At 73.1% G+C, this 115,343-nt stretch carries 94 protein-coding genes and 2 pseudogenes (2 of these 96 only partly in view); 52 read left to right on the top strand and 44 right to left on the bottom strand.

The window, feature by feature from the left end:
• On the bottom strand, positions 1–412 hold the 5' portion of the coding sequence (locus ACSURM_RS08440) for an ROK family transcriptional regulator (protein WP_436954349.1). 830 nt of this gene lie to the left of the window's left edge; the window shows 412 of its 1,242 coding nt (coding positions 1–412); its start codon is at positions 410–412; its stop codon lies beyond the left edge, outside the window.
• Positions 413–643: 231 nt separating this feature from the next.
• The gene (locus tag ACSURM_RS08435; RefSeq protein ID WP_436954348.1) at positions 644–1,897 is read right to left on the bottom strand and encodes an FAD-binding protein; all 1,254 of its coding nucleotides are present in this window, start codon (positions 1,895–1,897) and stop codon (positions 644–646) included.
• 103 nt (positions 1,898–2,000) lie between these two features.
• On the opposite strand from ACSURM_RS08435, the gene ACSURM_RS08430 reads away from it, so the two are divergent.
• The 7 genes from ACSURM_RS08430 (at position 2,001) to ACSURM_RS08400 (ending at position 10,160) form a co-directional block, all read left to right on the top strand.
• Positions 2,001–3,008 carry a hydroxyacid dehydrogenase gene (locus tag ACSURM_RS08430; RefSeq protein ID WP_436954347.1) on the top strand — a complete coding sequence of 336 codons (1,008 nt, stop codon included), beginning with the start codon at positions 2,001–2,003 and terminating at the stop codon, positions 3,006–3,008.
• A gap of 100 nt (positions 3,009–3,108) precedes the next feature.
• Entirely contained in the window at positions 3,109–3,783 is a 675-nt protein-coding gene (locus tag ACSURM_RS08425) for a pyridoxamine 5'-phosphate oxidase family protein (RefSeq protein WP_436954346.1), read from the top strand.
• A 58-nt stretch (positions 3,784–3,841) separates the two neighbouring features.
• Positions 3,842–5,203: a radical SAM protein gene (locus ACSURM_RS08420; protein ID WP_436954345.1), complete on the top strand. Its 1,362-nt coding sequence runs from the start codon at positions 3,842–3,844 to the stop codon at positions 5,201–5,203.
• A gap of 240 nt (positions 5,204–5,443) precedes the next feature.
• Positions 5,444–6,538: a ribosome small subunit-dependent GTPase A gene (gene rsgA, locus ACSURM_RS08415; protein ID WP_436954344.1), complete on the top strand. Its 1,095-nt coding sequence runs from the start codon at positions 5,444–5,446 to the stop codon at positions 6,536–6,538.
• A 116-nt stretch (positions 6,539–6,654) separates the two neighbouring features.
• The gene (locus tag ACSURM_RS08410) at positions 6,655–8,049 is read left to right on the top strand and encodes a DNA-3-methyladenine glycosylase 2 family protein (RefSeq protein WP_436954343.1); all 1,395 of its coding nucleotides are present in this window, start codon (positions 6,655–6,657) and stop codon (positions 8,047–8,049) included.
• A gap of 68 nt (positions 8,050–8,117) precedes the next feature.
• Complete coding sequence (locus ACSURM_RS08405) at positions 8,118–8,654, top strand: methylated-DNA--[protein]-cysteine S-methyltransferase (protein ID WP_436954342.1); 537 nt, start codon at positions 8,118–8,120, stop codon at positions 8,652–8,654.
• Positions 8,655–8,870: 216 nt separating this feature from the next.
• Positions 8,871–10,160, top strand: coding sequence for an SGNH/GDSL hydrolase family protein (locus ACSURM_RS08400; RefSeq protein ID WP_436954341.1), 1,290 nt, complete (start codon positions 8,871–8,873; stop codon positions 10,158–10,160).
• Here ACSURM_RS08400 and ACSURM_RS08395 read toward each other — a convergent pair.
• Complete coding sequence (locus ACSURM_RS08395; protein ID WP_436954340.1) at positions 10,097–10,495, bottom strand: hypothetical protein; 399 nt, start codon at positions 10,493–10,495, stop codon at positions 10,097–10,099. The two genes, ACSURM_RS08400 and ACSURM_RS08395, sit on opposite strands and share 64 nt — an antisense overlap.
• A 91-nt stretch (positions 10,496–10,586) precedes the next feature.
• The gene (locus ACSURM_RS08390) at positions 10,587–11,576 is read right to left on the bottom strand and encodes a helix-turn-helix domain-containing protein (protein WP_436954339.1); all 990 of its coding nucleotides are present in this window, start codon (positions 11,574–11,576) and stop codon (positions 10,587–10,589) included.
• Positions 11,577–11,998: 422 nt separating this feature from the next.
• Here ACSURM_RS08390 and ACSURM_RS08385 point away from each other — a divergent pair, with 422 nt between their 5' ends.
• The 3 genes from ACSURM_RS08385 to ACSURM_RS08375 all read left to right on the top strand — a co-directional run bounded on the left by ACSURM_RS08385 (position 11,999) and on the right by ACSURM_RS08375 (position 15,812).
• Positions 11,999–13,228, top strand: coding sequence for a protein phosphatase 2C domain-containing protein (locus ACSURM_RS08385; protein ID WP_436954338.1), 1,230 nt, complete (start codon positions 11,999–12,001; stop codon positions 13,226–13,228).
• Between the two features lie 68 nt (positions 13,229–13,296).
• Entirely contained in the window at positions 13,297–15,039 is a 1,743-nt protein-coding gene (locus tag ACSURM_RS08380; protein ID WP_436954337.1) for a pyruvate dehydrogenase, read from the top strand.
• Positions 15,040–15,389: 350 nt separating this feature from the next.
• Positions 15,390–15,812 carry an ATP-binding protein gene (locus ACSURM_RS08375; RefSeq protein WP_436960994.1) on the top strand — a complete coding sequence of 141 codons (423 nt, stop codon included), beginning with the start codon at positions 15,390–15,392 and terminating at the stop codon, positions 15,810–15,812.
• Between the two features lie 129 nt (positions 15,813–15,941).
• Here the strand turns inward: ACSURM_RS08375 and ACSURM_RS08370 are convergent, their stop codons facing one another.
• Entirely contained in the window at positions 15,942–16,988 is a 1,047-nt protein-coding gene (locus tag ACSURM_RS08370) for a DUF2637 domain-containing protein (RefSeq protein WP_436954336.1), read from the bottom strand.
• A gap of 240 nt (positions 16,989–17,228) precedes the next feature.
• Positions 17,229–18,071, bottom strand: coding sequence for a (2Fe-2S)-binding protein (locus tag ACSURM_RS08365; RefSeq protein WP_436954335.1), 843 nt, complete (start codon positions 18,069–18,071; stop codon positions 17,229–17,231).
• 141 nt (positions 18,072–18,212) lie between these two features.
• On the opposite strand from ACSURM_RS08365, the gene ACSURM_RS08360 reads away from it, so the two are divergent.
• Positions 18,213–18,938 (top strand): GntR family transcriptional regulator, encoded by a 726-nt coding sequence (locus ACSURM_RS08360; RefSeq protein WP_436954334.1) that lies wholly within the window; start codon positions 18,213–18,215, stop codon positions 18,936–18,938.
• Between the two features lie 222 nt (positions 18,939–19,160).
• Here ACSURM_RS08360 and ACSURM_RS08355 read toward each other — a convergent pair whose 3' ends face one another.
• Positions 19,161–19,925, bottom strand: coding sequence for a hypothetical protein (locus tag ACSURM_RS08355; protein WP_436954333.1), 765 nt, complete (start codon positions 19,923–19,925; stop codon positions 19,161–19,163).
• Positions 19,926–20,092: 167 nt separating this feature from the next.
• On the bottom strand, positions 20,093–21,769 hold the full coding sequence (locus ACSURM_RS08350) for a PucR family transcriptional regulator (RefSeq protein WP_436954332.1): 1,677 nt from the start codon (positions 21,767–21,769) through the stop codon (positions 20,093–20,095).
• A gap of 353 nt (positions 21,770–22,122) precedes the next feature.
• Between ACSURM_RS08350 and ACSURM_RS08345 the strand changes: the two are divergent.
• Positions 22,123–22,611: pseudogene (locus tag ACSURM_RS08345) on the top strand (FAD binding domain-containing protein); the annotation flags it as partial.
• 342 nt (positions 22,612–22,953) lie between these two features.
• Positions 22,954–24,411, top strand: a complete 1,458-nt coding sequence (locus tag ACSURM_RS08340) for an NCS2 family permease (RefSeq protein ID WP_436954331.1) — start codon at positions 22,954–22,956, stop codon at positions 24,409–24,411.
• Between the two features lie 1,043 nt (positions 24,412–25,454).
• On the opposite strand, the gene ACSURM_RS08335 is transcribed toward ACSURM_RS08340, so the two are convergent.
• Together ACSURM_RS08335 and ACSURM_RS08330 are read right to left on the bottom strand one after the other, a co-directional pair.
• Positions 25,455–25,895 (bottom strand): SRPBCC family protein, encoded by a 441-nt coding sequence (locus ACSURM_RS08335; RefSeq protein WP_436954330.1) that lies wholly within the window; start codon positions 25,893–25,895, stop codon positions 25,455–25,457.
• A 55-nt stretch (positions 25,896–25,950) separates the two neighbouring features.
• On the bottom strand, positions 25,951–26,721 hold the full coding sequence (locus ACSURM_RS08330) for a polysaccharide deacetylase family protein (RefSeq protein ID WP_436960993.1): 771 nt from the start codon (positions 26,719–26,721) through the stop codon (positions 25,951–25,953).
• A gap of 169 nt (positions 26,722–26,890) precedes the next feature.
• Between ACSURM_RS08330 and ACSURM_RS08325 the strand changes: the two genes are divergently transcribed.
• From ACSURM_RS08325 to ACSURM_RS08305, 5 genes are read left to right on the top strand one after another with little or no spacing between them, the layout of a single operon-like run.
• Positions 26,891–28,582, top strand: a complete 1,692-nt coding sequence (locus ACSURM_RS08325) for a trypsin-like peptidase domain-containing protein (protein WP_436954328.1) — start codon at positions 26,891–26,893, stop codon at positions 28,580–28,582.
• On the top strand, positions 28,579–30,879 hold the full coding sequence (locus ACSURM_RS08320; protein WP_436954327.1) for a tetratricopeptide repeat protein: 2,301 nt from the start codon (positions 28,579–28,581) through the stop codon (positions 30,877–30,879). Before ACSURM_RS08325 ends, ACSURM_RS08320 begins: the two co-directional genes overlap by 4 nt.
• A gap of 29 nt (positions 30,880–30,908) precedes the next feature.
• Positions 30,909–32,588, top strand: coding sequence for a VWA domain-containing protein (locus tag ACSURM_RS08315; protein ID WP_436954326.1), 1,680 nt, complete (start codon positions 30,909–30,911; stop codon positions 32,586–32,588).
• The gene (locus tag ACSURM_RS08310) at positions 32,585–33,727 is read left to right on the top strand and encodes a hypothetical protein (protein WP_436954325.1); all 1,143 of its coding nucleotides are present in this window, start codon (positions 32,585–32,587) and stop codon (positions 33,725–33,727) included. Before ACSURM_RS08315 ends, ACSURM_RS08310 begins: the two co-directional genes overlap by 4 nt.
• Entirely contained in the window at positions 33,724–35,034 is a 1,311-nt protein-coding gene (locus ACSURM_RS08305) for an ABC transporter substrate-binding protein (RefSeq protein WP_436954324.1), read from the top strand. The genes ACSURM_RS08310 and ACSURM_RS08305 overlap by 4 nt, the downstream gene beginning before the upstream one ends.
• Positions 35,035–35,152: 118 nt before the next feature.
• Here the strand turns inward: ACSURM_RS08305 and ACSURM_RS08300 are convergent, their stop codons facing one another.
• The 3 genes from ACSURM_RS08300 to ACSURM_RS08290 all read right to left on the bottom strand — a co-directional run bounded on the left by ACSURM_RS08300 (position 35,153) and on the right by ACSURM_RS08290 (position 39,858).
• Positions 35,153–35,944, bottom strand: a complete 792-nt coding sequence (locus ACSURM_RS08300; protein ID WP_436954323.1) for a S1 family peptidase — start codon at positions 35,942–35,944, stop codon at positions 35,153–35,155.
• A gap of 212 nt (positions 35,945–36,156) precedes the next feature.
• A complete protein-coding gene (locus tag ACSURM_RS08295; RefSeq protein WP_436954322.1) occupies positions 36,157–38,976 on the bottom strand; it encodes an ATP-binding protein in 2,820 nt (939 codons plus the stop codon).
• Positions 38,977–39,066: 90 nt separating this feature from the next.
• The gene (locus ACSURM_RS08290; protein ID WP_436954321.1) at positions 39,067–39,858 is read right to left on the bottom strand and encodes a helix-turn-helix transcriptional regulator; all 792 of its coding nucleotides are present in this window, start codon (positions 39,856–39,858) and stop codon (positions 39,067–39,069) included.
• A 113-nt stretch (positions 39,859–39,971) separates the two neighbouring features.
• Between ACSURM_RS08290 and ACSURM_RS08285 the strand changes: the two genes are divergently transcribed.
• Positions 39,972–41,642: an AMP-binding protein gene (locus tag ACSURM_RS08285; protein ID WP_436954320.1), complete on the top strand. Its 1,671-nt coding sequence runs from the start codon at positions 39,972–39,974 to the stop codon at positions 41,640–41,642.
• A 179-nt stretch (positions 41,643–41,821) separates the two neighbouring features.
• On the opposite strand, the gene ACSURM_RS08280 is transcribed toward ACSURM_RS08285, so the two are convergent.
• The 7 genes from ACSURM_RS08280 to ACSURM_RS08250 all read right to left on the bottom strand — a co-directional run bounded on the left by ACSURM_RS08280 (position 41,822) and on the right by ACSURM_RS08250 (position 50,423).
• A complete protein-coding gene (locus ACSURM_RS08280; protein ID WP_436954319.1) occupies positions 41,822–42,784 on the bottom strand; it encodes a quinone oxidoreductase family protein in 963 nt (320 codons plus the stop codon).
• A 37-nt stretch (positions 42,785–42,821) separates the two neighbouring features.
• Positions 42,822–44,966 (bottom strand): malate synthase G, encoded by a 2,145-nt coding sequence (locus ACSURM_RS08275; RefSeq protein WP_436954318.1) that lies wholly within the window; start codon positions 44,964–44,966, stop codon positions 42,822–42,824.
• Positions 44,953–45,498 (bottom strand): hypothetical protein, encoded by a 546-nt coding sequence (locus tag ACSURM_RS08270; protein ID WP_436954317.1) that lies wholly within the window; start codon positions 45,496–45,498, stop codon positions 44,953–44,955. Before ACSURM_RS08270 ends, ACSURM_RS08275 begins: the two co-directional genes overlap by 14 nt.
• Complete coding sequence (locus ACSURM_RS08265; RefSeq protein WP_436954316.1) at positions 45,492–46,586, bottom strand: alpha-hydroxy acid oxidase; 1,095 nt, start codon at positions 46,584–46,586, stop codon at positions 45,492–45,494. The genes ACSURM_RS08270 and ACSURM_RS08265 overlap by 7 nt, the downstream gene beginning before the upstream one ends.
• Positions 46,587–46,627: 41 nt before the next feature.
• Positions 46,628–47,704 carry a 4-hydroxyphenylpyruvate dioxygenase gene (gene hppD / locus ACSURM_RS08260; protein ID WP_436954315.1) on the bottom strand — a complete coding sequence of 359 codons (1,077 nt, stop codon included), beginning with the start codon at positions 47,702–47,704 and terminating at the stop codon, positions 46,628–46,630.
• Positions 47,705–48,168: 464 nt separating this feature from the next.
• Positions 48,169–49,359, bottom strand: coding sequence for an MFS transporter (locus ACSURM_RS08255; protein ID WP_436954314.1), 1,191 nt, complete (start codon positions 49,357–49,359; stop codon positions 48,169–48,171).
• Positions 49,356–50,423, bottom strand: a complete 1,068-nt coding sequence (locus ACSURM_RS08250; protein ID WP_436954312.1) for a Glu/Leu/Phe/Val dehydrogenase dimerization domain-containing protein — start codon at positions 50,421–50,423, stop codon at positions 49,356–49,358. Before ACSURM_RS08250 ends, ACSURM_RS08255 begins: the two co-directional genes overlap by 4 nt.
• Before the next feature lie 263 nt (positions 50,424–50,686).
• On the opposite strand from ACSURM_RS08250, the gene ACSURM_RS08245 reads away from it, so the two are divergent.
• Both ACSURM_RS08245 and gcl read left to right on the top strand, forming a co-directional pair.
• Positions 50,687–51,856 (top strand): PucR family transcriptional regulator, encoded by a 1,170-nt coding sequence (locus ACSURM_RS08245; protein ID WP_436954311.1) that lies wholly within the window; start codon positions 50,687–50,689, stop codon positions 51,854–51,856.
• A 240-nt stretch (positions 51,857–52,096) separates the two neighbouring features.
• Positions 52,097–53,884: a glyoxylate carboligase gene (gene gcl, locus ACSURM_RS08240; protein ID WP_436954310.1), complete on the top strand. Its 1,788-nt coding sequence runs from the start codon at positions 52,097–52,099 to the stop codon at positions 53,882–53,884.
• Positions 53,885–54,304: 420 nt separating this feature from the next.
• Here gcl and ACSURM_RS08235 read toward each other — a convergent pair whose 3' ends face one another.
• The 4 genes and pseudogenes from ACSURM_RS08235 to ACSURM_RS08220 all read right to left on the bottom strand — a co-directional run bounded on the left by ACSURM_RS08235 (position 54,305) and on the right by ACSURM_RS08220 (position 58,385).
• Entirely contained in the window at positions 54,305–54,538 is a 234-nt protein-coding gene (locus ACSURM_RS08235; RefSeq protein ID WP_030777988.1) for a hypothetical protein, read from the bottom strand.
• Between the two features lie 393 nt (positions 54,539–54,931).
• Positions 54,932–56,395 (bottom strand): catalase, encoded by a 1,464-nt coding sequence (locus ACSURM_RS08230; RefSeq protein WP_436954309.1) that lies wholly within the window; start codon positions 56,393–56,395, stop codon positions 54,932–54,934.
• Between the two features lie 171 nt (positions 56,396–56,566).
• A complete protein-coding gene (locus ACSURM_RS08225; RefSeq protein WP_436954308.1) occupies positions 56,567–57,457 on the bottom strand; it encodes a 2-hydroxy-3-oxopropionate reductase in 891 nt (296 codons plus the stop codon).
• A gap of 71 nt (positions 57,458–57,528) precedes the next feature.
• Positions 57,529–58,385 (bottom strand): annotated as a pseudogene (locus ACSURM_RS08220) (TIM barrel protein).
• A 149-nt stretch (positions 58,386–58,534) separates the two neighbouring features.
• Between ACSURM_RS08220 and ACSURM_RS08215 the strand changes: the two are divergent.
• The 8 genes from ACSURM_RS08215 to ACSURM_RS08180 all read left to right on the top strand — a co-directional run bounded on the left by ACSURM_RS08215 (position 58,535) and on the right by ACSURM_RS08180 (position 65,742).
• Positions 58,535–58,798 carry a hypothetical protein gene (locus ACSURM_RS08215; protein ID WP_037700656.1) on the top strand — a complete coding sequence of 88 codons (264 nt, stop codon included), beginning with the start codon at positions 58,535–58,537 and terminating at the stop codon, positions 58,796–58,798.
• A gap of 47 nt (positions 58,799–58,845) precedes the next feature.
• On the top strand, positions 58,846–59,157 hold the full coding sequence (locus ACSURM_RS08210; protein ID WP_436960991.1) for a helix-turn-helix domain-containing protein: 312 nt from the start codon (positions 58,846–58,848) through the stop codon (positions 59,155–59,157).
• Positions 59,158–59,309: 152 nt separating this feature from the next.
• Positions 59,310–59,822: a 2-oxo-4-hydroxy-4-carboxy-5-ureidoimidazoline decarboxylase gene (gene uraD, locus ACSURM_RS08205; RefSeq protein ID WP_436954307.1), complete on the top strand. Its 513-nt coding sequence runs from the start codon at positions 59,310–59,312 to the stop codon at positions 59,820–59,822.
• A 4-nt stretch (positions 59,823–59,826) separates the two neighbouring features.
• Positions 59,827–60,219, top strand: a complete 393-nt coding sequence (uraH, locus tag ACSURM_RS08200; protein ID WP_436954306.1) for a hydroxyisourate hydrolase — start codon at positions 59,827–59,829, stop codon at positions 60,217–60,219.
• Positions 60,220–60,223: 4 nt separating this feature from the next.
• The gene (pucL, locus tag ACSURM_RS08195; RefSeq protein WP_436954305.1) at positions 60,224–61,147 is read left to right on the top strand and encodes a factor-independent urate hydroxylase; all 924 of its coding nucleotides are present in this window, start codon (positions 60,224–60,226) and stop codon (positions 61,145–61,147) included.
• 64 nt (positions 61,148–61,211) lie between these two features.
• On the top strand, positions 61,212–62,624 hold the full coding sequence (locus ACSURM_RS08190; protein ID WP_436954304.1) for a nucleobase:cation symporter-2 family protein: 1,413 nt from the start codon (positions 61,212–61,214) through the stop codon (positions 62,622–62,624).
• Positions 62,625–62,693: 69 nt separating this feature from the next.
• A complete protein-coding gene (locus ACSURM_RS08185; RefSeq protein WP_436954303.1) occupies positions 62,694–64,079 on the top strand; it encodes an 8-oxoguanine deaminase in 1,386 nt (461 codons plus the stop codon).
• A 295-nt stretch (positions 64,080–64,374) separates the two neighbouring features.
• Entirely contained in the window at positions 64,375–65,742 is a 1,368-nt protein-coding gene (locus tag ACSURM_RS08180; RefSeq protein ID WP_436954302.1) for a nucleobase:cation symporter-2 family protein, read from the top strand.
• A 98-nt stretch (positions 65,743–65,840) separates the two neighbouring features.
• Here the strand turns inward: ACSURM_RS08180 and ACSURM_RS08175 are convergent, their stop codons facing one another.
• The 6 genes from ACSURM_RS08175 to ACSURM_RS08150 all read right to left on the bottom strand — a co-directional run bounded on the left by ACSURM_RS08175 (position 65,841) and on the right by ACSURM_RS08150 (position 71,814).
• Positions 65,841–66,263, bottom strand: a complete 423-nt coding sequence (locus ACSURM_RS08175; RefSeq protein WP_436954301.1) for an acyl-CoA thioesterase — start codon at positions 66,261–66,263, stop codon at positions 65,841–65,843.
• 133 nt (positions 66,264–66,396) lie between these two features.
• Positions 66,397–67,017: a hypothetical protein gene (locus ACSURM_RS08170; protein WP_436954300.1), complete on the bottom strand. Its 621-nt coding sequence runs from the start codon at positions 67,015–67,017 to the stop codon at positions 66,397–66,399.
• 150 nt (positions 67,018–67,167) lie between these two features.
• Complete coding sequence (locus ACSURM_RS08165) at positions 67,168–67,767, bottom strand: histidine phosphatase family protein (RefSeq protein ID WP_436954299.1); 600 nt, start codon at positions 67,765–67,767, stop codon at positions 67,168–67,170.
• A gap of 78 nt (positions 67,768–67,845) precedes the next feature.
• Positions 67,846–68,475 carry a DUF4232 domain-containing protein gene (locus ACSURM_RS08160; RefSeq protein WP_436954298.1) on the bottom strand — a complete coding sequence of 210 codons (630 nt, stop codon included), beginning with the start codon at positions 68,473–68,475 and terminating at the stop codon, positions 67,846–67,848.
• A 28-nt stretch (positions 68,476–68,503) separates the two neighbouring features.
• Positions 68,504–70,408, bottom strand: coding sequence for a trypsin-like serine peptidase (locus tag ACSURM_RS08155; protein WP_436954297.1), 1,905 nt, complete (start codon positions 70,406–70,408; stop codon positions 68,504–68,506).
• Between the two features lie 197 nt (positions 70,409–70,605).
• Positions 70,606–71,814, bottom strand: coding sequence for a pyridoxal phosphate-dependent aminotransferase (locus tag ACSURM_RS08150; protein WP_436954296.1), 1,209 nt, complete (start codon positions 71,812–71,814; stop codon positions 70,606–70,608).
• 81 nt (positions 71,815–71,895) lie between these two features.
• Between ACSURM_RS08150 and ACSURM_RS08145 the strand changes: the two genes are divergently transcribed.
• Complete coding sequence (locus ACSURM_RS08145) at positions 71,896–72,522, top strand: winged helix-turn-helix transcriptional regulator (RefSeq protein WP_436954295.1); 627 nt, start codon at positions 71,896–71,898, stop codon at positions 72,520–72,522.
• Between the two features lie 82 nt (positions 72,523–72,604).
• Here ACSURM_RS08145 and ACSURM_RS08140 read toward each other — a convergent pair whose 3' ends face one another.
• The 3 genes from ACSURM_RS08140 to ACSURM_RS08130 all read right to left on the bottom strand — a co-directional run bounded on the left by ACSURM_RS08140 (position 72,605) and on the right by ACSURM_RS08130 (position 76,325).
• Positions 72,605–73,402, bottom strand: coding sequence for a hypothetical protein (locus tag ACSURM_RS08140; RefSeq protein ID WP_436954294.1), 798 nt, complete (start codon positions 73,400–73,402; stop codon positions 72,605–72,607).
• Positions 73,402–74,664, bottom strand: a complete 1,263-nt coding sequence (locus ACSURM_RS08135) for a VWA domain-containing protein (RefSeq protein ID WP_436954293.1) — start codon at positions 74,662–74,664, stop codon at positions 73,402–73,404. Before ACSURM_RS08135 ends, ACSURM_RS08140 begins: the two co-directional genes overlap by 1 nt.
• A 92-nt stretch (positions 74,665–74,756) precedes the next feature.
• Entirely contained in the window at positions 74,757–76,325 is a 1,569-nt protein-coding gene (locus ACSURM_RS08130) for an IucA/IucC family protein (protein ID WP_436960989.1), read from the bottom strand.
• Between the two features lie 286 nt (positions 76,326–76,611).
• Between ACSURM_RS08130 and ACSURM_RS08125 the strand changes: the two genes are divergently transcribed.
• The gene (locus ACSURM_RS08125) at positions 76,612–78,210 is read left to right on the top strand and encodes an IucA/IucC family protein (RefSeq protein ID WP_436954292.1); all 1,599 of its coding nucleotides are present in this window, start codon (positions 76,612–76,614) and stop codon (positions 78,208–78,210) included.
• Positions 78,211–78,357: 147 nt separating this feature from the next.
• Positions 78,358–80,796, top strand: a complete 2,439-nt coding sequence (locus ACSURM_RS08120; RefSeq protein WP_436954291.1) for a DUF6185 family protein — start codon at positions 78,358–78,360, stop codon at positions 80,794–80,796.
• Between the two features lie 46 nt (positions 80,797–80,842).
• Here ACSURM_RS08120 and ACSURM_RS08115 read toward each other — a convergent pair whose 3' ends face one another.
• Both ACSURM_RS08115 and ACSURM_RS08110 read right to left on the bottom strand, forming a co-directional pair.
• A complete protein-coding gene (locus ACSURM_RS08115) occupies positions 80,843–82,519 on the bottom strand; it encodes an eCIS core domain-containing protein (RefSeq protein WP_436954290.1) in 1,677 nt (558 codons plus the stop codon).
• A gap of 190 nt (positions 82,520–82,709) precedes the next feature.
• Positions 82,710–83,141: a MerR family transcriptional regulator gene (locus ACSURM_RS08110; RefSeq protein WP_436954289.1), complete on the bottom strand. Its 432-nt coding sequence runs from the start codon at positions 83,139–83,141 to the stop codon at positions 82,710–82,712.
• Positions 83,142–83,536: 395 nt separating this feature from the next.
• Between ACSURM_RS08110 and ACSURM_RS08105 the strand changes: the two genes are divergently transcribed.
• Positions 83,537–85,042: a SulP family inorganic anion transporter gene (locus tag ACSURM_RS08105; RefSeq protein WP_436954288.1), complete on the top strand. Its 1,506-nt coding sequence runs from the start codon at positions 83,537–83,539 to the stop codon at positions 85,040–85,042.
• 519 nt (positions 85,043–85,561) lie between these two features.
• On the top strand, positions 85,562–85,783 hold the full coding sequence (locus ACSURM_RS08100) for a hypothetical protein (protein ID WP_436954287.1): 222 nt from the start codon (positions 85,562–85,564) through the stop codon (positions 85,781–85,783).
• A gap of 138 nt (positions 85,784–85,921) precedes the next feature.
• On the opposite strand, the gene ACSURM_RS08095 is transcribed toward ACSURM_RS08100, so the two are convergent.
• On the bottom strand, positions 85,922–86,626 hold the full coding sequence (locus ACSURM_RS08095; protein WP_436954286.1) for a glycerophosphodiester phosphodiesterase: 705 nt from the start codon (positions 86,624–86,626) through the stop codon (positions 85,922–85,924).
• A gap of 369 nt (positions 86,627–86,995) precedes the next feature.
• On the opposite strand from ACSURM_RS08095, the gene ACSURM_RS08090 reads away from it, so the two are divergent.
• Positions 86,996–87,910, top strand: a complete 915-nt coding sequence (locus ACSURM_RS08090) for a HipA family kinase (protein WP_436954285.1) — start codon at positions 86,996–86,998, stop codon at positions 87,908–87,910.
• 60 nt (positions 87,911–87,970) lie between these two features.
• Here the strand turns inward: ACSURM_RS08090 and aceB are convergent, their stop codons facing one another.
• Together aceB and ACSURM_RS08080 are read right to left on the bottom strand one after the other, a co-directional pair.
• Positions 87,971–89,596, bottom strand: a complete 1,626-nt coding sequence (aceB, locus tag ACSURM_RS08085) for a malate synthase A (RefSeq protein ID WP_436954284.1) — start codon at positions 89,594–89,596, stop codon at positions 87,971–87,973.
• Positions 89,597–89,780: 184 nt separating this feature from the next.
• A complete protein-coding gene (locus ACSURM_RS08080; protein WP_436954283.1) occupies positions 89,781–90,389 on the bottom strand; it encodes a nucleotidyltransferase family protein in 609 nt (202 codons plus the stop codon).
• Between the two features lie 207 nt (positions 90,390–90,596).
• Between ACSURM_RS08080 and ACSURM_RS08075 the strand changes: the two genes are divergently transcribed.
• Positions 90,597–90,884, top strand: coding sequence for a DUF5955 family protein (locus ACSURM_RS08075; RefSeq protein ID WP_436960987.1), 288 nt, complete (start codon positions 90,597–90,599; stop codon positions 90,882–90,884).
• Positions 90,885–91,278: 394 nt separating this feature from the next.
• Here ACSURM_RS08075 and ACSURM_RS08070 read toward each other — a convergent pair whose 3' ends face one another.
• Together ACSURM_RS08070 and ACSURM_RS08065 are read right to left on the bottom strand one after the other, a co-directional pair.
• Positions 91,279–91,584, bottom strand: a complete 306-nt coding sequence (locus ACSURM_RS08070; RefSeq protein WP_436954282.1) for a DUF6234 family protein — start codon at positions 91,582–91,584, stop codon at positions 91,279–91,281.
• A 127-nt stretch (positions 91,585–91,711) separates the two neighbouring features.
• Positions 91,712–92,509 (bottom strand): IclR family transcriptional regulator, encoded by a 798-nt coding sequence (locus ACSURM_RS08065; RefSeq protein ID WP_436954281.1) that lies wholly within the window; start codon positions 92,507–92,509, stop codon positions 91,712–91,714.
• A 291-nt stretch (positions 92,510–92,800) separates the two neighbouring features.
• Here ACSURM_RS08065 and allB point away from each other — a divergent pair, with 291 nt between their 5' ends.
• The 3 genes from allB (at position 92,801) to ACSURM_RS08050 (ending at position 96,230) form a co-directional block, all read left to right on the top strand.
• Entirely contained in the window at positions 92,801–94,138 is a 1,338-nt protein-coding gene (gene allB, locus ACSURM_RS08060; protein ID WP_436954280.1) for an allantoinase AllB, read from the top strand.
• Positions 94,139–94,177: 39 nt separating this feature from the next.
• A complete protein-coding gene (alc, locus tag ACSURM_RS08055; protein ID WP_436954279.1) occupies positions 94,178–95,293 on the top strand; it encodes an allantoicase in 1,116 nt (371 codons plus the stop codon).
• A gap of 124 nt (positions 95,294–95,417) precedes the next feature.
• Entirely contained in the window at positions 95,418–96,230 is an 813-nt protein-coding gene (locus ACSURM_RS08050) for an AIM24 family protein (RefSeq protein WP_030778076.1), read from the top strand.
• A gap of 117 nt (positions 96,231–96,347) precedes the next feature.
• Here ACSURM_RS08050 and ACSURM_RS08045 read toward each other — a convergent pair whose 3' ends face one another.
• The gene (locus tag ACSURM_RS08045) at positions 96,348–96,743 is read right to left on the bottom strand and encodes a ribonuclease domain-containing protein (protein ID WP_436954277.1); all 396 of its coding nucleotides are present in this window, start codon (positions 96,741–96,743) and stop codon (positions 96,348–96,350) included.
• A gap of 90 nt (positions 96,744–96,833) precedes the next feature.
• Complete coding sequence (locus ACSURM_RS08040) at positions 96,834–97,034, bottom strand: hypothetical protein (RefSeq protein ID WP_289971959.1); 201 nt, start codon at positions 97,032–97,034, stop codon at positions 96,834–96,836.
• A 202-nt stretch (positions 97,035–97,236) separates the two neighbouring features.
• Here ACSURM_RS08040 and ACSURM_RS08035 point away from each other — a divergent pair, with 202 nt between their 5' ends.
• From ACSURM_RS08035 to ACSURM_RS07990, 10 genes are all read left to right on the top strand, one after another.
• The gene (locus ACSURM_RS08035) at positions 97,237–98,499 is read left to right on the top strand and encodes a sensor histidine kinase (RefSeq protein WP_436954276.1); all 1,263 of its coding nucleotides are present in this window, start codon (positions 97,237–97,239) and stop codon (positions 98,497–98,499) included.
• A gap of 384 nt (positions 98,500–98,883) precedes the next feature.
• The gene (locus tag ACSURM_RS08030) at positions 98,884–99,591 is read left to right on the top strand and encodes a response regulator (protein ID WP_436954275.1); all 708 of its coding nucleotides are present in this window, start codon (positions 98,884–98,886) and stop codon (positions 99,589–99,591) included.
• Between the two features lie 145 nt (positions 99,592–99,736).
• Positions 99,737–100,474: a GntR family transcriptional regulator gene (locus ACSURM_RS08025; protein ID WP_391343951.1), complete on the top strand. Its 738-nt coding sequence runs from the start codon at positions 99,737–99,739 to the stop codon at positions 100,472–100,474.
• Positions 100,475–100,671: 197 nt separating this feature from the next.
• Positions 100,672–101,676, top strand: coding sequence for a sugar ABC transporter substrate-binding protein (locus tag ACSURM_RS08020; protein WP_436954274.1), 1,005 nt, complete (start codon positions 100,672–100,674; stop codon positions 101,674–101,676).
• Positions 101,673–102,716 carry an ABC transporter permease gene (locus tag ACSURM_RS08015; protein WP_436954273.1) on the top strand — a complete coding sequence of 348 codons (1,044 nt, stop codon included), beginning with the start codon at positions 101,673–101,675 and terminating at the stop codon, positions 102,714–102,716. Before ACSURM_RS08020 ends, ACSURM_RS08015 begins: the two co-directional genes overlap by 4 nt.
• On the top strand, positions 102,713–103,483 hold the full coding sequence (locus ACSURM_RS08010) for an ATP-binding cassette domain-containing protein (protein ID WP_436954272.1): 771 nt from the start codon (positions 102,713–102,715) through the stop codon (positions 103,481–103,483). Before ACSURM_RS08015 ends, ACSURM_RS08010 begins: the two co-directional genes overlap by 4 nt.
• Before the next feature lie 83 nt (positions 103,484–103,566).
• Complete coding sequence (locus ACSURM_RS08005) at positions 103,567–104,712, top strand: ROK family glucokinase (protein ID WP_387512785.1); 1,146 nt, start codon at positions 103,567–103,569, stop codon at positions 104,710–104,712.
• Positions 104,709–105,290 carry a sugar kinase gene (locus ACSURM_RS08000; protein WP_436954271.1) on the top strand — a complete coding sequence of 194 codons (582 nt, stop codon included), beginning with the start codon at positions 104,709–104,711 and terminating at the stop codon, positions 105,288–105,290. The genes ACSURM_RS08005 and ACSURM_RS08000 overlap by 4 nt, the downstream gene beginning before the upstream one ends.
• 95 nt (positions 105,291–105,385) lie before the next feature.
• Complete coding sequence (locus ACSURM_RS07995; RefSeq protein WP_436954270.1) at positions 105,386–108,244, top strand: SNF2-related protein; 2,859 nt, start codon at positions 105,386–105,388, stop codon at positions 108,242–108,244.
• Positions 108,241–110,358, top strand: coding sequence for an SWIM zinc finger family protein (locus ACSURM_RS07990; RefSeq protein WP_436954269.1), 2,118 nt, complete (start codon positions 108,241–108,243; stop codon positions 110,356–110,358). The genes ACSURM_RS07995 and ACSURM_RS07990 overlap by 4 nt, the downstream gene beginning before the upstream one ends.
• A gap of 811 nt (positions 110,359–111,169) precedes the next feature.
• Here the strand turns inward: ACSURM_RS07990 and ACSURM_RS07985 are convergent.
• A complete protein-coding gene (locus ACSURM_RS07985) occupies positions 111,170–112,105 on the bottom strand; it encodes a ScbA/BarX family gamma-butyrolactone biosynthesis protein (RefSeq protein WP_436954268.1) in 936 nt (311 codons plus the stop codon).
• Between the two features lie 608 nt (positions 112,106–112,713).
• Here ACSURM_RS07985 and ACSURM_RS07980 point away from each other — a divergent pair.
• The 3 genes from ACSURM_RS07980 (at position 112,714) to ACSURM_RS07970 (ending at position 115,031) form a co-directional block, all read left to right on the top strand.
• Entirely contained in the window at positions 112,714–113,433 is a 720-nt protein-coding gene (locus ACSURM_RS07980; protein WP_436954267.1) for an HAD family hydrolase, read from the top strand.
• Entirely contained in the window at positions 113,430–114,203 is a 774-nt protein-coding gene (locus ACSURM_RS07975; RefSeq protein WP_436954266.1) for an SDR family NAD(P)-dependent oxidoreductase, read from the top strand. Before ACSURM_RS07980 ends, ACSURM_RS07975 begins: the two co-directional genes overlap by 4 nt.
• A 156-nt stretch (positions 114,204–114,359) precedes the next feature.
• Positions 114,360–115,031, top strand: coding sequence for a ScbR family autoregulator-binding transcription factor (locus tag ACSURM_RS07970; RefSeq protein ID WP_359045395.1), 672 nt, complete (start codon positions 114,360–114,362; stop codon positions 115,029–115,031).
• A 159-nt stretch (positions 115,032–115,190) separates the two neighbouring features.
• Here ACSURM_RS07970 and ACSURM_RS07965 read toward each other — a convergent pair whose 3' ends face one another.
• On the bottom strand, positions 115,191–115,343 hold the final stretch of the coding sequence (locus tag ACSURM_RS07965; protein WP_436954265.1) for a TetR family transcriptional regulator. 453 nt of this gene lie beyond the right edge of the window; only the last 153 of its 606 coding nucleotides appear in the window; its start codon lies off the right edge, out of view — the gene reads right to left on this strand; it ends in the stop codon at positions 115,191–115,193.

The following is a 115,343-nucleotide window of genomic DNA, read 5'->3' as shown; positions in this document are numbered from 1 at the left end:
CGACGCCCGCCTGGGCGACCACCGAGCCGACGGCGGCGGCGACCTGCCCCACCACCTGTTCGGGCCGGCTCTCCCCGGGCCGCATGGCCTCGTCGGCCCGGGCCAGTACGTTCAGCGCCAGGTCGAACAGCTCGACGTGGACGTACGTCTCCGCGATGTCCACGCCGATCAGCGCGCCGCCCGAGGCGTTGACGGCGACCAGGCCCCGGGGACGGCCGCCGGCCGAGTCCTCGAACCCCACCTCGGTGATCATGCGGAGGTCCAGCAGCTCGCCGACGAGCGTGGCCACCGTGGCCAGGCTCAGTCCGGTGGCCGCGGCCAGCTCCTGCCGGGAGGTGGGGGACTCGGCGATGATCTGGCGCAGCACCTCGTAGCGGTTCGCGGTGCGGATGTCGCGCGATGTGCGCTTCACGCGGCTGCCCCTTCCTTCCCGTCCGGCCCCTCCCGTGCGGCACGGCACCGGCGCGGCGTCAGGCTATGGGGTGGGCGTCGGGTTCGACAAGGGGTTAGGAAAGGGGGTGGAAGAAGTGGACCGAGAAAGTGGACGGAGAAAGTGGGGCGGTCCGCCGGGGCAGGTCACCGCGGCGGACCCATCGGTCGGCGGGTCGGCCGGTCGCCGCGGCGGGCCGACCGGCCGGTCCCCTCACTCCCCGAGGAGGTCCCGCACGAAGCCGTTGGTGAACGTGCCCGCCGGATCCAGCGCGCGGGCCAGCGCGCGGAAGTCGGCGAGCCGCGCGTACCGGTCGCGGAGGTCCGCCGCCGGGATGCCGAACACCTTTCCCCAGTGCGGGCGCGGATCGAACGGGGCGAGCGCCTCCTCCAGCCGGCGCACCACCGGCAGCACCGCCGACTCGTCGCGCACCCAGGTGAAGTGCAGTGCGACCGAGTCCCGGGCGTGGGCGGGGCTGAGCCACTGCGCGTCGGCGGCGATCGTGCGCACCTCGCAGGTCTGGAGCACCCCGGCGACCGTCTCCCGGACGGCGTCCACCGCGTGCAGCGCGGCCGGCGCGGCCGCGCGCGGCAGCAGGTACTCCGACTGGATCTCCTCGCCGCTGCTGGGCGTGAACTCGGCCCGGAAGTGCGGCAGTCGCTCGTGCCAGGGCCCCGGCACCCCCGACTGGCGCGTGCAGTTGGCGGCGGGCATCCCCGGCACCGGGTGCAGCGCCTCGGTCGCCGGCTCGGCCCACGGAAAGTCCACCGCCGGCTGATCGGTCCGGCGCTTGACCCACACCTGCCGGAAGCCCGGCCGCCGCCAGTCGGTGAACAGGCTCACGCTGTACGCCGACCCCGCCACCGCGTCGAAGTCCAGTCCCTCCAAAGGCAGTTCGGTGAACACGTACTGCTCGACCTCGTAGGCCGGCTCCAGGTCCAGGGTGAGGGCGGTCACCACACCGAGGGCGCCGAGCGAGGTCACGGCGCCGTCGAAGCGGGCGTCCCCGCGGCCTATGGACACCGTCGAGCCGTCGGCGGTGAGCAGCTCCACCTCCCGCACGGCCACCGCGAGCGGGGCGTTGCCCACCCCCGAGCCATGGGTGCCGGTCGCCACCGACCCGGCCACCGAGATATGCGGCAGCGACGCCATGTTGGGCAGGGCCAGCCCCCGGTCGTGCACCGCCCGGGCGAGTTCGGCGTACCGGACGCCCCCGGAGACCCGGACCGTACGGGCCGCGGTGTCCACGTCGATCACCGGCGGCAGACCGGCGATCGACACCAGCACCCCCTCCTCGCCGGGGTCGGCGATCCGGTTGAAGGAGTGCCCGCTGCCCAGGACCCGCACCTTCGCGGCGCCCGCCACCACCGCCCGCAGTGCCGACAGCGATCCCGGCCGGTGGAACTCCTTGACCGTGTAGGTGATGCTGCGCGCCCAGTTGGCGACCGTCTCCGTCACGTCCGTCATCCCGCTCTCCCGCAAGTGGTGATCCATTGACCCTCTCATCGGCCGGGACCTACCGTAGAGAACGGTTGCTGTCCGTGCGTCACCGAGCCGGGAGGCCCCTTCCTTGACCGAGCGGCCCCGCGCCCTGTTCGCCATGACGGCCCGGAACGTGCCGGCGGTGTTCCCGCCGGAGCTGCTGGAGCGGCTGCGGGCGTGCGTGGACATCGACCCCGCGCTGGTGGCCGAGGACTTCAGCGAACCCCGGGTGCGGCAAGCGCTCGCCCGGACCGAGATCCTCGTCACCGGCTGGGGCTGCCCCCGCCTGGACCCGGCCGTCCTGGACGCGGCCCCGCGCCTGCGGGCCGTGCTGCACGCGGCCGGCTCGGTCAAGGGATTCACGACCCCCGAGGTGTGGCGGCGGGGCATCGCCGTCTCCTCGGCCGCCGAGGCCAACGCCCTGCCCGTCGCCGAGTACGCCCTGGCCATGATCCTGCTCGCCGGCAAGGACGTCTTCGCGCTGCGCGACGAGACGCGCGCCCTGCGCGCCTTCCCCTACGACGGCGTCCTCCCCGGCATCGGCAACCACGGCCGCCGCGTCGGCATCGTCGGCGCCTCCCGGGTCGGCCGCCGCCTGATCGAACTGCTCCGCCCGCACGACCTCGACGTCGCGCTCGCCGACCCGTACGTGGACGCCGCCGAGGCCGCCCGGCTCAGCGTACGGCTGCTGGCGCTGGACGACCTGCTGCGCACCTGCGACATCGTCAGCCTGCACGCCCCGATGACCGCCGAGACCCACCGGCTGGTCGACGCCCGCCGGCTCGGCCTGATGCGCGACGGCGCCGTGCTGATCAACACCGCGCGCGGCGCCCTGGTCGACCACGAGGCGCTGATCGCGCACCTGCGCTCCGGACGCCTGAGCGCCGTACTGGACGTGACCGACCCCGAGCCGCTGCCCGCCGGCTCCCCGCTGTTCGACCTGCCGAACGCCTTCGTCACCCCGCACCTGGCGGGCTCGCTGGGCAACGAGATGGCCCGCCTCGGCCGGGCGATGGTGGAGGAGGCCGAGCGGCTGTCGTCCGGCGAGGCGCTGCGGCACGCGGTCAACGAGACGGTACTGGACCGCACGGCGTGAACGTCGGCAGGAGCAACGGATTTAGTCGTCTTCCGTGCTGGTTGCGATGGAATCAGAAATAAATCTGGCCGCACTCTGGCTGTTTCGATAGCTTCCCGGCATGGCCTCCGACGACCTCCCCTCCCGGCTCCCCGTGACCGACCGCACCCGGCACCGCCGCCTGCGCGAGCAGGGCAGCCTGGAGCGCGCCGACCTCAACGCGATCCTGGACCCCGGTTTCGTCTGCCACCTGGGCGTCGTGATCGACGGCCGGCCGCTCGTCGTACCGACCGTGTACGGCCGGGACGAGCGGCGGCTCTACGTGCACGGGTCCGTGGCCGGCCGCAGCATGGCCGGCGGCCTCCCGGTCTGCGTGACCGTCACCCACGTCGACGGGCTGGTCCTCGCCCGGTCCGTGTTCGAGCACGGGGTGAACTACCGCAGCGCCATGATCCACGGCGACGCGCGCAAGGTCACCGACCCCGAGGAGAAGCTGGAGGGGCTGCGCCGGCTCACCGAGCACGCCACTCCCGGACAGTGGTCCTACGCCCGCCGCCCGAACCGCAGGGAACTCGCCGCCACCACCGTCCTCGCCCTCTCCCTGGAAGAGGCGTCCGTCAAGATCCACACCGGCGCCCCCGACGACGGAGACGGCCCCGACGCCGCGCTCGGCCTGTGGGCCGGCGTCCTGCCGCTGACCGGGACCTGGGGCACCCCCGTCCCCGACCCGGCGCTGCCGCCCGGCACCGCCGTACCGGACCACATCGCGCGCCGGGCGGGGACCCGGCACGGCTGAGTCCCGGGCGGGGGCATACGGTGTGGTCCGTACGCCTGAACCGGGAGGAGACAGACGAATGGGCAGTCGTACCGCGCTGGTCGAGGATCTGATGGAGCGGTTCCCGCACGTCCCACGGGAGGCCGTCTTCAAAGAGGACCTGCTGCGGGGCGGTGTCGCCTTCGACAAGTCCGCCCTGAGTGACACCGCCAACGAAGCGGCCGGGGACGTCAAGCCGAAGTCCTACTTCATCTTCTCCTTCGACCACGGCACCCTGCCCGAGCTGGGCGAGGCCGCGCTGCGCCGGCCCCCGGAGGAGATCATCCTCACCGGCGGTCCGTACGACCTGCGGCGCACGGTGGTCTCCGTACGGGTGAACCCCGCCTCGCCGTACCGGGTCGCCGCCGACGAGGAGGGGCTGCTCGGGCTCTACCTCGACGGCACGCGCATCGCCGACGTCGGCGTGCCGCCGATGCCCGAGTACTACCGGCACACCCTCTCCAACGGGAAGTCCGTGATGGAGGTCGCACCGACCATCCAGTGGGGCTACCTGATCTACCTGACCGTCTTCCGGGTCTGCCAGTACTTCGGCGCCAAGGAGGAGTGCCAGTACTGCGACATCAACCACAACTGGCGCCAGCACAAGGCGGCCGGGCGGCCGTACACCGGGGTCAAGGACGTCGAGGAGGTCCTGGAGGCCCTGGAGATCATCGACCGGTACGACACCCAGAAGGCGTCCACCGCCTACACCCTCACCGGCGGCGCGATCACCTCGAAGGTGGCGGGCCGGGACGAGGCCGACTTCTACGGCCACTACGCCAAGGCCATCGAGGAGCGCTTCCCGGGCCGCTGGATCGGCAAGGTCGTCGCCCAGGCGCTGCCCAAGGCGGACGTGCGGCGGTTCAAGGACTACGGCGTGCAGATCTACCACCCCAACTTCGAGGTGTGGGACCGCCGGCTGTTCGAGCTGTACTGCCCCGGCAAGGAGCGCTACGTCGGCCGGGACGAGTGGCACCGCCGCATCCTGGACTCCGCCGAGGTGTTCGGCGCGCGCAACGTGATCCCGAACTTCGTGGCGGGCGTGGAGATGGCCGAGCCCTTCGGCTTCACCACCGTGGACGAGGCCATCGCCTCCACCACCGAGGGCCTGCGCTTCTTCATGTCCCACGGCATCACGCCCCGCTTCACCACCTGGTGCCCGGAGCCCACCACCCCGCTCGGCAAGGCCAACCCGCAGGGCGCGCCGCTGGAGTACCACATCCGCCTGCTGGAGGCCTACCGGCAGACCATGGACGACTTCGGCCTGTCCTCCCCGCCCGGCTACGGCCCGCCCGGCCCCGGCCGCGCCGTGTTCTCCGTCAGCTCCTTCATGGACAGCCTGCCCGCGGACGGACCGGACGCCGGACGAGAGCCCGACAGGGCGACTTCCGCGGCGGGTTGAGGGGCCGGAAGAAAAACCCTTTGACGCACGGCCCCGCCCGCGGGCTAGAGTCGGACCACACGCCGAGGTGGCGTGCGCGAGCGCGAGTGAGGAAGAGGAGGTGTCGACCGATGGCTGTCACTGTGCCGGGCGCTGCCCTCATCCAGGAACTCCTCAAGTCCACCTCCGTGGCCGCCGGCTGAACCCACCGCGCGTCGTGCGCGTGTGTCCGGGGCCACCCTTGTGAAGGGTCTCTTCCCCTTGTCTTCCACCTCTGCTGTGTTCTCCGCGCTCGCTCCCTACGGCTGGGACGAGGAATGGGCCGCCGCGTTCGCCCCGTACGCGGCCGACGGGCTGGTGCCCGGCCGGGTCGTGCGGGTCGACCGGGGCCAGTGCGACGTCGTCACCGCGGCCGGCACCGTCCGGGCCGACACCGAGTACGTCGTGCCCCGCGACCCGATGAAGGTCGTGTGCACCGGGGACTGGGTCGCCGTCGACCCCGACGGCGACCCGCGCTACGCGCGCGCCTACCTGCCCCGTCGCACCGCCTTCGTCCGCTCCACCTCCTCCAAGCGGTCCGAGGGGCAGGTCCTCGCGGCCAACGTCGACCACGCCGTCGTCGCCGTGTCCCTCGCCGTGGAACTCGACCTCGGCCGCGTCGAACGGTTCCTCGCCCTCGCCTGGGAGTCCGGCGCCCAGCCCGTCGTCGTCCTCACCAAGGCCGACCTCGTGTCCGACCCGGTCACCCTCGCCCACCTCGTGCGGGACGTGGAGACCAGCGCCCCCGGCGTGCCCGTGCTCGGCGTCAGCGCCCTGCACGGCGACGGGCTGGACGTGCTCGTGGCTCTCGTCGGCTCCGGTACGAGCGTGCTGCTCGGCCAGTCCGGCGCCGGCAAGTCCACCCTCGCCAACGCGCTCGTCGGCGCGGACGTCATGGACGTACAGGCCGCCCGGGACGTCGACGGCAAGGGCCGGCACACCACCACCACCCGCAACCTGCTGCCCCTGCCCACCGGCGGGGTCCTCATCGACACCCCCGGGCTGCGCGGCGTCGGCCTCTACGACGCGGAGAGCGGCGTCGGACAGGTCTTCGCCGAGATCGAGGAGCTGGCCGGAGGGTGCCGGTTCCACGACTGCGCCCACGAGAGCGAACCGGGGTGCGCGGTCCGCGCCGCCGTGGCCGACGGCGGGCTGCCCGAGCGGCGGCTGGACAGCTACCGCAAGCTGATGCGGGAGAACCAGTGGATCGCGGCCAAGACCGACGCCCGGGTCCGCGCGGAACTCCGCCGCGACTGGAAGCGGAAGGGCGCCGAGGGCCGGGCGGCGATGGAGGCCAAGCGCGGCCGCTGGAGCTAGCCGGCGGCCCTGGCCGGGCGGCGGCCGGCTCCGGGACACCTGGCTCCAGGTGTCCCGGAGCCAGGTGTCCGATTCCCGCTGGCCCCGTCCTTCCCGTCCGGCCCACACTGGGACACGTGAAGGACGAGGACAGCAGGTACGAGGCGGTGCGCAGCCGGGACGCGCGGTTCGACGGGGTGTTCTTCTTCGCCGTCGAGACCACCGGCATCTACTGCCGTCCCAGCTGCCCGGCCGTACCGCCGAAACGGCACAACGTGCGATTCTTCCCGACGGCCGCCGCCGCGCAGCGCTCCGGTTTCCGGGCCTGTCGGCGGTGCCGGCCGGACGCCGTGCCCGGCTCGGCCGAGTGGAACGTCCGCGCGGACGTCACCGGCCGGGCCATGCGCCTGATCGCCGACGGCGTCGTGGACCGCGAGGGCGTCGCCGGGCTCGCCGCCCGGCTCGGCTACAGCGCCCGGCAGGTGCAGCGCCAGCTCACCGCCGAACTGGGGGCCGGACCCGTGGCGCTCGCCCGGACCCAGCGCGCGCACACCGCGCGCGTGCTGCTCCAGACCACCGGCCTGCCGGTCACCGAGATCGCCTTCGCGGCCGGTTTCAACAGCCTCCGCCAATTCAACGACACCATCCGCGAGGTGTACGCCGCGACCCCGACCGAGCTGCGGGCCGCCGCCGGGGACCGGGCCGCCCGCCGGGCCACGCCCGGCACGGGCATCCCGCTCCGGCTCGCCCACCGCGGCCCCTACCAGTCGGCGGCCGTCTTCGACCAGCTCGCCCGGGAGGCTGTCCCCGGCGTCGAGGAGGTGACCGGCGCCCCCGGCGCCCGCACCTACCGGCGCACCCTGCGGCTGCCCTACGGCACCGGGATCGCCGCCGTCCGGGAACGCGCCCACTGCGCCCGGTCCCGCGGCGGGACCCACCCGGGCGGCTGGCTCGACGCCCGGCTGCGCCTCACCGACCCCAGGGACCTCACCACCGCCGTGCAGCGGCTGCGTCGGCTGTTCGACCTGGACGCCGACCCGTACGCCGTCGACGAGCGGCTCGGCGCCGACCCCCGGCTCGCCCCGCTGGTCGCCGCCCGCCCCGGGCTGCGCTCGCCCGGCGCCGTGGACCCGCTGGAGCCCGCCGTGCGCGCCCTGGCCGGCACCCAAGGCGCCGGGGAACTGGTACGCCGGTACGGCAAACCGCTCGACGCGCCGCACGGCGGCCTCACCCACCTCTTCCCCGAGCCCGCCGTCCTCGCCGAGGCCGAGCCCGGCGGCCCGCTGGGCGCGCTCGCCGCCGCCCTCGCCGACGGCACGGTACGGCTGGACCCGGGCACCGACCGGCACACCGCCGAGGAGGCCCTGCTCGCCCTGCCCGGCATGGACCCGGACACCGTCGCCACCCTCCGCGTCCGCGCCCTCGGCGACCCCGACGTCGCCCCGCCCGGCGCCGTCCTCCCCAGCACCTGGCGGCCCTGGCGGTCGTACGCCGTCCGGCACCTGCGGGTGGCGGGCGAGCGGATCCCCTGAACGCCCGGCCCGCCCGGGACGCGCGCCCCCCTCATCCACTCCCTCACGAAGCGAGGAACACCGGTCCGATGACCACCGTGTACTACACCCACCTGGACGCCCCCGTCGGGCCGCTGCTGCTCACCGCGGACCCGGACGGCGCGCTCACCTCGCTGTCCGTGCCCGGGCAGAAGGGCGGGCGCGGCGTGCGCGACGACTGGCGGGCCGACCCCGGTCCGTTCCGGGCCGCCGCCGAGCAGCTCGCCGCGTACTTCGCCGGCGAGCGGACGGAGTTCCGGCTGCCGCTGCGGGCGTCCGGCACCGAGTTCCGGCGGGCGGTGTGGGCCGCGCTGGACGAGGTGCCCTACGGCACCACCGTCACCTACGGGGAGATCGCCGCCCGGATCGGCGCCTCCCGCGTCGCCGTGCGCGCCGTCGGCGGGGCGATCGGCGCCAACCCGCTGCTCATCCTGCGCCCCTGCCACCGGGTGATCGGCGCGAACGGCACGCTGACCGGGTACGCGGGCGGACTCGAGCGCAAGCTCCGGCTGCTCACCCTGGAGGGCGCCCTCCCGGCCGGGACGCCCGGACAACCAGGAAGGGGCGCCGCCCTCCGGGCCCGCTGACCAGCCCTCCGGTCCTGTCCCGACAGTGCCGGTCACATCGCGTGCGCGTGGGGCCGGCCGGTCCAGCGCGCGCGACCAGTCCTGTGATCAACGCGCCGGGGTCCCCGTTGCGCCGAACGGGTGAATGTGGGTCCGGGGGACGGCGTGTCGGCCCGGGGTGTGGCACCTTCGCTGCGAAGGGCGCCCTCGACGGGCGTCCTTGAAGGGCGGGCACACATGGCCAAGGTCGTACGGGTTCTCGCGGTCCTCCTTCCGCTGCTGCCGGCGGCCCTCATGACACCGGCCGCCGCCCAGCCGGCCCCGCTGCCCTGGACCGGCAGCTGGGAGACGGCGCCCTCCGGTGCCGCCGCCGCGCTGCCCGGCGCCGCCGTCCGCAACGTCGTCCACCTCAGCGTCGGCGGCACGGCCGTCCGGGTCCGGCTCAGCAACCGGCTCGGCACCCGGCCGCTCCGCCTCGGCGCCGTCACCGTCGCCCTGCGCCGGGCGGCCGGCCCCGCCGCCCTGCCCGGCACATTGCGCACCGCCACCTTCCACGGCGCCCAAGAGGTGACCGTCCCGCCCGGCGCGGACGCCGTCAGCGACACGGTGCCGCTGCCCGTGCCGCCCGCCGCCGACCTGCTCGTCACCGTGTACACCCCGGACGACTCCGGTCCCGCCACCTACCACCGCAGCGCCCTCCAGACCAGCTACCTGGCCCCGGCGGGCGCCGGCCGGGCCGCCGACGAGGACGGCACCGCGTACGCGCTGACCACCGGCCACTGGTACTACGTCACCGGCGTCGACGTCCGCGGGCCCGCCGCCGGCAGTGTCGTCGCGTTCGGGGACTCGCTCACCGACGGCAACGGCTCCACCCCCGACACCAACCGCCGCTGGCCCGACCGGCTCGCCCAGCGGCTGCGCGGACACCGGCTCGGCGTCCTGAACGCCGGCATCTCCGGCAACCGCCTGCTGCGCGACGGCACCGGACCGAGCGCCCTCGCCCGCCTGGACGCCGACGCCCTGGACCGGGCCGGGGTGCGCGCCCTGGTCGTCTTCGAGGGCATCAACGACATCAAGGGCACCCCGCAGGCACACGACCCCGCCGCCTACGCGGACGCCTACCGCGCCCTGGTGGCCCGCGCCCACGCCCGCGGCATCCCGGTCGTCGGCGTCACCCTCACCCCGTACGGCGGCTACCCCGCCTGGACCCCGGCCGGCGAGGACGTACGGCTGCGGGTGAACGCCTTCATCCGTACCGGCGGTGTCTTCGACGCCGTGGCCGACGCGGACGCCGCCGTACGCGACCCGGCCGACCCCACGCGCATCCGGCCCGCCTACGACCCCGGCGACCACCTGCACTTCAACGACGTCGGCATGTCCGCCGTGGCCGACACCGTCCGCGACGCCCTGACCCGCCCGCCCCTCGCTCTCCTCCCGGCCGGGAACGAACCGGTCGGCCCCCGTCACTCCGTCGTCGTTTCCCCGCAGCTCTCGGAGCCCTTCACCACGCCGAACACCACCGGGTGATCGGTGATCTGCTGGTTCGGCTCCGGCCGGGAGGTGCAGATCCGCCACGCCGCGAGGTCGTCCACCCGGCGGCCCTGACCGCTCGCGTCCTGGAAGGTCATCTCCAGTGTGGAGCCCATCTGTTCGTACGCCCGCCCGGCGTTGCCGCCGATGACGTCGGGCATGGTGGCGCTGACCGGGCGGTGCGTCCCGGCGGGCGCCGAGCCGGTCGGGGCGCTCGCCGGGCCGGTCGGTGCGCTCGCCGGGCCGTCCGCTGCCGACGACGCGCCGCAGGCGGTGATAGAGGCCAGGAGCACGGCGGCGAGGGCGGGTCTCAAGAACTCGGTGACGGTCATGTTCTCCCCGACGTGACGACGGTCGGCACAGTATTCACGATGCGGGGGCGACAGCAGGCACCGCCGGTGACGGCCGGGGCGGGCGCCCGGGTCAGCGGTGTTCCTCCCGGGTCACCCAGCCCCGTTCCCAGGCGTGCCAGCCCAGTTGCATGCGGGTGGTCACCCCCGCCAGTTCCATCAGCCGCCGCACCCGGCGCTGTACGGTCCGCAGCCCTACGTCGAGCTGTTTGGCCACGCTCGCGTCGGTCAGCCCGGCCAGCAGCAGCGAGAGCACCTCCAGATCGGTGGCGTCGGGCCCGCCGGGCGGCTCCGCGGTCACCCCTTCGGCGCCCAGCCGCAGCGGCAGCGCGTCCCGCCACACCGACTCGAACAGCCCGGCGAGCAACTCCAGCAGCCCGCTGGCGTGCACCACCAGCGCGGCTGGCTCGGCGGACTTCGCGGTCAGCGGCACCAGCGCGAGCGAGCGGTCGGCCACCACCAGCTTCGTCGGCACCCGGTCCACCACCCGGACCCGCTCGTCGCGGCCGAGCGCCGCCCGCAGCTCGGTCAGCCCGTGCGGCCGGTCCAGCACCGCGCGCTCCACCACCACCCGGTAGCGCACCCCGCGCCCGGCCGCCTGCTCCTCCGCCTCGTTCTCCATCCCGGACACCACCATCGGGTCGCCGGTCACCAGCGCGCACACCTCGTCGTTCGCGCCCAGCTGGAGCTGGAGGAAGCGCTGGGTGACCGCCGAGGCGCCGGTCACCACCTCCACCAGGTCGTGCACCGCCGGTTCCGTCGCCGTCGCCCGGTACTCCTCCGCGAGCAGCGCCGCCGTCAGCTCCGCCTGCTCCAGCTCGTGCCGCCGCTGGGTGAGCAGGGCGGCCAGCGCCACCCCGGGCGGCGCCGCGACCCAGCGGCCCGGCCGGGCCGGGGACTGCGCCGCCAGGCCGTGCCGCTCCAGCCGGCGCAGCGCCCGCTCGGCGTCCCGCTCGGCCAGCGTCAGACGCCGCGCCAGGTCGGCCACGTCGGCCGCGCCCACGGACACCAGCGCCCGGTAGGCCGCCTCGTGCGTCTCGTCCAGGCCTATCGCTGCCAGCATCGCCCCGCGTCCTCCCTGTGCGTCCACCCGGCGGAAACGGAGGCGGCGTGGCGGGAAACGGCCACGGCGCGAACCCGCCGCCGGACATCATCGCCGTAGTGACGGCACCTCTGCCAAGGTGTCACCAGTCGCGAGAAGCACGGCCGTTCACCTGGTTCACAGAGGCGATACCGGGGAACCCGGCCGGTGCGGTGGCCCGGGCCCGGACGTGTGCGAGCGCGTGTAAGGGGCATTTGGGGCCGGGGCACCGCGGACGCCGCCGGGCGGCCCTCCCGTGGGGGGTGGGGCCGCCCGGCGGCCAACACCCTTGCCCCGTACGGCTGTTCAGCCCCTCACTCGATGCGTTCGGATGAGGCGGGCGGTGGTACCGGATTTTCCCGGTGCCCGGTTTTCCCGCGGCCCGTGCGGTGACAATCAGGGGCATGAGCCAGCAGGGTGCGAGTCCCGCTCGTCAAGGCGACGACTGGTGGGGGGAGTTGTACGACGGCACCACACCGGACACGGGCCCCGCGCAGACGCCCGACTCCCTGGACGACCGGTTCGCCTCGGCGCGGAACGCGGTGACGGAACGGCCAAGGCCCCCGGAGCCCTCGCCTCCCCCGGAACCCTCGCCTCCCCCGGAGCCCTCGACCATCCCGGAACCGGAACCGGAACCGGCATCGGAACCGGAAATGGCATCGGAACCGACCGGACCGCCGCCTCCGGAGTACCCCGCCGACCCCGCCGACCCCGCGGACACCCCGGACCACGTCGGCTCCGGCCCGCCCACCCACGACCCCGAGCCCACCGCGCTCCCGCCCGCCGACCCGGACGCGCTGGACGGCCTGGTCCCGGACACCGTGCTGGACGGCGCCCGGTACGGGCCGTGCACGCTGCGGGCCGTGTCGCAGCGCGGGGACTCGGCGCGCTACCGGGGCGAGCCCCGCCGGGACGCGCTGCTCACCGCGCGGTTCGGGACCGGGGAACAGGCGCTGGTGCTGGTCGCGATGGCGACCGGCACCCGGGCGGTGCCCGGCGCGCACCTGGCCGCGGCCGAGGCGTGCCGGGAGATCGCTCGGGCGGTGGGCCGCAGCCACCGGCGGCTCGCCGAGGACATCCGGGCGGCCCGGCGCGGCGACCTGAAGTCCGGTCTGCACCGGCTCGCCGACCGCGCCCTGGGCGGGCTCCGGGCGAGCGCCGGCACCGACGCGCCCGTGGCCGGCCTCAGGTGTCTGCTGCTGCCCGCCGACCCGGACTGCCGCATCCGGGTCTTCTTCGGCGTCGGCGACGGCGGGCTGTTCCGGCTGCGGGACGGCGCCTGGCAGGACATCGAGCCGCGCCCGGCGGCCGACGACATCGCCCCCGGCGCCCCGCCCGGCGACGACCGGACGGCCTCGCGAGCCGGCGCACCCCGGCCGGGCCCGTCCGACCCCCGCCCGCCCCGCGAGCCGTTCCGGTTCCGCGCCTCGGTAGCCCGCCCGGGTGATGTGCTGGTGCTGTGCACGGCGGGCCTCGCCGACCCGCTGCGCGACACGGACGCCCTGCGCGCCCGGCTGGCCCGTCGCTGGTCCGGCGGTACCCCGCCCGGCCTCGCCGCCTTCCTCGCCGACGCCCGGGTGCGGGTGAAGGGGTACGCCGACGACCGTACGGCGGCGGCCGTGTGGGAGGCGTAACCCCGGCCCCTGTGGATTGATGGAAACGGCAGGGCCGTATTCCGGGAGCGAAGGGGCAGAAGCGAGCCATGGCCAAACAGAACGTCGCCGAGCAGTTCGTCGACATCCTCGTCCGCGCGGGCGTGCGCCGCCTCTACGGTGTCGTCGGCGACAGCCTGAACCCGGTCGTGGACGCCGTCCGCCGCAACGCCGGCATCGACTGGATCCACGTGCGCCACGAGGAGACCGCCGCCTTCGCGGCCGGCGCCGAGGCCCAGATCACCGGCAAGCTCGCCGCCTGCGCCGGCTCCTGCGGCCCGGGCAACCTGCATCTGATCAACGGCCTGTACGACGCCCACCGGTCCATGGCCCCGGTGCTCGCGCTCGCCTCCCACATCCCCTCAAGCGAGATCGGCCTCGGCTACTTCCAGGAGACCCACCCCGACCGGCTGTTCCAGGAGTGCAGCCACTACAGCGAGCTGATCTCCAGCCCGAAGCAGATGCCCCGGCTGCTGCAGACCGCCATCCAGCACGCGGTCGGCCGGCAGGGGGTGAGCGTGGTCTCGCTGCCCGGGGACATCGCCGCCGAGCCCGCCCCGGAGAAGGCGGCGCAGAGCGCGCTCGTCACCTCCCGGCCCACCGTGCGGCCCGGGGACGCCGAGATCGACCGGCTGGCGGAGATGATCGACGCTGCCCGCAAGGTCACCCTGTTCTGCGGCAGCGGCACGGCCGGCGCGCACGCCGAGGTGATGGAGTTCGCCGGCAGGATCAAGTCACCGGTGGGCCACGCGCTCAGGGGCAAGGAGTACATCCAGTACGACAACCCCTTCGACGTCGGGATGAGCGGACTGCTCGGCTACGGCGCCGCCTACGAGGCCACCCACGAGTGCGACCTGCTGATCCTGCTCGGCACCGACTTCCCGTACAACGCCTTCCTGCCCGACGACGTGCGCATCGCCCAGGTCGACGTGCGGCCCGAGGTGCTCGGCCGCCGCTCCCGGCTCGACCTCGCCGTCTGGGGTGACGTGCGCGAGACGCTGCGGTGCCTGATCCCGCGGGTGAAGGAGAAGACGGACCGGCGCTTCCTCGACCGGATGCTGAAGAAGCACGCCGACGCGCTGGAGGGCGTGGTCAAGGCCTACACCCGCAAGGTCGACAAGCACGTCCCGATCCACCCCGAGTACGTGGCCGCCGTACTGGACGAGGTCGCCGACGACGACGCCGTGTTCACGGTCGACACCGGCATGTGCAACGTCTGGGCCGCCCGCTACATCACGCCCAACGGCCGCCGCCGGATCATCGGTTCGTTCTCGCACGGGTCCATGGCGAACGCGCTGCCGATGGCGATCGGCGCCCAGTTCACCGACCGGCGCCGGCAGGTGGTGGCGATGTCCGGGGACGGCGGCTTCTCCATGCTGATGGGCGACTTCCTCACGCTCGCGCAGTACGACCTGCCGGTGAAGGTGGTGCTGTTCAACAACTCCTCGCTCGGCATGGTCGAGTTGGAGATGCTGGTCGCGGGCCTGCCCTCGTACGGCACCGCCAACACCAACCCCGACTTCGCCGCCGTGGCCCGGGCCTGTGGCGCCCACGGCGTGCGGGTGGAGAAGCCCAAGCAGCTCGCCGGGGCGCTCAAGGAGGCATTCAGGCACAAGGGCCCCGCCCTGGTGGACATCGTCACCGACCCCAACGCCCTGTCCATCCCGCCGAAGATCAGCGCCGAGATGGTCACCGGGTTCGCGCTGTCCGCCTCCAAGATCGTGCTGGACGGCGGCGTCGGCCGGATGCTCCAGATGGCCCGCTCCAACCTCCGCAACGTGCCACGCCCGTAAGAGCCTTCACGGGGGAGCGTATTTCGGCCAGTTTCACCGGGTGTGACGGCGTACCGACCACCGGTGCCGGGCGGGGTCCGGCCGCCGTCCCGGGGCCTCGGTGGCGTCCTGCGGCGTTCGTGGCGCCCGGTGCGTGGCGGCGGAGCGGTGCCCCGGGCGGCCGGGGCGCTGTGCGGATATGGCCGAACCGCCGGTCATCGGGCATACGTCAGGACTGCCCCGGTGTCCGCTGGGCAAGCATCCCCCGTGAACGTGTTCGACCAGGAGGGGCAGGGACCGGCGGCGTGCGGGCGGGGGTCATGAACAGGCAGGCACGAGGGGGCGGTCCGATGACCGTCGAGGCCTACTCGATGACAGCGGGGGACCAGACGGACACCATCACCGATGACGAGCGACGGCTCCGGCGCAGGCTGGGCCGGGCGGACCTCAGAGCGGTGCCGGAGGCCCGCCGGGCGCTGCGCGAACTGCTGCGCCACTGGGGCAAACCGGGCCGCTCGGAGATAGCCGAACTGCTCACCAGCGAACTCGTCACCAACGCGATCGTCCACACCGACCACGACGCCGTCCTGACGGCCGTGCTGGAACCGGACGGACTGCGCGTGGAGGTGAGGGACTTCGTGGCCCGCAGACCCGAGCGTCACACCCCGCCCGCGGACGACGACACCCACGGCCGGGGCCTGGTGCTGGTCGAGTCCCTGGCCGACGCCTGGGGCGTACGGCCGCACGGGGTGGGCAAGTCGGTGTGGTTCGAACTCGGCACCGAGGCGGCGTGATCCGCTGACGGAACGGCGCGGGACCGAAGCGCTCGCACCCCGGTTCCCGCGGGCCGGTGGGGTCACGCCCCCAGCCTCGTCGGGCAGGACCGACGATGGTGACGCCCCGGCCCCGAACTCCCGGCGATGTCAGCCGATTTGCTGTTCCAGGTCCTTGAGCTTGCGCTCCAGGGAGTCCAGTCGCGGCAGGGCCAGGGTGTCGTCCTCGGCCGTCAGGTCGACCGTCAGCGGTTCAGCCGCGCCGCGGACCGGCTGGAGAGAGGGCCGGGCGCGTACGGGCAGCGGCTCCGGGGTGGATATGGCGGGCTCCGCGGTCGCCGCCGGGGCGGACCCGCGTTCCACCGGCTGCACCTCGACCTGCCGGCCGGCGCCCCGGCCGGCGAAACCGGGCCGGCCCCGGCTGATCGCCTTCAGCCGGGCCCGCTCCACGCGCCGCTGGTCGCGCCTGCGCCGCCGGTCCTCCTCCTTCTGCCGCCTGTCCTCGCGGACCTCCTCGACCGCCTCGTCCAGGCTGCGCACGCCCTCCAGGAGCATCAGCGACCAGGCCCGGTAGGTCTCGCGGGGCGCCCGCACCCAGCGCACGATCCGGATCTGCGGCAGCGGGCGCGGCACCAGGCCCTGTTCGCGCAGCGCGGCCCGGCGGGTCTGCTTCAGCGCCCGGTCGAACAGCACGGCGGCCGACAGGGACATGCCGGAGAAGAACTGCGGGGCACCGGCGTGACCCGCGCCGCGGGGCGCGTGCACCCAGTTGAACCAGGCAGCCGCCGCGGCGAACAGCCACACGAGCAGCCGGGAGCCGAGGGCGGCGTCACCGTGGCTCGCCTCGCGCACGGCGAGGACGGAGCAGAACATCGCCGCGCCGTCCAGCCCGAACGGCACCAGGTACTGCCAGCCGCCGCTCAGTCCGAGGTTCTGTTCGCCGAAGCCGACCAGGCCGTGGAAGGACAGGGCTGCCGCCACCGCCGCACAGCAGAACAGCAGCGCGTAGGAGGCCGTGCCGTAGAGGGCCTCCTTGCGCCGGCGGCGCTCCTCGCTGCGCTCCCAGGAGTCGTCCGCGCCCGCGTCCTCCCCGGCGGAGCGCTTGCCGCGCGCGAGCACCGCCACTGCCACCAGCATGCCCAGGAGCAGGACGGCGCCCGGAAGCAGCCAGTTCAGCGATATGTCGGTCAGTCTCATCAGGGTCCCTTGCATGGGGATAGGGCGTAACGCCCGCCATAGTGGCCCTTTCCCGACGGCCCTCAGGGGGTTTCGGGGCAAGAGACCGCCAAGGGAGTGCGCGAGGGGTGCCCAGAGCGGTGTTCTTCTCGAACTACCGCTTGAGGAACGGGAGTTGCGTTCGAATGAACCACCCGTACGGGTGGCCGCGGAGAAGTTTCCGCGCCGGGTGGGGCGGCTGTGCCCGGACGGAACGATTCCTCAGCAGGCCGCGGCCGCGGTGAGCCTGGCGATCCTCTCGCCGTCCCGGGTGCGCGGACACGTCACACAGGTGTCCTGCGGGCGGACGGTGTAGAACATGCAGCAGCTCGCCCGGTCCCGGGTGGGCAGCCGGGTGCCGTCCGGGGCGGTCAGCGCCCGGAACCCGGCCGAGCCGGCGTACGGCGGGGTCGTCCCCGGCAGCAGCAGCTCCAGCTCCCGCACGGCCCGGTCCGCCTCCTCGGCGCCGGACAGCCCGGCGACGTACCACAGCCCCTCCACGGCCTCGTCCGTCGCCATGCCCCACAGCGCGCGCCCGCGCCGCCGCATCCGGGGCCCGAAGGCCGTGAGCACCGGTTCCAGATGCTCGGCCACGGCCGCGCGCACCTCGGCCCGCAGCGCTTCCTCGTCCGGTACGACGACCGTGCCGGGCAGCGCCGCGGCGGGGTCGCCCGGCAGGCAGGCGACGGAAACCGGGCGGCGTACGGCCATCCGCCCGGCCGCGCGGTCGTAGCGGACGTGGGTCACGGGCAGCCGGGGCACCCGGCGGTACCAGAACCACGGGGCGGTGATCAGCAGGCAGACGGCCCAGGCGTAGCGGTGCAGGCCGAAGCTCGCGACGACGTCCGGGCGGGCCGGGCCGCCGTAGTCCCGCTCCACCTGCGCCGCGTCCCACGCCAGGAAGGCGTCCAGCGCCGCGCCGCCCGCGGCGAGCTCCGCGGCGTCGACCCAGCCAGGGCCGCCGGGCGCCGGGTCCTCCGGGCCCAGTTCGGTCACGGTCAGCCCCGGGAAGGCCGCGCCGAGGCGGTCGTAGGCGGCGGTGAGCGGCGAGGCCGCAGCGGGCATGGCGGAACCACCGATCCTTGGACGCGTCCGCGAGAGCGGACGAGCTGTACAGGTAAGCCTTACCTTACTCAGTTATGGCGGAGTTTGAACTGCCGCCCGGTGCGCCTAAGGTCTTGACGGACAACCGACAACCCGTCGTCAATGACCCCAAGTACCGACAAGCCGCCAGGAGGACCCGTGAAGCAGGGCGTGCAGGGCTCCCCGGGCCGGCCGGTCGCGGCCTTGGACGGGCCCGACCCCGCCGGGCGGCCGCTTCCGGTCCAGCGCTCCTCGGTGCGCGGGCAGATCCTGGACGCGCTGCGCACCGCGCTGGTCACCGGCGATCTGCGGCCGGGCGAGGTGTACTCCGCGCCGGTGCTCGGGGAACGCTTCGGCGTCTCGGCCACGCCGGTACGGGAGGCCATGCAGCAGCTCGCGCTGGAGGGCGCCGTCGAGGTCGTGCCCAACCGCGGCTTCCGGGTGGTCGAGCGCGGGGCGCGGGAGCTGGCCGAGCTGGCGGAGGTGCGCGCGCTCATCGAGGTGCCGGTGATGGTACGGCTCGCCCGCACGGTGCCGGCCGAGCGGTGGGCCGGGCTGCGGCCGCTCGCGGAGGAGACGGTGCGGGCGGCGGCCACGGGCTGCCCGGCGGCGTACGCCGAGTCCGACCGCGCCTTCCACGGCGCGCTGCTCGCCCTCGCGGGCAACGAGCAGCTGGTCCGGATCGCCGAGGACCTGCACCGGCGGGCGCAGTGGCCCCCGGTCCGGCGGGGCAGGGCCGACTTGCTCGCCGACGCCGCCGAACACGTGGCCCTGCTGGAGGCGTTGGCGGCCGGGGACGTGGACGGGGTGCGGTCGCTGGTGCGCCGCCATTTCGCCGGCGTGGGCTGAGCCCTCACGGGGCGGCGCGGCCGGGCCGCGGGCCGCGACGGTGGGGTGCGGACTGTCTGCCGGGCGCGGGTCCGTCGTGGCCGGTCGCGCGGTTCCCCGCGCCCCTGGGGTGTCGCCGCCGACGCGTCCCGAAAGGGGCGCGGGGAACTGCGCGGACAAGCCCCACGCACCCCCACCCGGCAACGCACCCCGACCACCCCGCCCCCGCCCCGTCGGTCGCCCCTACGCCGTGGCCACCCCCGGTGCCGGCGGGGCCAGTTGGCCTGCCAGCCACGTCGGGACGCCGCCCAGGAGCCGGAACAGCCGCCGGGCCTCCTCCCGCAGCCGGGACGCCTCCGGTTCCTCCTCGGTGTCCGCCAGGGACACCAGCGCCGGCGCCGTGCCCACCAGATAGCCCAGCTCCTCCCGGATCCGCAGGGACTCGGCGAAGCCGTGCCGCGCGTCGGCCAACTCCCCGTCCCGCAGGGCGAGTCCGGCCAGATGGCGCCAGGTGAACGACAGCAGCAGCGCGTCGGCGTGCGCCCCCGCCGCCGCGTGCGCCCGGCGGTACGCGGCGCGAGCCGCCTGCGGGGAGCGGGCCAGGTTCTCGGCGACCAGCCCCCGGCGGAAGTCCAGCAGCGCCCGCCCCCGCGACCCCGGAGGGAGCAGCGCCGCCGCCCGGCCCAGCGCGGCCCGCGCCTCGTCCGCGCGGTCCCGGACGCCGTGCAGCGTGGCCGTGTAGGCGAGCTGGCCCCGCTCGCAGGCGGCGGCCCCCCGCTCCTCGTCGGTGAGCGCCAGCGCCTCCGCCGTGCGCAGCGCGTCCTCCGCCTCGGCCCAGCCCCGCTCGGTGTACAGGCACCGCTCGACCAGCAGCGCGGCCCGCTGGAGGGCCGGGGCGGCCCGGTCGGCCGGCAGCAGGGCCGCCGCGTCCGCCCAGCAGGCCCGGCTGCGCAGCCGCCATACCGCGGTCTGGACAGGATCGTCATCGGTCGTTCCATCACCAGACATGGCGGTATGCGCCACGTTGCCCTCCCCATGCACGCCATCGAGCTGTTGAGTGGTGGCGGCATTCCAGCACCAATCGCCGGGCCCGGCCAAGAGGATGGGTGAAAAATTTCACAAAGTAGGGGGGTGCGGGCGGTGCCGGGCCGGCCGCCGCGCGCCCCCCGCCGGCCTCAGCTCATGCGCAGGGCGAGGAAGAAGTCCAGCTTGTCCTCCAGCCGGGACAGGTCCCGTCCCGTCAACTGCTCGATCCGCCCGACCCGGTAGCGCAGCGTGTTGACGTGCAGGTGGAGACGGGTGGCACAGCGGGTCCAGGAGCCGTCGCAGTCCAGGAACGCCTCCAGGGTCGGGATCAGCTCGGCCCGGTGCCGCCGGTCGTAGTCCTTGAGCGGGTCCAGCAGCCGCGCGGTGAAGGCGCGGCGGACGTCGTCCGGGACGAAGGGGAGCAGCAGCACATGGCTGGCCAGTTCCTGGTGGCCGGCCGCGCAGACCCGGCCGGTGCGGGCGGCGGCGACCCGGCGGGCGTGCCGGGCCTCCTCCAGGGCGCCGCGCAGGCCCTCCGCCGAGTGCACGGCCGCGCTGACGCCGAGGGTGAGCCGGCCGTCGTCGTCCAGGCCCGCCGACAGCGGCTCGCGCACCGCCTGGAGCAGGGAGTCGGCGAGCAGCCCGGCCTCCGAGCCGTCGTGCTCGGCGGTGACCGAGGGCAGCGGGACCAGGGCCACCGCCTCCTCCCCGGTGTGCGCGACGGCGATCCGGTCGGAGGGCTCCGGGCCGGTCGCCAGCGGGTCGACCAGCACCTCCTCCAGCAGCGACTGGGCGACCTGGCCGCCGTCGGCCTGCTGGCCGTTCTCCCACTCCACGCGGGCCACCACGACCTGCCAGTGCGGGGCCGCGCCCAGCCCGGGCAGCAGCACCGGCGCGGCCACCCGGAGCCGGGCGGCTATCTCGGCGGGCGCGGCGCCGGTCTGCACCAGCTCCAGCACCTCCTGGGCGAGCCGGCGCCGGACCGTGCGGGCCGCGTCCCTGCGGTCGCGTTCGACGGCGATCAGCTGGGTGACGCCCTGGAGCAGGTCCAGCCGCTCCCCGGGCCAGTCGCCCGCGTCCGCCTCCACGGCCAGCAGCCAGTCCGACAGCACCGTCTCCCGCACGTCGCGGGCGGCCTGCGCGGAGCGTCCGGAGGAGCGGATGGGGAACAGGGAGTAGGTGGTGCCGTCCAGCTGCACCCGGTGCGGGCCGCGGCGGCCGGTGCGGCCGGCCGCCAGGTGCTCGGCGGCCAGCCGGGTGCAGGTCTCGGCGGGCAGCGCCGGGCCCGCCACCTTCGAGCCGGCGATCAGCCGGCCGGTGGGGGAGAGCACCCAGGCGCGCAGGTCCAGGTCGGAGCCGAGCAGGTCCAGGACCACGTCCGGGCCGCCGCCCGCCGGGCCCGAGGTCATCATCCGCCGGTGCCGGTCCACCACCGCGGCCAGGTCCCCGGCCCGCTCGCCGGAGACCTGCCGGACCACGTGCTCGGTGATCGTGGCGAACGCCACCGACTCGTGCACCGCGAACAGCGGCAGCCGGTGCCGGGCGCAGGCCAGCACCAGGTCCTCCGGCACATCGCCCAGCTCCGCCTCGCCGGCCGCGAGCGCCGCCACCCCCGCCTGGGCCAGGATGCGCACGAAAGGCTCGGAGTCCGCGGCGTCCCTCCGCCAGGCCAGGCCCGTCAGCACCAGCTCGCCGCCGGAGAGGTAGCGGCTCGGGTCGCGCAGGTCGGTGGTCATGACCCCGCGTACCGTGCGGTCCAGCTCGTCCTCGCCGCCGAGCAGCCGCAGGCCCAGCGCATCGGTGTCCAGCAGTGCGCGCAGCCGCATCTCGTCGCCGCCGTTCTTTGTCTCGAAACCTACGATGAATCTTGGAAGGTGGGCCCGGGCCGTCCCGGGGCGCCCGGAACCGGACGCCCGGGGAGGCGTGGTGCGGTCCTCCGCGCTGTTTCCCGCGTTTCCCCAGGAAATCGGAGAGGTTACCGATGGCCTCCGTTCATACGAATCTACAAGATGCCTGCCCTGGCCAGCCAACTCCTTCATGGTTTCGGTGACTGACCGGGCCGGAGTACCGGGCGGTCTACTGAGTCCACTCCGCGTGAACAGCACATGAACGAGCCGCGCCCGCCGCACACGGATTGGCTCGATCCGCACGACTCACGAGACGAAGAAGAGAGCCGGTCATGGACTTCCTTCGCCCCGCCAGCCGGGAGGAGGCGCTCGCCGCGCAGGCCGAGCACCTCACCGCTGTGCCGATCGCGGGCGGCACCGATGTCATGGTCGGGACCGACTCCGGCCACCGGCGGCCCGAGCACCCGCTCGGCCCGTACCGCGTCGGCGGACTCCACGAGCGGGAGTCCGGCGGGCAGGGCGTGCGGCCGGGTCCCTCCGTCCCGTACGGCGTGATCACGCGGAGTCTCCGTGCCGGGTCGCCGGGCCCGGCGCTCGCCTCGTACCCGGTCGCCTCCCCGCGGATCCGCGGCCGCGGCGGCGCCGGCGGCGGCCTCGGCACGGCCTCGCCGGCCGGCGACGCCCACCCCGCCCTCCTCGCCGCCGGCGCCGGGGCCCAGGGGGCGTCGGCGGCCCGCGGGACCGGGATGACCCCGGCCGGCGCGTTCCGTACGGGCGTCGAGCGCGCGGCGCTCCGCCCGGACGAGCCGGTCCCCACCGTCCTCGACACGCCGGCCACGCCGGCCGGCGTGCTCGAACTCGCCGACGAGCGCGCCCCGTACGGGCCGCGCGGCGCCGACGAGGCCCCGGCCCCGTCGTCCATCCCGGCCGCCCTTGCGGCGGTCCGGGACGCGACGGGTCCCCAGCCCGACCGCACGCCGGCACTTCCCGGGCACCTCGCGGGAACCGCGTAACCCTCCGGGGTCGCGACCGGTGCTCCTCCGGGGGGACTCGCGCTCCCCGGCCCCCACTGTTCGTCTCGGGCCGTCCCCCGGGTCGTCTATCCCAAATCCCGTGCCGCACCGGCGTGCGCGGGTGTCCCTATGAACCTTGGGAGTTGGCCCATGACCCACCAGTCAGTGGAGCCCAGGACCGCCGCCGAGGACGCGGGCGAAGGCAGCCGCGTCCCCGCAGGCCGGTCCTGGCTCGACCGGTACTTCCACATAACCAGAAGAGGATCCACGGTCGCGCGGGAAGTGCGCGGCGGCATCACCACCTTCATGGCGATGGCGTACATCCTCCTGCTCAACCCCCTCATCCTGTCCGGCAAGGACGCGGCGGGGGACACGCTCGGCCAGAAGGCGCTGATCACCGCGACCGCGTTCGCGGCGGCCTTCACCACCCTGCTCATGGGCTTCGTCGGCAAGGTACCGCTCGCCCTCGCCGCCGGGCTCTCCGTCTCCGGCGTCCTGTCCACCCAGGTCGCCCCCGAGATGACCTGGCCGCAGGCCATGGGCATGTGTGTGATGTACGGCGTGATCATCATGCTGCTCGTCGTCACCGGCCTGCGCGAAATGATCATGAACGCGATCCCGCTCGCGCTCAAGCACGGCATCACGATGGGCATCGGCCTGTTCATCGCGTTCATCGGCTTCTACAAGGCCGGCTTCGTCCACCAGGGCAAGGGCGGACCCGTCACCCTCGGCCCCGCCGGCGAACTCACCGGCTGGCCGGTCCTGTTGTTCGCCGGCACCCTGCTGCTGATCTTCATGCTCCAGGCCCGGAACTTCCCCGGCGCCATCCTCATCGGCATCATCAGCGGCACCGTCGTCGCCCTGATCCTGAACGCCGCCGGTGTCATCGACCCCAAGCAGTGGGCCAACGGCACGCCCGAGCTGCACGGCAGCGCGGTCTCCATGCCCGACTTCTCGCTCTTCGGCGACGTCGAGTTCGGCGGCTGGGGCGAGGTCGGCGCGATGACCGTCGGGATGGTCGTCTTCACCCTGGTGCTGGCCGGCTTCTTCGACGCGATGGCGACCATCATCGGCGTCGGCACCGAGGCCAACCTCGCCGACGACAAGGGGCGGATGCCGGGTCTGTCCAAGGCGCTGTTCATCGACGGCGCCGGCGGTGCCATCGGCGGTGTGGCGGGCGGCTCCGGCCAGACGGTGTTCGTGGAGTCGGCCACCGGTGTCGGCGAGGGCGCCCGCACCGGGCTCGCCTCGGTCGTCACCGGCCTGTTCTTCGCGGCCTGCCTGTTCTTCACCCCGGTCACCGCGATCGTGCCGCAGGAGGTCGCCTCCGCCGCCCTGGTCGTCATCGGCGCCATGATGATGATGAACGCCCGGCACGTGGACTGGGCCGACCGCGCCACGGCCATCCCGGTCTTCCTGACCGTCGTGCTGATGCCGTTCACGTACACCATCACCACCGGTGTGGCCGCGGGCGTCATCTCCTACGTCGCCATCAAGGTGGCCCAGGGCAAGGCGCGCGAGATCGGTGCCTTCATGTGGGGGCTCACGGTGGTGTTCCTCGTCTACTTCGCCCTCAACCCCATCGAGGGCTGGCTGGGAGTCCACTAGCCCGCCCACGACCCCCAGCGGACCGGCGGTGGGGCTCGGTCTGCCGAGGGGCGCGTGGGGGCCACGTATACGCGCTGTGCCGGCAGGCGCCGACGGACGGGCAGGACCGTCCGGAGACGCTTCCGGTACGGCGACGAGGATGCCCTCGCCACCGGCCTGACCCGTGGCGGCGACAACGGCATCCTCGTCAGACCGGTCGGGCGGACGGTCCCGCCCGGCCGGTGCGCGCGCCCGCGCCGGCCGTCGCCGCCAGTGGGGAGGCGGCGACGGCGGCGCGGATCGCACGCGACCCGGCCTCCCGACCCCCGGGGCCGTGCATGCACCACCCGAGAACGTGCGGTCGAACTCCTGCGGTCCGCTGGGCGGTTGAGCCATGTGGCGTCGGGTGCGTACGGCAGACTCCGGGGTGGGCCGACCGCTCAGGGCCGTTGGAGCAGCCGGTTCGCCGCGTGATCGGGCTCTCCCGGTCCCAGAGGCCGTGCTCACGCCGCCCGAAACCGTTTGCCCGAACTCCCGCTGCACGCTGGGCGGATGATCCACGCGGCGCCGGATGCGTACGGCTGCCCCGGGCCGGGTCGCCCGCTCAGGGCCGTTGGAGCAGCCGGTCCGCTGTCTTCCGGTCCCCGGGGCCGTGTGTGCGCCGCCCGGGGCCGTGCGGTCGCACTCCTGCCGTCCGCTGTGCGGATGGGTCATGCGGCGTCGGGTGCGTACGGCAGATACCGGGGCGAGCCGCCCGCTCAGGGGCGTTGGGGCAGCCGGTTCGCCGTGCGGCGGGGCCTTCCGGTCCCCGGGGCCGTGTGTGTGCCGCCCGGGGCCGTGCGGTCGCACTCCTGCCGTCCGCTGTGCGGATGGGTCATGTGGCGTCGGGTGCGTACGGCAGATACCGGGGCGAGCCGCCCGCTCAGGGGCGTTGGGGCAGCCGGTCCGCCGTGTGGCGGGCCTTCCGGTCCCCGGGGCCGTGTGTGCGCCGCCCGAGAGGCTGTCCCGCGCGGGCTGCTCGGCGTCGCGTGCGTACGGCAGGCCCCGGGGTGCGAGCCGTCCGCTCAGGGGCGGGCGAGCAGGCGGTCCGTCGCGCGGTCGAACAGCAGGCGGGACGCGCGGGCCAAGGCTCCGTCGAAGAACCGTGGCAGGAAGCCGACCCGCAGTTCCTCCCGCCACACCACCCGGCTGCCGCCCCCGGGGCCGGGCCGGACCTCGATCTCCGCCCAGCCCAGGACCACCCGCCCCCGCTTCTCCAGCCGGCACCTCCCGCCCGCGCCCCCGGACGGCGGGCGCCAGAGCGTCACCTCCATCACGTCGTCCACGGCGAACCTGCCGACCCCGGACCGGGCGACCAACCGCGTGCCCACGTGGGTCGGCGGGGGCGTGAGCACCCTGACCCGGGTCAGCGGGACGGCGCCGGTGTGACGCGGCCACTCGGTGAGCCGGCGCCAGGCCTCGTCCGGCGGGAGGGGCACCGTACGCGTGAGGGAGAAAGGGGGCACGGCACGATCGTAGGCACCACCGGTCCGCCGTGCCCCGGTGCCGCCGCCGTAGGGGCTACGGGCGGTACACCTTGCCGGGCTCCGCCTTGCCGGGCGCCAGCAGCTGGGGGACCGTCACGAAGACGTAGCCGCGCTGCTTCAGCGCGTCGATGATGCCGGGCACGGCCGGCACGGTCCCGGCGTAGATGTCGTGCAGCAGGATGATGCCGTCCCGGGACGACTGCTCCAGGACGCGCTTGGTGATGAGCGCCGAGTCGTTGGTCGTGTAGTCCTTGGCAGTCACGCTCCACAGCACCTCCGCCAGGCCCAGCTCCTCGCAGATCTCGTGCACGTTGGAGTCGGTGCGGCCCTGCGGCGGGCGCATCAGGGTCGGCTTGTGCCCGATGAGCTTCTCGATCGCCTCGTTGGGCCGGTTCAGCTCCTCGCGTATCTCCTTGTCCGAGATCTTGGTGAGGATCTTGTGGTCCCAGGTGTGGCTGGCGACCTCGTGGCCCTCCGCCGCCATCCGCTTGACCAGCTCCGGGTACTTCTCGATGTGCCGCTTGCCGAGCAGGAAGAAGGTGGCCGGGACCTTCTTCTCCTTCAGGATGTCGAGCAGCCGCGCCGAGTTCTCGCTGGGCCCCGCGTCGAAGGTGAGCGCGATGCACTTGGCCTTGCGGCAGTCGACGCTGCCGAACTTGGCCGGCGCGCCCTTCGCCTCGGCACGGACGGTGCTCGGCGCTGTCGTGTCGACCTGGGCGCAGCCGGCCAGGGTCAGCGACAGGCCGGCCGCTGCCGCCGCGCAGGCGAGGGCCCGGCGACGCAACCTCCGGCCCGTTCCGTGCATCTTCCTGGGCGCGTGCTGCGGCGTGGCGATCGTGTCGGTCAAGAGAGGCATGCCGGGACTATACACTGCGTGTATAGCGCAACAGTTCGAACCCCCTCGGGTGATACCGGGCAAAGACCCCGTGCACACCAGTAGTACCGACCGGGTACTCCGAGTAACCTCAAGGACCATGACGCGCACGGGGGAGCGAGTCGGCACGGCACGGTTACGGACACCCGCCTGGATCGCGCGCATCGAGACGCCGGACGGGCGGGTCCTCGGTGCGGGGGTGCTGCTCGCCCCCGAACGGGTCCTCACCGCCGCCCATGTCGTCCGGCCCGGCCACCCCTACACCGTCCGCCTGGTCGGCGTGCCCGGCCTCGGCCCCGTCACCGCCACCGTCCGCCCCGACGAGTACGTGCCCCAGCGCCAGGACACCTTCGGCGACCGCGGCGGCGACCTCGCCCTGCTGCGCCTGGCACCGCCCCTGCCCGCCGAACACACCACCCGGCTCTACCGCCTCGCCGCCCCGCACGGGCCCGTCAGCATGTACGGCTTCCCGGACGGCGACGACGGCGGGCGCTGGCACGGCGCCACCCTGGTCGCCGCCCGCGGCCGGGACAGCCAGGTCCAGCTGCGCCCCCTCACCCCCGGCGAACTGGCCGCACCCGGCTTCAGCGGCGGCGGAGTCGTGGACCACGCCACCGACCAGGTCATCGGCATCGTCCTCAGCGTCGACGAGGGGCCGGGCTCCGCGTTCAGCTACATGAGCCCCACCGAGACCATCCTCAGCCACCTGCCCCAGGTCGCCGCCTGGACCGACGGCGCCGAGGCCGTCGACCCCCGGCTGCGCACCGGCACCGGCCCCGCCGCCGGCCGGCTCGACGTGCCCTTCGCCACCGCGCTCGCCTCCTGGTTCCGCGGCGAGGGCTGGCCGGTGCTCGTCACCGTCGTCCCCGCCGGCGGCGACCGCGCCTTCACCCTCCAGCGCGCCGTCACCCTCGCCGACCGCGAACTGCGCACCCACCGCAACACCAGCGCCGTCAGCCACGACCCGCCCGAGACCGTGCCGCCCGCCGGTGCCCACGACCTCGCCCTGGACGTCCAGCGACTGACCACCGCCCAGGTCATGGACCGGATCGCGGAACGCCTCGGCATCCGCGACGACCCCCGCCCGGAACGGCTCGGCACCCTGCGCCTGCCGCTCGCCGCCGTGCTGGCCGGCGTCGACGAGGCGGCCGAACCCGACACCCTGCTCGCCCTGCTGGACCGGCTCGCCCGGCAGGGCGCCCGGCTGCTGCTGGCCTTCCGCGGCCCCGGCGAGCGCGCCGCCCGCGCCGCCGAACTGCTCGTCCACCGCCCGCTGCGCGACCGCTGGGCCCGGCTGCACACCGAACTCGACCACATCACCGACGAGCTGGGCCCGGCCCTCGACACCCGCCGGGACCGCGTCCTGCCCGGCCCCGGCACCCGCCCGCTGCTGGACCGGGCCGAGGCCGGCGTGCGGCGCACCCGGATGCTGCGCGCCTGGGTCGCCCACACCCCCGACCCGGAACGCGACCCCGCCGCGGCCGCCCTGCTGTTCACCTTCGAGGACGCCGTCGCCCGCCGCCGGCGCCGCCTGGAGAACGCCATCGGCCTGCTCGACGCCCGGCTGCGCCGCCGCGCCGAACTCCTCGGCCGGGTCGGCGCCGAATGGCCGCTGTGCCGGCAGCGGGCCGCCGCGCACGGCGACCGGGTCATGACGGCGTACCGGCTCTACGAGGAGGCGCTGTCACTGCTGCGGCAGACCCCCTGCGACATCGAGCGGGCCGAGACGGCCGTCGAACGGTTCGTCGGCTTCTGCTCCACCACCGCACCGGAGGAGGAAGGCGCCTCGTGACCTCGTGCGTCCGGCCCGGCTGCGCGGGCCGCATCATGGCCACCGGCTACTGCGACACCTGCGGCCACCGGCACGCCGAACCCCGCACCGAACCGCACCCCGGCCCCAGCACCGGACCGCACACCGGCCCCCGTACCGGACCGCCCGCGCGGTCCGCGGGCGCGGAAGCCGCCGAAGAACCGCCCGGACCGGCGGCCGTGCACGCCGTCGCCGGACTCGGCGAACTCGACCAGCACGGACTGGTCGTCCTGCCCGAGGTCCCCGCCCCCGACGACGTCCTCCTCACCGACCCCCGGCCGCCCACCGGGGGCCGCCGCTGCGGCGCCGGCGGCTGCACCATGACCATCGGCGTCGGCTACGGCGGCCAGCCCGCCCGCGCCACCGGCCGCTGCCCCCGCTGCGGCACCCCCTACTCGCTGCTGCCCCAGCTCGCCCCCGGCGACGTCGTCGCCGACCACTACAAGGTGCTCGGCTGCCTCGCCCACGGCGGCCTCGGCTGGATCTACCTCGCCGAGGACACCCGCGCCGACGGCCACCGGGTCGTCCTCAAGGGCCAGATCAACGTCCACGACGTCCTCGCCCGGCACACCGCCGTCGAGGAACGCCGCTCCCTCACCGCCCTGCACCACCCCGACATCGTCCGCATCGTCACCTACGCCGAACACCAGAGCGCCGGCCACCCCGCCACCGGCTACCTCGTCATGGACTACATCGGCGGACGCTCCCTGCAACAGCTCATGGACGCCGACGACATCGAGCGGATCTTCCACGGCCGCCCCCGCCTCGACCACGTCCTCACCTACGGCTGCAAGATCCTCGGCGCCCTCCAGTACATGCACGAACGCGGCCTGCTCTACTGCGACATGAAGCCCGCCAACGTCATCCACTTCGGCCGGGCCGTCAAGGTCGTCGACCTCGGCGCCGTCCGCGCCATCGGCGACCGCGCCTCCGCCTACGTCTACACGCCCGGCTTCGCCCCGCCCAAGGAGGAGATCGACCGCCGCGGCTGGCAGGTCGACAGCGACCTCTACACCGTCGGCATGACCCTCCAGGCCCTGGCCCGCGGCACCGAACCCGCCCGCGGCCTCGCCTCCGACTCCTTCCGCCGCGTCATCGCCCGCGCCACCCACGCCGAACCCCGCGCCCGGTTCCGCTCCGCCGCCGAGATGTCCCGCCAGCTCTGGGAGGTGCTGCGCGAGTTCCGCGCGCTCCGGTTCGGCGAACAACTCCCCGAGAGCTCCACCCTGTTCCGCCCCTCCGGCGCCGGCCTCGACGCCGGACTCGGCGCGATCCCCGCCCTCGGCCACTGGACCCGCCGCGCCGACGGCCGGCCCGCCGCCCTGGACGTCTCCCCGCCCCACCCCGCCGAGGTGGCCGGCGCCCTGCCCGAACCCGTCCCCGACCCCGAGGACGGCGCCGCCCTGCTGCTCGACTCCTTCCCGCCCGAGGCCCCCGACCGGGTCGCCCGGCAGTGGCCCCGCGAATCGCGCCTCGGCACCCCCGAGACCGCGCTGTGGCTGTGCCGCGCCTACCTGAGGAAGGGCGAGCAGCGAGCGGCGGAGAGCTGGCTTGCCGAGGCCGAGACCCTGCTCGGTGAACGCGCCGCCGCCCACGACTGGCGCATCGCCTGGCACCACGGCGTACTGCACCTCAGCAAGGGCGAGGTGGACCTGGCCGGCACCCGCTTCGACGCCGTCCACCAGGCGCTGCCCGGCGAGTACGTGCCCAAGCTCGCCCTCGGCTACTGCGCCGAGCACACCGCCGGCACCCGCCCGGCCCGCGCCATGCGGTACTACGAGGCCGTCTGGAAACGGGACTTCGCGCACACCGCCGCCGCGTTCGGCCTGGCCCGCGGCCACCTCGCGGCCGGCGACCGGGACGCCGCCGTGCACGTCCTCGACGAGGTCCCCGCCACCTCCCGGCACCACGACGCCGCCCGCATCGCGGCCGTCCGCGTCCGCGCCGGCATCCTGGGCGCCACCCCGCCCACCCCGGCCGGCCTGCGCGACGCCGCCCGGCGACTGCCCGCACTGCGCCTGGACGGCGGCGCCGCCGACGGCGAGTCCCGGGCCCGGCTGATCGCCGAGGTCCGCGAGAACGCCCTGTACAGCCGCCCCGCCCAGGGCTGGGGACGGGACTTCCCCGCCGGGGACCTGCTGGGCGACGGGGACGAGGACGGGCTGCGCACCCGGCTGGAACAGTCCTTCCGGCAGCTCGCCGCGCAGGCCCGCACCGCCGGGGAACACGGCCGGCTGCTCGACCTCGCCCACGCCGTGCGGCCGATGACCACCTTCTGACCCACCCACCAGCTCCGGGAGAGACAGCGATGACCGTGGCCGAGGAGACCGAGGTGACGCTGGAGGTCGGCCAGCGGACGGAACTGCCCGCGCTGCCCGACCCGGCCGGGCACCACCCCGAACGCGAGATGCACGCCATCCTGGAGATCGGGGTGCGCGGCCCGTCCGGCGCGCCGCACGCCACCCCCGCGCCCGGCACCGGCCCCGCCCTCGCCGAGGTGCTGATCGTCGACACCTCCCGCTCGATGCTCCACCCGCCGGCGAAACTCCACGCGGCCAAGGACGCCACCGCCGCCGCCGTCCGGATGCTGCCCTTCGGCACCTCCTTCGCCGTCCTCGCCGGACGGTTCGACGCCACCGTGGTGCACCCCGGCCCCGGCAGCCAGGTGCTCGCCGTCGCCCGGCCCGGCGAACGCGAGGCCGCCGAACGCGCGGTCCGCCTCCTGGACGCCGACGGAGGCACCGCCATCGGCGCCTGGCTCGACCTCGCCCGGCGGCTGCTCAAGGACCAGCCCGCGCCCGTCAAACACGTCCTGCTGCTCACCGACGGCCGCAACGAGCACGACCACCGCTCCCGCCGGCCGCTGGAGACCGTGCTCGACGCCTGCGCGGGCCAGTTCGTCTGCGACGCCTGGGGCATCGGCGACGACTGGGACGCCGAACTGCTGCTGGCCATCACCCGGCGGCTGCACGGCCGCGCCCGGGCCGTCCGCCGGGAGTCCGAACTCACCGCCGCCTACGAGGAACTGATCGCCGGGCTGCTCGGCACGGCGGTGCCCGAACTGCGCATCCGGCTCACCCCGACCAGCCCCGGCACGGTGATCCGCCAGGTCAAGCAGGTGGTGCCGAACGAACAGGAGCTGCGACCCGTCCCGGCCGGCCCCGGCGGACGCGCCGCGGAGTACGTCACCCGGGCCTGGGGCGACGAGGTACGGCATTTCCAGGTCGTCCTGACCGCCGACCCCACCGGCCGGGAGAGCGGCGAGGAACTCCAGCTGGCCGCCGTGGAGATCGTCGTACCCGGCGTCCGGCGCCCGCTGCGGCTGCCGCCGCCCCGGCCCATCCTGGTGCGCTGGACCGACGATCCACTCGACGCCTCCCGGCAGCATCCCGGGGTCCGGCGGCACGAGGTGTACCAGCGGGCGAGCGCCGCCGTCGCCCAGGCGTACCGGGCCTGGCTGCGCGGCGCGGACGGCCGGGAGGCGGCGGACCGCGCCCTCGCCCGCGCCCTCGCCCTGGCCGCCGAGCTGGGCGACGCCCAACTGCTCGGCGCGCTCCGCCTCATCGAGTCCCCACCGGGCACCGGCCGCATCCGCCCCGGCCTGAAGGACGTCGACTGGCAGCACCTCATCCTCTCCAGCGCCCTGACGACCCCTCCGGAGCGGTTCCCGGAGGAGGGCGGCGGCCGGGGATCCCCGGGGCGTGCGGCGGGGGCGAGAGGACCGGCGGGGAGCGCGGCAGGGATGCCGGAACCGGTGGGCGCCGGAGTTCCCGGGAGCCGTGACGAGGGCGGCGCGGCTCCGGCCGACGCGGACCCGGGCGACCCCGGGCCGGGCCACGCGGCGCCGGGCGGCGGAGCTCCGGGAGGCGCCCTGCCCGTCCGCCCGGACGGACTGATCGAATGCCCGGACTGCCGCTGGCTCGGACCGGCCGGCTCCCTGTACTGCGGAGGCGACTGCGGGCGCCTGCTGAGAGGGGCACCGGCATGAACCCGGGCAACGCGGCGACACCCGACGCGGGCGGTACGGCTCCGGGCGCACCCACCGGCTCACCCGTCCACCCCCCGTCCCAGCCGCCCCCCGCCGCCCCGCACCCCCCGTCCTCCCGGCAGCCCCGGTCCGATCGCCGTACGCCCGGCCGACGGGCCCACCGGCTCGCCCGGCTCGTCTCCCGGCCGGTCCCGTGGCTCCCCGGAACCGGCTCCCGGCCCGCCGACGGCGGCAGCACCACCGCGCGCGACCTGGCCCTCCGGCACCGCCTGCTGCTCGCCCTGTCGGCCCTGCTCACCCTGTCGCTGTTCGTGTCCTACCAGGGCGTGCACGACGACGCGGACCCGCTGCGCACCTCCACCGCCCCGGCCGTGCTGTCCCTGGACACCGCGCTCTACGCGCTCGGCCAGGCCCAGCGGGCCGCCGCCCAGCCGGCCCCGACGAGCGACTTCCAGAAGCAGATCTCGGTCGCTGTGCAGAGCCTGGCCGCCGCCGCGGCCGACGACGACCTCGGCGGGCCCGGCGGCCGGCAGGCCCTGCAGACGGTGGCCGGTCTCATCACCGTCTACGCCGTCAAGGTCCAGCAGTCCCAGCTCCAGCCCGACGGCAGCGTCCTGCGCGAGGCGTACCTCAGCTACGCCACCAGCGTCCTGACGGAGCAGGGCGCCGGCATACAGGACCGGCTGAAGGCCCTGCAGCGGCAGGAGCGCGCCGCCGTGCACCGGCAGACCTCCTTCGGCCCGCTGCTGTGGCTCGCCTGGAGCGTCACCCTGCTGCTCGCCCTCGCCCTGACCGCGGCGCTGCTGGAGACCCAGCGCTTCCTGCGCCGCCGCTTCCGGCGCCGCTACAACCGGCAACTCATCGCCGCCGGACTGCTGTCGCTCGCCGGTGTCGCCGTCACCGTGCTGTTCACCGTGTGGACGCAAGCGGGGATGACCGACACCCGTACCCTGCTCGACCGCCCGCTGCCCGGGCGGCTCATCCCCGACGCGGGGCGGCACACCGCCTCGTACCTGTCCGGCACCGGCTTCCGCGCGGCGGCGGCGGTGTGGATCCTGATAGGAGGCGCCTTGCTGATGGCACTGGCCGAGACGGGCCTCAGGGGGCACATCAACGACTACCGGTTCAGGCCCCGGTGAGCGCGCGCCCCGGCGGCCCGGCGACGGCCGCCCCCGGCCCCCGGCCCCGCCGCTCCCGCCGTCCGGTGCGCGTCGTCACCGTGGTGGCGAGCTGTCTGGCCGTCCTGGCGGCGGTCGCCGTGGCGGGCGTACGCGCCCTCGGGCACGAGCCGTCCGTCACCCTGCTGGCCAACTGGACCGGCGGCGACGAGCGCCACTTCCGCGAGGCGGTCATCGAGCCCTTCGAGCGGAAGTACCGCATCCGCGTCGACTACCAGGGCAGCAACGCCGAGAGCCAGGTGCTCGGCGCCGACGTCGAGGCCGGCACCCCGCCCGACGTGGTGGTGCTCACCGGGCCCGGCGAACTCGCCGAGTACGCCCGGCAGAAGCACCTCGTGCCACTGGAAGACCTGGTGCGCCACGCGGACTTCGGCCCCTCCTGGGCCACCCCCCTGACGGACGGGCACGTGTACTGGTTCCCGCTGAAGGCCGACCTGAAGAGCATCGTCTGGTACCCGGCCGGGCTCGGCGAACGGGAGTTGCGGGACGCCGTGCGCCGGCCGGCCGCGTGGTGCGTCGGCATGGGCTCCGGCGCCACGAGCGGCTGGCCCGGCACCGACTGGATCGAGGACATCCTGCTCCAGCGCCACGGCCCCGCCGTCTACGAACGCTGGGCGAGCGGCGGCCTGTCCTGGCGGTCCCCGCAGGTGAAGTCGGCCTGGACGGCCTGGCGCGGCCTGATCGGCGCCGGCGGCCACCCGGACCTGGTCCGCCGGGCCCTGAAGACCCCGTACCAGTCGGCGTCGGACCCGGTCGCCGCCCGCCCGCGCGGCTGCCTGCTGGAGCACCAGGCGTCGTTCATCCGCGGCCGGCCCGCCTGGCGGCAGACCGACGGCCGCTACGTCTCCTCAGCCGAACTGCTCTTCGGGGCCGCCCCGCGCGCCTGGGAGGTCTCCGGGGACCTCGTCGCCCTGCTGCACGACACCCCGCAGGCACGGAAGCTGATCCGCCACCTGGCCTCGGCCGACGCCCAACGGGCCTGGAGCGAGGGGGAGTCCGGCTTCTCCGTGCACGCCGGTCTGCCGCCCGCCGCCGGCTCCGGCTCCGCCTGGCACCGCTCGCTCGCCCTCGCCCTGCGCGACGAGAAGGCGGCGCACTGCTTCGACGCCTCCGACGCCATGCCGCCCGCGGTGCGCGACGCGTTCGCCGAGGCGGCCATCGAATTCCTCGCCCACCCCGACCGCCTGGACCGCCTGCTCGGCTCCCTGGACACCCTCAGCGGCACCCGGGGCCTGACCTGGCTGCCGTCGGTGTGCGACCGGACGTAGCGGGCCCCCGCGCGGGCCGGGGGCGGCGGGCATTGGAAAGGGGGCGTTGCGGGCCGCTCGTGGTGGCCCGCAACGCCCCCCGGCACATCCCCGAGGGGTGCTCGGGAAGTCCCCTGGGTTACGAGTTGACCTGCGCGGTCACCAGGTCCGAGAAGGTGGTCAGCCGGGTGTAGACACCCGGGTAACCGGCCTCCGCGCACCCCTCGCCCCAGGAAGTGATCCCTGCCAGGACGCCCCCGATGAGCAGGGGACCGCCGCTGTCGCCCTGGCAGGTGTCCACGCCGCCGGAGGAGTATCCGGCGCACACCATGTCGGACTGGACGAAGTCCGACCCGTAGGAGGAACGGCAGCTGGAATCGGACACGATCGGCACGGTCGCGGTCCGCAGCTGGTTGGAGGAGCTGCCGTTCTCCGAGGTGGTCCCCCAGCCGAGGATGCGCGCCGAGGTGCCGGCCGCGTAGACGCTCGTCTGCGCGGAGGAGACGTACTTGGCCGTGGTGTACGGCATCGACGTCGACAGGGTCAGCACGGCCACGTCGTCGCCGTTGGTGGCGTCCGTGTAGCCCGGGTTGATCCAGATCTTGCTGACCCGGCTCACCGTGCCGTTGGTGCCGTTGAGGTAGGTCCGGCCCCCGACCACCCGGACGCTGCTCGTGGTCTCGCCGACCATGCAGTGCGCGGCGGTGACGACCTTGGTGGGTGACACCAGGGTGCCGCCGCAGAACTGGTTCTGGGACGCGTCCGTGATCTGCGTGATGAACGGGTACGCGGTCGTCGTGGTGGTCGTACCGCCGACGATGGGCTGGGGCGCGGCGCTCGCCGTGGGGGAGGCGAGCAGCGCGGCCGCCGTCGCGGCGGCGGTGGCCACCAGGGTCGCGGCGGTCTTTCTCACACGTCTGTGCCCGAACATGAGTCTCCTCAGTGGGGGTTGCACCGGTGGGGGGTCGCGCGGGTGTCGGTGGAGGGTGTGCACGGGGAGGTCGCAGGACCGACCCCGTGTGCCCGGGCGAGCGGCACGCCCTTTACGCTAGGACCCGGAACCCACGGCTCCCAATGAGGGAACCCCCTAAGGGGCTGGGTGAGGGAAAACCCTCGGTCCGGTTCAGTTAACTAGGGCCTCGCTCAGCGCGCCCGTCGAGCCGCCGCCAATCGGACGATGTCGACCCGCGACCGGATCCCGAGTTTGCGGTACACCCGGGTCAGGGTCGCCTCCACCGTCTTCACGCTGATGAACAGCCGGGCCGCGATCTCCCGGTTGGTGGCCCCCTCCATGACCAGCGCGGCGACCTGACGCTCCATCGCGGCCAGCACCTCCAGCGCGGCCGGTGCCTCCGCCCGGCCCGGCACCGGTTCCGGCTCGGGGGCGGCGAGCGCGTCCTCCACCTGGCGCAGCCAGGGCAGCGCCCGGCAGCGCCGGAACAGCCGGGCGGCCTCGTCGAAGGCCGCCGCGCCGGGGCCCCGGCCGCGCAGCCGGGCCAGCGCGAACGCGGCCCGCGCCTCCTCCAGGCCGTAGCCGAGCTTGCCGAGCCGGTCCTGAGCGGATGTCAGCTGGGCGACGGCGGCCTCCCGGTCGCCCCGGGCGGCACGCACCAGCGCCTCGGACCGGTCCAGCACGGCGAGCACGCTCTCCCGGCCGAGCCGGAGCGCGTGCTCCCGGCTCCCGTCGATGACGTCCTGCGCCTCGGCCACCTCACCGGTACGGACCAGCGCCTCGGCCAGGTCCCCCTGCCAGCGGCCCCGGGCCGGGTCGGTGATGCCGAGCCCCAGCTCCAGGCTGCGCACCCGGCGCAGCGAGCGCACCGTGCCCGCCGGGTCCCCGGCCACCAGCTGGGCGTACCCGAGGGCGCCCAGCGCCCGGGAGAGGTACATCTGGTCGCCGTCCTCCTCGGCGTGCCGCACCGCCTCCCGGGCGAGCGCCAGCGCCCGGTCGACGTCGCCGCCGGAGGCCTCGGCGAGCGAGGTGAGCATCGCCGAGGCGGTCTCGCCGATGCCCGAGTCCCGGGCCAGCCGCAGGCTGTCGCGGGCCAGGTCCAGGGCGCGCCCGCAGTGCCCGGCGCGCAGCTCGGTCTCGGCGAGGCCGCGCAGGAAGTGCACCTCGCTCTCCACCGAGCCGCGCCGGCGCACCTCGCGCAGCAGCGCGGTGACGGTGGTGCGGGCCTCGGCCAGCTGGTCGCCCATCACCAGCCAGCGGAACCGGGCGCTGCCCGCGCCGTTGTGATGGCAGGCCACCCGGGGGTCCTGGGGCTCCCGCAGGGCCCGTTTGATGGTGCGGGGTGCCTCCGGATGGCCCATCAGGGTCTCGGTCTGCGCCTGGAAGGCGAGGGCGAGCAGTTCGGTGCGCCGGTCCTGGCCGCGCGCGGCCAGCTCGGCGGCGTGCGCGGCGGCCTGCCGGGCCTCGGTGAAGTCGCCCTCCACGATCAGCGCCCGCCAGGCCAGCTGGTAGTGCACCAGGGCCAGCAGCCGGGGGTCGTCCCCGGCGTCGGCGAGGGCCTGCGGGAAGACGGCGTCGACCTCGGCCATGGTGTGGCCGGCGGTGTCGATGACGATGATCCAGGCCCGTACCCGGTCGGCGGGCACACTCGCCCGGGTGAGCACCTCCCGGGCGATGTCCCGGGCCAGGTCGACCTCCCCGGCGGTGATCGCGTCCTCGGCGGCGGCGAGCCGGCGCTCCTCCGGGCCCGGGCTGCCGTCGGCGGGGGTGTGCCGGGCGGCGAGCAGCCCGAGCTGGGCGGCGACCGAGGGCGCCCCGCGGTCCCGGGCGAGGGCGGCGGCCTCGGCGAGCCGGGCGGCCACCTCCGGGTCCGTGCCGGTGGTGGCCAGGGCCAGGTGCCGGGCCCGCTCTATCGGGTCGGAGGCGGCGGTGGACAGCGCCGCGTGCGCCGCCCGCCGCTCGTGCGCGGGCGCCTCCGCGTACAGCGCGGCGGAGATCAGCGGGTGCGCGAACCGTACGGCGGGGGCGTCGGGCTCGGTGGCCAGCAGCCCGAGTTCGGCGGCCTGGGCGCACTCGGCCTCGGCGTTCTCCCGGCCGGCCGCGCGCAGCAGCGCCGGGGTGGGGCGGGCGCCGGCGCTGGCCACCAGCAGGGTGCGGCGGGCCTCCACCGAGAGCATGTCCAGGCGGCTGAGCACCAGGGCGCGCAGCGAGGTCGGCACGGGCAGCGGCTCGCCGGGCCGGGGCGGGGTGGGACTGTCGGCGAGGGCGCGGCCGAGTTCCAGGGCGAACAGCGGGTTGCCGCCGCTGGTGCGGTGGATCTCGCGGACGGTGGAGCGGGGCAGGCAGCCGTGGCCGCGGTGGTCGAGCAACTGGGCGACCTGGGCGCGGGTGAGCGGGCCGAGCCGGACGGCGAGGGTGCCCGGCGGGCAGGCGCGCAGCTGACGGTCGTACTCCTGGCTCTCCTGGCCCTGCGTGCGTACCGCGCACAGCAGTTGCACGGGGGTGCCCTCCAGGCGCCGGGCGGCGAAGCCGAGGAGTTCGGCGCTGGCCGGGTCCAGCCATTGCAGGTCGTCGGCGACGACCAGCACCGGACCGTCGGCGGCGAGCGCGCGCAGCGCGGAGAGCACCGCCAGGCGCAGCGCGAGGCCGTCGCGCTGGAGGCTGGACTCGCCGCGGCCGGTGAGCGCCGACTCCAGGGCGGTGCGCTGGGCGGCGGGCAGCCGGGGGGAGACCTCGTCCAGGACCAGGCCGAGCAGATCGGCGAGGGCGAGGAACGGCAGATGGGATTCGGACTCCGTCGCCGAGCACCGCAAGACCGTGCGCGCGGTGGCGCCGTATTCCTCGGCCAATGCCCGCAGGGCGGTGGATTTCCCTATTCCGGCGGGGCCGTGGAGCAGCACACTGCCCCCCGAGGCGAGTTGCCCGCGGGCGCCGGCGAACAGCTCCTCGCGGCCGATGACCAGGTCGGGGCGGCACCTGGCAGACTCCTGGAAGTCCCGTCGCACGGTCACCGCTCCCCTCCTGTGTCGTGTCCGGGCCAAATTCTAGGCAACGATCCCTGAAATTCGGACGGAAGCCGTGGTGAGGGAAATAACAAACGGTCAAGCAGGGGGAAATTCAAAGCGGCGCCGGATGAATGGGCAGGTTTCCCAACTGTCTTCGGGCCGTGGCAGCCCTCGCGCCCCCCGGGCCGCGCTCACCGCCTCCCCTCGTGTGCGGGCGCCCGGACGCCGCATCGCCGGACGCGGATGCCTCTCGACCGACTCGGGGCCGGTGCCCGGCCGTTCGGCCACCGCCGCACCGGTGGCTCCCGCCGTCTCCCAGGACAGCACGTCCGGTTCGCGTGGCGCCAGGGTCACGCCCCCGGCTCGTGGCGGCGTGGCCGGCGGCCCGCCCCCGGCGAGCGGTTCGGCCCGCGGCCCCGGCCCGGCGCCCTGGGCTTGCCTCGCCGGGCGGCGGGTGCCGGTCCTGCTGGACAACGCCGAGGACGCGGCCCAGGTACGGCCGCTGCTGCCCGGCACCGAGGTGTGGAGCACCCCGCCGTGGAGCACCCCGCGCACCCGGCGCCGCGTCACCACCGGTACCGCGAGCACCGCGTGGATGCGCTCGGCGGCGGCCGGGGCGTCGTACGCGTGGCTGATCCGCCGCGACCGCGCGCGGTCCGGCACCGCGTACGGCCGGGCCGGTGCCCCCGTCCTGCCGTACGGCGCGGGGCCGGAGACCGCCGCGAGCGGGCGCGGCGGTGCCGTGGGCGGGCCGCTCGGGGCGCTGACGCGGAGGTGCGGCCGGCCGGACGCCGACAGGCCGGCGAAGGCGGCGGGCAGCCCCGGGACGCGCCGTGGCCGGGCCGGCGCGCCGCGTTTCTCCGCCGCCGCCACGGCCTCTGCTGCCACCTTGACGCTCCTTCGGTGCGGTCCACCCCGTTCGGGGGTAGTGAGACCCGCATCACGGATTAGACGATGCCGGGGAGCCGCCCGGCAATGGTCCGGTACCGAGGAGGACGTGGATGACGGCGACCGAGACGTTCCGCGAAGCCAGGGATTTCCTGCTGGCGCACCGCGAGGACTACGCCACCGCTTACGAGGGCTTCCGCTGGCCCCGGCCCGGACACTTCAACTGGGCACTGGACTGGTTCGACGTCATCGCCGAGGGCAACGACCGCACGGCGCTGCACATCGTGGAGGAGGACGGCACCGAGACCCGGCTGTCCTTCGCCGAGCTGTCCGCGCGCTCCAACCGGGTGGCCCGGTGGCTGCGCGAGCGCGGGGTCGCCCCCGAGGACCGGATCCTCGTGATGCTCGGCAACCAGGCCGAGCTGTGGGAGACCGCGCTGGCCGCGATGAAGCTGCGCGCGGTCGTCATCCCGGCCACCCCGCTGCTCGGCCCCGCCGATCTGCGCGACCGGGTGGACCGGGGCCGGGTCCGGCACGCCATCGTCCGGGCGGAGGACACCGCCAAGTTCGACGACGTGCCCGGCGGCTACACCCGGATCAGCGTCGGCGGCCTGCCCGAGGAGGGCTGGGAGCCGTACGAGGACGCCTACGCGGCCCCCGCCGACTTCGTCCCGGACGGCCCGACCCTGGCCGACGACCCGCTGATGCTCTACTTCACCTCGGGCACGACCGCCCGCCCCAAACTGGTCGAGCACACCCACACCTCGTACCCCGTCGGCCATCTGTCCACCATGTACTGGATCGGGCTCAAGCCCGGCGACGTCCACCTGAACATCTCCTCGCCCGGCTGGGCCAAGCACGCCTGGTCCAGCCTGTTCGCCCCGTGGAACGCGGAGGCGACCGTCTTCGTCGTCAACTACACCCGCTTCGACGCGACCCGGCTGATGGCCGAGATGGACCGCGTCGGCGTCACCACCTTCTGCGCCCCGCCGACGGTGTGGCGGATGCTCATCCAGGCCGACCTCACCCGGCTGGCGCACCCGCCGCGCGAGGCCGTGGCCGCCGGCGAACCGCTCAACCCCGAGGTCATCGAACAGGTCCGGCGCGCCTGGGGGGTGACCATCCGGGACGGCTTCGGCCAGACCGAGACCGCCGTGCAGGTCGCCAACACCCCCGGTCAGCCGCTGAAGACCGGTTCCATGGGCCGGCCGAGCCCCGGCTTCCGGGTGCTCCTGCTGGACCCGGTCTCCGGCGCGCCCGGTGTCACCGAGGGGGAGATCGCCCTCGACCTGGCCGAGCGCCCGGCCGGACTGATGACCGGCTACCACGGCGACCCGGACCGCACGGCCGAGGCCATGGCGGGCGGCTACTACCGCACCGGGGACATCGCGACCCGGGACGAGGAGGGCTACCTCACCTACATCGGGCGCAGCGACGACGTGTTCAAGTCCTCCGACTACAAGGTGAGTCCGTTCGAGCTGGAGAGCGCGCTGCTGGAGCACGAGGCGGTGGCCGAGGCCGCCGTGGTGCCCGCCCCGGACGAGCTGCGGCTCGCCGTGCCCAAGGCGTACGTGGTGCTCGCCGAGGGCTGGGAGCCCGGGCCCGGCACCGCGAAGGCCCTCTTCGAGCACTCCCGTGAGGTGCTCGCCCCCTACAAGCGCGTCCGCCGGCTGGAGTTCGGCACCCTGCCCAAGACCGTCTCCGGCAAGATCCGCCGGATCGAGCTGCGCGAGGCCACGGCCGAGGGCTCGGCCGACGAGTACCGCGAGGAGGACTTCCGGTGACCGCGCGGGCCCCGCGCACGGCGGCGCCGGTCACCTCACCGGCGGGGTGCGCGGCGAGGTGACCCCGGGGGCGGTGAGCGGGGCCCGCACGGCCGGCCCCGTGCCCGCCCGCCCGCGCGGCACGCCCGGACGGCCCGGCCCGTCGCGCGGGCGCCGGGGCCGAGCCGTCCGGGCGATCGTCACCCCGGCAGCAGCACGAGCGAACCGGTCGTGGCGCGGGACTCGATCGCCCGATGGGCCCGCGCCGCGTCGGACAAGGCGTAGGTGCCGCCGAACCGTACGCGCAGGATGTTCCCGGACAGCGCGCCGAAGACCTCCTTCGCGCGCCACAGCACCTCGGCGCGGGTACGGACGAAGTGCGGCAGCACCGGCCGGGTCACCAGCAGCGACCCCGATTCGGCCAGGCGCTGCAGATCGAACGGGGGCACGCGGCCGCTCGCCGATCCGAACAACGCGAGGGTGCCCCGCGGCCGGAGCGAGGCGAGGCTCGCCTCGAAGGTGGCCGCGCCGACACCGTCGTAGACCGCGCAGACGCCTTCGCCGCCCGTCAGTTCCCGCACCTGCCCGGCGAGATCGGCACCGTACCGCAGCACGTGCCAGGCCCCGGCCTCCCGGGCGAGCTTCTCCTTCTCGTCGGTGGACACGGTGGTGATCACCTTTGCACCGCGCGCCGTGGCCCACTGCACCAGGAGCTGGCCCATGCCGCCGGCACCCGCGTGGATCAGGACCGGCTCCTCGGGTGCCGGCCGGTACACCGACTCCAGGAGGTAGTGCGCGGTCATTCCCTGCAACAGCGCGCCCCCGGCGACCCGCCAGTCGATCCCGTCGGGCACCGGCACGCACTGGCCGGCCGGCACGGACACGAGTTCGGCGTAGCTTCCCTTGCCGTACGCCCAGGCCACGCGGTCCCCGACGGCGACCTCGGCCCCCTCGCCCACCGCCACGACCTCGCCCGCTCCTTCGAGACCCGGAACGGGGAGTTCGGCGGGGTACTCCCCTCTGCGCACGTACACGTCGCGGTAGTTCACGCCGATCGCTCTGGTCCGCACCAGCACCTCGCCCGGCCCGGGGACCGGGTCCGGCATCCGCTGGTAGCGGAGGGCGTCCGGGCCGCCGGGCTCGGTCACCACTATCGCGTGCACGAGGTCTCCCTTGCTCGCTCTCGTCGGTCCGGCCGCATCACGCGGTCCGGGCCTTGTGCTCGCGGCGGAAGCGGTACAGCACCGGTTCCGTGTAGCCGTTCGGCGCGGTCGCGCCCCGCGTGATCAGTTCACGGGCCGCCTGCCACGGCAGGGAGGTGTCCCCCGCGGGCAGCAGTGGCCGGTGACCGGGTTCGCCGCGCAGCCGCTCGTCGAGGACCGCCGCCGCCCGGCGCAGACCGTCGTCCACGTCTCGCGCGGTGATCACGTCGTGGCGCAGCCAGTTCGCCAGCAACTGGGACGACATCCGCGCCGTGGCGCGGTCCTCGAGGACGACGACACCGTCGAAGGCGGGCATCGGGGAACTGGCGACGGCCCGCTCGATCCAGCGCGCCGCGTAGCCGAGGACGGTGTAGCAGTGGGCGTCCAGCTCCGTCCGGAGATCGGTGACGTTCTCGGCGACCGGCGGACGCAGCAGCTCGTCGAGGGTATGGCGCGGTCCGGCCGCCGCGATCTCGCGCTGCACCCCGGCGATGTCCACCTGGTGGTAGTGCACGGCGTGCAGCGTCGCGGCGACCGCGGTCGGCACCCAGGTCATCCCCGCGCCCAGCGCGAGCTGGGCGCTCTTGGACTCGAACAGGTCGCGCATCCGGTCGGGCGTGGGCCACATGCCCAGCCCGATCAGCGCCCGGCCTGGGAGGCCGTGGGCCAGGCAGGTGTCGACGTGCCACCGCTCGTAGGCCCGCTGCCAGGACTGGGTCCTCATGTCGGCCTTGCGCACCACGGGCCCGGCCGCCATCGACGTGCTGATCTCGTCGCCGGTCCGGTCGAGCAGGCCGTTGTTGGTGGAGACGACCCGGTGCCGGACCGCCTCCAGGCACGCCGCCAGGTTGACGGTGGTGCGCCGCTCCTCGTCCAGCAGCCCGAGTTTCACCGTGTGCTCCGGCAGTCCGAGCAACCGCTCGACACGGCCGAACAACTCGTCGACGAAGGCGAACTCGTCCGGCCCGTGCAGTTTCGGCACCGCCAGATACACCGCGCCGGCCCGGGAGTTGACGCGGGAGGTGTCGCCCCGCAGATCGTGCAGCGCCGCGAGGGTGGCGAGCACGGCGTCGACGATGACCTCGGGCACCTCGGCGCCCTCGGGGCCGAGGATCGCGTCCGTGGTCATCAGCGGCCCGACGATCCGGGCGAACAGCAGGGCCCGCCCGGGGAGCGACATCGGGCCGCCGTCCGGGGCGGTGTACCCGCGATCGGGGTTCATGCCCTCGCTGCCGTGCCGCGCGGTGTAACCGCCCCGCATCAGACGCAGCCAGGCGCGGTGGACCTCGATCTTGTCCGCGACGTCCACGGCGGCGACACAGTCCTCGAAGTCCATGATCGTGGTGATCCCGGATTCGAGGACCACGTCCTGGACACCGGCCGCGTCGAGGCGGCCGAACTCGCCGTCCCGGTCGAACCCGATCTCCACGTGCAGGTGGTGATGCTCGATCAGCACGGCCGACGGCCGGGCGGCTTCACCGCGGAATCCGGCCAGCCGCGCCGTGGCGGCCAGTGTGCCGGACGAGCCGTCGGAGAACGCCACGCGCAGCGCTCCGTCCACCACGTGATAGCCCGTCGCGTCCGCGTGCGAGCCCTGGTCGAGCGGCGCCATCACGTCGAGGAGGCCGCGCGCGAAGGCGATGACCGCCTTCCGGCGTCCGGCGGCGTCGCCCGGGGGGACCACGTCGGTGTCGTACAGGGCGCGGTACAGCGACCCCCACCGGGCGTTGACCCCTTCGAGCGCGAAGTCCTCGTCGACCACCGGCACCAGCAGCTGCGGACCGGCGATCCGGGTGATCTCCGCGTCCGTGCCGGCGGTGTCCACGGTGAAGGGCGCCGGAGGCGGGGCCAGGTAGCCGATCTCCGTCAGGTACCGGCGGTACGCGTCCGCGTCGAAGTCCTCGCCGCGGTGCTCGGTGTGCCAGGCGTCCACGCGGTCCCGCAGCTCGCGGCGGCGGGCCAGCAACGCGCGATCACGCGGCGCGAGGTCGGCGATCAGCCGCTCGAACTCCGCCCAGAACTCCCCGGCGGCCACGCCTGTGCCGGGGAGGGCCTCCAGTTCCACGAAATCCCGGAACGCGCGCGCGACCCGCAGGGACCCGATCCGGACCCACGCGTCCGCCGCGACGTCAGCGATGCTCATACAGGCACCACACCATCGACGCCTCCAATTTCTTCAGGATCTTCAGGTTCTCGATGGACTCGACCACGTCCACCGAACCGATGCAGGCATCGACCACCTGCTCGCTCACCAGCCGTGCGGCCTCCGGTTTGGCCCGCACCGTCGAGATCACCACGTCGGCCGGCATGTACTCGCGCACGAACTGCAGGGTGGCCGGGTGCGCCGCCGCCGTGCGGATGTCGGCGAGCGCGCCGGAGAAGTCCGCATGGACCGCGACGCACATGGGCTTGGTCGGCGACTCCCAGACCCCGACCATCGTCATCGATCTCAGCTTGCTGAAGTGGAGGTCGACCCAGGAGTCGACCACCGCTCCGTCGCGCATGTCCAGGTAGCCGGCGGCGACCAGCGCCTTGCCGCCGTGTGTCTCGCAGTTGTCGATGGCGGCGCGGAAGGAGGGGAAGAGCTCGATGTTCCCGCCCCCGATGCGGACGGCCTCCGCGTGCGCGTCCGTCCCCGACGGACCGAGCGTCTTGATGACGTCCTGCTTCACCATGATGCAGTCCCCGTACTGCTGGAAGCGTGTGAGTCGTAGGTGGTCAGGTGGGCGGCCTCGCCGACGGTGCGGCAGCCGGACAGGGCGAGATCCGTCTCCAGTTCCTCGCGCAGCAGCGACAGCACGGCCTCGACGCCCGACTCGCCGCCGACGGCGAGCCCGTAGAGGACCGGCCGCCCCAGCAGGACGCCGTCGGCGCCGCGGGCCAGGGCCTTGAGGACGTCCGTGCCCGAGCGGATGCCGCCGTCCACGAGCAGTTCCATCGTGTCCCCGACCGCGTCCCGGATCTCCGGCAGCACCGTGAGCGCGGGCACGGCTCCGTCGAGCTGACGCCCGCCGTGATTGGAGACCACCAGCGCGTCCACGCCCGAGTGGGCCGCCCTGAGCGCGTCCTCGCGCGTCAGGATGCCTTTCAACACGAGCGGCAGCCGGGTGCGCTCCCGCAGCCATTCGATGTCGCTCCACGCCAACGAGGGATCGAACATCTCAGTGGTGTGCGTGGCGACGGCCGAGCCCTGGGCCGAGGTCCGTTGCGCTCCGGTCGCGGCCTCGCCGCGGAAGTGGGCGGCGTAGACGTCGGGCGGCAGCGCGAAGCCGTTGCGGTGGTCCTTGAGGCGGCGGCCCAGCCGGGGCACGTCGACGGTGAGCATGAGCGCCCGGCAGCCCGCGGCTTCGGCCCGGCCCACCAGTTCCGCCGTGGCACCCCGGTCCCGCAGCCAGTACAGCTGGAACCACAGGTCGGCGCCCGACTCGGCGATGCGCTCCACCGTCGTCCCGCCGAGCATCGCCGCGGTGAACGGCACGCCCGCCGTCTTCGCCGCGCGCGCGGTGGCGGCCTCGCCGTGCGGATGGACCAGCCCGTGGTAGGCCATCGGCGCGATGGCCACCGGCAGGCTCGCTTCGGTGCCGACCAGGCGGGCCGAGGTCGACACGTGCGACACGTCCCGCAGCATCCGCGGCGCCACGTACAGGTGGTCGAAGGCGCGCCGGTTCGCCGCCATGCTCAGTTCGGCACCGCTGCCGCCGGAGACGAAATCCCAAGCGGCGGGCGGTATCACGGCGCGGGCCGCGTCGGCGAAATCGGCCACGGAATGGGGCGGACTCGGTTGCCCGGCCCCCACCACCTCCGTCACCGTTCCTCCCGCTGGTCCCGTTCCGCCTTCCTGGCCTCGAACAACGCCTTGACGTTGCCCTTGCCGAAGGTCTCGGCGCCGAACCGCTCGATCACCTCGAAGAAGAAGGTCTTCCGCGGATGCGTGGAGTACGTGAAGATCTGGAACAGCTCGCCGCCGTGGTCCCGGTCGGCGAGAATACCCAGTCCGCGGAGTTCTTCGACCTTGTGGCGCGCCACATCGCCGAGGCGGCCGGGCAGTTGGTCGTAGTAGGCGCCGGGAGTGTCGAGGAATGTGACCCCGCGCCCGCGCAGCTTCCGGACGGCCGTCACGATGTCCGGGCAGCCGAACGCGATGTGCTCGATGCCGGGCCCGGCGTTCTTCTGCACGAACTCCGCGATGAAGTCCATGGCCTGCCCCGGCTTCGCGGCGGACTCCACGATGGTGAACGTGATGTCGCCCGCGGCATTGCGCACGACCTTGGAATCCATGCCCTGGCCGCCGACCATGGTCCGGTCCTCGAAGATCACCGAGAAACCCAGGACGGATTCGTAGAATTTCACCGCGTCGCTGAGGTCGCCGGCGCCGACGAGGTAGGCGAAGTGGTCGAGCACGTCGAACTCCACGGCCGCCTGCGGCGCGAAGTCCTGTGCCGGGACGATGCCCGGCGGCAGCTGTCCGGGTTCGGCGTCGTCCGGGCGTTCGACCAAGCCGTGCTGGACGTCGCCGAACGCGCCGAAGCCGGCGACCAGCACACCGGCGCGCTCGACCGGCTGGAGCACGGCTTCGGCGCCGTTGGCCACGGCCTCCTCGAAGGCCGCGCGGACCGACGGCGTGCGCAGCCATATGCTGGCCACGCCGTCACCACGGGTGCGGACCCACGTGGCCGCCGGGGAACTCTCGGTCAGCCCCTGGGTGAGCAGGAGGACGATGCCTCCTTGCGTCAACGCGATCGAGCGGTGGGACCGGATGCTCGCGCTGGACGTTCCCGCTATCTGGAAGGCGTATTTGGACACGAGATCCTTGGCGGTCGCGTCGGCGTCTTCGACATAGAACTCGACGTGATCCAGCCGAGCATCACGCAACACATGCATGGCAGCTCTCCAAACGCTTTGAAGTGACCGAAATCAGACGGGGGGCGTGGAAGAAGAGAGCCCCCAGAACGCTCTGACCTGCGGCTGACACACTCCATTGGCAAGTGCGGCTCGCTCGGCTCGAACTTACAGTCCCCTCGGGCGGCTCGGCAACGGCCGCATTCGACGGCACGGCGAAAGGTGAAGATTAAATTTATGTTTCCGGTCGCACCCGCCGCGCGCTGAACAGGCAATACTGAAACGCCGATTGCAATTCTTGCGAATCTGGCGCTCGGCATCCTGTGGATTCCACGAACTTTTCCACCGTCCGCCATGGCGACGCGAAATGCCTGAAAGAGGATCGAGCCTCTTTTGTCCTTAATAGTCGCATATTGAGGGGGTGTGAAGGGCGGCGACCTCATACCCTGCGCACATAACAGAACCCCTTGTCCGCAGAACGGACAAGAGGTTCGGTCAGAAAGTCGTCACCGCGGGAGCGGCGCGGGCGCCACGCGGTCCGGCGAGTCGGCCGTTTCGGGGACGGTCCGCCGTACGGAGAGCAGCGACGCGCACGCGATCAGCGCGGACAGGGCCGGTACGGCCACGGGTCCCCCCGTCGACAGGGCCAGCCCGCCGACGGCGCCGCCCACCGCGACGCCCAGGAACTGCACGGAGAAGTGCAGGCCCAGAGCCTGGGACCGCTGCGCGGGTGCCAGGGCGGCGATCCGGGTCTGCTGGGCGACTCCGCCGCAGCACCAGAAGGCACCCAGGCAGAACAGCACCGGGAACGCGACGATCTCCGCGACGGCACGGGGATGCGCGGCGGTGCCGACGGCGATGGTCGCGAGGAGCAGCGCCATCAGCGAGAGCGCCACGCGCAGCACCCGCGCCACGGGCACCTTGACCAGGATCCTGCCGATCGCGCGCCCGGCCAGGAACGCGCCCGCACCGAAGACGATCATCAGCGCCGCGACACCCCGGCTTCCCATCCCGGTCGCCCGCTCGACGATCGGCGCGAGGTACGTGTAGGTGCAGTACGCGGCGAGGAAGACCCCGAAGGTGGTCAGCAGGCTCCACCGGACGGCCGGGCTGCGCAGCAGTTCGGCCCGGCCGGTGCCGGCCGGCGCCACCGGCACCGCCGGCAGCAGGACGGCCAGCATCAGCGCGGTGATCAGCGCAAGGACCGTGACGAACAGGAACGTACCGCGCCAGCCGAACAGCCCGCCGATCAAGGTGCCGATCGGCGCGCCCAGGGTCAGCGCCAGCGCGTTGCCGGTGGCGGTGACTGCGATCGCCTTGGGCATGTCCTGCGGACGGCTCAGCGCGGCCGCCGCCGCGGCCGCCGGCGCGACCAGCAGGGCCGCGCTGCCCGCGGCCAGCACGCGCGCCAGGGCGAGCACGGCGTAGTTGGGCGCACCCGCCGCGAGGGCGTTGCTGAGCGCGAAGGCCAGCAGGGCCGCGATGAGCACCGACTTGGGCGGCACCTTCCGGAACGCGCCGATCAGCGGCGGCCCGGCCAGGGCGTAGACCAGCGCGAAGACCGTGACCAGCTGGCCGCACACCGATACGGACACGTGCATGGAGTGCGCGACCGCCGGCAGCACGCCGGCGATGACGTAGCCCTCGGTGCCGACGGTGAAGGTGGCCAGCGCCAGCACGTAGACCCGGGGGTTCACGCCGGCCCCGGCGCGGTGGGAACCGGCGCGGCCAGCCGCCGGCGGGCGAGGTCGTCGGCGGCCCGCGCCGTGGTGATCCTCATGCGCGCGGCCGTCTCGAACAGTCCGGTCAGGGTGTCGGCGATCGACTCGATGCGCCGGACCGCCTTCTCCGGTTCGTCGCCGAGGACTTCGCGCGAGACCGCGTTGACGACACCGCCGGCGTTGGCGATGTAGTCGGGGGCCCAGAGGATGTCGTGTTCCCGCAGCGACTCGGCCACGCCGGGTTCGGCAAGCTGGTTGTTGGCCGCGCCCGCGACCGCGCGGCAGCGCAGCCGCGTCACCAGGTCCCGGGTCAGCAGGCCGCCGAGCGCGGCGGGGACGAGTACGTCCACCTCGGCGGTGGCCGCCGCGCCGGGGTCGGTGAACACCGCGCCCAGTTCCGCGCCGAGCGAGCGCTTCGCCGGGTCGACATCGCTCAGGGTCAGCTCGGCCCCCGCCGCCGCCAGCTGCCGGGCGATCTGCTCCCCGACGTGTCCCAGACCGATCACCGCGAAGCTGCGGCCCGCCAACTCCGGCGAGCCGAACAGCGCCTGGCAGGTCGAGCGCAGCGCGGCGACGACGCCCAGGGCCGTGAACGGCGAGGGGTCACCGCTCCCGCCGGCGGCCTCCGGCCGGCAGAACACGTGCTCGGTCCGTTCCCCGATGACCGCCATGTCGGCCGGTCCGGTGCCCGCGTCGGGACCGGTCACGTAGGCGCCGCCGTGCTCCGCCACGATGTCGCCGACATCGCGCAGCGCCGCGCGGCGTTCGTCCGCGGTGATGCCCCGCCCGGCCGGAAGGACCACGACCGTCTTGCCGCCGCCGTTCGGCAGTCCGGCGGCGGCGCACTTGCGCGTCATGCCCTCCGACAGGCGCAGCGCGTCGCGCAGGCCGTCCTCCCAGCTGTCGTACGCCCACATCCGGCAGCCGCCGACCGCGCGGCCGAGAGCGGTGGAGTGCACGGCGACGACGATCGGCAGCCCGCTTCGCCGCCCGCGTCGCACCACGACCGATTCATGACCGAACTCCATCGGAGTCTCCACACGTCCTCCAGTGCGCCCAGGTGTTTCCGACGCGGCGCTGGGGACCGGGCCCCGCGGCGTCCCCTCCAGCCTGCCGAGGACGGGTCCGCGGGACCAGAAACGAATCTGAGAACTTCCAGCCGTTGTCTTTGCGGAGTCCACAAAGAAGCAGCGTGTGCGTTCTTGATCGCTTATCGTCGAATGCGTGGTCGCAGCGAAGCTGCCCCGCACGCGCGAGAAGGATCACTACGGAATCCACATCGGAAGGGGCCATGGTGGAGCCCGTGACCGAGGGGACCGGGGCGCAGGCCGACACCGCCGCGGCGTGGCAGCCCGTCGCCGAACTGTGCGCCTCACTCGCCGCGGAACTGCCCACGGTGATCCCGAAGATCGTCGACCGCATACGGCTCGAGATACCGAGCTACCGGATCGTGGACCGCGAGCAGCAGGAACGTGACGTCACCCGCCACTACCAGGGACTGCTGACCGGGGTGGCCGCACGCCGCGCGCCCACCCGGGAGGAGATCGAGGCCGCGCACGCGCTCGGCGCCGAACGCGCCGCCACCGGTCTGCCGCTGCACGCTCTCGTCGAGGCCTACCACGTCGGCTACCGCGAGATGTGGAACGTGCTGCTCGCCCGCGCCCAGTCGCACGACCCCCGGGCCGTCGCGCAGCTCGTCTCGATCGTCGGGATGGTCTGGACGTGGGTGCAGCATTCCAGCAGCGCGGCCGCCGAGGCGTACGGCGCCGCCGTCCGGGCCGCCGACGCCACGCTGCTGCGGCTGACCCACCAGTTCCTCGACGGCCTGGTCACCGCCGCGCCCGCGGGCGTCGACCTGGAGCAACTGGCCGCCGCCCTCACCTTCGACCCGGCCGGCGAGTTCCAGGCGCTGTGCTCACCGGCCGAGGACTGGCCCGACGAGCGCATGATGGAGCTGCGGCACCACCGGTGGCCGGGCACGCTGCGCTGCGCGACGCGCGGCAACCTCATGATCACCCTGGTCCAGGACATCGCGCCGCGGGCCGTGGTCGACGCGGCCCGGCGGCAGAACCCCGAGGTGAGCTTCGGCATCGGCCTGCCGCGGACCGGGCTCCCCGGCGCCGCGATGAGCATGGCGGACGCGAGGGCGGCGCTGCCCCTGGCGGATCCGGGCCAGGTGAAGTACTTCGCCGACCACTGGCTGCTCGCCACCCTGGCGCCCACCGCGCAACGCTTCGCGGTGCTGCTGGAGCCGTGCCGCGAGGTCGCGCGACACCACCCCGACCTGGCGGAGACGGTGCGCGGGTTCGCCGAGAACGGCTTCTCGCTCTCCGCGACCGCCCGCGTCCTGCACGTGCACCCGAACACCGTGAAGTACCGCTTGCAGCGCTGGCAGCAGCTCACTGGCTGGGACGTACGCACCTGGCAGGGGCTGTCGTCCACCCTCATCGCGCTCGGCCTGCCGGCCCTCTGAGCCGCTCCGCCCGCCGCGCCCTCCGCCGGGGCCGCCCGTGCCGCACGGGCGGCCCTTTCGTGCTTTCCGGGGGCTGGACCGCTCTTGACGACCTTCGTCCACCCGCTTACATTGCTTCCAGATAGTAGAAGTTACATTCCGCGATACGGAAAAGTTCGCGGAGATTGACAATCGGGAGACTGTGCTCACCGCGGGGCGCGACGGGAGTACGCATCCGAGAGGCCGAAGCAGGAGTACTCGATGGCTCGTATGACCGCTGCCCGCGCGGCAGTTGAGATCCTCAAGCGCGAGGGCGTCACCGACGCCTTCGGTGTGCCGGGCGCGGCGATCAACCCGTTCTACAAGGCCCTCAAGGAGGGCGGCGGCATCAACCACACCCTCGCCCGCCACGTCGAGGGCGCCTCGCACATGGCCGAGGGCTACACCCGTACCAAGCCGGGCAACATCGGCGTGTGCATCGGCACCTCCGGACCGGCCGGCACCGACATGATCACCGGCCTGTACTCCGCCATCGGCGACTCCATCCCGATCCTGTGCATCACGGGCCAGGCGCCGACCAACGTCATCCACAAGGAGGACTTCCAGGCCGTCGACATCGCCTCGATCGCCAAGCCGGTCACCAAGATGGCGGTGACCGTCCTGGAGGCCGCGCAGGTCCCCGGCGTCTTCCAGCAGGCCTTCCACCTGATGCGCTCCGGCCGTCCCGGCCCGGTCCTGATCGACCTGCCGATCGACGTCCAGCTCACCGAGATCGAGTTCGACCCGGAGACCTACGAGCCGCTGCCGGTCTACAAGCCGACCGCCAGCCGCGCCCAGATCGAGAAGGCCATCACCTTTCTTCTGGAGTCGGAGCGCCCGGTCATCGTGGCCGGCGGCGGCATCATCGGCGCCGACGCCTCCGACCTCCTGGTGGAGTTCGCCGAGCTGACCCAGACCCCGGTCATCCCCACCCTGATGGGCTGGGGCACGCTGCCCGACGACCACGAGCTGAACGCCGGCATGGTCGGCGTGCAGACCTCGCACCGCTACGGCAACGCCAACTTCCTGGAGTCCGACTTCGTCCTCGGCATCGGCAACCGCTGGGCCAACCGCCACACCGGCTACAAGCTCGACGTGTACCGCCAGGGCCGCAAGTTCGTCCACGTCGACATCGAGCCCACCCAGATCGGCAAGATCTTCCCGCCGGACTACGGCGTCGTCTCCGACGCCAAGGCCGCCCTGGAGCTGTTCGTCGAGGTGGCCAAGGAACTGAAGGCGGCCGGCAAGCTGCCCGACCGCGGCGCCTGGGTGGCCTCCACCCAGGAGCGCAAGGCCACCCTGCTGCGCCGTACGCACTTCGACAACGTGCCGATGAAGCCGCAGCGCGTGTACGAGGAGATGAACAAGGCCTTCGGACCGGACACCCGGTACGTCACCACCATCGGCCTGTCCCAGATCGCCGGCGCGCAGATGCTGCACGTCTACAAGCCGCGCCACTGGATCAACTGCGGCCAGGCCGGTCCGCTCGGCTGGACCATCCCGGCCGCGATCGGCGTCGCCAAGGCCGACCCGGACTCCCCGGTCGTCGCGCTCTCCGGCGACTACGACTTCCAGTTCCTGATCGAGGAGCTGGCCGTCGCCGCCCAGCACAAGATCCCCTACGTGCACGTCCTGGTGAACAACGCCTACCTGGGCCTGATCCGTCAGGCGCAGATCGGCCTGGACATCAACTTCCAGGTCAACCTGGAGTTCGAGAACATCAACACTCCGGAGCTCGGCGTCTACGGCGTGGACCACGTCAAGGTCGCCGAGGGGCTCGGCTGCAAGGCCATCCGGGTCACCGAGCCGGACCAGCTGGGCGCCGCGTTCGAGCAGGCCAAGAAGCTCGCCGCGGAGTACCAGGTGCCGGTCGTCGTGGAGGCGATCCTGGAGCGGATCACCAACATCTCGATGAGCCGCACCATGGACATCAGCGACATCTCCGAGTTCGAGGACCTGGCCACCGAGCCCGGCCACGCGCCGACCTCGATCAAGACGCTGAAGGTCTGACCGGACGACAGATCCGGCACAAGCCAGGGGCGGCCCGCCCGGGGGGACGGGCCGCCCCTTCGCCATGCCCTCGGCCGAGTCCGCCGCCGCGCCGTGTAGTGCCGTGCCGTGACAGTCGGCCGACGGTGTCCCGTACGCGTCGTAGATGTACCGGCGGGCGGCCCGGACCGCGGCCGGGGAGGGCCCGGCGTGCCACGGACCGAGCGGGTTTCGCGGCGGAGCCGGCGGGGGCCGCCTTCTCCGGCCGGTGTCGTACGGCCGTGAGGCCCCCATACGGGGCCCGCCACCCCCGTGCCGGCGGGCCCCGTGTGTCGGTAGCCTGCCCGCCGCATCCGGTGGTTGAAGCGCCCATCCACCCTGTTCAGAGCTTGATTTGAGGATTGCGTAGGCGGGCTACGACCCCTGCCGCAGAAGGTGCCGTCAGATGTCGTACTCGCCCAGTCCGGGCCAGTCGTCGGGGCCGCCGCCCTGCCATTCGATCAGGTCGCTCTCCTCCACCTCGATCCGGTCCAGGTCGGCCAGCCGCAGGATCTCCACGACGTCGTCCAGGTGCGAGGCGATCCCCAGCGTCACGTCCCCCTCGGTGACCCGCCGGGAGCCGTCCAGGGCGGGGGAGTGGACCACGATGTGCGGGTGCTGTGTCGGGTTGCCCATGCCTTCAGCGTGCTGCGGATACCGGGGACGCGCACGCCGGGAACCCGGTCGCGGACAGCACGAAGCGCTCCCTCCGGACCGGAGGGAGCGCTGGGCGCACCGTATGGTGGCCGTCCGACGGCGCGAGGCTGGGCGCGACAGGTCGTTCGCGCCGCCGGACGGGGCTTGGGTGGGGCTGGGACCGCGGTGGCCACGACGGAGGCGGACGTCCCTTCCCTCTGGTCGAGAAGGGGGCCCGGGTCTCCTTCACCACCGCACTGGCTCGCAGGCCACCGCGGTCCTCGCCCTGCCCGCCGCACCGGGTGATCACCCCTCATCCGGATCACCTGGGGCGGCGGGGCTTTCGCGTCCGGGGCACGACCTCCCCGTCGGGCCCGGACGCGGTCTTGGGAATCAGTCCTCGCGCAGGGCGCGGACCGCTTCCTCCACGCGCTTGCCGTACTCGGGGTCGGCGGCGTGGAAGTGGGCCAGGTTCTTCTCGATCACGTCGTCGCGGGAGACCTGCGAGAGGCCGCCGGCGATGTTCGCGACGAGACGGGACTTCTCCTCCTCCGACATCAGCCGGTACAGCTCGCCGGCCTGGAAGAAGTCGTCGTCCTTGGTGTGCGCCGGGGCGATGTGGTTGCCGGTGTACCCGGCCACCGCCAGCGGGGCGGACAGCGGGCGGCCGGTCTCCACCGGGCCGTCGTAGGAGTTCGGCTCGTAGTTCTTGGCGTTACGGCCCTGGCCGTTGACCGCCATGAAGCCGTCGCGGCCGTAGTTCTGGGCACCGCCCGGGACCGCCTTCGGGGCGTTCACCGCGAGCAGGGTGTGGTTGACGCCGAGGCGGTAGCGGTGGGCGTCGGCGTAGGCGAACAGCCGGCCCTGGAGCATCTTGTCCGGGGACGGGCCGATGCCGGGCACGAAGTTGTTCGGGGAGAACGCGGCCTGCTCGACCTCGGCGAACACGTTGTCCGGGTTGCGGTCGAGGACCAGGCGGCCCACGCGCTGGAGCGGGTAGTCCTTGTGCGGCCACACCTTGGTCAGGTCGAACGGGTTGAAGCGGTAGTCCGCCGCCTCGGCCGCCGGCATGATCTGGACGTACAGCGTCCAGGACGGGTGCACGCCGCGCTCGATCGCCTGGAGCAGGTCGGTCTGGTGCGAGTTGGGGTCCTTGCCCGCCAGCTCCTGCGCCTGCTCGGTGGACAGGCAGCGGATGCCCTGGTTCGTCTTGAAGTGGTACTTGACGAAGAAGGCCTCGCCCTTGGCGTTCGTCCACTGGTAGGTGTGCGAGCCGTAGCCGTTCATGTGGCGGTACGACGCCGGGATGCCGCGGTCGCCCATGAGCCAGGTCACCTGGTGCGTGGCCTCGGGGGCGTGCGCCCAGAAGTCCCAGACGTTGTCGGGCTCCTGCTTGCCGGTGAACGGGTCGCGCTTCTGCGAGTGGATGAAGTCGGGGAACTTCAGCGGGTCCTTGATGAAGAACACCGGGGTGTTGTTGCCGACGAGGTCGTAGTTGCCCTCTTCGGTGTAGAACTTCACCGCGAAGCCGCGGGGGTCGCGGACCGCGTCGGCGCCGCCGAGGTTGTCGGCGACCGTGGAGAAGCGCAGGAAGACCTCGGTACGCTTGCCGATCTCGCCGAGGAAGTCGGCGTGGGTGTAGCCGGTGACGTCGTCGGTCACCTCGAAGTGGCCGTACGCGCCGGAGCCGCGGGCGTGCACGACACGCTCCGGGATCCGCTCGCGGTTGAAGCGCGCGAGCTTCTCCAGGAGGTGCTGGTCCTGGATCAGGAGCGGGCCGCCGACGCCGGCGGAGGCGGAATTCTGGTTGTCGGCGACCGGTGCGCCGGACTCTGTCGTGAGCACGCGCTTCGACATCGTGGACCTTCCGTGCGGGTGTCAGCGGAAAACTGTTTCCGCTTTGTGGAGCCTAGAAGTGGGGCGATCTGAGCGTCAACACTTTGTTGAAGCCGATTCCGGACCGCGGCGCCGCCTGGGCGCGACAGGACAGGTGTCAGCGGCGCCGCGGTCCGGAAGTGCGAGGGGTCGTCAGACCTGGGCGCCGGAGAGGCGCTCGACGGCCCGCAGCAGGGCCGAGTGGTCCAGGCCGCCGTCGCCCTGGGCGCGCAGGCTCGCGACGAGCTGGGCGACCACGGCGCCGACCGGCAGGGCCGCCCCGACGTTGCGGGCGGCGTCGGTGACGATGCCCATGTCCTTGTGGTGCAGGTCGATGCGGAAGCCGGGCTTGAAGTCGCGGTTGAGGAAGTTGTCCTTCTTCCGCGTCAGCACGGTGGAGCCGGCCAGGCCGCCGTTGAGGACGTCCAGGGCGGCCTTGAGGTCCACGCCCGACTTCTCCAGGAAGACCACGGCCTCGGCGCACGCCTGGATGTTCACGGCGACGATCAGCTGGTTGGCGGCCTTCACCGTCTGTCCCGAGCCGTGCGGACCGCACAGCACGATGGTCTTGCCGAGCGCCTCGAGGATCGGCTTGGCCTGGTCGAAGTCGGCCTGCTCGCCGCCGACCATGATGGACAGCACCGCTTCGATGGCGCCGGCCTCACCGCCGGACACCGGGGCGTCCAGTACCCGGATGCCCTTGTCCTTGGCCGCCTTGGCCAGGTCCACCGAGGTCTGCGGGGTGATCGAGGACATGTCGATCAGCAGGGCGCCGGACTTGGCGTTCTCCAGGATGCCGTCCGGGCCGTAGGCGATGGCCTCGACCTGCGGGGAGGCGGGCACCATGGTGATGACCACGTCGGCGTCGCGCACGGCCTCGGCGATGGAGCCGGCCGCGGTGCCGCCGGCGGCGGCCAGGCGGTCCAGCTTCTCCTTCTCCAGGGTGTAACCGGTGACCTGGTAGCCCGCCTTGACCAGGTTCTCGGACATGGGGGAGCCCATGATGCCGAGGCCGATCCAGGCGATCTTGGGAAGGTTGCTCATGATTCGGGGGTGCCTCTCTTGCTGCGGCGGTACGTCTGTGAAGGGGGCGGCCGATGTGCGGGGCCGGCGGCTCAGCGGGCCGCGCGGGCCTCACGCGGGAGCCAGTCGAACGCCTCGGCGCTCGGGCGGTCGCCCGGCTTGTACTCCAGGCCGACCCAGCCGTCGTAACCGGCCTTCCTCAGCCGGCCGAGCAGCTCCTGGAGCGGGAGCGAGCCGGTGCCGGGGGCGCCGCGGCCGGGGTTGTCGGCGATCTGCACGTGCCCGGTCTTCGCCGCGTAGGCGTCGATGACCGCGGGCAGGTCCTCGCCGTTCATGGACAGGTGGTACAGGTCCATCAGGAACTTGGCGTTCCGAGGCCCGTCGTCGCGTTCACCTTGTCGACGACCTCCACCGCGGCCGGCGCCGACACCAGCGGGTACAGCGGCGACTCGGGCTTGTTCAGCGCCTCGATCAGCAGGATGGCGCCGATCCGGTCGGCCGCCCGGGCCGCGAGGGCGAGGTTCTCCAGGGCGAGCGCGTCCTGCTCGGCCGGGTCCACGCCCTCGACGCGGTTGCCGTACAGCGCGTTGAGCGCCGTGCAGCCGAGGGAGGCCGCGAAGTCGGCGGCCACGTCGATGTTGGCGCGGAACTTCTCCGACTCCTCGCCCGGCAGCGACAGGGCGCCGCGGTCCGGGCCCGGCAGCTGCCCGGCGTAGAAGTTCAGGCCCGTGAGACGGACCCCCGCGTCCTCGATCGCCTTCTTCAGGGCGTCCAGCTCGGACCGGGCCGGAGTGGGGGAGTCGATCCAGGGCCACCACAGCTCGACCGCGGAGAAGCCCGCCGCGGCGGCGGCCGCGGGGCGCTCCAGGAGCGGGAGTTCCGTGAAGAGGATCGACAGGTTGACGTTGAAGCGCTGGTCTGCGGCGGTGCTCCACTCGAAACCTGGCATTCGGGCCGCGCTCCCTTCCGTTGGTCGAGATTCCGTATTACGGAAGTTCGTTTCTGCGTAATGGAAGATTGCCGTCGGGTGTCGCCGGTTGTCAAGGGGTGTCCGCAAGAGCCGCCCGCCAGGGGCGCCCCGCGCGTTAGGTTGGCCGGGTGCGATTGAGAGTGGAGTTCACGACCGAGCCCTTCGACCTGGACGAAGCGCCCGCGCACGCCCTGGTGGCGCGCGAGGTCATCGAGACCGCCGAGCTGGACGCCGTGGACGTCGGACCGTTCGGCAACACCGCCGAGGGCGGCGCCGACCGCGTGCTCGGCGCGGTGGACGCGCTGCTGCGCAAGGCCCTCCAGGCCGGTGCCACCCGGGTCTCGCTCCAGGTCAACGTGATCGGCGACGAGGCTCGGGAGGGTGATAGGTGACCGGGGACGAGCCCTTCATCGCGGCGGTGAAGCCGCTGGTCGACGCCATGGGCGGGACGATGCTCCCGCCCGACGAGGCCGGCCCCGAGGACGTCGTCCTGGCCTGGGAGGGCGCCGACGTCGTCGCCGTGCGCCTGCCCCAGCTCGCCGACTCCCTCGACCACATCCTGGCCGCCATGGAGCGCAAGGAGGGCCGGCCGCTGTCCGATCTGGACCGCAAGGCCAAGCAGGAGGTCGTGCGGATCCTGGAGGCGCGCGGCGCGTTCGCCGTGCGGCACGGGGTCGAGACCGTGGCGGGCGCACTGGGCGTCAGCCGCTTCACGGTCTACAACTACCTCAACCGCGAGAAGGGCCTCTGACCGGGGCGGGAGTGGGGGCGCAAGGGCCGTTCGGTCCCCAACCCGGCTTGTTACGCGGAATTTTCAACAAACTGTTGACGTGGTGTTTCCGAGGGCGTTAGCTATCCGCAGCCCGTTCAGCACAACGGCCCGAAGCGGCCACGGAGGCTCCCGTGACTACCACTTCCACGCCCCCGGGCCTGTCCCGGTTCAACGATCTGGAGGAGCGCGAGGCCCTCGCGGCCCTCCTCGAGGCGTGCGCCTCCACCGAGTGGGCCCGGCGACTGCTCGCCGCCCGCCCGTACGCCACCCCGGAGGACCTGTACACCGCCAGCGACGCCGTCATGGCGGAGCTGACCGCCGCGGACCTGGCGGAGGCGATGGCCGGACACCCGCCGATCGGGCGGCCCAAGCCCGGCGACCCGACCTCCGCCCGCGAACAGCGCGGCATGGCCGGTGCCTCCGAGGAGCTCAAGGCGGAGATGCTCGAACTCAACCTGGCCTACCAGGAGAAGTTCGGGCATGTCTTCCTCATCTGCGCCACCGGCCGGACCGGCGAGCAGATGCGCGACGCGGTCAAGGAGCGGATCGGCAACTCGCCCGAGCAGGAGCGGGAGATCGTCCGCACCGAGCTGGGCAAGATCAACCGCATCCGACTGGCCCGACTCGTCGAAGAGGACGCCTGACACCATGAGCACCAGCACCACCGCCTCCGTGTCCACGCACATCCTGGACACATCGATCGGCCGCCCCGCCGAGGGCGTCGCCGTCCACCTCTCCGCCCGCTCGGGGCGCGAGGCGGACTGGCAGGCGCTGGGCGGTTCGGCGACCGACGCCGACGGCCGGTGCAAGGACCTGCCGGCCCTGCCGGAAGGGACCACCCACGTACGGCTGGACTTCTCCGTCGAGCCGTACTTCGAGAAGAAGCAAGCCGATGCGCAGCAGGACGCCCCCGCGAATCGGGACAGCGGTGCCGTGTTCTTCCCCGAGGTGGCGATCACCTTCGCCGTGGTGCCCGGGGAGCACTACCACGTACCGCTGCTGCTCAACCCGTTCGGCTACTCCGTTTACCGAGGGAGCTAGCTACATGCCGACCATCCTGGGACAGAACCAGTACGGCAAGGCCGAGAACCGAGTCGTCAAGATCACGCGGGACGGCGCCACCCATCACATCAAGGACCTCAACGTCTCCATCGCGCTGAGCGGCGACATGGAAGAGGTCCACTACTCGGGCTCCAACGCCAACGTCCTGCCGACCGACACCACCAAGAACACGGTGTTCGCGTTCGCCAAGGAATTCGGCATCGAGTCCGCCGAGCAGTTCGGCATCCACCTCGCCCGGCACTTCGTCACCACCCAGGAGCCGATCCACAAGGCGCGCATCCGCATCGAGGAGTACGCCTGGGAGCGGATCGAGACCTCGGACGCCAACAGCAAGTTCATCGGCGCGGACGACGTCAAGCACTCCTTCGTCCGCAAGGGCCAGGAGGTACGCCTCACCCAGATCACCTACGACGGTGAGAAGTGGGAGGTCATCTCCGGTCTGAAGGACCTGGTCGTGATGAACTCGACCAACTCCGAGTTCTGGGGCTACGTCAAGGACAAGTACACCACCCTCCAGGAGGCGTACGACCGCATCCTCGCCACCCAGGTCTCCGGCCGCTGGCGGTTCAACTGGACCGACGACGCGCAGAAGATGCCCAACTGGGAGAAGTCCTACGAGCAGGTCAAGAAGCACATGCTGCACGCCTTCGCCGAGACCTACTCGCTCTCGCTCCAGCAGACGATGTACCAGATGGGCTCGCGCATCATCAACAACCGCAGCGAGATCGACGAGGTCCGCTTCTCGCTGCCCAACAAGCACCACTTCCTCGTGGACCTGGAGCCGTTCGGACTCAAGAACGACAACGAGGTCTACTTCGCCGCCGACCGCCCCTACGGCCTCATCGAGGCCACGATTCTGCGGGACGGCTGTGAGGCCCGTATCCCGGTCGACATGACCAACCTCTGACGCGGGACGCCCGCCCCCGGCCCGGCCTGACGGGCCGGGGGCGCGCTACACCGGAGGGAACAAAATGGCACAGCCTGCAAAGGGGCCGGCGAAAGCCCCGTGTTCCACCCCGCCGGTGCACATGATGGACGCCGTCACGTCCGTGCACCCGGTGGACGAGAAGCTCCACCCCACGCGGCTCGTCCCCGCCGCGCTCCAGCACATCGCCGCTATGTACGCGGGCGTTGTCACTCCTCCGCTCATCATCGGTCAGGCCTGCGGGCTCGACATCGGGGCCCGTACCCGGCTCATCGCCGCGAGCCTGCTCATCGCGGGTATCGCGACCATCCTGCAGACCATCGGCGTCAAGGGCTTCGTCGGCAACCGGCTGCCCTTCGTCAACGCCGCCTCCTCCGCCGGCATCGCCCCCATCCTCGCGATCGCCGAGACCAACGGCAACGGGCACCAACTCCCCGCGATCTACGGCGCGGTGATGGTGGCCGGCGCCTTCTGCCTGGTACTCGGACCGTTCTTCGGCCGACTGCTGCGCTTCTTCCCGCCCCTGGTCACCGGCGTGGTCATCACCCTGATCGGCGTCACGCTGATGCCCGTCCCGGTGGGCTGGGCACAAGGCGGCGACAAGACCGCCACCGACTTCGGCGACATGCGCTATCTGGCGCTCGCCGGGTTCACCCTCGCCGTCATCCTGCTGATCCAGCGCTTCGGCCGGGGCTTCGTCAAACAGGTCGCCCTGCTGTTCGGACTGCTCATCGGCACCCTGGCCGCGATCCCCTTCGGAATGGCCGACTTCAGCGGCATCAAGTCCGCGCCCGTGGCCGCACTGCCCACCCCGTTCGCCTTCGGCTCCCCGGAGTTCCAGCCCGCCGCGATCCTCTCGCTGTGCATCGTGATGCTGGTGCTGATGACCGAGTCCAGCGCCGGCATGCTCGCCCTCGGCGAGATCTGCGACCGCCGCGCGGATGCGAAGACCATCACCCGGGGCCTGCGCACCGACGGCCTCGCCACCCTGATCGGGCCCGTCTTCGGCGGCTTCCCCACCTCCGCCTTCGCCCAGAACGTCGGTGTCGTCTCGCTCACCCGGGTGCGCAGCCGGTACGTCGTCGCCGTCGCCGGCGGCAGCCTGATCGTCCTCGGCGCCTTCCCGGTCCTCGGCGCGGTCGTCTCCCTGGTCCCCATGCCGGTGCTCGGCGGCGCGGGCATCGTCCTCTTCGGCTCCATCGCCGTCAGCGGCATCCGCACGCTCTCCGAGGCGGGCCTGGACGACAGCTCCAACATCATCCTGGTGGCCGTGGCACTCGGCGCCGGCATCATCCCGCTGGCCGCGCCGACCTTCTACGCCGACTTCCCGGCGTGGGCGCAGACCGTGCTCGGCTCCGGCATCAGCGCCGGCGCGCTCGTCGCCGTCCTGCTGAACCTGTTCTTCCACCATCTCGGCACCCGGCGCCGACAGGCGGCCCCGGCACTCGAATCCTCCTAGGGTCCTGCCGTGCCCACCCCGTGGATCCCCCCTGGTCCACGGGCCGCCATTCGAAAGACAAGGAAGCAGATGGCACCCTCGGCAGCCCAGCGCGTCGTCATCGAGAACTGCGCGATCGCGACCGTGGACGCGGATGACACCGAGTACGCCTCCGGGTACCTCGTCCTCGCCGGCAACCGGATCGAGGCGGTCGGCTCGGGCGAGGCCCCCGGGCGACTGGAGAACGTGGTGCGCCGGATCGACGGGCGCGGCCACCTGGCCACCCCCGGTCTGGTCAACACCCACCACCACTTCTACCAGTGGATCACCCGGGGCCTGGCCACCGACCACAACCTGTTCGACTGGCTGGTCGCGCTCTACCCGGTCTGGGCACGGATCGACGAGCGGATGACGTACGCGGCGGCGCGGGGCTCCCTCGCCATGATGGCCCGGGGCGGTGTCACCACCGCCATGGACCACCACTACGTCTACCCGCGCGGCTCCGGCGACCTGTCCGGCTCGATCATCCGGGCCGCCGCCGAGACCGGCGTGCGCTTCACGCTGGCCCGCGGCTCGATGGACCGCGGCGCGAAGGACGGCGGGCTGCCCCCGGACTTCGCCGTGGAGACGCTCCAGGATGCGCTCCGGGCGACCGAGGAGACCGTCGAGCGGTACCACGACGCCTCCTTCGACGCCATGACCCAGGTGGCGGTCGCACCCTGCTCCCCGTTCTCGGTCTCCACCGAACTCCTGCGCGAGGCCGCCGAGTTGGCGCGCCGGCTGGGGGTGCGGCTGCACACCCACGGCTCGGAGACGGTGGAGGAGGAGAAGTTCTGCCACGAGCTGTTCGGCATGGGCCCCACCGACTACTTCGAGTCCACCGGCTGGCTCGGTGAGGACGTGTGGATGGCGCACTGCGTCCACATGAACGAGTCCGACATCCGGGCCTTCGCCCGCACCGGGACCGGTGTCGCCCACTGCCCCTCGTCCAACGCCCGCCTCGCCGCCGGCATCGCCCGCGTCCCCGACATGCTGAGGGCCGGCGTCCCGGTCGGCCTGGGCGTCGACGGCACCGCCTCCAACGAGTCCGGCGAACTCCACACCGAGCTGCGCAACGCCCTGCTGATCAACCGGCTCGGCGCGCACCGCGAGGCCGCGCTGAACGCCCGTCAGGCGCTGCGCCTCGGCACCTACGGCGGCGCCCAGGTCCTCGGCCGGGCCGCGCAGATCGGCTCGCTGGAGCCCGGCAAGCTGGCCGACGTGGTGCTGTGGAAGATGGACACCCTCGCGCACGCCTCCATCACCGACCCGGTGACCGCGCTGGTCTTCGGCGCGCCCGCCCCGGTCACCGCGTCGTTCGTCAACGGCCGGCAGATCGTCGCGGACGGCCGCCTGCTGACCGCCGACGAGGACGCCATCGCCGTCAGCACCCGCGAGGAGGCCCGGCGCCTGGCCCGGATCGCCGCTCAGGACTGAGCGGCGGCCCATCCCCAAGACTCCGGCCGGGAGGGACGGCTCCCGGCCGGGACCCGTGGATCCGAGCGGGATCCACGGTGATGCCGTCTCCGGGGCGCGTGTGGACGCACGCCCCCGGAGACGGTCCGCCCCCACACATGCCGTCACGCTCGACACACCCCCACGCCGCCCCACACCCCCACACACTCGTCACCGCTCGTTTTCGCCACCCCCCTGCGAGGGTCCCGCACGACCCCGCACCACCTCCATGAAACCCACGTCGACGATGACGTGTCACCCGCCCGGAGGAGCCGCCGTGGCCGCCCATCCCGTAGACGAGAAACTCCCCGCCCTGAAAATGGCGACCAGCGGACTGCAGCACGTGGCCGCCATGTACGCCGGTGTCGTCGCACCCCCGCTCATCGTCGGCGCGGCCATCGGCCTCAGCGCGACCGAGCTGACCTTCCTCACCGGCGCCTGCCTGTTCACCGCCGGCCTCGCCACCTTCCTCCAGACGCTCGGCATCTGGAAGATCGGCGCCCGGCTGCCCTTCGTCAACGGCGTCACCTTCGCCGGTGTCGCCCCCATGACCGCGGTCGTCGCCGCCACCGAGGACAAGTCCGACGCCCTGCCGATCATTTTCGGCGCGGTCATCGTGGCCGGTCTCCTCGGCTTCGTCGCCGCTCCCTTCTTCAGCAAGGCGATCCGCTTCTTCCCGCCGGTCGTCACCGGCTCCGTCATCACCCTGATCGGCGTCTCCCTGCTCCCCGTCGCCTTCGGCTGGGCCCAGGGGCCCGATCCCCGGGCCGGCGACTACGGCTCGACCACCTACCTCACCCTGGCCGGCCTCACCCTGCTGATCGTCCTGCTGCTGCGCCGCTTCACCCGGGGCTTCGTCAAGCAGATCGCCGTGCTGATCGGCCTGGTCGTCGGCACGCTCGTCGCGATCCCGTTCGGCGTCACGGACTTCGGCCCGGTCGCCGACGCCGACGTGGTCGGCTTCCCCACCCCGTTCCACTTCGGCGCCCCCCAGTTCCAGCTCGCCGCGATCCTCTCCCTGTGCGTGGTCATGGTGGTCTCCATGACCGAGTCGACCGCCGACATGCTGGCCCTCGGCGAGATCGTCGAACGGCCCGCCGACGAGAAGACCATCGCGGCCGGCCTGCGCGCCGACACCCTCGGGTCCGCGCTCAGCCCGCTGTTCAACGGCTTCATGTGCAGCGCCTTCGCCCAGAACATCGGGCTGGTCGCGATGACCCGGATCCGCAGCCGGTACGTCGTCGCGACCGGCGGCGGCTTCCTGGTCCTGATGGGCCTGTGTCCGATGGCCGCCTCGCTCATCGCGGTCGTGCCCCGGCCGGTCCTCGGCGGCGCCGGCATCGTGCTGTTCGGCTCGGTCGCCGCGAGCGGCATCCAGACCCTGGTCCGGGCCGGCCTGGACAAGGACAACAACGTTCTGATCGTGGCCGTGTCCCTGGCGGTCGGCATCATCCCGATCACCGCGCCGGAGTTCTACCACTCCTTCCCGGAGACCGCGAAGATCGTCCTGGACTCGGGCATCTCGACCGGCTGTGTCACGGCCGTGGTGCTCAACCTCCTCTTCAACCACCTCGGCAAGGGCCGCGAGGCCCAGGACGTCACCCATCCCATGGAGTCGGGGGAGGAGATCGCCGCCGTCCGCTGACACCGGGCGCCGGGCCGCCACCGGCATGGGCACCGGCCGCCGAACCGGCCGGGGGAGACGGGACACCGTCACCCCCGGCCCCTTCTCGTGCCCGGGGGCTACAGGCCGAACAGGCCGGGGTCCGTCGCCAGTTCCTTGAGCACCGCGCGCGGGTCGGCGACCAGCTTGCGCTCGGTGAGGTTCATGATGCCGCCCACCGCGGTGATCTCCGCCGCGAGCGTGCCGTCGGTCTTGCGTATCTCCTGCCGGATCCGGAACGTCTTGCCGTCGCCCCACTCGAAGGCGCACGTCACGTCGACCTCGTCGCCGGCGAGCAGCTCCCGCCGGAAGCCGATGGTCGTCTCCAGGGCCACCGGGCCCACGCCCCGGCCCACCAGCCGGGCCTGGCTGATCCCGGCGGCCTGGAGCAACGACCAGCGGGCGTGCTCGGCGTAGTTGAGGTACACCGACTGGTTGAGGTGTCCCTGGGTGTCGGTCTCGTAGCCGCGGACGGTCACCCGGACGGAAAACGGTTCGGCCACTGCGTGCCCTTCTCGTGTGCGGTGCTCGGACGTTGGGTTCCTGCGGTGGTTCGGTTCTGTGGCTGTTCGGTGCCGCGACGGCCGGTTCCGCGGCCGTCGGGTGCCGCGCCGTCGGCTGATCCTGACATGACGGTCACACGCGGCGCGGCGAGGCCAGCAGGAAGCGGGCCCTCGTCCTGGGCTCGGTGTACTCGCCCGCCTGCCAGCCGGCCTCCTGAAGCGTCGCCGCACAGGCCGCCAGCGCCGCGGGGTCCGGCGCGTACACCGCGACCGCCTCCGGCTGCGGGGTCGCCCGGACCCGGTACCCGTCCGCGTCCCCGCCCGCCGGACGGTGCCCGGCCGCCTCCAGCGCCAGCGCCGCGGCCCGCACCAGATGCGTCCGCTCCCAGCCGCACGGCCGGTCCACGGCGCCGTCCGGATTAGTCATCCTGCGCAGCTCCAGCAGCCCCTGCCAGGCGCTGTGCACCTCGCGGAGCCGGGCCGGGCCGGACACCGGCGGCTCCGCCTCGCCACCGGTCCGGGCCGTGAACACCCCGGTGTCCGGCGCGGACTCGGCCCGCGGCCCGGGTATCGCCTCGCGGACGCGATGGCCGGCCGGGGTGAGGAAGTGGTCGTGCGGCGGCCGGGGGTGCCGGAAGGCCAGGCCCCGCTTCACCAGCGCCGCGAGCTGGGCGGGCGTACCGCGCAGCCGGCCGGTGACCGGATCGGCGGCCTCGATCACCCGCCGCTGCGCGGCGGTCGGCGGTCGGGTCATGGGCTGCTCCTTCCGACACCGCTGACTGGGCGGCCCCGCCCGCACGGACGGCCACCGGGCCTGTCGTACGGCCCCAGTCGAAGAGTACGACCGGGCTCTGACAACGGCCGGTGCGCGGCGGGGCGCCGCCTGGTGCTCGCGGGGCCGCCGCTACTCCGGGGGCCGGATGTTCCAGCCCGCCAGGACGGGGCGGCCGTGTTCCGTGCCGAGGCGGCAGAGCGCTCCCGTCGCGAGCTGGAAGAGGGCGCCGTACCGGGGCGACAGGCCCAGGCGGCGGGCGGTGAGGACGCGGAGGAAGTGGCCGTGCGCGATCAGTACGACGACCCCCTCGGTGTTGGCGAGCGCGGCGTCGGCCTTGGCCAGCATCCGGTCGGCGCGCTCCCCGACCTGCTCGGGACTCTCGCCCGGACGGTCCGGGGGGCCGGGCGCGACCCCGTCGGTGAACAGGAACCAGCCCGGCCGGCTCCGCTGGATCTCCGGCGTGGTCACGCCCTCGTACCCGCCGTAGTCCCACTCGCACAGGTCGGCGTCGACCCGCGCGTCCGGGACGCCGATCAGCTCGGCGGTCTCGCGCGCCCGCTGGAGGGGGCTGACGAAGGCCGCCCCGATCCGGTGCGAGCGGATCAGCGGGACCAGCCGGCGCGCCTCGTCCCGCCCGCGCTCGGTGAGCGGTACGTCGGTCCGGCCGGTGTGCCGCCCGGACCGCGACCACTCGGTCTCCCCGTGCCGGACGAGAAAGAGGTCACCCATGACGGCACGGTCCCACAGGGCCGCCGCCGCCCGCAGGACGGACTGCGCCAGACGGCGTTCCCCGGCGTCCCGCCGCCGTCAGGTTCCGTCCCCCGCACGGCGTGGCGGGGCCATGGCGATGGTCTCCCCGCACGCGTCGAGCACGGCCGCCTTCCCGTGCCCGTCCGTGACCGGGACGACCGTGCCGTGGGTGTCGTGCGGCGCCGTGACGACGGCCTCGTGCTGCCGTACGCACCAGGTGCCCGCGCCCGGCGTGCCGCGGCGGGTGTAGCGGAGGTCCACGGTGACGGCGGCGTGGCCGGGCAGGGCGACGGCCGCGGGCCGTCCGGAACCGGCGCCCTCGATGCCGTCGGCCTTGCCGTTGTGGAGCGCCAGGCCCGGGTACCCCGCGAACACGCAGTCCCCGGCACCCTTGTTGACGGCGGTGAGGCGCGCCCCGGACCGGTCGCCTTCCCGCTCGGCGCCGTCGGCACCGTGGACACCGTCGCCGTCGAGCAGCGACAGCGTCCAGGACAGCGCGGCGGTCCGGCAGGGCGGTGCGGTGGCGTCCGGCGTGGCGGTCGTGGCGGTGCCCGGTGTGGCGGTCGTGGTGGTGCCCGGTGTGGCGGTCGTGGTGGTGGCGCAGGCCGTCAGCGTCAGACCGGCCGCGAGCGCGAGGCCGGCCGTGAGCACGGCGCGGCGGCCGGCCGGTCGGGTGGTGGCGGGCATCGTTCCCCCTGGAAGTGCCGTGGTGCGGTCAGGTGCCGGGGTGGACCAGCGTGTACTCGGTGCCGAGGGCCTTGGTGCCGGTGTCGGCGTACAGCGTGACCTCCCCGTCGGACCAGCACACGACGAGGTCGTCGGCCGGGCCGTCGTGGCGGAAGGCGCCGGCGCTCAGCACCCGCGCCCGCTGCCACAGGCTGTTCGGGCCGCGCACCCGGTACTTGGCGCCGGGTCCCGCGGCCGAGGTGCCGGCGTAGGTGTCGAGCGCCCCGTCCGCCCAGCGCACCAGCAGGTCCCCGGCGGCCGTACCGCCGAAGTCGCCGCCGGTCAGCAGGGCCGCCTTGGTCCAGGCGCCGCCCGCGGGAAGGAGCCGGGTGCCGGTGCCGAGGCCGCCGGTGCCCACCCGCGGGTACAGGGAGAGCCCGCCGTCGGCCCAGCGGACCAGCAGGCCGGTGCCCCCGTCGGCCCGGAACGCCCCGGCGGTGAACTGGGCGGCGTTCTTCCACGATGAGCCGGGCGCCGCCATCCGGATCTCCCGGCCGAGGCCCGAGGGACCGGGCTGCGGGTAGAGGGTGACCTCGCCGTCGGACCAGCGCACCAGCAGCCCCGCCCGCCGGCCACCGCCGAAGGTGCCGCCGGCCACGGTACGGGCGTGGGTCCAGGTCGAGTTGGCCGGCCGCAGCCGCTTCTCCGCCCCGAAACCGCCCTTGCCGTCGCCCGGGTGGAGGGTGACTCCGCCGTCGGACCACACCACCAGCAGATCGCCGTGCCGGTCGCCGGTGTACTCGCCCGGCGCCGTGAAAGCGGCCTTGCGCCAGCGCCCCGCGCCGCCCGGCAGGCTGCCGCTCAGGCCCCGGTACGGGGGCAGGTCGGCGGGCGGGGCCTTGTCGGCGACGGCGCGGGCGAGGAGGTTCGCGGCGTCGGCGCCGAACGCGGTGGCGTAGCTGATGTAGTCCACGTTGGCGTCGTTGCCGCCGCCGTTGTAGCCGCCGAGGTTGCCGATGACGTGGCCGGTGCGGGCGTCGTCCTTGTAGTCGGTGATCCACGGGCTGCCGGACACCCCGCCGTAGTAGCCGCCGCAGGTCATCGACAGCTGCCGGTAGCCGCGCAACTGGCTGGTGGGAACGGTGCACTTGACCGCGCGTCCGGCCCCGTTGTGCCGGTGGGAGGGGTAGCCGACGACGGTGACGCCCCGGTGGGTGTAGCCGGCGGGCCGGGTGAAGGTCAGCCCGCCGCCCACCGCGTCCTGGAGGGACGTGCCCCACTGGTTGGCCGAGACCCGGGCGAACGCGGTGTCCAGGTCGGACGCGGCCTTCTTGGTGGTGGAGGAGCCCCGGTCGGGCACGTAGCGCGGGTCGATGAAGACCCGCTGGATGTGGAAGATGCCGTACGGCTGCCGGTCCGGGGCCGCGCCCTTCACGAACTTCGGGACGAAGACGAAGTCGCCCGTCATGCCCCGCGCGCAGTGGGCCGCGGTGAGCACGATGTTCCGTGCCTTGGTGTCGATGACGCTGCCGGTGCAGTGCCAGGTGGTGCCGCGCGGACCGTCGGAGCCGAAGAACGTGCCGACCAGCCGGGTGCCCTGGAACAGGGTCCCCTTCGGCCGGGCCGCCGCGGCCGCCCCGGACGGCTGCGCCGTCCGCTCCTGCCGCAGCGCGTCGAGCGGCTGGGCGGCGGCCATGCGCTCGGCGGTCCAGAACCGCGCCGCCTGCCGCGCCTCCTGCCCGGCGGCGGGCGTGGGCGCCCCGGCGGGTGCGGGCGCCTCGGCGGGTGCGGGCGCCTCGGCGTGCGCGGCCGGTACCGCGAGCGCGGTCAGCGCCGCGCAGAGCAGGGCGACGACCGCTTCGCGTCCGCCGCGCGCGGAGGCTCGTGCGGGCGAGTCCGGTCTTCCGGATGAGTCCGGATGCGCGCGGGAGTCCGGATCACGGTACGAGAACACTGCTGCTTCCCCCCTGGTCGATGGAGCGGACCGGGGCGCGGCGGTGCGGTGTGCCGGGGTGCGGCGCTGGTCGGGCGCGCACCGAGGGCTCGTCGCGGAGGTCCCCCGATCATGCGCGGTGATCTTCGCACAAGCGAGCGAAACGGGCCAACCCGCCCGCCCGCAACGGCTTTCCGCTGTCGCCCCTGACCGGCTTTCTACTGCCGGTACCCGGCGAGGAACCTGCCGATCCGGCCGATGGCCGCCTCCAAGTCCTCCGCGTGCGGCAGGGTCAGGATGCGGAAGTGGTCGGGGGCGGGCCAGTTGAAGCCCGTGCCCTGGACCACCTGGATCTTCTCGCGCAGCAGCAGGTCCAGGACGAACTTCTCGTCGTCGTGGATCGGGTGCACCTTCGGGTCGATGCGCGGGAAGGCGTACAGCGCGCCCTTGGGCTTGACGCAGGACACGCCGGGGATCTCGTTGAGCTTCTCCCAGGCCACGCTCCGCTGTTCGTGCAACCGGCCGCCGGGCCGGGTCAGTTCGCGGATGGACTGGCGTCCGCCGAGCGCGGCCTGGATGGCGTACTGCGCGGGCGCGTTGGCGCACAGCCGCATGGAGGCCAGCATGGTCAGGCCCTCCAGATAATCCTTGGCGTGCTGCTTGGGCCCGGTGACCACCAGCCAGCCGGAGCGGAAACCCGCCACCCGGTAGGTCTTGGACAGCCCGCAGAAGGTGAGGACGACCAGGTCGGGGGCGAGCGCGGCGGCCGAGTGGTGCACGGCGTCGTCGTACAGGATCTGGTCGTAGATCTCGTCGGCGAACACCATCAGGCCGTGCCGGCGGGCGAGATCGAGGATGCCCTCGACGATCTCCTTCGGATAGACCGCGCCCGTCGGGTTGTTGGGGTTGATGATGACCACGGCCTTGGTGCGGTCGGTGATCTTCGCCGCCATGTCGGCCAGGTCGGGGTTCCAGTCGGCCTGTTCGTCGCACAGGTAGTGCACGGCCTTGCCGCCGGCCAGCGTGGTGGCGGCCGTCCACAGCGGGAAGTCCGGCGCGGGGATGAGGATCTCGTCGCCGTCCTCGACCAGCGCCTGGACCGCCATGGAGACCAGTTCCGAGACCCCGTTGCCCAGGAAGACGTCGTCCACGTCGACTTCCAGGCCCAGGGTCTGGTAGCGCTGGGCGACCGCGCGACGGGCGGAGAGGACGCCCCGGGAGTCGGTGTAGCCGTGCGCCCGGGGCAGCATCCGGATCATGTCCTGGAGGATCTCCTCCGGCGCCTCGAAGCCGAAGGCCGCGGGGTTGCCGGTGTTCAGGCGCAGCACGCTGTGCCCCGCCTCCTCCAGCGCGTTGGCGTGCTCGATCACCGGGCCGCGGATCTCGTAGCACACCTCGCTGAGCTTGTTGGACTGCCGGAACTCCATGGGCCCCTCCGGAAACTCGTGTTGCTTGGTTTTACCAAGTGAGAGCTTGGAAAGTCCAACAACGCGTCTACACTGCGTCGCATGTCACCTCGCCGAAGCTACGACCAGTACTGTTCCGCAGCCCGCGCCCTCGACCTGGTCGGCGACCGCTGGACCCTGCTGATCGTGCGGGAGCTGCTCGCCGGTCCCCGCCGCTACACGGACCTGCACGCGGACCTGCCCGGCGTGAGCACGGACGTACTCGCCTCACGGCTGAAGGAGATGGAACGCGACGGCCTCACCACCCGGCGCCGGCTGCCCCCGCCGGGCGCCGCGTACGTGTACGAACTCACGCCTCGCGGCCGTGAGTTGCTGCCGGTCCTCCAGGCGCTCGGCACCTGGGGCGCGCGGGAACTGGGCGAGCGCAGGCCCACCGACGCCGTGCGGGCACACTGGTTCGCGCTGCCGCTGCTGCGCGCGCTGGAGGGCGAGGGCGTTCTCGAAGTGAACCTGGAGGAGGGGGATTTCCACCTCCATGTCGGCGCCGAGGAGGGTCCGGTCTACGGCGACGGGCCCGCCCCCGGCCCGGCCGACGCGCGCCTGGTGATGGACGCGGCGACCTGCGAGGCCGTCGCCCGCGGCGAACTGGCGCTGCCGGACGCGGTACGGGACGGGCGGGTGACGGTGACCGGGGAGGGCACGCTCGCCAAGGCGCTGCGCGAGGCGTGACGCGGGCAGCGGCGGCCGGGACGACACACACGAAGGCCCGCCGGATCGGCGGGCCTTCACGGGTTCTCGGGGGTGTTGCGGCTCAGGCGCCCGGCGGCACCCGGGACGGCCGCCCCGACCCGCGCGTCAGCGCGTAGCCGCCGATGCCGGCGAGCGCGGCCAGCACACCGCCGATCCCGGTCCACACCCAGCGGTCCGACCACCAGCCGGACGACCAGCCGTCGCGGCCGAAGCTGGACAGCACGGCCTCCTTCGAACCGTCCTCGTCCTGCGCGGACTTGACGGCGATGCCCGGGACGAGCGGCTTGCCCAGCGAGCCGTCGACCGCCGCCGCGCCGCCGATGTCCTTGGAGTCGACCCGCACTTCGGCGCCGACCGGCTGGCCGAGGTCGGAGTCGGCGAGGTCCACCACCGTCAGCCGGATGTAGTACGTACCCGGCAGCGGGTCATTGGCCCACGGCTCCGACCAGCCGCGCACCGTACGCAGCACACAGGCCAGTTCGACGGAACCGGCGTCCGGCGCGGCGGTGCGCGACTGGGCGCCGTACTGGCAGGCCTGGCGGCGCCGCAGCCCGTCGTACACGTCGAGCTGCCAGGTCTCGGCGCCGTGCCGGGCCGGGAGCTTCACCGTCGCCTTCACGGTGGGGCGCTGCCCGGTGTCCGCGGGGAAGGACCAGTACAGGTAGTCGCCGGTGGAGCCGGAGGCGGTGGCCCGCTCGCCCTGCTCGATCTCCGCCGCCGTACGGAACGAGGTGCCCGCCCGAGTGGGCGCGTCGTCGTCCGCCGAGGCGCCCGGCGAGGGCGAGGAGTCGGCGGCGGCCGGCCCGGCGGCCAGCCCCAGCGCCAGCAGCGCGGCGCCCAGCACGCGTGTGATCCGCATCAGTTCGTCCTCCAGACCGAGATCCGCCAGCGCGACAGCCAGCCCCACAGCAGACCCGCGAGGAAGCCGGCCAGCACCAGGGCGCCGAGCAGCCACCAGCCACGGCCGAGACCGAAGGCGGCCACGTCGTGGTGGCCCGACGGGCCGTCCACCACGTCGATGGTCAGCTCCAGCGGCAGACCCGGCGTGGTCTTCACGCCCGAGGCCGCCGAGAAGGACTGGGTGATCTGGAGACACACCGTCTCCGCGGGCGCCGAGTCGTCGTCGCCGTCCCGCTTCGGGTAGCGCAGACCGGTGGAGATGACGTCCGTACGGCCGGTGCCCGCGGCCTCGCCGCGCACGATCTCCCGGCCGTGCGCGGTCACCGCCCGCAGCAGCACCCCGTAGTGGGGGTTCACGGCCCGGTCGTCCGCCACGCTCACCGAGGCCCGCAGCTCCTGGCCGGGCTCGACGTCCACCTTGTACCAGCGCTGCTGCCCGAACTCCTCGCGGTCGGTGTAGAGACCGGACTTGAGGACGGGGGCCTTCTCGCACCGGTCGGCGCCCTCGGTGGCGACCGGGGTCACCACCGGATCCGCCGCCCGGTCCACCAACTGGCCGACCCGGTCCCTCAGTTCGTCCTTGTGCCGGACGTCGGTGTAGGTACCGCCGGTGGCGTCCGCGATGCAGCTGAGCTGCGCCCGGGTCTTGGCGTCGGGCACCAGGCCGAGGGTGTCGATGGTCAGGCCGATGCCCTTGGCCGCTATCTCCCGGGCCACCACGCACGGGTCGAGCGGCTGGCAGGTGTCCTCGCCGTCACTGATCAGCACGATACGGCGGGTGCCGTTGCCGCCGTCCAGATCGTCCGCCGCCTTCAGCAGCGCGGGCCCGATCGGGGTCCAGCCGGTGGGCGACAGCGTGGCCACGGCCGCCTTCGCGTCGGTCCGGTCCAGCGGGCCGACCGGGTACAGGCTCGCGGTGTCCTTGCAGCCCTCCTTGCGGTCGTTGCCGCGGTAATTGGCGCCGAGCGTACGGATACCGAGCCGGACCTCCTCGGGCGTCGCGTCCAGCACCTCGTTGAACGCCTGCTTCGCCGCGGCCATCCGGGTGCCGCCGTCGATGTCCCGGGCCCGCATGGAACCACTGACGTCCAGCACGAGTTCGACCTTCGGAGCGTCCCGCTCCGTCTCGTCGGCGACCGCGCCGGAGGGGAACGCGATCCCGGCGGTCAGGGCGGCGAACAGAGCACAGACTCCCACCGCCAGCCGTTTTCTTCTGATCATCGCCGGATCTTATTGACCGGACGCGCCGGACTCCAAAACGCCGGGCGGGAGCGGACGGTGGGCGCGGGAGGCGAGGAGAGCGGGCGCCGTGGTCAACGCCGTTGCCCGTCGGCCGGCCCGGCACCGACGCGGAGCGCCGGCGACCGCGGCTGCGGCAGCTCCGTCCAGAGGTCCCCCGTACCGGCGGGGGACAGCCGCATCAGCGTCAGCGCCTTCGCGGGGAGCGGGGCCTCGCGCAGGGCGGGCAGGTCCGCGGTGGGGGAAAGGCCCGGGAGGACTGACTCCAGGGCGGTGGCCAGGGCGTGGGCGGAGCCCGCCGTGCCGGCCAGGGCACCGCACAGCAGGGAGCCGAAGAGCTTGCGGCGCAGGGCCGTGGGATCGTCGGTGACGAGGCGGCCGGTGAGGGCGGGCGGGGTGATGCCGTGCCGGGACAGCCGGGCGGGGCTGATACGGACGTCGGCCAGATCCCGGTAGACCAGCCGCACCGGAGCACCGTCCGCCGCCAGCACCACCAGCAGGTTCTGGCCGTGCGCCTCCAGCGCCACGCCCAGCTCCAGCAGCCGCAGGCCCACCGTGAGCGCCAGCCGCGTGAACTCGGCCAGCCAGCCCGGGCGTCCGGGCAGCGACGTGGTGGCGAGCGCGGCCACCGGAACCACCCGCTCACCCGGCCCCGCGTACCCCTCCGGCGGCTCCCGCAGCAGCGCGGCCAGGTCGGGGGAGTGCGCGGTGACCGCCCCGAGCGTGCGGGTCAGGTGCAGCAGCCCGTCGGCGCGCGCCACCAACTCGTCGGCGAAGGCGGACAGCGGCGCCGCCGCCCGCACCGAGTAGGCGGAGATGTCCCGCACCGACGACGTCAGCCGGGCACTCAGCGCCGTCTTCACATGCGGACCACCGGGCAGCGCCAGCGTACGCAGTGACATCAGCGGCCGGGCCGGGCGCCACGCGTCGTACGACCGCTTGAGCACATGCGCGGCCTGCCAGGGATGCACCGGCAGCAACAGCCGCCCGCCGTCCCGGAGTTCCTCCGGCCACCGCCCGGACACCAGGCAGTCGGCCGCCGGTACCGGCATCGTGCCCAGCTCCACCACCGGACCGTGCTCCGGGCCGTACGCCAGCTGCTCCGCCACCGAGAACCCGGGCCGGGACCGGCATCCCGGGTGGAACGGGTGCCCGTCGGTCACCCGCCGCTCCCACTCCCAGTCCTCCACCGGGCCTTCGGCCGAGGCGCCCGCCACCGGCCACTCCGCCGGCTCCCGTCGCACCGCCGCGGCCCGGGACAGCGCCAGCGACGCCACGCTGTGCGCGAGTTCCGCCACGAACCCGGCCGCGCCCGGCCCCCCGAGCGCGTCCATCAACCGCGCCGGATCGTCGTACCGCTCCCGGTCCAGGCGCACGGCGGCGACGTACGCGGCGGTGGCGTACGGGTCCGCGTGCGGCCCGCGCAGCCGCCGCCCGTCGGACAGGCGCACCACGAGCCCGTGCGCCCCCGACTCCCGGCCGGCGACGAACGGCAGCGGCTCGTACGCCAGCGCCCGCCACAGCCGGGTCAGCACGGCGGCCCGCGCGCCGGGCAGCTCCGCCGTGTAACGGGGCAGCAGTCCGGGCCGGACGGAGGCCAGTTCCTCGGCGATCACGGACTCGGCGGCGGAAGCAGGGCGCACGGTCGGCTCCTGGGGTAGACGGGGCACGGCACGATTGTCGGGGACCAGCGGGTACGACGGTGCCGGGAACGCCCGAGTACGGCGGCGCGGGGCGCGGCCGGAACGGCCGTGGTGGGGCCGTTCGGGTACGGCGATGTCGGTATCCCCGCGTACAGCAGGAGTGGGGGCCGCCGGGCACGGCAGGGGTGGGGCCGTCGGGCACGGCAGCCATACTGATCGTCCCCGGCTTCCCGCCGACGCGCCCCGCGTGCGCCGGGACGACCGTGGGCCCCTGGACGACGGACGAATGGAACGCGTGGACCTCACACCCCCCACCGGCGAGGCCGGCCGCCTGGCCGACGCGTACGCGGCAGCGCCCCTGCTCAACTGCCTGCTGCGGGAGGTGGCCGTGCCGCTCCCGGACGACGGTGACCGCCGGGCGCACCAGCCGCCGGACGCCGGACAGCGCATGCCGCCCCGGCCGTCGGCCGCCGGAGACCGCACGGCGCACCGGCCGCCGGACGTGGGTGACCGCCGGGTGCACCGGCTGCCGGACGGCCGGCTGCTCCGGGTGCGCGCCGGGCGCCGGCCCGCCGACCCGGAGTTGTACGCGGCCGGTGCCTGGCACCGGATCGGCCACCCGGAACTGGTCAAACTGGTCGCGGAGGTGCTGCGCCGGGACACCGGGCTGCCCGGCGGCGACCTGCCCGCCGAGATGATCGACAGCCGGGACGCGGTCGCCGCCCTGCTCACCGCCCGCGCCCGGGCCATACCCCCCGCGGACCCGTACCTGCGCTCCGAGCAGTCCCTGCTCACCGGCCACCCCTACCACCCGGCCCCCAAGGCGCGCGGCGGCGGCCCGGTCGCGTCCTGGCTGCCGTACGCCCCCGAGGCACACGCCCGTTTCCCGCTGGCGCTGCTCGGCGTCCGCGAGGACCAGGTGGCGGAGGAGGGCGACACCGGCGCCCTGGACGCCCTCGGCACCGCCCCGCCCGGCTACCGGCTGCTGCCCGCCCACCCCTGGCAACTCGACCTGGTCGCCCGCGAACTTGCCCCCGCCTTCGCCGACGGCCGGCTGCTGCGGCTCGGCACCACCGCGTTCCCCCTCTGGCCGACGGCCGCCGTCCGCACGGTGTACGAGCCCCACCGCGACCTGTTCCTGAAGTTCAGCCTGGACGTGCGCATCACCAACGACATCCGCCGGCTGTGGCGCCACGACCTGCGCCGGCTGCGCCGTACCGACACCGCCGCCCGGCGTGCCTTCGCGGCGATGGGCCCGCCCGCGGCCTGGCTGAGCGACCGCGGCTACCGCACCGCCGCCTTCGCCTTCGAGGAACTGGCCGTACTGGTCCGCGACGGGCTGCGCGGCCACCTCCTGCCGGGCGCCACCCCGTTGCTCGCGGCGGGCCTCGCCGAGGGCTTCGAGGGCAGCCCGCTGGCCGCCACCGACGACCCGGCCCGCTGGTGGGAGGCGTATCTACGGCAGGTCGTGCCGCCCGCCCTGACCGCGTTCGGCACCCACGGGGTGGTCCTGGAGGCCCATCTGCAGAACACCCTGGTCGCCGTGGACGCGGCGGGCACACCCGTGCAGGCCCTGTTCCGGGACGCCGAGGGCGCGAAGCTGCTGCCGGACGTGAGCCGCGCGGCGGGCTGGGAACGGCTGGTGTACTGCCTGGTCGTCAACCACCTCACCGAGATCGCCGGCGCCCTCGCCGACCACCGTCCCGGTTACGACCCGTGGCCCGCCGTGCGCCGCGAACTCGCCCGCCACGACCTGCCCGAGATCCCCGCGCTGCTCACCGCGCCTACCCTGCCCGGCAAGACCAACCTGCTGCTGCGCTGGACGGCGGCGGACGGCGCGGACGCCCGCTACCTGCCGCTGCCCAACCCGCTGGCGGGCGACTGACGCCGGTTCCGGCGGCGGGTTCCGGCGGGGCACGGCACGGGAGGCGGGGGCCGCCGCCTCGCCCGGCGCATCGGCTGTCGGAGTGGACCTGCCCACGTCCGCTGCGCCACCGAAAGGCCGATGACCTCGCCGGGAGATCCTGACCTGGTGATCCGTCGCACTCTTGCCGGCCCGCTGCTCCTGCTGTTCTTGGTGCTGGCCGTCCTCGCCATGCCGGCCGGTACGGGTATGTCGTCCGCGGAAGCGGACGAGGCGGACACCTGCGGTCTGGAACAGGTGCGCGGCGTCAAAGTCACCGCGTCGGTGGATTTCGATCACCGGGGGCTCGACTACAGCAAAGTCACCAGTGTGATGGACATCGAGATCCCGGCGAGCTGGAAACACGCCGCGGATCTTCTGCTGGATCCTCGCGCGGCCGAGTACCGCCAGGCGCTTCGCTGCCTGCTGGGCAAGGGCCTGGAAGACAATCCTCTCGACTTCGACGAGCGGCGATCCAAGCCGCTGACAGTCGACTCCGACGGGAAGAAGGTGGCGGTTCACTACGAGGCCGTGGTCACGGTGCTGTGGCTCGGGGCGTTCCAGGTCGGCCCGTGGTCGCTGGAGGCAGGGCCGGACGTCTGGACCGTCCGGCTGAAGCCTCCGAAAAGGCTCAGCCAGGTGCCGTGGGCGAACGTGGAGGTCCAGACGGGCGGTCCCCGGGCATGGTCCGTCAGTCCGGAATCCGCCATCGGCAAGGACGGCACCGTACTGAAGTGGCAGAACAAGAAACCGAATGAATTCACGGTGAGTTTCCGTCCGCCGGCGGCGCAGCAATGGGATGCGAAGACGGTGTCGCCGAAGCACCCGTGGGAAGCCGTGGGGCTGGACAGCGGCTCCTCTGCGGCAGTCCACGTACTCAGGGGAGTTCTCCTGCTCATCGCGGCAAGGAAGCTCCGGCAGGGTCTCGCACGGCCTCCCGCCGACGACGAGAAGAAGGCACTCGGTGTACTGCGCTCCTGGGCGCTCTTGTCGACCGGGCTCGGGTTGCTCGTCTACATGGGTGACAACGTCCTCGATCTCGTACGGTCGACCTTCTTCCCATCGCATCCGACCGATGCGGTCTTCTCCTTGTTCTCGCTGCTGTTCCTCGGGGCCGCCTTGTGCGTCTTCGGGAAGCTTCCCAAGCCCTTGCTGGTGATCCCATGTTCCGTGGTCGTCGTCGTTGCAGGGCTCTTGGCCGGCTCCTGGCTGGCGCCGCTCGCGGTCGTGGCCGCGGTGTGCCTTTTCTGTACCGGTGCGGTCTTCTCGGTCCGACGCGTCCTGCGGATGATCGGCGGATCGTTGCCGTCATGGCTGGTGGTGTCTTTGCCCATCGCCCTCTCGGTCGTCACGGTTCTGTGGACATACCTGGTCTTCCGGGGCTTCTGGGACCGCATCAGTTGGCTTGCCGACACTCACTGGCCGACCTACGAGGGCAGGTTGCTCTGGCACTTCGACACCTGGTGGTGGGACTTTCCGCGCCGAGTTTTGCCGGATCTGTGGGACACGGCTTCTCTCGCTCTGCTCGCACTGGTCCCTTTGGGGGTCCTTCACGTGTGCCGTGCCGAGCGGAAAGACGGCAGTTCGTTCACGCCCACCGCCTCGGAGCAGTTCTTCCTCATGGTCGTCTTCACCTTGGTCGTGCCATCCGCAGGAGGAATCTACTTCGGGATCAGTGGTTACTTCGTCAGTGTCCTTCTCGGTCTCCTGTCGGCTTGGGCGCTGCTTTCCTGGGGGAGAAGAAGGGCTGTGCTGGCGCGGCCTGCGATCGGGAACCGCCTGTTGGGTCAAGTGGTTCCGATGGCCGACCGGTCGGAATTGCTGCGCATGGTCCGGCGTTACCGGGACCTGCAAGACTCCCTACACCGTTCAGGATCCGGAAAACCGGTCGAGACGACGGCGGATCGGGAGGCGATCGAGCGGGACATCGATCAGATGGACCGGTTCCTGCCCGAAGGGGTGAGGCTCATCGATGTGGCCTTCGCCTGCGGGCCCATGACCACATGGTGGGAGAACGCTCGCAAGTGCGCGATCATCGCCTGCTTCGTCGGTATTCCCGGGACGGGGTTGATGCTCTGGCACGACATGGTCGGCGGCCACGCCTGGGAAGTCACCATCGAGTACACCGAGGGGTTCGTCAGAATCATCCGGGACATTCTCGGATGGCAGTTGACCTGGGTGGGTGCGGCTTTCTTCATGGGAGCGCTGTGGCGGAGCCTCCCCGGCCGGTACGGGCCGACGAAGGCGTTCTACGTCGCCATCGTCTTCTCCGTCCCCGTCTGTACTCACCGACTGCTAGGTGAGCTCAGCGGACATGCTGTGCAGGAAACGATCGCGATCATTTCCGCCTTCGCGGCGGTGATGACCTTCACCGGCTTGGTCATGGATGCCCAGACATTCACGAGTGAGCGGCGCTACTGGCCTTCCAGAGCGGGTCTGATCATGTACGTCTACCAGATGCGTTTCGCTTCTGTGGGGTTCCTGGTCGGTCAGCTCGTCACGCTTGCCACCACCATCTGGGCAACCTTTCGGCACGGCGACGCCGGCGGCCGGAGTTCGAGCCCGTAGCACCGGGGGCAGCGGTCCGGCCCCCGGTGCCGACGACCCTCAAAGGTCAGAATCCCTCGTCCACGGACGAGTCGGAGAGATACGGCTCATCGGTCCGGTGCCGCGGATTCAGCTCGCTCGTGTTTCCCTTCTCCTGCATCCCGGTGAGAACGAGGCCGTTTCCTTGGAGATCAAACCCCCTTTCCCTGACGAGCCTCGTCATCTCCGCCTTCGCGGCAGCGTGGTCCTTCATCCATTGCGGCATTTCCCATCCCGGAAAGAAACCGCCATGGGATCCGGCCGTCGCGATCCGGTAGCCATTGGGTTCGGCGATGAACCTGTTGAATATCGCATGCGCCCAGTGGCAGGCTATGCAGTCGCGCTTCCTGCCGCCGATGGGCCAGTCCCTCAGACCTTCCGGATCCGGGTGCGGCTTCGCCTCCATCGCCGTCTTCACCCTGTCCAGCAGAGCCATCTCCCCGTGGATCTTTCCACCGCCTGGCGCCTTGTTCGCGGTGTTCGCCCACTGGAGCCGCTCAGGATCCCGCACCGCTTCCGCTATCGCCCGTAGATCGTCGGCGTGCTCCGCGTGTTCGTTCACATACCCGCCGTCGAGCAGGGACGTCAGCTTCCGCTCGTCGTGCCCGTCACTGCCCCGCACGGCCTGCTCGTTCAATCTGTTCGCTGCCGCGGTGCGCTTGCCGGCCTTCATCCCGGTGTTACCGGCGATGTGCACCTGTCCGTCGATCAAGGTGAGCGCGAGGTGGGGGCTACCGACAGCGGCCAGACTCATACTGCCGGGCTCATCGTATTTCGCACCCATCATGACGCGGGACATTCGATTCAGCATCCGGGTGGTGACGTCGACCTCGGAATGAACCTCGTCGCCCGCGGGCAGAGCGGCAGAAGGAGCTGTGACCCCGGCAGGTGCCGGCTTGCTCGGCACGTACTGCTGATACCCCACACTGGCGGCGTCCTTGCTGCTCTCCTGCGCCGTCTTCACCGGCCTGTATCCAGCGGGAGGTGGATCGTCCTTGAGGGTTTCCTCCTGGGCGTCCCACCAAGCTCCCTGAACGGCGACGGTCGCGGAGGGCGTGCCGCCCGCGGAGGCACCCACGGCGCCTTGGGACTCGTCCTCCCGAAGGGGCACGCCGGCGGACATGACGCGGCGCGCGTTCGCCTCCGCCTCCCGCTCGAACCGGTCCGACGGGTCGGACACTTTGAGACCGTCGCCGTTGTCCGTACCGGCGACAGGTCCTCGGCGCTGCTGGATGACGTGGGTGAGTTCGTGCGCGAGGGTGTGCTTGTCCCGGCCGCCCTCGCCGAGGACGACGTGGTTGCCGGAGGTGTAGGCGCGCGCGCCGACCTCGGCCGCGGATGCCTTCGCCGCGGCGTCGGCGTGGATCCGTACGTCGGAGAAGTCCGCGCCCAAGCGGGCCTCCATGTCGCTGCGGGTCGCCCCGTCCAGGGGCCGACCGCTGGTGCGCAGCACATCGTGGACGGCGGAGCGCTGCACGGCCGGCTGCCCGGTCCCGTGCTCGCAGTCGGCGCTGTGCCGGTGTTCCTCGGGCGGGGCCGACGGGAGTCCGGACCGCCGTAGCATCTGGACGACGGCACTGTTACCGACCGCGGCCTGCAAACCGAGGAAACCACGCGACTCCGCCGGCGATACGGATTCCGGGGTGCGGGAAGCGGTGCGGTTCTTGTTGGCCCCGGTGATTCTGGCGTTCTCGTGGTCGTGCAAGAGGGTGCCCTTCTGGCGCGGCTCGGTCGGTCCTACCTGCATACCCGATGGGGAATCGGCGGTGCCAGGTACGGACGGGCAACGTGAATTGACCGAAAGGGCAACAAGTGGCGTGGGGCGGTGGCCGCCCCGCTGTCCGTCATCCCGTCAGGCCGGCTCGGTACGGTCGCGCAGTCCTTCCTGCCCGACGTCACTCCGCGCGAGGTGTCCGAGTGCGAGCGGTCGGAGCGTTCTGCTCCAGGCGGGCGCCCAGGGTGGTGGCGAAGTCCTCGGCGCGGGCCAGCTGGACCCGCAGCTTCTCCACCTGCTCAGCCGCGGCCCGCTCGTAGGTCCGTACGCGCTCCAGCAGGGCCTCGCGCTCGTCGGCGTCGAGGGCGTCGCCGCTGTCCAGGCGGTCGGTGGCGGCCAGCAGGTCGCGCATCTGCTCCAGGGTGAAGCCGAGCGGCTTCATCCGGCGGATCACCATGAGCCGCGCGACATCGGTCTCGGTGTAGAGGCGGAATCCGCCCTGGGAGCGGGCGGAGGGAATGACCAGGCCGGTCTCCTCGTAGTGCCGGATGGTGCGCAGGGACAGCTCCGTCCGCGCGGCGACCTCGCCGATCTGCATGTGCTTGCCGTCCACGCCCGTGTCCCTGGCCCTTCCTGCCGTGGCAGGCCGCGTCCCGCGCGACCCCACCGGCCTCTACTCTAACGTTAGGGTAGAGTTGGGAGCGGTGAGGGTGGTCCCGCTGCCCCGCTGTTGCCGTTCCGGGGCCGATGGCGCCCCCGGCGAAGAACCGAGTCCCGCAGGAGAGAGCGTGCGCGAGCCCATGCCGCCGATCGCCGCCGCCTGCCCGCCGTGACCCTTCGCCCCCCGATGTGAGCTGCCCGGCCGCCCGTGCGCGCCGCCGCCTCACGTCCACCTTCCACGACTTCCGGCCCGTCCGCGGAGTGTCGGCCCGGCCCCGCCCCGCGCATCCCTCCCGCACGCCCTGGCTGCCGATGGGTGCGCCCGAACACGGACAGGTACACATCTCCTTGTCTTCCACCATCGCGACTCCCGCCGCGCGCCTGCGCGGCCTCAAGCCGGACTGGCTGAGCGATCCCAAGGTCTGGCGCACCGAGATCCTGGCCGGCCTGGTCGTCGGCCTGGCCCTGATCCCCGAGGCCATCTCGTTCTCGATCATCGCCGGTGTCGATCCGGCGATCGGCCTGTTCGCCTCCTTCACCATGGCGGTGACCATCTCGATCGTCGGCGGACGCCGTGCGATGATCTCCGCCGCCACCGGCGCGGTCGCGCTCGTCACCGCCCCCATGAACCGCGAACACGGCCTGGGCTACCTCGTCGCGACCGTCATCCTGGCCGGCCTCTTCCAGATCGTCCTCGGCGCGGTGGGCGTGGCCAGGCTGATGCGGTTCGTGCCCCGCTCGGTGATGACCGGCTTCGTCAACGCCCTCGCCATCATGATCTTCATGGCGCAGGTGCCGGAGATGCACGACGTGCCCTGGCCGGTCTACCCGCTGCTCGTGGGTGGCCTGGCGCTGATGGTGTTCTTCCCGAAGGTCACCAAGGTGATCCCGGCGCCGCTGGTGTCCATCGTCGTCCTCACCGTGATCACCGTCGCGGCCGGCATCGCCGTGCCGACCGTCGGCGACAAGGGCGAACTGCCGTCCTCGCTGCCGGTCCCGGGCCTGCCCGACGTGCCGTTCACGCTGGACACCCTGACCACCATCGCCCCCTACGCCCTCGCCATGGCGCTGGTCGGCCTGATGGAGTCGCTGATGACGGCCAAGCTCGTCGACGACATCACCGACACCCACTCCTCCAAGACCCGCGAGTCCATCGGACAGGGCATCGCCAACATCGTCACCGGCTTCTTCGGCGGCATGGGCGGCTGCGCCATGATCGGCCAGACCATGATCAACGTGAAGGTGTCCGGCGCCCGCACCCGCGTCTCCACCTTCCTCGCCGGTGTCTTCCTGATGGTGCTGTGCATCGTCTTCGGCCCGGTCGTCTCCGACATCCCCATGGCCGCCCTGGTCGCCGTCATGGTCATGGTCACCTTCGGCACCTTCGACTGGCACTCCATCGCCCCCAAGACGCTCAAGCGGATGCCGGCCGGCGAGATCGCCGTCATGGTCATCACCGTGATCGTCGTGGTCGCCACGTCCAACCTCGCCATCGGCGTCGTCGTCGGCTCGGTCACCGCCATGGTCATCTTCGCCAAGCGCGTCGCCCGCCTCGCCCACGTCACCGCCGTCACCGACCCCGACGGCCACACGGTCGTCTACCGGGTCACCGGCGAACTGTTCTTCGCCTCCTCCAACGACCTGGTCGGCCAGTTCGACTACGCGGGCGACCCCGAGAAGGTCGTCATCGACCTCTCGGCCGCGCACATCTGGGACGCGTCTTCCGTCGCCGCCCTGGACGCGATCGAGACCAAGTACAGGCAGCGCGGCAAAACCGTCGAGATCACCGGCCTGAACGACCCCAGCGCCGACCTCCACGGCAAGCTCAGCGGCGAACTCGCAGGCAGCCACTGACCCCCGCCCGTCCCACACCCACCGCACAGGGCCCCGGCCGCGGACCGGGGCCCTGTCGCTTTTCTGGCGCCCTGCGCCGCACACAGGGCCACGGCAGACGCCGAAGACCCCCGAGCCGCCCTCGTCGCTCACCACGTAGAGGGCGCGGGTGCCGGGTTGACGCGTTGATCGCGCTCTTGGGTGTTCCTCCCGCTGTCCACACCCTGTGCCGGATGCGGCGGGGAGAGCGCGCGGCCGGGCAGTCGACCTCTCCCTTGGAAGAGGCCGGTGCCGTCATGGGGTGTTGCGCCGGAATCACACTGGGGTGCCTGCTGTTTTACCCCACCAGGCGTTCCCTTGCGGGGGCATTTCAGACTCTTCGTCGCGGACCGGCGTGCCTTCTTCCTGGTGGGCCTCGTCCTCGCAGCGGTGGCCGGAGCCGTTTTCGGAAGTGTCTTCGCGACCCCGATCGGAGACGAGTTCGGCCTGGGCTCGAGCGGGGAACAGCTCGGTCCCCGCTCCAGAATCGTGCAGGGAGTGGTGACCGGGGCAGCGATCGCCCCCCTGCTCGGGACGGCGGCAGTGGCCTGGCCCCACCTCGTGATCGCACGGATCTACCTGACGCTGCGCTGTCACCTGCCCCGCGACCTGATGACGTTCCTGCGCGACGCCCACGAACACCGCGGCGTCCTGCGCCAGGTCGGCCCCGTCTACCAGTTCCGACACCTGGACCTGCAACGCCATCTCGCCGGACAACGCTGAACGCCGTACGTCGCAGGCGACCGCGTCCGTCTTGCCTTGCGCAGGGGAACACCTAAGGCGGGCTGCCGGAAGTCTCCACCCCGTGGCAGCCCACCAGACCCCGAGCCCGACGCCAGCGGGCCTTCGGGCCGTCCGGCGCTACGGTGCGGCTGTCACCACCGGTTCGCATGCGGTCCGGGCCCACTCCTTGTACGGCTCCACACGGTCGGTGAGTACCGCGTCCACGCCGGCGGCCTGCGCCTTCTCCCACGCCGGCGGCCAGTTCGCCGTCCAGGTGTAGACCTTGAGTCCGGCGGAGTGCCAGTCCCGGACCGTGCTGGGGGTGGCGAGGAACCGGGAGACGTTCAGCGAGGTGCCGTACCGTGCCGCTTCCTTGCCGGTGATCCGCGTCTTCTCATGGGTGAGCGCGGTGTGCAGTTCGGGTGCGGCCCGGCGCACGGCGTCGACCGCATCGGCGTTGAAGCTGTGCACGACGACATAGGGGGCTGCGCCGGTCGCGCGGATGACGGACAGCAGCGAATCCACCTGCGCGGGCGTCGGCGTCGGCTTCAGCTCCACCATCGCCGTGAGGCGACGCGCGGCCGTGAAGTCCAGGGCTTCCTTGAGGGCCGGCACCGGTTCGCCCCTCTTGGTGCGCAGGGCGCGTACCTGGGCGGCTGTCATCGTGGCGATGGGCCCTTGCCCGGTGGTGGTGCGGTCGACCGTCGGATCGTGCGAGAGGACCGGTACGCCGTCCTGGGTCCACCACACATCGAATTCCACGCCGCTCGCTCCGGCGTCGGCGGCGTCCCGCAGTCCTCGTAGCGTGTTCTCGTCCTCGGGAGTGCCGCGATGGCCGATCACCTGGGGCACCGTGCACCGTGACGCGGCAGCGGCGGCGGTGGTGTCCGCGGCTGCTGCGGTGTCTTCCGCCGTAGGCGACGAACAGGCGGTCATCACAGTGACAGCCGACGCCACAAGGGTCGCTATTCGAACCGATCTTCGCTTTGTCACCGGCCAACGGTAGCCCGTGCTTGGCCATGTTTGCTGGGAAGTGGTCCGGATCACTGGAACAGGACCGATGACCGGATTGCTCCTGATTGAGTGCGTGGTGACGCCTGCGTGGTGGGCCGGCTGTTCCTCCCCGGCTGTCACTCTTCGTTACTATGCTCACTTCATGCCGGAGGCCGGGAGCAGGAGGCGTACCGCCATCGACGGACTGCTGGGGAGACGATGCTGAGAGAAGTCACCGCCACCCGCTACATCCAGCCCCTCCGCTCCGGCGGCTCCGTCCCCGGTGTCGTAGAGGCCGATGACCTCGGCACGTACGTCGTCAAGTTCACCGGCTCCGCGCAGGGGCACAAGGCGTTGGTCGCCGAGGTGATCGTCGGGGAACTCGCCCGGGCGCTCGGGCTGCGCTTCCCGGAGCTGGTGCTCGTGCGCTTCGACCCGGTCATCGCCGCCGCCGAGCCGCATCAGGAGGTGCGGGACCTGCACGGTGCCAGCGCGGGGGTGAACCTCGGGATGGACTATCTGCCGGGGGCCCGGGACTTCACGCCGGAGGTCGCCCGGAGCTTCCCGGTGGACCCGCTGGAGGCCGGCCGGATCGTCTGGCTGGACGCGCTGACCGTCAACGTCGACCGTACGGTCCACAGCTCCAACCTGATGGTCTGGCCCACGCTCGGCACCGCCCCGGCCCGGCTCTGGCTCATCGACCACGGTGCCGCGCTCGTCTTCCACCATCGCTGGGACACCACGACCCCGGGCCGGCGCTACGACTTCCGGCACCACGCCCTCGGCCACTACCGCCCCGACGTGCGCGCCGCCGACGCGGAGCTGGCGCCCCGGGTGACCGAGGAGCTGCTGCGCGGGATCGTCGCCGAGGTGCCGGACGCCTGGCTCGCCGAGGACGCCGCCTTCGCCACGCCCGACGACGTGCGGGACGCCTACGTCGGCTATCTGCTGGACCGGGTGCGGCTCTCGGCCGAGTGGCTGCCCACCGACTTCCCGGGCCGCGAGCAGCTGGCGGCCGAGGAGGCCGCCCGCGCGGCCCGGACCCAGGCGGGCCGCCCGGACTGGCTGAAGCGGGTCCCCGACCTGCACGGCAAGCCGGCGGCCGAGCAGGACTGGTCGGCGCACCTGGGCTGAGCCGGGACACGGCGAAGGGCCCGGGGGAAGCCCCCGGGCCCGCTCGTGGCCGTGTGACGGTCAGCCGCGCAGCCGCTCGTACGCCGGCAGGGTGAGGAAGTCGGCGTAGTCCTCGTCCAGGGACACCTGGAGCAGCAGGTCGTGCGCCTCCTGCCAGTGGCCGGCCGCGAAGGCCTCCTCGCCGATCTCCTTGCGGATGGCGTCGAGTTCCTCGGCGGCGACCTTGCGGGCCAGCTCCGGGGTGACCTTCTCGCCGCCCGCGAACTCGACCCCGGCGTTGATCCACTGCCAGATCTGCGAGCGGGAGATCTCGGCGGTGGCCGCGTCCTCCATCAGGTTGAAGATGGCGACGGCGCCGAGCCCGCGCAGCCATGCCTCGATGTAACGGATGCCGACCTGGACGGCGTTGACCAGGCCGTCGTACGTCGGCTTGGCGTCGAGCGAGTCGATGGCGATCAGGTCGGCCGCCGCCACGCGCACGTCCTCGCGCAGCCGGTCCTTCTGGTTGGGCTTGTCGCCGAGGACCTTGTCGAAGGACTCCATGGCGATGGGCACGAGGTCGGGGTGGGCGACCCAGGAGCCGTCGAAACCGTCGTTCGCCTCACGGTCCTTGTCGGCGCGGACCTTCTCGAAGGCCACCTTGTTGACCTCCGGGTCCCTGCGGGACGGGATGAAGGCCGCCATGCCGCCGATGGCGTGCGCACCGCGCTTGTGGCAGGTGCGGACCAGGAGTTCGGTGTACGCCCGCATGAACGGGGCCGTCATCGTGACCGCGTTGCGGTCCGGGAGGACGAACTTGGCGCCGCCGTCACGGAAGTTCTTCACGATGGAGAACAGGTAGTCCCAGCGGCCGGCGTTCAGCCCGGAGGCGTGGTCGCGCAGTTCGTAGAGGATCTCCTCCATCTCGTACGCCGCCGTGATCGTCTCGATCAGGACGGTGGCGCGGATGGTGCCCTGCGGGATGCCGACGTAGTCCTGGGCGAAGACGAACACCTCGTTCCACAGCCGGGCTTCGAGGTGCGACTCGGTCTTGGGCAGGTAGAAGTACGGGCCCTTGCCGAGGTCGAGCAGCCGCTGGGCGTTGTGGAAGAAGTACAGGCCGAAGTCGACGAGGGCACCGGGGACCGGCGTGCCGTCGGCGTCGACGAGGTGCCGCTCGGCCAGGTGCCAGCCGCGCGGGCGCATGACGACGGTCGCCAGCTCCTCGTTCGGCCGCAGCGCGTACGACTTGCCGGTGCGCTCGTCGGTGAAGTCGATGTTGCGGGTGTAGGCGTCGATCAGGTTGAGCTGGCCGAGGACGACGTTCTCCCAGGTGGGCGCGGAGGCGTCCTCGAAGTCGGCGAGCCAGACCCGGGCGCCCGAGTTGAGCGCGTTGATGGTCATCTTCCGGTCGGTGGGCCCGGTGATCTCGACGCGCCGGTCGTTCAGCGCGGCCGGGGCCGGGGCGACCTTCCAGGAGTCGTCCGCGCGGACGGCGGCCGTCTCCGGCAGGAAGTCGAGGGTGGAGGTGCGGGCGATCTCGGCGCGGCGCTCGGCCCGGCGGGCGAGGAGTTCGTCACGGCGCGGGGTGAACCGCCGGTGCAGCTCCGCCACGAAGGCGAGCGCCGCGTCGGTGAGGACCTCCTCCTGCCGGGGCAGGGACTCGGCGTCGACGATGGCCAGCGGGGACGGCGCTGGTGCGGACATGAGCTGTCACTTCCTTCAGCGGTGGCACCGGGTGCCAAGAGGCACGAATAGGACAGACAGCGCCCACTGTGCGGTCGGACGCTTCTGAACAGTGGATAGTAGTTTCCTCATCGTGGAACTTCAATGGTGTGTTGACGTCGAGATTCTCTGAGTCGAGCGAAGGTGGCGCTGGGTGCCACCCCGTTCACTCAAGGTGGCTCAGGTCCGCCTCGGTGTCGATGTCGTACGGCTCGGCCACGTCCCCGCACTCCACGAGCCGCAGCTCCGCCCGGTGCGCCCGGAGATAGGCCCGGGCCCCGCGGTCGCCGGTGGCCGCCTCGGCGATGCCCGCCCAGTGCGCCGCGCCGAACAGCACCGGATGGCCGCGTACCCCGTCGTAGGCGGCCGAGACCAGCGACCGCTCGTCCCGGTAGGCGTCCAGCACCCGGGCCGCCGCGGCCGGTCCGATGCCGGGCTGGTCGACCAGGCCCGCCAGCGCCGCGCGCGCCCCCGTGCTGGCGAGCGAGGCCAGCCCCGCGCGCAGCGAGGAGCCCATGCCCTCGGCCCAGTCCGGGTTGTCCACCAGCACGCAGCCGTCCAGTTCGGCGCGGGCCCGCACCTCGTCCGCCGCCGCGCCCAGCACCACGTGGACCCGCCCGCACCCGGCCGCGCGCAGCACCCCCGCCGCGTGCTCGACCAGGGGCCGGCCCCGGTGCGTCAGCAGTGCCTTGGGGCGTCCGCCGAGCCGCCGGCCGCCGCCGGCGGCGAGCACCAGCCCCGCGACCTCCCCGTGAAGTTCCCGGTTCTCCGTCATGCCTCCTGCATACCCGGGACGATGGAAACCGGCCGCGCTCCGGTGGCCCGGCGGCGACGGAATCCGGCCGCGTGCGCGGTGCCGGTGCCGATGGGCTGAATTTCGGTCCGCGCTGTGGCGCACGGGCCCGCAGGTGGCGTTTACTGGCCCGCGCACAAGGGCGTGCCGACGGGGAGGGCTGCGTTGCGGAGCTTGGGGCAGAGGCCGGTGACCGGCGTCGACGAGGACCTGAGAGTGGCGGAATTGCGTACCGCCGTGTCCCGGCTGCGCCGCCAGCTCGCCGCGTTACCGGCGGACTTCCCCGACCGGGCGATAGCCGAGGACGAGCTGGCGTCCCTGGCCGCGATGGCCGCCGGAGGCGTCCCGGAGATCCCGCGGCTGCGCGCCTCCCTGCTGCTGATCGCCGGCGCGATCGGCTCGATGAGCGCGCTGGCCCGGGGGCTGTCGCAGGTACGCGCCGCCGTCGACCTGTTCGGCGAGCCGCCGCGGGCCTAGCCGGCCGCCGACAGATGTGTGGCCGGGCTCCGGCCGGGTTGTGAGGGGGCGTCGCCGGGTGGCGGCCGGGCGTCGGTCTGGCCGTGGCCGGGCTTCGGCTGGGGCGTGGCCACGGGGCGGCCGGGTCGCGTCGGACGTTGACCTGGGCCTGATCAGGTGTCGGCCGGGTCGTGATCAGGTGTCGGCCGGGGCCTGGCCAGACGTCGGTGCCGGACGGTCCGGTCGGGTGCCGGGGCGGTCGCGGGTCGGCCGGGGTGCGGTGCGGGGCCGTTCCGGATGGCTAGGTCAGTGGCTGTTCCGGCAGCCCGGTGCCGCCGGGATCTCGCGGCACCGCTGGTCCTCGCGGGACTGCCCCGCGCGGTCCCGCCGCCGACGATCAGGCAGACCAGGGCGGTCAGGCCTGGGCGACCACGGTCACGACGGCCCTGGCCCGCGCGGCGATCACGGCCGCCACGAGGGCGACCGCCCCGACCGCGCCGGCGGCGATCAGGTAGTTCCACAGCGGGTCGGCCGTGACGGTCGGCGCCGGGTCGAGGTCGACCCCGGAGAGCCCCCACAGGCCGAAGATCACGACCAGGGCGGTCAGTTCCAGGAACACCAGCCCGCATCCGGCACCGAGGCCGGTGCCCCGGTCGGCGGACCGGCGCGGCCCGGGGGTGCCGGTGGCGTCGAAGGCCGGCGGGGCGACGGGGAGATCCATGCCCGCCACCCTGCCCGCAGGGGTGTGCCGGGTGCATGGGTACGGCTACTCAGACGAACGCGGGGCAGCGGCCGGACGGCCTCCCCGGCGCCGAGCCGCTCCCCCCTGATTCCGGCCGGCCGCCAGGTCACCCCTGGTTCTGGCTGGCCAGGGCCACGGACAGTTCGCGGGCGATCTGCTGGAGCACCGGCACGATCTTCTCCGTGGCCGTCTCCGTGACCCGTCCGGCCGGCCCGGAGATGGAGATCGCCGCCGCCGTGGGGGAGTCGGGCACGGACACCGCGAGGCAGCGCACCCCGATCTCCTGCTCGTTGTCGTCCACCGCGTAGCCCATCCGGCGTACCTCCTCCAGCGCCGAGAGGAAGCCGTCCGGCGTGGTGATGGTCTTCTCGGTGGCCGCGGGCATGCCGGTGCGGGCCAGCAGCGCGCGCACCTCGTCGTCCGGGACCCCGGCGAGCAGCGCCTTGCCGACGCCGGTGGAGTGCGGCAGGACCCGCCGGCCCACCTCGGTGAACATCCGCATCGAGTGCTTCGACGGCACCTGGGCGACGTACACGATCTCGTCGCCGTCGAGCAGCGCCATGTTGGCCGTCTCGCCGGTCTCCTCCACCAGCCGGGCCAGGTACGGCCGGGCCCAGGTGCCGAGCAGCCGGGAGGCGGACTCGCCGAGGCGGATCAGGCGGGGGCCGAGCGCGTACCGCCGGTTGGCCTGCTGGCGCACGTAGCCGCAGGCGACCAGCGTGCGCATCAGGCGGTGGATGGTGGGCAGCGGCAGGCCGCTGGCCGCGGACAGCTCGCTCAGGCCCACCTCGCCGCCCGCGTCCGCCATCCGCTCGAGCAGGTCGAAGGCGCGCTCCAGGGACTGCACCCCGCCGGCGGCGGAGGGCTTCACGGAGTCGGTGGTGCTGGCGCTGGACGTCGGCACGGCGCGTTCCTTTCGGGACTGGCGGGAGAGCAGAAGCCTACCCGGCAGTCGGTTGACTCCCCGCTTGTACGTAGCTACGTTCTGCTTGTTGGAATTCTAATTCCGCTTTGTGGAAACGTCCAGAGCGGGTGGGTCTTGCATGCCACCACGAAGGGTGCCCCTTGACGGCGGAGTAGCGGAAGTGAAGACTCCTTCAACAGAACGTTGAAGTCCGTTACATGGGCGTAAATCCCGTTTCCTGGGCGCGAGTAGCGGCGGTCGTGAGTAACGGCGGTAGAGAGAGGGGTTCGGGTGTCCGACGCTGAACTGGTGCTGCGCTCGACGCGAGTGATCACTCCGGAGGGCACGCGGGCCGCCACGGTCACCGTGTCCGGCGGGAAGATCACGGCCGTCCTGCCCTACGACGCCGAGGTCCCGGCCACGGCCCGGCTGGAGGACGTCGGCGACCACGTGCTGCTGCCCGGCCTGGTCGACACCCACGTGCACGTCAACGACCCGGGCCGCACCGAGTGGGAGGGCTTCTGGACCGCCACCCGCGCGGCGGCGGCCGGCGGCATCACCACCCTGATCGACATGCCGCTCAACTCCCTCCCGCCCACCACCACGGTCGAGCACCTGCGGATCAAGCAGGACGTGGCCCGGGACAAGGCGCACATCGACGTCGGCTTCTGGGGTGGCGCCCTGCCCGACAACGTCAAGGACCTGCGCCCGCTGCACGACGCCGGCGTCTTCGGCTTCAAGGCCTTCCTCTCCCCGTCCGGCGTGGACGAGTTCCCGCACCTCGACCAGGACCAGCTCGCCCAGTCGATGGCCGAGATCGCCGGGTTCGACGGGCTGCTCATCGTGCACGCCGAGGACCCGCACCACCTGGCCGGCGCCCCCCAGCACGGCGGCCCCAAGTACGCCGACTTCCTCGCCTCCCGCCCGCGCGACGCCGAGGACACCGCCATCGCGAACCTCATCGCGCAGGCCCGGCGCCTGAACGCCCGTGTGCACGTGCTGCACCTGTCCTCCAGCGACGCTCTGCCGCTGATCCGCGCCGCCCGCGCCGAGGGCGTGCGCGTCACGGTGGAGACCTGCCCGCACTACCTCGCCTTCACCGCCGAGGAAGTCCCGGACGGCGCCAGCGAGTTCAAGTGCTGCCCGCCCATCCGCGAGTCCGCCAACCAGGACCTGCTGTGGGAGGCGCTGGCCGACGGCACCATCGACTGCGTGGTCACCGACCACTCGCCCTCCACCGCCGACCTGAAGACCGACGACTTCGCCACCGCCTGGGGCGGCATCGCCGGCCTCCAGGTGAGCCTGCCGGCGGTGTGGACCGAGGCCCGCAAGCGCGGCCACACCCTGGAGGACGTCGTGCGCTGGATGTCGGCGCGGACCGCGGAGCTGGTCGGCCTGACCCAGAAGGGCGCCATCGAGGCCGGCCGCGACGCCGACTTCGCCGTCCTCGCCCCCGACGAGACCTTCACCGTCGACCCGGCCGGCCTCCAGCACCGCAACCGGGTCACCGCCTACGCCGGCAGGACCCTGTACGGCGTCATCAAGTCCACCTGGCTGCGCGGCGAACGCATCGTCGCCGACGGCGAGTTCACCGAACCGAAGGGGACGCTGCTCAGCCGGACCCGCTGAATCCCACCCACCGAGCCTCGAAAGGAAGAACTGATCACCGTGACGGCGACACCCAGCTTCACCGGCGACGCGAACCCCTACGGAGGCGGCGACCCGTACGCGGACTACCGCACCGCCGACTTCCCCTTCACCCAGTACGCCAACCTCGCCGACCGGCAGCTCGGCGCCGGTGTCATCGCCGCCAACGACGAGTTCTTCGCCCAGCGGGAGAACCTGCTGGTGCCCGAGCGGGCCGAGTTCGACCCCGAGCACTTCGGCCACAAGGGCAAGGTCATGGACGGCTGGGAGACCCGCCGCCGCCGCGGCGTCTCCGCCGAGCACCCCTGGCCCACCGCCGAGGACCACGACTGGGCGCTGGTCCGCCTCGGCGCGCCCGGGGTGATCCGCGGCATCGTGATCGACACCGCCCACTTCCGCGGCAACTACCCGCAGGCCGTCTCCGTCGAGGGCGCCTGCGTACCCGGCTCGCCGTCGCCCGAGGAGCTGCTCGGCGACGACGTGAAGTGGACCACCCTCGTCCCGCGCACCCCGGTCGGCGGCCACGCGGCCAACGGCTTCGAGGTCACCGTCGAGCAGCGCTTCACCCACCTGCGGATCAACCAGCACCCCGACGGCGGCATCGCCCGCCTGCGGGTGTACGGCGAGGTCGTCCCGGACCCCGAGTGGCTGGCGGCCCTCGGCACCCTCGACGTGGTCGCGCTGGAGAACGGCGGCCAGGTCGAGGACGCCTCCAACCTCTTCTACTCGCCGGCCACCAACACCATCCAGCCGGGCCGCTCGCGCAAGATGGACGACGGCTGGGAGACCCGCCGCCGCCGCGACCAGGGCAACGACTGGATCCGCTACCGGCTCGTGGCCCAGTCCGCGATCCGCGCCGTCGAGATCGACACCGCCTACCTGAAGGGCAACAGCGCCGGCTGGGCGTCGGTGTCCGTCCGGGACGGCGAGGACGGCGAGTGGACCGAGGTCCTGCCGCGCACCCGGCTCCAGCCCGACACCAACCACCGCTTCGTCCTGCCCGAGGCGGCGGTCGGCACGCACGCGCGGATCGACATCTTCCCCGACGGCGGCATCTCCCGGCTGCGCCTGTTCGGCTCGCTGACCGAGCGCGGCGCGAGCGGCCTGGCCGCCCGCCACCAGGAGCTGGGCGGCTGATCCCCGCTCACGCGCGCGTGGGGCGCCCCGGCCGGACAGCACCGGGGCGCCCCCGCGTCACCCTTGCGGACCCGCGTACCGCCGGTCCGGAACTCTTCCGTCCGCCTGACGCGTTCTCCCTCACGTGACCCTTCAGCAAGAGATCGTCGGCAACGCCATGCAGATGGCGGTCGTCAACCTGCGTCCCGGCCAGACCGTGTACTGCGAGGCCGGGAAGTTCCTGTTCAAGACGGCGAACGTGACCATGGAGACCCGGCTGTCCGGCCCGTCGGGCGGCGGCGGACAGCAGCAGGGCGGCTCCGGAGGCATGGGCGGGCTGCTGCGCCAGGCCATGGGCACCGCCATGCAGGTCGGGCAGCGCATGCTCGCCGGTGAGTCGCTGGCCTTCCAGTACTTCACCGCCCAGGGCGGCGAGGGCACGGTCGGCTTCGCGGGCGTGCTCCCCGGGGAGATGCGCGCCCTGGAGCTGGACGGCACGCGCGCGTGGTTCGCCGAGAAGGACGCCTTCGTGGCCGCCGAGTCCAGCGTCGAGTTCGGTATCGCCTTCGCCGGCGGGCGTACCGGCATGAGCGGCGGCGAGGGCTTCATCCTGGAGAAGTTCACCGGGCAGGGCACGGTGATCATCGCCGGCGCGGGCAACTTCATCGACCTGAACCCGGCGGACTTCGGCGGCCGGATCGAGGTCGACACCGGCTGTGTGGTCGCCTTCGAGGAGGGCATCCAGTACGGCGTCCAGCGCGTCGGCGGCCTCAACCGCCAGGGGATCATGAACGCCGTCTTCGGCGGTGAGGGCCTGTCCCTGGCCACCCTGGAGGGCAACGGCCGGGTGATCCTCCAGTCCCTCACCATCGAGGGCCTGGCCAACGCCCTGAAGAAGGCCCAGGGCGGCGACAAGCAGGGCCCGACCGGCGGACTGTTCTCCACGCACGCCGGCTGAGCCACCCGCCGTGCCGGCCGAGCCGCCCGCCCGCCGTGCCGGCCGGGGCCCGGCCCGCGGCGGGCCGGGCCCCGTGGTGTCGCGCCGTTCCTCGGGCCGGCCCCGTGGGGGAGGGGCTCAGCAGCCGTAGTTGATCAGCTTGAACGAGGCGTAGTGGTCCGCCGTGTAGTAGTCCTCCTGGTACTTCTGCCCGGTGACGATGCGCCGGGCGCCACGGGTGGAGGAGCCCGGAGTGATCACGGTGTACTCGTGGTAGTAGCCGGACGTGTGGCTGGGCAGGATGCCTTCCCGGTTCTGGAAGACGCTCCCGTCCTGCGAGTACGGATACGGGCCGCCCTGTTCGATCAGGTCCAGGGTGTCGTGCGCCTGGGACGGCAGACCGCCGTAGCAGATGCTGCCGACCGCGGCCGTCGCCGCGTCCGCCGTGGTGGCCGTGACGGTGCCGCCTGCGAGGAGGGCGGACAGGAGGGCGGCCGCTGCACCGATGCGCGTCGCGCGTGGGGGGAATCTCATGACGTCATCATGACGCGCGTAGAACATGGCATGTCAATGTCAATCACGCGATGTTTTCCGGCGCGCCCGATGATTTTTCCCGGGGTTAACCTACGGCCGTTTCCGGCTGTCCGCCGCCGCGAACAGGGCGAGCGCCAGCACCACGAGCGCCACGCTCGCGTAGACCTCGTAGCCGTCGAGGAAGCCGAGGCGCCGCACCAGGCCCACCCGCCAGTCGGTGAACTCGTGCACCAGGCCCATGACCCCCTGCACCAACGCGATGAATCCGAGAAGTTCCAGTAGCTGCTTCACCCGGCGACTCTCGCCCGGCGGCGCCTTCCCGCGCATCGGCCGCGCGGCGAGCGCGCGCCGCCGGAAGACTCCGTCCGGCGGCGGCGGACCACGCCGAAAGTTCGCCGGCGACGCGACTTCGGTCGGTGCCGCCGGTCGTACGGTCGACGATCCCCGGCCCGGGGCGGCGGCGGAGCGCGGACCCCGCATAGATTGGCCGACCGTGAGCGATGACGAACGGACGCGGGCGCCGGGCGGGTTCACGGGTCGCCGGTGGCTGTTCCCGTCCGCGCTGATCCATGAGCTGGACCCGGAGGCCGGGTCCTCGAGGCGACGGCCCCGGCGCACCGCGCGGGACTGGGTCGTCGACTTCTCCTGCTTCCTCCTGGCCGTCCTCGTCGGCCTGCTGGCGGCCCGGTCCCTGCCCGAGGAGGCCGGCCTGCCGCGCTCCCTCGCCACCCTCGACCAGGTGCTGGGCGCCCTGTCCTGCGCCGCCGTCTGGCTGCGCCGCCGGTGGCCGGTCGGGCTCGCCGTCGCGATGATCCCGGTCGGCCTGCTGTCCAACTGCTCGGGCGGCGCGGGCGTGATCGCCCTGTTCACGCTCGCCGTGCACCGGCCCTTCCGGTACGTCGCCTGGATCGGCGGCGCCGGCCTCGCGCTGGTGCCGCTGCTGTACCGGGTGCGGCCCGACCCCGACCTGCCCTACGCCGGCGTCGTCATGTTCACCACACTGCTCACCGTGTCGATCACCGGCTGGGGCATGTTCGTCCGCTCCAAGCGGATGCTGATGCTCAGCCTCAGGGACCGGGCGCACCGGGCGGAGACCGAGGCCAGGCTGCGCGCCGAGCAGGCGCAGCGGCTGGCCCGTGAGGCCATCGCCCGCGAGATGCACGACGTGCTCGCCCACCGGCTCACCCTGCTCAGCGTGCACGCGGGCGCCCTGGAGTTCCGGCCGGACGCGCCCCGCGAGGAGATCGCGCGGGCCGCCGGGGTGATCCGGGAAAGCGCGCACGAGGCGCTGCAGGACCTGCGGGAGATCATCGGCGTACTGCGGGCCGGCGACACCGAGGAGCCCTCCGGCGGGCGGCCCCAGCCGACGCTGGCCGCGCTGGACACCCTGGTCGCCGAGTGCCGCGAGGCCGGGATGAAGGTCACCCTGGACCATCGCGTCGCCGACCCGGCCGCCGTCCCCGCCTCCGTCGGCCGCACCGCCTACCGCATCGCCCAGGAGGCCCTGACCAACGCCCGCAAGCACGCCCCCGGCACCGAGGTCGCCGTCCGTCTGTCCGGCGCCCCCGGCGACGGCCTGACGATCACCGTCACCAACCCGGCACCGCCCGCCGAGGTCCCGCCGGTCCCCGGCTCCGGCCAGGGCCTGATCGGCCTCACGGAACGCGCCACCCTGGCGGGCGGCAGCCTCCGCCACGGCACGCGACCCGACGGAGGCTTCGAGGTCCGGGGGCGGCTGCCGTGGCCGCGGGGGTGAGGGGGGCCTTGAGGGCGGCCGCTCCGGGCCGGGGATGCTCCGGGGCCCTTCGTCGTGGGCCGGGCGCGTTTCGGGCTTCCCTCCCGGTTGCGGGGCCCTCGGGATTCCGTCCCGGTTGCGGGTGCCTTGGAGATCCGCTGCCCGGGGCCGTGCATCGCGGATCCGTCCCGGTTGCGGGTACCCCGGGGATCCGCCGTACGGGGCTCGGGGTGTTTCGGAGATCCGCCCGTGCCGGGCTGCGGGGCCCTCGGGAATCCGTCCCGGATCGCGGGCCCCTCGGAAATGCCGTCCAGGACCGCCGATGCCTCGGGGAGCCGTCGGCCCGGTCCGCGGATGTTGCGGGGAACCGTCGGCCCGGTCCGCCGGTCGTGATTACGTGACCCCATGACTGCGACGCCGATCAGACTGCTCCTCGTGGACGACGACCCCTTGGTACGCGCCGGTCTGGCGCTGATGATCGGCGGGGCCGGGGACATCGAGGTCGTCGGGGAGGCCGCCGACGGCGCGGAGGCCGAGGAACTGGTGCGGCGGACCCGGCCGGACGTCGTCCTCATGGACATCCGGATGCCGGCGGTGGACGGGATCACCGCGACCCGGCGGCTGCGCGCGCGGCCGGACGCGCCGCAGGTCGTGGTGCTCACCACCTTCCACGCCGACGAACAGGTGCTGCACGCGATGCGCGCCGGTGCCGCCGGCTTCGTGCTGAAGGACACCCCGCCCGCCGAGATCGTCGACGCCGTGCGCCGGGTCGCCGCGGGCGACCCGGTGCTGTCGCCCGCGGTCACCCGGCAACTGATGCGGCACGCGGCCGGCGCCGCCGACGCCCGGCAGACCCGGGCGCGCGAACGGCTGGCCGTCCTGGGCGACCGCGAGCGCGAGGTCGCCGTCGCCGTCGGGCGCGGGCTCGCCAACGCGCGGATCGCCGCCGAGCTGTTCCTGAGCGTGGCCACCGTCAAGGCCCACGTATCCCGTGTCCTCGCCAAGCTCGGCCTCGACAACCGGGTGCAGATCGCGCTCCTGGTCTACGACGCGGGGCTGCTGGACGGCGAGGGCGACGGCGGCGAGGGCGGGGGCGACGGCGGTTTCTCCTAGGGCGCCGCCTGGCGCCGGTCGCCGGAAATCGCCGCCGGAACCGACCGGCCCCGACTATGTCCGGACAACCTGACTACACGACTTCCCGTCAACCAGGCGCCGGACTACGCTCGGCCCCGTGCCGAAACCAGATGTGGGCCCGACCGTGGCGCTCGACCTCCGCGTGGACCGTAGCTCCCCGGTGCCGTTGTACTTCCAGCTCTCCCAGCAGCTGGAGTCCGCCATCGAGCACGGCAGTCTCACCCCGGGCAGCCTGCTGGGCAACGAGATCGAGCTGGCCGCGCGGCTCGGGCTGTCCCGGCCGACCGTCCGCCAGGCCATCCAGGCCCTCGTCGACAAGGGGCTCCTGGTCCGGCGCCGGGGCGTGGGCACCCAGGTCGTGCACAGCCAGGTCAAGCGCCCGCTGGAACTCAGCAGCCTCTACGACGACCTGGAGGCGGCCGGCCAGCGCCCCGCCACCCGGGTGCTGGTCAACACGGTCGTACCGGCCCCCGCCGAGGTCGCCGCCGCGCTCGGCCTCCCCGAGGGCGACGACGTGCACCGCGTCGAACGGCTCCGCCTCGCCCACGGCGAACCCATGGCCTACCTGATCAACCACCTGCCGACGGGCCTGCTCGACCTGGACACCGGCCAACTGGAGACCACCGGCCTGTACCGGCTGATGCGGTCCGCCGGGATCACCCTGCACAGCGCCCGCCAGGCCATCGGTGCCCGGGGCGCCACCGCCGCCGAGGCCGAGCGGCTGACCGAGCCCGAGGGCGCCCCGCTGCTGACCATGCGGCGCACCACCTACGACGACACCGGCCGCGCGGTGGAGCTGGGCGACCACACCTACCGGCCGAGCCGCTACTCCTTCGAGTTCCAGCTGCTGGTACGGCCTTGATCAGATCCGTGTATTCGATGAGATGTCCGGACAAAGCGACCGTTCCCCGGTCCCCGGTCGTGCCATACACGGTCGGCATGTCCGATACTGAAGTGTTTGGGGCAGGTGAAATCGCCGCCGGGACGCGCCCACGGTGAGGTCGCCCGCCCCTTATGTACGTCGGAGCACAGCAGAAGCGGCAAGAAGGGCACGGCCTCGTGGCACGGTTTCGGACCTGGGTAGGCATAGCGCTGGCGGGGGCACTCTCCGTGTCCCTCGCGGCGTGCAGCAGCACCGGAGGAAAGCGGGCGGAGGACGCCCGCAAGGCCGCCGCCGCCCAGGGCAGGGCGGCGGTGAACACCCCGCGCTGGACCTTCGCGATGATCACCCACTCGGGGGACGGCGACACGTTCTGGGACATCGTCCAGAGCGGCGCCAAGCAGGCCGCCGTCAAGGACAACATCAACTTCCTGTACTCCCACGACGACGAGGCCCAGCAGCAGGCCCAGCTGGTGGACGCGGCCGTGGACAAGAAGGTCGACGGCATCATCGTCACCCTCGCCAAGCCGGACGCCATGAAGGCCGCCGTGGCCCGCGCCGAGAAGGCCGGCATCCCCGTGATCACGGTGAACTCCGGCTCCGAGGAGTCCAAGGCGTTCGGCGCCCTCACCCACATCGGCCAGGACGAGACCATCGCCGGCGAGGCCGTCGGCGACGAGCTGAACAAGCGCGGCAAGAAGAAGGCCCTGTGCGTGCTGCACGAACAGGGCAACGTCGGCCACGAGCAGCGCTGCGACGGCGTCGCCAAGACCTTCCGCGGCACCCTGAGCAAGCTCTACGTCAACGGCACCAACATGCCCGACGTGCAGTCCGCCATCGGGGCCAAGCTCCAGGCGGACAGGTCCATCGACTCCGTCGTCACCCTCGGCGCGCCCTTCGCCGACACCGCGGTGAAGGCCAGGACGGACGCGGGCAGCAAGGCCGAGATCGACACCTTCGACCTCAACCCCAAGGTCGCGGCGGCCCTCAAGGACGGCACCCTCGGCTTCGCCGTGGACCAGCAGCCGTACCTCCAGGGCTACGAGGCCGTCGACCTGCTGTGGCTGTACAAGTACAACGACGACGTCCTCGGCGGCGGCAAGCCGGTGCTGACCGGCCCGCAGATCGTCACCAAGGACCAGGCCGACGAGCTGGCCGAGTACACCGAGCGGGGTACCCGATGAGCACGGTCACCGATCACAAGCCGCTCGACGAGAGGCTGCTGCCCGCCTCCCCGCTGCGCAAGCTGCTCGCCCGCCCGGAGCTGGGCTCGGTCGTCGGCGCCCTGGCCGTCTTCCTCTTCTTCGCCTTCGTCGCCGACGGCTTCCTGCGCGCCACCAGCCTCAGCACGGTGCTGTACGCCTCGTCGACCATCGGCATCATGGCCGTACCCGTCGCGCTGCTGATGATCGGCGGCGAGTTCGACCTCTCGGCGGGCGTCATGGTGACGTCGTCCGCGCTGATCTCCTCGATGTTCAGCTACCAGATGACGGCGAACACCTGGGTGGGCGTCGGCGTGTCGCTGCTGGTCACCCTGGCCGTCGGCGCCTTCAACGGCTTCATGCTCACCCGCACCAAGCTGCCCAGCTTCATCATCACGCTGGGCACCTTCCTGATGCTGACCGGCATGAACCTCGGCTTCACCAAGCTGATCGACGGCACGGTCTCCACCAAGACCATCGGTGACATGGAGGGCTTCTCCAGCGCCCACGCCGTCTTCGCCTCCACGCTCAGCGTCGGCGGCGTCGACGTGAAGGTGACCATCCTGTGGTGGCTCGGCCTGGTCGTCCTCGCCTCCTGGATCCTGCTGCGCACCCGCACCGGCAACTGGATCTTCGCCGTCGGCGGCAACGCGGACGCGGCCCGCGCGGTCGGCGTCCCCGTGGCCCGCACCAAGATCGGCCTCTACATGGGCGTCGCGTTCGGCGCCTGGATCTCCGGCCAGCACCTGCTCTTCTCCTTCGACGCCGTCCAGTCCGGCGAGGGCGTCGGCAACGAACTGATCTACATCATCGCGGCCGTCATCGGCGGCTGCCTGATCACCGGTGGCTACGGCAGCGCCGTCGGCTCGGCCGTGGGCGCGCTGCTGTTCGGCATGACCAGCAAGGGCATCGTCTTCGCCGAGTGGAACCCCGACTGGTTCAAGTTCTTCCTCGGAGCGATGCTGCTCCTCGCGACCCTGCTCAACGCCTGGGTCCGCAAGCGCGCGGAGGCGACCGCATGACCCTCGTCGAGCTGACCGACGTCAGCAAGCACTACGGCACCGTCCGCGCCCTGGAGGGCGTCTCCCTGGAGGTCCACGCGGGGGAGATCACCTGTGTCCTCGGCGACAACGGCGCGGGCAAGTCGACCCTGATCAAGATGATCGCGGGCCTGCACCGGCACGACGCCGGCACCCTGCGCATCGAGGGCGAGGAGACCACCCTCTCCTCCCCGCGCGAGGCCCTGGACCGGGGCATCGCCACGGTCTACCAGGACCTGGCCGTCGTCCCCCTGATGCCGGTCTGGCGGAACTTCTTCCTCGGCTCCGAGCCCCGCAAGGGCGTCGGCCCCTTCAAGCGCATGGACATCGACCTCATGCGCCGCACCACCCGCGAGGCGCTGCTGCGCATGGGCATCGACCTCAGGGACGTCGACCAGCCCATCGGCACCCTCTCCGGCGGCGAACGCCAGTGCGTGGCGATCGCCCGCGCGGTCCACTTCGGCGCCAAGGTCCTCGTCCTGGACGAACCGACGGCCGCCCTGGGCGTCAAGCAGTCCGGTGTGGTCCTGAAATATGTGGCCGCGGCACGCGATGAGGGCCTGGGTGTTGTCCTGATCACCCACAACCCGCATCACGCGTATCTCGTGGGCGACAGATTCGTGCTCCTGAGGAGGGGCACGATGGTGGGCAATTACACACGGGACGAGATCACCCTGGACGAGCTGACGCGGCAGATGGCCGGCGGCTCCGACCTGGACGCCCTGCGCCACGAACTGCAACGAGACTGAAGGACGACACCGAAGGACGCGCGCCCTCTCCCTCCCCGCCCCGCACGGCACCCGGGGTGAGCGTGCGGCAGAATCGACCAACGATGAGCACCTACCGCGACCTCGCCGCCCCCATCGGCTCCCGCCGAGCCCCCGTCCTGCGCACCGTCGGCACCAGGGAGCGCCGGTCCCACCTGACCGCCCCCCGCGTGCCCACGGTCGGTATCGACATCGGCGGCACCAAGGTCATGGCGGGCGTCGTCGACGCCGACGGCAACATCCTGGAGAAGCTCCGCACGGAGACCCCGGACAAGTCCAAGAGCCCGAAGGTCGTCGAGGACACCATCGTCGAGCTGGTCCTGGACCTCTCCGACCGGCACGACGTGCACGCGGTCGGCATCGGCGCCGCCGGCTGGGTCGACGCCGACCGCAACCGCGTCCTGTTCGCCCCCCACCTGTCCTGGCGCAACGAACCGCTGCGCGACCGCCTCGCCAGCAGGCTGTCCGTGCCGGTCCTGGTGGACAACGACGCCAACACCGCCGCCTGGGCGGAGTGGCGCTTCGGCGCCGGCCACGGCGAGGACCACCTCGTGATGATCACCCTCGGCACCGGCATCGGCGGCGCCATCCTGGAGGACGGCCAGGTCAAGCGCGGCAAGTTCGGCGTCGCCGGAGAGTTCGGCCACATGCAGGTCGTGCCCGGCGGCCACCGCTGCCCGTGCGGCAACCGCGGCTGCTGGGAGCAGTACAGCTCCGGCAACGCCCTCGTCCGCGAGGCCAGGGAGCTGGCCGCCGCCGACTCCCCGGTGGCCTACGGCATCATCGAGCACGTCAAGGGCAACATCGGCGACATCACCGGCCCGATGATCACCGAGCTGGCCCGCGAGGGCGACGCGATGTGCGTGGAACTGCTCCAGGACATCGGCCAGTGGCTCGGCGTCGGCATCGCCAACCTGGCGGCGGCCCTCGACCCCTCCTGCTTCGTCATCGGCGGCGGCGTCTCGGCCGCCGACGACCTGCTCATCGGCCCGGCCCGGGACGCCTTCAAGCGCCACCTCACCGGGCGCGGCTACCGCCCCGAGGCCCGCATCACCCGCGCCCAGCTCGGCCCCGAGGCGGGCATGGTGGGCGCTGCCGACCTGGCCCGGCTGGTCGCCCGCCGGTTCCGCCGGGCCAAGCGGCGCCGGGTGGAGCGCTACGAGCGTTACGAGCGCTACGCCCAGGCCCGCCGCGACCGGGACACCGCATGACGCCCTCGCTGCCCCACCAGGCCGGCCCGCCCGCCCGGCCGGACCGGCCCGCCGAGGCCCCCCGGCACAAGGCCCGGCGCCGGGCCCTCACCCTGCTGATCATCGTCCTGCTCATCGGCGTACCGGCCGGCTATCTGGTGATCTCGGCCAACCAGAGCCGCGACAGCGGCAAGGACAAGGAGGCCAAGTACTCCGCGACCGGCCTCACCGCGGGCTGGCCGTCCAAGGTGCAGCGCCGCCTCTACCAGGTGTCCGTCCCGCACCCCGCCGAGGACGTCGCCTACTACGAGACGAACAACTGGAAGACCAGCCGCCTCTACGTGCAGTTCCGCACCAACCCCGCCGGCCTCGACAGCTTCCTCGCGGCCATGGGCGTACGGCGGGAACAGCTGCGGAAGGGCGAGATCACGATCGGCGAGCGGGACCGCGAGGTCAGCGGCTGGACCTTCGGCGGGGGCGGCCCCTGGTGGGGACTGACCCACGAGCAGAAGAACCCCGCGCCCACCCAGGACGTGGTCGTCGACCTGTCCGACCCCCGGAACCCGATGGTGTTCGTCGTCTCCCGCACGGTCCCCTGACCAGGACCCCGACCGGCTCCGGAGCCGATTGTCAGACCCCGCCCGTAGAGTCGAGGACGACTGGTGCGACGCATGGGCGGGAGGTGGCAGGACGGATGACGAGCGAAGCGGCCGCGGTGGCCGAGCGCACGGAGGGCTCCCCGGAGACCCGGGCCGGGCACCCGGCCTGGGCGCGCCTCGCGTGCGTCTATCTGCCCGCGCCCCTGCCCCGCGACAGCCGCCTCGCCTTCTGGGACCCCGCGGGCGACCCGCTGCCCCCGGCCCCCGAGGACGCGGCCGAGGAGCTGACGGTCGTCCGCCGGCACGGCACCGGAGCGCGCCGCCACCGGGTGCCCGCGCTGACCCTGCCGCTCGCCCGGGCCCTGCCGCTGCTGGTGCGCGCCCGGCGCGACCCGGCCGCCCACCCGGCCACCGCCTGCTGGGGCGCCGCCGCCCTGCACGCGCTGCGGCTCGTCGCCCGCGGCCGGCTGCTGCCCGGCCTGACCCCGGCCGGCCACGACGCCTGGCGGGCCGGCCCGCTGGAGCCCGCCGACCTCGCCCACCTGCGCGCGATCGCCGCCGCCCTGCCCCCCGAGGGCCACGCCGTGCCCCTCCCCGGCCCCGGCGCGCTGCGGCTGCCCGAGCCCGAGGCCCTGGTCCGCTCCTTCCTCGACGCGGTCGCCGACACCCTGCCGCGCACCCCCGCCGCCCCCCACGCCTCCGGCCGGCCCTTCGCCGACCGGGCGGCCCAGAGCCTGCCCGCCGCCCAGGAGTGGGCGGCCGAGGTCGCCGCCGGGATGGACGCGGGCGTCCGCGTCTCGCTGCGCCTGGACCTGTCGGCGTACGACGTCTTCGACACCGGCACGCGCGAGGGCGCCCGCGCCGCCGGAGCCGCCGTCGTGCAGGTCCACAGCCTCGCCGACCCGACGCTGGTGACCGACGCGGCGGCCCTGTGGGCCGGGGAGGCCGACCCGGCGTTCGGGCCCCGCGCGCGCGTGGACGCCGCCCTCGCCGTGCGGCGCGCCGCCCGGGTCTGGCCGCCGCTGGACCGCCTCGCCGAGCAGGACGTGCCCGACGTCCTCGCCCTGTCCGAGGAGGAACTGAGCGACCTGCTCGGCGTCGCGGCGAGCCGGCTGGCCGCCGCCGGGGTCGCCGTGCACTGGCCCCGCGACCTCGCCCGCGACCTGACGGCCACCGCCGTGATCCGCCCCGCCCCCGGCTCCGCCACCGACGGCACCGGCTTCTTCGACAGCGCCGAGCTGCTCGGCTTCCGCTGGCAGCTGGCGCTCGGCGGCGAACCCCTCGACGAGGCCGAGATGGACGCCCTCGCCGAGGCCCACCGCCCGGTCGTACGGCTCCGGGACCGCTGGGTGCTGGTCGACCCCGCGCTGGTCCGCAAGGCCCGCAAACGCGAACTGGGCCTGCTCGACCCGGTCGACGCGCTGTCCGTCGCCCTCACCGGCACCGCCGAGGTGGACGGCGAGACCGTCGAGGCCGTCCCCGTCGGCGCCCTGGCCGCCCTGCGCGACCGGCTCACCGCCGGCCTGCGCCCCGCCACCCCGCCCCCCGGCCTGGACGCCACCCTGCGCGACTACCAGCTGCACGGGCTGGCCTGGCTCGACCTGATGACCTCCCTCGGCCTCGGCGGCTGCCTCGCCGACGACATGGGCCTCGGCAAGACCGTCACCCTCATCGCCCTGCACCTGAAACGGGCCCGCACCGAACCGACCCTTGTCGTCTGCCCCGCCTCCCTCCTCGGCAACTGGCAGCGGGAGATCACCCGCTTCGCGCCCGGCGTCCCGGTCCGCCGCTTCCACGGCCAGGACCGCACCCTGGACGGCGTCGACGGCGGCTTCGTCCTCACCACCTACGGCACGATGCGCTCCGCCGCCGACCACCTCGCCGCACAGCCCTGGGGCATGGTCGTCGCCGACGAGGCGCAGCACGTGAAGAACCCGTACTCGGCCACCGCCAAGGCGCTGCGCACCATCCCGGCCCCCGCGCGCGTGGCGCTCACCGGCACCCCGGTGGAGAACAACCTCTCCGAACTGTGGGCCCTGCTCGACTGGACCACCCCCGGACTGCTCGGCCCGCTGAAGTCCTTCCGCGCCCGGCACGCCCGCGCGGTGGAGAGCGGCGAGGACACCGAGGCGGCCGAGCGCCTGTCCCGGCTGGTCCGGCCCTTCCTGCTGCGCCGCAAGAAGTCGGACCCGGGCATCGTGCCGGAGCTGCCGCCCAAGACCGAGACGGACCATCCGGTGCCGCTCACCCGGGAACAGGCCGCGCTGTACGAGGCGGTGGTGCGCGAATCGATGCTGGCCATCGAGACCGCCGACGGGATGGCACGGCGGGGCCTGGTGCTGAAGCTGCTGGGCGCGCTCAAACAGATCTGCGACCACCCGGCGCTGTATCTGAAGGAACGGCCGGACCCCGAGCGGCTGGCCGCCCGCTCCGGCAAGCTCGCCCTGCTCGACGAACTGCTGGACACCCTGCTCGCCGAGGACGGCTCGGCACTCGTCTTCACCCAGTACGTCGGCATGGCCCGGCTGCTCACCGCCCATCTGTCCGCCCGTGCGATCCCGGTCGACCTGCTGCACGGCGGCACACCGGTCGCGGAGCGCGAGCGCATGGTCGACCGCTTCCAGAGCGGCGAGACCCCGGTCCTCGTGCTGTCCCTGAAGGCCGCCGGCACCGGCCTGAACCTCACCCGCGCGGGCCATGTCGTCCACTTCGACCGCTGGTGGAACCCGGCGGTCGAGGAGCAGGCCACCGACCGCGCCTACCGCATCGGCCAGACCCAGCCCGTCCAGGTCCACCGCCTGGTCACCGAAGGCACGGTGGAGGACCGCATCGCCGAGATGCTCGCCGCCAAGCGCGCCCTGGCCGACGCCGTCCTCGGCTCCGGCGAGGCGGCCCTGACCGAGCTGACGGACCGCGAACTGTCCGACCTCGTTTCCCTGCGGAGGACGCCATGACGCCCCCCGGCCGCCCCCACCCCGCCGACGCGGCCCGCCGCGCCCTGCGGGAGGCCCGCCGACGGGCGCACACCGAACGGGAGGACACGGCGCCGGGCCCGGTGGAGGGGGAGGGCACGGCGGGGGAGCGTGCTGAGGAGGAGCGTGCGGGGACGGGTCCGGTGGAAACCGCACTCGGCGGCGCCGACCCCTGGGTGCCTACGGACGTACCGGACGCTGACGACCGGGCGCGGGGTGCCGAACCGGACGATGCCGGTTCCGGTGCCGGTGCGCCTACCGGAGGTGCCGTCGGCCGGCGTCCTGGTGATGTCGCCCGGGAGGCACTGCGGGCGGCGCGACGGGAGGCGGCGCGCGCGGAGGCGGAGGCCGCGGAGGCCGCCGGGTCGCGGCGTGAGCGACGGGTGGCCGGGCCGGACCGCTCCGCCGCGTCGGGCCCCGCCTCCCGCTCCGGGCAGGAGGCGGGGACCGCCCGGGCCAAGGCCGTACAGGACATGCGGCAGTACCTGGCGACCGCCTTCCGGATGCCCTCCTGGACCGACACCACCGACGACGACCCGGAGGACACCGCTCCCGCCACCACCCCGCCCGCGGAGCCGGCCCCGGCGACGCCGCAGCCGACGGGGACAGGCCGTGCGGTGGAGGCGGGCCGTCCGGCGGGAACTGGCCTCGCGGCGGGAGTCGGCCATTGGGCGGAAGCTGGTCGCCCGGCGGGAACCGGCCGCTCGACGGAAGCCGGCCTCCCGGCGGAGACCGACCCTCTCGCGGAGACCGACCGTCGTACGGAGACCGACCGTCCCGCGGAGACCGGTCCGGCGGTGGGCGGGGTGGCGCGGTCGCACTTCGGGGCCGGGACCATGGGCACTCCCCACCGCGACGGTGAACTCCGCCGTACGTTCCCGGCGTTCCCCGCGCGGGAGGGCGGCGGTGCCGGGGAGCAGTTCGCCGGTACCTGGTGGGGCAACGCCTGGGTCGGTGTGCTGGAGCGGGGCGCGCTGGACGCCAAGCGGCTGGCGCGCGGCCGGGATTACGCCGATCAGGGCCAGGTGGACGCCATCACCGTCACACCGGGACTGGTGCTGGCGTACGTACGGGGCAGCCGCCCCCGGCCGTACCGGGCGCAGGTGCGGGTGCGGCCCCTGGAGGACGCGGACTGGGAGCGGTTCCTGGACGCCGCCGCCGACCGGCCGGGGCATATCGCGGCGCTGCTCGACAAGGAGCTGCCCCAGTCGCTGGCCGACTGCGGTGTGCCGCTGCTGCCCGGCCCCGGCGACCTCGTTCCGCGCTGTAGCTGCCCGGATTCCGGTCACCCCTGCAAGCACGCCGCCGCCCTGTGCTATCAGACGGCCCGTCTGCTCGACGCCGATCCCTTCGTCCTCCTCCTGCTGCGCGGCCGGGGCGAGAAGGAGTTGCTCGACGCGCTGTCCCGGCGCAGTGCGGCCCGCGCCGCGAGCGAACGGCAGCCGCGGACCCTGCCGGGCGTCCGGGCCGCCGAGGTCCTGGCGCCCCGACAACTCCCGCCGTTGCCGCCTCCGTTGCCGGTGCCGCCGCACCCCGAGCAGCCCCCTGTGTACCCCTCGGTGCCCGGCGGCCCGGACCCCTTCGCGCTGGACCAGCTGGCGACCGACGCCGCCGCCCGCGCCCACGCGCTGCTCGCCACCGGAAACGATCCGGTCGGGGGACTGTCCTTGTGGCAGGACGCGGTGCGTCTGGCCGCAGCCCGTCCCGGTTCCGGGCTGACCGCGGCCACGCGCACGCTGTACGCCTCGCTCGCCGACGCCACCGGCCGTACGCCGGCCGACCTCGCGCGGGCCGTCGCGGCCTGGCGGCAGGGCGGGGAGGCGGGACTGGCCGTCCTGGAGGAGCCGTGGGACCCGCCGGCCGGCCGCTTCGACCGGGCCCGCCCGCTGCTGCTCGCCGCCGACCTGCCGGCGTTCCGCCCCTGGCGCAACCGCCTCACCCATCCGCGCGGCCATGTCCAGCTGCGGCTGGGCCGCGACGGACTGTGGTACGCCTACGAGTCGGAGCCCGGCCAGGAGGACTGGTGGCCCCGCGGCACTGCGGACTCCGATCCGGTGGGCGCCCTGACCGGCCTCGCCCTACCCGACGACCTCTGACCCCACCCAGTCCGAGGCCCGCGCCCAACGCCCTTGGGCCCCGGCCTGCCGGGTCGTTCGCGACTCCGGCCGACCGCACGCCCGTCGACCCTGGCCGCAGGGCCTCGCGACCAGCCGCAAGGCACCCTTCGGCCCGCCGGAGGCCGGTTGTCCTTGGCCGCTCAGTGACCGACCGCGCGGCCTGCGCCTGGTCCGCCGGGTTGTTGCTGACTCGGGCTTGCCGGACGGTCCTTGTCCCCGGCCGCCCGGCGACCGACCGCAAGGCGCTGCTCCCGGCCTGCCGGATCGTTCCCGACTTCGGCCCGCCAGAGGCCCGTCGACCCTGGCCGCCCGGCGACCGACCGCAAGGGTCTGTGCCTGGTCTGCCGGGTTGTTGCTGACTCGGGTTTGTCGGACGGCTCTTCCCCCTGGCCATCCGGCGACCAACTCCACGAACCCCGTCCCCCGGCCTGCTGGGTCGCTCCTGACTTCGGCCCGCCGGAAGCCCGTTCACTTTGGCCGCCCGGCGACCGACCGCAAGACCCTGTCCCTGGGTCTGCCGGGTCATTCCTGCTCCGGTCCGTCGGAGCACCCCCGACCCCGGTCACCCGGCGATCAGATGGGGCACCTCCGCCCCCGGCCCGTCGGGCGGCGCCGGATCGCGGGTTGTCGGACGGCTCCTGACCAGGCCGCCCGGCCACCCTGCGCTTACGCCTCCGCCTCCGCCAAGCCGGCTGCTCCGACGATCCCACTGCCCCGAAACGGTGCCCGGCGCCTCGTAGTCGGGCCGTCGTCGGGGCCGGATCCCGTGGGGGCCGGTCGATGTCCGGGGTCAGGCCGTGGCCGGGTGTGTCGTCACCGCGCACTCGAAGACGAGCGCGTCGTGCTGTTCGACGGTCACGCGGACGCGGCCGTCGGCGGCGGTCTCGGCCGCGACCCACGCGGGGGCGTCCAGCTCCGCGTACCGGTGGAAGGCCGCGTCCAGGCCCGTGGCGAGGACCGGTTCCAGGCCGAGGTGGTGCTGGGCCGCCTGGCGGGCCGCCTCCAGGAGCAGCATGCCGGGAGCGTGGTCGTTCGGGTGGTCGAAGATGATCGGGTGCAGGGTGTTCACCCGCAGCTGCCAGCGGCCGTCGGCGGCACGGGGCGAGAGCACCACGTCGTGCGGGCGGTCCCGGCCGACGAGCCCGGGCTGGAGCGACGGCGGCAGTTCGACGGCCGCCGCCATGGCCTGCTCGGCGTCCGCGTAGGCGCCGCGCAGCCGCCGGTACAGCGCCCTGCTGTGCGAACTGAACGAGGTCGACGCCGTGCCGAGGTACTGCCCCTCGCGGGTGGCGGTCACCTCCATCCGCATCCCGCGCAGGACACCGGCCCGCCGCTCGATGTCCGAGCAGCGGATGCTCAGTTCCACGTCGGCCGGGGTGAGCCCGGCGCGCAGCGCCGCCGGGTCCAGGGCGACATGGAGATCGCGCCATATCTGCTTGTGGTCCATGGGCGCGCCGAAGACCGCGTGGGACAGCAGCGGCACCGTCTGCCGCAGCGTCTCGCTGAACAGCAGCGGGTCGTGGAAGCCCTCGGCGGGCCCGTAGAAGGTGTGGGCGCGCGGCCACTGGGCCGTGACCGTGCAGGTGTCCGCGTCCGTCTGACGCCAGCCGGTGAGGAAGACTTCGGTGACCACCGAGCGGTGGACGTACTCCTTGGGGACGGTTGTCGTCAATGTGGTCAGTCCGACGGGTGTGGTGGGCAGGGCGGCCTGGAAGTCCGTGATCATACTGTCAATGGGCGCAAACGTGGTCATCTTGCCTCTCCCCCTGGGCAGTCGAGGACGGAGTGCTGCCGGAACGCAGGTCAAGCCGTGAACAGGATTGAGTGGAGCGCGGGTTGCGCTGGGTGGTGTGCGACGGGCGCCACTGTACGGACTGACCGGTTTTTTTTCCAGCCTTACCCACCCGTCTCCGCAGGTGGTCGCCGGGCCTGTGCGGGCGGGCGCGAGCGCATCGGGCAACGCGCCGCCGAGCCCGGCGGACGAGGGTGGACGGCCCTGTGCGCACGTACTGCCTCCGCAGTCAACTCTGCACGCTCCCTCGGGATTTGCGGCCGGTCCCGGACGTCCGCGCACGGTCGTCCGGCCGGTTCCGCGCGCCCGTGCGGACGCCCGGAACCGGGTCCGGCCAGCCTACTCGCGGCCGGTCGCGGGCGACCCACCGGTGTGACGAGCGGGACACCGTGCGTGGACGTCGAATCCCGCGACCCGAGACGCCCGAACGCGATCCTTGGACTATCGGAGGCACCCGTGTGAAGATCTCAACCGGTCGTCAGGTTTACTCGATTCGCTGTCCACACGAAGCGCCGGCGGATCGCGGGAGGAGGGATGGATCCATGACCGAGCAACTCACGAAGCTCCGCATGGTCGCGCTCAACATCGACGGAGTCCTGCTGAACGACACGTTCAGCCCCGTCATCCACCACTTCGTCACGAGCCGGGGCGGCACCTACTCCGCCGACCTGGAGCGCCGGATCTTCTCCCAGCAGCAGGCGGTCGCGGGCAAGATCCTCGCGGAGGTGTGCGGCATGCGGACCTCCCCGATGGAGACGATCGCCGTCTACTTCGAGGACCGGGCGCGCTACCTCGCGGACCACCCGGTCCGCGTCCTCGACGGCGCGGCGGAACTGTTGCGCCGCATCCGCGCCCTGGGCCTGCGGACCGTCTGCTACGGCGGGCTCGACGCCTCCCACTTCGATCGCTACCTGGGCCACCTGACCGACCTGTTCGACGAACCCCGGTACGTGTGCACCAACGACATCCGCCCCGGCCTGCGCGAGATCGCCGTCGACTTCGCCGGACTCGCCTGCGACGAGGTGCTGTTCGTGGACGATGTGGCCCGCGTCGCCGAGGCGGCCCGTGAGCTGGGCGCCCCGTTCATCGGGCACCCCAGCGACTTCGAGCACGGCTACCAGCGGCAGCTCATGGCGGAGACCGGCGCGCGACACGTCGTAGGCTCCCTCGACGAGATCGACGACGCGCTGCTGCGTACGATCGACGCGGAGGCGCGGGCCGGCACCCTCTGGGCCGGCGCGCCCGGGAAGGCGGTGGCGTGACACCGGGAGGGGGACTGCTGGCCGGCAAGGTCCTGCTGGTCACCGGGGCGAGCAGCGGTATCGGCGCGGCGACGGCCCGGGTGGGCGCGCGCAACGGCGCCTCGCTGGTGCTGATGGCCCGCCGGCTGCACCGACTGGAGGAGCTGGCCGCCGAGTTGCGCGACAAGGGCACCGAAGTCGCCTGCGCCGACGGCGATGTGACCAGCGCCGAGGACGTGGAGCGGGCGGTACGGCTGGCCGTCGACCGGTACGGCAGGCTCGACGCGGCGTTCAACAACGCCGGTACGACGACCGAACCGGCCCCGCTGCACGAGACGGACGACGCCGACTACGACGCGGTGTTCGACGTGAACGTCCGTGGCGTCTGGCTCTGCATGAAACACGAGATCAGGGCCATGCTCGCGAACGGGACGGGCGGCGCGATCGTCAACAACAGCAGCATCGCGGGGGTCCGCGCGACCTCCCAGGGGGCGCCCTACGTGGCCGCCAAGCATGCCGTTCTCGGCCTGACCAAGTCGGCCGCGGCCCAGTACGCGGCGCACGGCATCCGGGTGAACGCGCTCGCCACCGGACTGACCCGGTCGGAGATGTCCGAGGGCGTCTTCGCCCGTGACCCGGCGGCCGAGGAGCGCATGCGCCGCCGCAATCCGCAGGGGAGAGTGGCCGATCCGGAGGAGGTGGGCCAGGTCGCGGTGTGGCTCTGCAGCGACCAGGCCAGCTTCGTCACCGGTGCCACCATGGCGGTGGACGGCGGCGCCGGAGCCTGGTGAGTCCCGGCGTTCAGCCACGGGTGGCCAGGCTTGTCGGATTGGTAAAGTACCAATCATCTGGTTTCTTTTGTCTCCCGGCCCGCACCCCGCGGGCCGGGATCAGGCATCCGCGTCAGCTCGGAGGGGGTGGCGTGGCGCGGACGAGAGGACGAATACATGGCACAGCAGTTGCGCGCGATCCGAACCCGTGGCGCGATCCTGAACGCGGCGGCGGAGGTCTTCGCGCAGCACGGCTACCACGGTGCCAGCATCGCGCAGATTCTCGACAAGGCCCAGGTGACACGAGGAGCCCTGTACTTCCACTTCGCTTCCAAGGAACAGTTGGTCCAGGGCATCTTCGCCGAGCAGGTGACGGAGCAGGGGTACCCGCCGCGCACGTACAAGCTCCAGGAACTCGTCGACGAGGCCATGGCGTTGGCCTGTCGGCTGCCGCAGGAGATCATGCTGCGGGCCGGTGCCAAGCTGGCGATGGAGCCGCAGCTCCAGGAACTGACCGACGGCGGTCCCTGGGAGGCGTGGGCGCTGCGGTTCGCCTCCATGGTGCTCGCGGCCAAGGAACACGGCGAGGTCTACCCGCACGTGGTGCCCGAGGAACTGGGCCGCTTCCTGGTCAGCTCCTGGGTCGGCGCCCAGATAGTGTCGGAGGTGACCTCCGGGTGGCAGGACCTGGAAGAGCGCATCTCCTCCATCTTCGCCTACACGCTGCCCAGCGTCGCGATGCCCGCGATCTTCGCGCAGCTCGACTTCGGACCGGACCGCGGGACCCGGGTGCTCGCCGAGATGCGGGCGGCCGACGCGGCGGCGCTGGTGGCGGAACCGGCGAGCTGAACCGACGAACCGTACGGCTACGGGCTTTCGTACGGGATGAGCCGCAAGTCCCGCACGGGTGAGCCGGGGTCTCCCCGCCGGTCGCCATCGGCGTGGAGGTCCACCCGATGACGACCGGCTGTCGTCCCACCCGCCGGGCCGCGACCGGCGCCCCCTGCGTCAGGGGGATGTCGGCATGAGCGGGTCGGAGTAGGCCGGCGAGGCCAGCGCGGGGAGCAGCAGTTCCCAGGCGTCGGTCAGCCAGGTCTCCCGGTCGCGGTTCGCGGGAACCGCCTCCTGATGGAGCGCGAGGGCCAGCGCCAGGTCCACGAC

Origin of the sequence: Streptomyces sp. SudanB182_2057 (assembly GCF_964272715.1) — a bacterium.
Lineage (GTDB): Bacteria > Actinomycetota > Actinomycetes > Streptomycetales > Streptomycetaceae > Streptomyces > Streptomyces rubradiris.
This window is presented reverse-complemented; position numbering and strand designations above follow the sequence as displayed.

Excerpts from the sequence above, each read along its gene's own strand:
- ACSURM_RS08435 (WP_436954348.1), bottom strand. The coding sequence starts at position 1,897 with ATGACGGACGTGACGGAGACGGTCGCCAACTGGGCGCGCAGCATCACC.
- ACSURM_RS08425 (WP_436954346.1), top strand. The coding sequence starts at position 3,109 with ATGGCCTCCGACGACCTCCCCTCCCGGCTCCCCGTGACCGACCGCACC.
- ACSURM_RS08420 (WP_436954345.1), top strand. The coding sequence starts at position 3,842 with ATGGGCAGTCGTACCGCGCTGGTCGAGGATCTGATGGAGCGGTTCCCG.
- ACSURM_RS08405 (WP_436954342.1), top strand. The coding sequence starts at position 8,118 with ATGACCACCGTGTACTACACCCACCTGGACGCCCCCGTCGGGCCGCTG.
- ACSURM_RS08400 (WP_436954341.1), top strand. The coding sequence starts at position 8,871 with ATGGCCAAGGTCGTACGGGTTCTCGCGGTCCTCCTTCCGCTGCTGCCG.
- ACSURM_RS08395 (WP_436954340.1), bottom strand. The coding sequence starts at position 10,495 with ATGACCGTCACCGAGTTCTTGAGACCCGCCCTCGCCGCCGTGCTCCTG.
- ACSURM_RS08390 (WP_436954339.1), bottom strand. The coding sequence starts at position 11,576 with ATGCTGGCAGCGATAGGCCTGGACGAGACGCACGAGGCGGCCTACCGG.
- ACSURM_RS08385 (WP_436954338.1), top strand. The coding sequence starts at position 11,999 with ATGAGCCAGCAGGGTGCGAGTCCCGCTCGTCAAGGCGACGACTGGTGG.
- ACSURM_RS08380 (WP_436954337.1), top strand. The coding sequence starts at position 13,297 with ATGGCCAAACAGAACGTCGCCGAGCAGTTCGTCGACATCCTCGTCCGC.
- ACSURM_RS08375 (WP_436960994.1), top strand. The coding sequence starts at position 15,390 with ATGACAGCGGGGGACCAGACGGACACCATCACCGATGACGAGCGACGG.
- ACSURM_RS08370 (WP_436954336.1), bottom strand. The coding sequence starts at position 16,988 with ATGAGACTGACCGACATATCGCTGAACTGGCTGCTTCCGGGCGCCGTC.
- ACSURM_RS08365 (WP_436954335.1), bottom strand. The coding sequence starts at position 18,071 with ATGCCCGCTGCGGCCTCGCCGCTCACCGCCGCCTACGACCGCCTCGGC.
- ACSURM_RS08360 (WP_436954334.1), top strand. The coding sequence starts at position 18,213 with ATGACCCCAAGTACCGACAAGCCGCCAGGAGGACCCGTGAAGCAGGGC.
- ACSURM_RS08355 (WP_436954333.1), bottom strand. The coding sequence starts at position 19,925 with ATGTCTGGTGATGGAACGACCGATGACGATCCTGTCCAGACCGCGGTA.
- ACSURM_RS08350 (WP_436954332.1), bottom strand. The coding sequence starts at position 21,769 with ATGCGGCTGCGCGCACTGCTGGACACCGATGCGCTGGGCCTGCGGCTG.
- ACSURM_RS08340 (WP_436954331.1), top strand. The coding sequence starts at position 22,954 with ATGACCCACCAGTCAGTGGAGCCCAGGACCGCCGCCGAGGACGCGGGC.
- ACSURM_RS08330 (WP_436960993.1), bottom strand. The coding sequence starts at position 26,721 with ATGCACGGAACGGGCCGGAGGTTGCGTCGCCGGGCCCTCGCCTGCGCG.
- ACSURM_RS08325 (WP_436954328.1), top strand. The coding sequence starts at position 26,891 with ATGACGCGCACGGGGGAGCGAGTCGGCACGGCACGGTTACGGACACCC.
- ACSURM_RS08315 (WP_436954326.1), top strand. The coding sequence starts at position 30,909 with ATGACCGTGGCCGAGGAGACCGAGGTGACGCTGGAGGTCGGCCAGCGG.
- ACSURM_RS08310 (WP_436954325.1), top strand. The coding sequence starts at position 32,585 with ATGAACCCGGGCAACGCGGCGACACCCGACGCGGGCGGTACGGCTCCG.
- ACSURM_RS08300 (WP_436954323.1), bottom strand. The coding sequence starts at position 35,944 with ATGTTCGGGCACAGACGTGTGAGAAAGACCGCCGCGACCCTGGTGGCC.
- ACSURM_RS08285 (WP_436954320.1), top strand. The coding sequence starts at position 39,972 with ATGACGGCGACCGAGACGTTCCGCGAAGCCAGGGATTTCCTGCTGGCG.
- ACSURM_RS08275 (WP_436954318.1), bottom strand. The coding sequence starts at position 44,966 with ATGAGCATCGCTGACGTCGCGGCGGACGCGTGGGTCCGGATCGGGTCC.
- ACSURM_RS08270 (WP_436954317.1), bottom strand. The coding sequence starts at position 45,498 with ATGGTGAAGCAGGACGTCATCAAGACGCTCGGTCCGTCGGGGACGGAC.
- hppD (WP_436954315.1), bottom strand. The coding sequence starts at position 47,704 with ATGCATGTGTTGCGTGATGCTCGGCTGGATCACGTCGAGTTCTATGTC.
- gcl (WP_436954310.1), top strand. The coding sequence starts at position 52,097 with ATGGCTCGTATGACCGCTGCCCGCGCGGCAGTTGAGATCCTCAAGCGC.
- ACSURM_RS08235 (WP_030777988.1), bottom strand. The coding sequence starts at position 54,538 with ATGGGCAACCCGACACAGCACCCGCACATCGTGGTCCACTCCCCCGCC.
- ACSURM_RS08230 (WP_436954309.1), bottom strand. The coding sequence starts at position 56,395 with ATGTCGAAGCGCGTGCTCACGACAGAGTCCGGCGCACCGGTCGCCGAC.
- ACSURM_RS08225 (WP_436954308.1), bottom strand. The coding sequence starts at position 57,457 with ATGAGCAACCTTCCCAAGATCGCCTGGATCGGCCTCGGCATCATGGGC.
- ACSURM_RS08210 (WP_436960991.1), top strand. The coding sequence starts at position 58,846 with ATGGGCGGGACGATGCTCCCGCCCGACGAGGCCGGCCCCGAGGACGTC.
- uraH (WP_436954306.1), top strand. The coding sequence starts at position 59,827 with ATGAGCACCAGCACCACCGCCTCCGTGTCCACGCACATCCTGGACACA.
- pucL (WP_436954305.1), top strand. The coding sequence starts at position 60,224 with ATGCCGACCATCCTGGGACAGAACCAGTACGGCAAGGCCGAGAACCGA.
- ACSURM_RS08190 (WP_436954304.1), top strand. The coding sequence starts at position 61,212 with ATGGCACAGCCTGCAAAGGGGCCGGCGAAAGCCCCGTGTTCCACCCCG.
- ACSURM_RS08185 (WP_436954303.1), top strand. The coding sequence starts at position 62,694 with ATGGCACCCTCGGCAGCCCAGCGCGTCGTCATCGAGAACTGCGCGATC.
- ACSURM_RS08170 (WP_436954300.1), bottom strand. The coding sequence starts at position 67,017 with ATGACCCGACCGCCGACCGCCGCGCAGCGGCGGGTGATCGAGGCCGCC.
- ACSURM_RS08165 (WP_436954299.1), bottom strand. The coding sequence starts at position 67,767 with ATGGGTGACCTCTTTCTCGTCCGGCACGGGGAGACCGAGTGGTCGCGG.
- ACSURM_RS08160 (WP_436954298.1), bottom strand. The coding sequence starts at position 68,475 with ATGCCCGCCACCACCCGACCGGCCGGCCGCCGCGCCGTGCTCACGGCC.
- ACSURM_RS08150 (WP_436954296.1), bottom strand. The coding sequence starts at position 71,814 with ATGGAGTTCCGGCAGTCCAACAAGCTCAGCGAGGTGTGCTACGAGATC.
- ACSURM_RS08145 (WP_436954295.1), top strand. The coding sequence starts at position 71,896 with ATGTCACCTCGCCGAAGCTACGACCAGTACTGTTCCGCAGCCCGCGCC.
- ACSURM_RS08140 (WP_436954294.1), bottom strand. The coding sequence starts at position 73,402 with ATGCGGATCACACGCGTGCTGGGCGCCGCGCTGCTGGCGCTGGGGCTG.
- ACSURM_RS08135 (WP_436954293.1), bottom strand. The coding sequence starts at position 74,664 with ATGATCAGAAGAAAACGGCTGGCGGTGGGAGTCTGTGCTCTGTTCGCC.
- ACSURM_RS08125 (WP_436954292.1), top strand. The coding sequence starts at position 76,612 with ATGGAACGCGTGGACCTCACACCCCCCACCGGCGAGGCCGGCCGCCTG.
- ACSURM_RS08090 (WP_436954285.1), top strand. The coding sequence starts at position 86,996 with ATGCTGAGAGAAGTCACCGCCACCCGCTACATCCAGCCCCTCCGCTCC.
- aceB (WP_436954284.1), bottom strand. The coding sequence starts at position 89,596 with ATGTCCGCACCAGCGCCGTCCCCGCTGGCCATCGTCGACGCCGAGTCC.
- ACSURM_RS08080 (WP_436954283.1), bottom strand. The coding sequence starts at position 90,389 with ATGACGGAGAACCGGGAACTTCACGGGGAGGTCGCGGGGCTGGTGCTC.
- ACSURM_RS08070 (WP_436954282.1), bottom strand. The coding sequence starts at position 91,584 with ATGGATCTCCCCGTCGCCCCGCCGGCCTTCGACGCCACCGGCACCCCC.
- ACSURM_RS08045 (WP_436954277.1), bottom strand. The coding sequence starts at position 96,743 with ATGAGATTCCCCCCACGCGCGACGCGCATCGGTGCAGCGGCCGCCCTC.
- ACSURM_RS08030 (WP_436954275.1), top strand. The coding sequence starts at position 98,884 with ATGACTGCGACGCCGATCAGACTGCTCCTCGTGGACGACGACCCCTTG.
- ACSURM_RS08015 (WP_436954273.1), top strand. The coding sequence starts at position 101,673 with ATGAGCACGGTCACCGATCACAAGCCGCTCGACGAGAGGCTGCTGCCC.
- ACSURM_RS08010 (WP_436954272.1), top strand. The coding sequence starts at position 102,713 with ATGACCCTCGTCGAGCTGACCGACGTCAGCAAGCACTACGGCACCGTC.
- ACSURM_RS08005 (WP_387512785.1), top strand. The coding sequence starts at position 103,567 with ATGAGCACCTACCGCGACCTCGCCGCCCCCATCGGCTCCCGCCGAGCC.
- ACSURM_RS08000 (WP_436954271.1), top strand. The coding sequence starts at position 104,709 with ATGACGCCCTCGCTGCCCCACCAGGCCGGCCCGCCCGCCCGGCCGGAC.
- ACSURM_RS07995 (WP_436954270.1), top strand. The coding sequence starts at position 105,386 with ATGACGAGCGAAGCGGCCGCGGTGGCCGAGCGCACGGAGGGCTCCCCG.
- ACSURM_RS07990 (WP_436954269.1), top strand. The coding sequence starts at position 108,241 with ATGACGCCCCCCGGCCGCCCCCACCCCGCCGACGCGGCCCGCCGCGCC.
- ACSURM_RS07985 (WP_436954268.1), bottom strand. The coding sequence starts at position 112,105 with ATGATCACGGACTTCCAGGCCGCCCTGCCCACCACACCCGTCGGACTG.
- ACSURM_RS07980 (WP_436954267.1), top strand. The coding sequence starts at position 112,714 with ATGACCGAGCAACTCACGAAGCTCCGCATGGTCGCGCTCAACATCGAC.
- ACSURM_RS07970 (WP_359045395.1), top strand. The coding sequence starts at position 114,360 with ATGGCACAGCAGTTGCGCGCGATCCGAACCCGTGGCGCGATCCTGAAC.